The sequence below is a fragment of the Lentzea sp. HUAS12 genome, assembly GCF_024125735.1.
Taxonomy (GTDB): Bacteria; Actinomycetota; Actinomycetes; order Mycobacteriales; family Pseudonocardiaceae; genus Lentzea; species Lentzea albida.
In genome coordinates this window covers 6,701,606-6,813,873 of sequence record NZ_CP099738.1, presented here as the reverse complement: position 1 = coordinate 6,813,873, position 112,268 = coordinate 6,701,606, and the positions used below count along the sequence as shown (strand labels likewise).

Sequence of the window (112,268 nt, the reverse complement as noted above, 5' to 3'; positions counted from 1 at the left end):
GTGCAGCCGACCGAAGTGGACGAACGCCGGGTGATCTTCACCGGCTGGGCCTGCCGCCTCGCGCACGCCGACGAGCCCGCGCACGCCACGCTGCGGCTGAGCCCGTCGCCCATCGGCGGCCGCCTCGACCTCGACCTGCACCGCGAGAACATGCCCGTGGGCGCGCCGGTGGCCGCGCTGACGGTCGCCGCGTTCGCGCTGGCGGACCAGGAGTGGGGGACGGGCCTCGGCGCCCTGGAGCCCGCGATCGCGGTCGAGGACGTCGTTCCGGTGGAGGAGTCCTTCGAAGAGGCCGTCACGGCCTGAGCGGACCTACCAGGCGCCCTCGTCGCCGTACGCGGAGACGAGGGCGAACCGGTAGCCCATCAGGGCGGCGGTGATCTCACGGGGCTGGTGCGCGGGCCGCACCAGCCCTTCGCCGAGCACCTTGGGCACCTCGACGCCGAGCAGCTCGGGCGAGCCCTTCAGCAGCGCCACGGCGATCTCGGCGGCGTCCGCGAGCATCTCCTCGCCCGGCAGGTCGATCATGTCGGTCATCAGGCCGTGCACGAACGACGGCAGCTTGTCCGGCACCGCGCAGGCCAGGGCCACGAGGCATGCGACCCGTTCGGACGCCAGCGCCTCGAAGATCTTCGGCGCGCCCTGGGCGACGGCGTGCCGCGTCTGCGTGAGCCAGTCCGGAGCCGTGCGGGGCAGCTCGCGGCCGAGGGCGTTCCACCGGCGGTGCGTGCGCCGTCCGTCCTCCGTGAAGCCCTTGCCCGCCAACGCCATGGCGGCCAGCAGGAAGATGACGCGGTCCCGCACGTCGCCCGCGACCTTGTAGGACGCCCCCAGCTCCACCAGGAACGGCACGGCGCAGAACGAGGCCTCGGACACCGTGTCGTCGGTCAGAAGACGCTCAGCGAGCTGTGAGAGCGCGTTCTGGCGCACGTCCCCGCTCGGGTCCACCAGGTCGCGCAGCAGACGGGGCACCCGACCGGCGCCACCCCGGCCGTCGTAAACCTCGGCCCAGGAAATCCTGTCGAGTCCGCGCAACGGGTCAGGCCGTTGCCAGGCGCGCGGCAGCTCCATAGGCGGGAAAGGTACGGGATGTCACGGAAAGGTCCTCGGAGCCTCGCCCGTACGATCTCGCCGTGTCCTTCTCGGTGGCCGACATCTTCTCGGGTGCGGGCGGCATGAGTTACGGCTTCCACGCCCACCGCGACTTCCGGGTGGTCGGTGCCGCCGACGCGCAGATCGGAAAGCCCAGCTCCAAGCTGGGCTCCTTGCGCTGCAACGACACCTACCGCGCGAACATCGGCGTCGACCCGCTGGAGGTCGACCTCGCGAAGGTCTCGCCCGCGGCGTTGCGCGAGGTGTGGGGCCTGCGGCGCGGTGAGCTCGACGTGCTGCTGGCGTGCCCGCCGTGCTCGGGCTTCAGCCGCATCACCTCGCAGAACCACCTGCGCGACGACCCGCGCAACTCCCTCGTCGGCCGGATCGCGGTGTACGCGCAGGAGCTGCGCCCCAAGGTCGTGCTGATGGAGAACGCCCGCGAGCTCGTCAAGGGCAAGCAGCGCCACCACTTCGACAGCCTCGCCGAGGAGCTCACCCGGATCGGGTACTCCGTCTGGGGCGGCACGCACATGCTCTCGAGGTTCGGCCTGCCGCAGCTGCGCGAGCGGACCCTGATGGTCGCGGTGGACGGCGGCCTGCCGCTGCTCACGCTGGACGACCTGTGGGAGGGCAGGGTCATCCGGCCGTCTGCGATCACGGTCCGGCGCGCCATCGGCAAACTCCCGGTCGTGGCGGCCGGCGTCGCCGACGCCGAGGACCCCATTCACGTCTCGCCCACCTTTTCCCAGGACCGCAGTCTCGAAAGAATGCGCGCGATTCCTGCGAACGGCGGATCGTGGGCTGATCTGCTCCGCTCACCGGCGACCGCGGAGTTGTTGAATCCGGCACAACGCAAGATCGTCGAGCAGCAGAACTGGGGTTCGCACCCCGATGTCTACGGCCGCATGTGGTGGGACGAACCGGCCAGAACCATCAAGCGGGAATGCGGGCACGTCGGCAACGGGCGATATGCCCATCCCGTCCAGCACCGGCTCTGCACGGTGCGTGAGATGGCGCTCCTGCAAGGGTTTCCGCGCCAGTTCCGGTTCGACGTCTCGATTCTCGGGAACGCCTACCGCCATGTGGGTGACGCAGTTCCGCCGCTCATCGCCTACCAGTTGGCCGGGCTGACCAAGTGGATTCTCACCGGTCACCGCCCCGAGCCCAGGGAGATGTGCCTGCGCGGCACTTCACTGCGTCCGGGAGACATTCGGCCGGTGGAAGTGGCCGAAATGGTGGCCTAGGTCTCCCAAGACCTTTGAACCGCCGGTGCCGATCATCCGTAGCGGTACGCCGCTATTGATAACTGTTCGGCAACGAAATTATCGTCACCTGACAAATCCAATGCATCGCGGCCCTATCCATTGTGGACACCGCAGGTGTGTTTGTGCTGATCACGCATAGTGGGTGATGGGGGCCTCACCTCACTCATACGTGTGTCACCCCATCGGATAGCGTCCCGCTCGCTTCCTGTCGGTTCAGTGTCGATGACGACGTGCCGACCGTCCCGACGGATGACTGACTTCCCGCCGCGTTCGGGCTAACTTCAGTGAGCAAGAGGAGACCCATGGCTTCCCGGTTCAGGATCGGCGCCGCGCTGCTCGGAGCAGTCGCCGCCCTCACCTTCTCGACCCTGCCGGCCCACGCCGAAGTGAAGATCAAGCGGATCGACGAGGGCGAGTCCGGTCACGCCGTCTTCCTGAAGCCGGCCAAGGCAACGGACAAGCCGGTCCGGCAGGACACCTCGGTGATGGCGCTGCAGATCGACGACGACAAGAACGGGACCACCAAGGTCCACACGTACTGCGTCGAGCTGCCGACCCCGCTGAAGAAGGGCGACGTCCTCAAGGAGGTGCCGTGGGACAAGCACCCGAACCCGAACACCAAGTTCAAGGAGAACTCGGGCAAGGTGCTCTGGATCCTCAAGAACTCCTACCCGGCGCAGTCGGTCAAGGCGGTCAACGACGCCTTCAAGATCCCGAACCTGGAGAAGAAGGACATCATCGCCGCCACCCAGGCCGCGATCTGGCACTTCTCCGACGGCGCGGAGCTCGCTGACACCAAGGAGAACGACGGCGAGGCCGTCGCGCTGTACAAGCGCTTCATCGCCGACGCCAAGCCCGAGGCCGAGCCGAAGCCGACCCTCGTGATCGAGCCCGAGTCGAAGTCCGGCAAGTCCGGCGAGAAGATCGGCCCGTTCAAGGTCACGACCACGGCCTCCGAGGTCAAGCTGACCGCGAACCTCCCCGAGGGCGTCACCATCACCGACGCGCAGGGCAACCCGCTCGCGGTGCAGAAGAAGGGCGACAACCTCGCCGTTCAGGGCACGGGTGACAAGGTCTCCGAGTTCTTCGTGAACGTTCCGAAGGACGCGAAGGACGGCGAGGCCACCTTCAAGCTCTCCGCCGAGGCCACGCTGTCCGAGGGCCGCCTGTTCATCGCCAAGGACAAGGCGTCCGCCGGTGACGACGGTGTCGCCCAGACGCTCGTCGTCGCGCAGCCGCAGAAGGTCAAGGTCGAGAAGGAGGCCAAGGCCGACTGGAAGCTCGGCACCGTGCCGACCCAGCCGACCACGACCACCACCACGGCCACGACCACCACGACCCCGGAGACCACCACTCCGGCCACGTCGACCACCCCGCTCAACCCGGCTCCGGGTGGCGGTGAGGACAACCTGGCCTCGACCGGTGCGTCGATCCTGTGGCCGCTGCTCGGCGGTCTGGTCCTCGTCGGCGGCGGTGCGGCCGCGCTGTTCGTGGTCCGTCGCAAGAAGGCCGGCGCCTGACAGCCCGGTCCCACTGACGAACGCCCCCTGGTTCCGCGCCGGAGCAGGGGGCGTTTGCCTTTTCTCCCAGGGACTTACCGGCGGCTGAAGCCCGCCACGTAGATGTCGCCGTCGGCGACCGCGACATCCCGGTCGGACGACGCCCCGGAGAAGATCGCGCGGGCCGGGTCGCGGAAGTTCTCCACGACCTCGACGCGCTGCACCGGCTTGGCCGTCGGGATCACGGTCTCCGGAGACCAGAAACGGCCCAGCCGCACCAGGTACGTGTTCACGTTCGGCTTGCCGTCCTCGGTCGCGTACACGCGCCACGTCAGCAGGTCCACGGGCTCGACCTCACGGGTGCGCAGGCCGCGGGCGACCTCCTTGGTCTCCCACCCGCGACCGTTCCACGTGGACAGGTAGTTGCGCAGCGGGCCGCCGGCCTCGTCGCCCATGAACCACAACAGGAACGGCCGCCCGAGCGTCGTGCCGACCTGCTGGATGTAGTCGGGCGACTTGACGTTGTTCGGCAGGGTCAGCGGGGTCTCCGCCACCTTGAGGTGCTTCTCCTGGTCGGCGTCGTCGATCTGGGTGCCCAGGTCCTTGCCCGACGCCGAGTAGAAGTGCCGGTTCTGCGGGTCGAACCACGTGTAGTAGATGTTGCGGTGGTAGCGGTCGTGCTTGTTGCCCTCGGGACCACCGCCCGCGAGCGTGTAGACGATCCGCACGCGGCCGTTGTCCTCCTGGCGGAGCTGGCCGATGTAGATCTCGTTCATGTTGTCCGCGCGCGAGGTCGAGCCGATCGCGAACCGGTCCCCGGTGAGTTCCGTGGAGGTCTTCCACGTCCTGCCGTTGTCCTTGGACACCACGTAGAGCATCGGACGCGTGTCCGTGGGCGTGGTGCCGTCGAGGTCGCGGGTCGTCTCGCGGTAGAACACGTAGATCGTGCCGTCGCGCGTGACGAACGGCATCGGGTACGTGGCCGCGTTCTTCGAGATCAGCGTCTCCTCCCAGACGCCGTCCGCCGAGTGCGGCCGGGGCGAACGGGACATGCGCAGCTCGACGTTGTGCATGCCGCGGAAGATCAGCAGGTGCCCGTCCCGTGCCTGGACCATGGTCGGGTAGTTGTGCGCGTCCGAGGCGCCGTCCGCGATCCGGTTCGGACTGGACCAGGTGGACTCGCGGTGGTCGTACGACTGGACGTAACTGTCCTCGTACTGACCGGCCCAAGAGATGAAAGTCTTGCCGACTTTCCGGTCGTACACCCCTCCGGCGACCGGGCGCCGGTCACTGCGTGCCGCGACGCTCTGCGCCGTGGTCGTCACCGCGAACCCCGCTTTCCCCTGAACGTCGGCCGTGGCGTTGGCCGAAGGGACTGCGACGAGCGGAAACAGCAGTACTGCGGACATAACTCCACGCAGGAGCCGTGTCATCTGGCGTTCCTCCTGGTTCTGACCGCGACGGCGGCCGACCAGGCGGCGGTAGCGACATCTTCGTTGTCACCGAGCCGACTTGTCCAGGCGCAGTTAGCGTGATCGCGGCTATCAACACGCGGGGCCCGCTCGGGTACCCTGCGTCAGGGACGAAGGAGCACCAGATGAACTTCGACGAGATCAAGAACAAGGCCCTGGACCTCGCTGAGCAGAACCACGAGAAGGTCGACCAGGGCATCGACGCCGCGGCGGACTTCGTCGCAGGCAAGTTCGGTCACGAAGAGCAGGTCGACTCGGTTGCCGAGAAGATCAAGGACATCCTTCCAGGTGGATGAGTGAACTCCTTCAACGCCACTGACGCGGGGCGGGTCACCTCAGGTGGGGAGACCCGCTCTCCTTCTGCCCGCAGGCCAGAGATGATCACCTGGCAGGGCCTCCACGAGCCACGGCTCGAACAGGTCCGCCTGCTGCTGTCGAACGACCAGCGCCTGCGCGCCACCGGTCGTCTCGTCGCGGCAGGCCCCGAGGAGCAGTTCAACGCCTCCTTCGAGGTCTCCGTGGGCGAGAGCGGCCAGGTCAACCGCCTGCTCCTGCGCACGGCGACGGTGCTCGAGGAGCGCCAGTGCTCGCTGTCGCGCACCGAGGACGGCGCCTGGCTCGTCGACCACGGCCAGGGCAGCAAGCGCGAGACCTTCAACGGCGCACTCGACGTGGACGTCCAGTTCGCCGTGCTGTTCAACGCCATCCCGATCCGGCGCCTGGGCCTGCACCGCGAGGCCTCCGAGCACACGCTCCCCGTCGTGCGCGTGTCGCTGCCCGATCTGTCGGTTCGCGCCGTCACCCACACCTACAAGACCGTGTCCGTCGGCGACGACGTCTCCGTGGTGCGGTTCAAGAGCGGCGGGTTCGACCAGAACATCAAGGTCGACGCCAACGGCCTGGTGGTCGACTACCCGCTGATCTCGAAGCGGATTTAGAGCAGCTCCAAGAAGTACTTCCTTCGTGGCGAGTCGCGCTCGGGCGATGGAGGCGCGGGGTCCTGGGGTTCTAGCTTCCGACCATGCCGAAACGATTTTCGAGCGTGGTCGGCCGCTCGTTCGGTGATGGCGTCCGCGATGCCATCCAGTCCACCGGGATGACGCAGCGGCGGATCGCCGAGCTGCTCGACTGGGAAGAGGCCAAGGTCTCGGACCTGGTCAAGGGCAAGGGCGGTGTTTCGGAGGTCGAGCTGGCGATGCTGCTGGGCCTCTGCCGAGTCCCTGCGGAGGACGCCCGGTACCTGCTCGCCCTCTACCGGGAGTCGCGGGAACGCGGCTACCTCGTCTTCCCCGAAGACGAGATCCCGGACCAGGTGCGCTCGCTGGTCGACCAGGAGCGCCTCGCCAACAAGATCACCATGTGGTCGATGAACCTGGTCCCCGGCCCACTGCAGATCCCGGGCTACACCACCGCCCTCATCCAGCGCTCCGGCAGGGCCAAGTCCATCAACATCCCCGAAGTCCTGGCCGCGAAGTCGGCGCGGCAGGCGATCTTCCACCACAGCAGGCAGTTCGTCTTCTACATCCACGAGCAGGCCCTGCGCCTGCCTGTCGGCACTCCCGAACTGATGCAAGAACAGCTGCTTCACCTGCTGGCCATGAACAACCGCACCTACATCACCATGCGGGTCGTGCCCATCGCGTTCGGCGCACACGCAGGACTTGCCGGTTCGTTCCAGCAGCTCAGCTATGCGAAGTACGAGCCCGTCGTCTTCACCGAAACCGAGAACACCAGCCTCTTCGTCGAGGACAAGGCCTCCCTTGCCAAGTACGCCGAGGTGATCAAGTTGCTCGACCTCCAAGCTCTGGATGCGGAAGAATCGAGGGGGCTGATCACCAGCATCTTGGCTTGAGGAGGCTCTGCATGGCGGTGTGGCGCAAGAGCAGCTACAGCCCGGTGAACGACTGCGTCGAGGTCGGTCGTGGCGTCGGCATCCGGGACAGCAAGGCGCCGGCCATGCACCTGCCCGTGTCGGACAAGGCGTGGTCGGCGTTCCTCACCGACATCAAGTCCCGCTAGACCATCTCTCCCAGCACCTCCGGGTCGATCACGATCGGCGCCGGCCGGTACGCGGGCGGCTCGACCCCCATCAGCGCGCGCACCAGGAAGTCCCACGCCTTCGTCCGCACGTACGCCATCCGGTCGAGGAACAGGTGCTCGGCACCGGGCACGACCACCAGCTCGAACTCCTTGCCGGCGTTGATCAACGCGTCCGCCAGCCGCAGCGAGTGGTCGGGGTGCACGGTGTCGTCCAGTTCGCCGTGCACCAGCAACAACTTCCCCTCCAGCCGGTCCGCGAGCTCGACGTTCGACGCGCGCTTCCACGCCTCGTGGTTGCCGGCGCCGTCAACACCTTCCGCCCAGCCGAGGCCGATGTACCGGGCGTCGTGCGAGCCGGACAGCGCGACACCGGCGTGGAACGTCTCCGGGAAGGCGAGCACCGCCCGTCCCGCAGCGAATCCGCCGCCGGAGTGGCCCATCACGCCCACCCTGCCGAGGTCCATCCACGGTCGGGTCGACGCCAGCTCGTGCAGTGCCGCGACGTGGTCGACCAGGCCGCCCGCGTCGGCCAACTCGCCTTCGAGGAACGCTGCCGAACGGCCCGGCGTACCGCGTCCGTCCAGTGCCACCACCACGAAACCGAGTGCTGCCAACGGTTCCGCGTCGAGGCCCATGCCGCCGGGGTCGAAGCACGGTTCGACGCGGTTGACCTGGGGACCGGGGTAGACGCTGTCGACCACCGCGTAGCTGCCGGCCGGGTCGAAGCCGTGCGGCTTGTAGAGCACGCCGTAGATGTCGGTCTCGCCGTCCGCTGCCTTGACGCGGAAGCGTTCCGGCGCGGTCCAGCCCGTGGCGAGCAGGCGGCTGATGTCGGCCTGCTCCAACGGAACCAGCACCTCGCCGGTCCACGAGCGCACGGTCGTCACCGGAGGGGTGTCCACAGTGGAGGCCGAGTCGACGAAGTACGAGCCGTCCGGGGACACCGCGACGACGTGGTCCAGCGAGTCGTCCGTGACGATCGTGAAGCCGGTGCCGTCCAGGCCGACCTTGCAGACCGTGCGCCGGTACGGGTCCTCGGGCACGAGTCCGGACGCGGTGAAGTGCACGGTTCCGTCACCCACGTGCAGGATCTCGCGGACCAGGTACTCGCCCGCGGTGACCTGGCCGAGCAACGAGCCGGTGTGCAGGTCGTAGCGGTAGAGGTGGCCCCAGCCGTCGCGCTGCGAGAACCACAGCACCTCGTCCGCCACGACCCGGACGAGGGGCGGGCCGTAGATCAGCTGGTTGGGGCCGAGGCGGCCGGTGCCCGTCTCGGTCACCACGACGCGGACCTCGCCGGTCGTGGCGTCCATCCGGTTCAGGGTCAGCGTGTGCCGGTCGCGGGGGCGGGAGAGGAAGTAGACGGCGGTGCTGTCGTCCGACCACCACGCCCAGCCGGCCGTGATCGGCGAGAACTCCGGCATGAGCAGCGGGTCGCAGGCGGCGCGGACCGTCGTGCCCGCCTCGACGTCGAACACCACGAGCTCCGCCAGCGGCATGTCGACGTCGCCGGGGTACGCGTAGTGCTGTTGGTGCGTCACGGGTGCGCCACCGTCGGCCGGGCGCGACTCCAGCAGGTAGGTCCTGCGGACGTTGCGCTGGTCGGTGCGGTGGGCGAGGACCTTGGACGAGTCCGGGGACCACGCCAGGGCGGGCGGCATGTGCGGCAGGCCGAACTTGCGCATCAGCGTGCCGTAGCTCATGGCGTCCGGGCCGTAGCCGTATCCGTGGCCCTCGACGCCGTCCGCGGTGAGCGCCCACTCGCGCTCACCGGAGCGCGCCCACAGGTCGTGCCCGCGACGCGACACCGCGATCTTGCCGTCGGGTGACGGCACCTCCAGCGGGTTGCCCGGCGCCGCGACGAACGGCATCGGGTCGAAGCCCGGTGTGCGGGTTCCCGCCGCCGGGTCGACGACGACGAACTCGCGGTCGGTGCCGTTGCGGACCTGGTACCAGAAGCGGCGGCCGCCTTCTATCCACTGTGGACGGACCTTGTCGCCGACGACCAACTCGCCGGGTGCGGCGGGGCGGCGGAGCAGCTGTTCGGCGGTTCGGTAGTGGGCATCGGCGATCATGGTGTTCCCCCTGTGGTGCCGTTGTTTCTGATGAGCGAAACGCTACGTTGCGTTCACTGAGTCGGCCAACGAGTTTGTTGCGCACGATGGCCATATACGCAGTTCAAAAGCGCATTATCATTGCAACGAGCTGTAGATCTAATGCAACGTACGTTGCAATGATGTGCAGCTGAACGCTATGCTCCGCGCATGCCAGGAGGTCGACTCACCCAGCAGGAACGCCGCCAGATCGCCATCGGCCTGGCCGACGGCCTCGCGTACGCGGAGATCGCGAGGGGCCTCGACCGGCCCACCTCGACGGTCACGCGCGAGGTCATGCGCAACGGAGGCCCGGCCGGCTACAAGCCCGACATCGCCCAACTGGCCACCGAGCGCCGTTCGCAGCGGCGCAAGCAGGCCGCGCCGAAGGGCAGGCAGGTCCCGCCCCGCGCCGACGGACGCGATCCCGAGGCCGTGCGGGAGTTCGAGGACGTGTTCTCGGAGATCTTCATCGGCCAGGGCCTGCCGAAGATGACGGCGAGGGCGCTCGCGAGCCTCTACGCCACCGACTCCGGCAGCCTGACCGCGGCGGAACTGGTGGCACACCTGCAGGTCAGCCCGGCCTCGGTCTCGAAAGCCATGGCGTACCTGGAAAGCCAGGGTCTGATCGGCCGCGTCCGCGACGAACGCCGCCGCGAGCGCTACGTCGTCGACGACGGCGACATCTGGTACCAGTCGATGATCGCCAGCGCCGCGGGCACGACCAAACTCGCCGAGGCCGCGCGCCAGGGCGTCAGCGGTCTCGGCCCCGGCACGCCCGCGGCCGTCCGGCTGGAGAACATCGCGCGGTTCCTCGACTTCGTGAGCGAGGCCATAGTGCGTGCGGCCGAGCAGTCGCGGGCGATCCTGCACTCGAAGAACTAGCGACCCGGCTTGGATCAATAGCATCGGCTTTCTTGGTCTCGATCCAATTTTCAGCCCGATGACATTTAGTCGATCCCAGATGGGATACTTTCTGTGCACCGCAAGTCCGGGTAGTACATTCGACTTGGCACATTCTCCCGCGTCACCCAGGTAGGCGACATTCAGTAACAGATCACTCGCGGTGGTCGACATCGTGTGGTGTTGGTTGCGGTCGTGGAGGTGTGGTGGGAGCGGTCGAAGCGGTTGCTACGGCGAGTGGTGGAGTCTGGGACCACTATCGAGATGATCGCGGTGTGCCGATTTTCCGACTCGAGGTACAGGCAGCCGGTCGGTCACTTCAGGAGCGGGCGATGATCCAGGCTGAAGTCGCCCGATTGATGAAGGCGGCCAGGAACGGCCGGCTCAAGCCGTATTTGGAGCTGAAGCACATCCGCCGCAACCGCATGATCTACGAACTGCGACTGAGCTTCGGCGGAGACCTGGGGACACCGCCCCAGCTCTGGCGGCTCTACTTCGGGTGGCATCGCGATCGTGGGCCGCTGCGTCTGGCGCTCAAGTTCGGCTCGAAGCCGACCGACAGTAGCGGTAGAGCTGTCCAGAACACCCATATAGACGAGGCTGGAGACCGATACAGATCGTGGCTGGCGCGGCAGTGAACCAGGTAGTATAAACCGTACTTGATGAGGGAGGTGGGACGTGCGGGACGAAATCGACGATCTTCTGGGCATCGACACTGAAGATCCGATGCAACGGTTGGCGATCGAGCTCGTCGAGTCGGACGACCAACTCATGAGGAAGCTGGTGGAATGCCGCCACCGGCAAGGCCTGACACAGGGCGAAGTCGGACGACGAATGGGCGTCACGCAGCCCGCCGTGGCAGCGTTCGAGCGTCCGGACGCTGATCCCAAGCTCTCCACCATCCGTCGGTACGCTCTGGCGATCGGTGTCATGGTGAAGCACTCGGTGACCGAGATGGCTCAGGGTGCGTCGATGATCTCGACCGAATCCGCGTCGACCGGCGCGGCCGGCGATGCGAGAATCGCGGTTCGCCCCGGATCGACCTATCTGGCCGTCGTCCAGTGAATGTCACCGTTCTGCTCGCCGACCACGCGCAAAGTGGCCTGGGCGGCAAGATGAATGCGCTGGGCGTCGGTTGGGCCAGGACTGGAACGCCCCTCGGGTCTCATTCTGTGATTTTGTTCGCAGAGGTGGACGAGTCCGAGGTGGAGGTGTGTCACCGACTCACCTTGCGGCTTGTCGACGAGGCTGGAAATCCGGTTTCCGATCCCAGCGGTGGTCCTATCGAGGCAGAGGCCGATCTCGTCGTCAACGACACCTTCGGTGTAGCGGGAATCGCCGTCAACATCGGTGCCGGCTTGCCACTCGAACCCGGCGTGTACGCGTGGGAGGTTCTCACCTCTGCTTCTGCGGACCTCGTGGGGAAGCGTCGGTTCTTGGTGGTGGAAGGTGCGGTGACACCGCCCACGGCCGAGCCGTCGGCCAAGCAGGCTTGACCGACGGCACGTCAGATCACCACTAGACGCGCACCGCCACGGCGACGCCCTGCCCGACGCCCACACACGCCGCGGCGATGCCGACACCGCCACCACGAGCCCGCAGGTGGCGGCACAGGTCGACGATCACGCGCGGCATCGAGGCGCCGAGCGGGTGCCCGTAGGCGATCGCGCCGCCGTGGACGTTCACCTTCTCCTTGTCGATCTCGGGGAGGTGGTGCACGACCGACAGGACCATCGCGGCGAAGGCCTCGTTGATCTCCCACAGGTCCACCTGCTCGGCCTGGAGGTGCAGGCGCTTCAACAACTTCCGGATCGCCGGAACGGGCGCGACCGTGAACCGGTGCGGCTCCTCGCCGGTGGTCGCCGACCCGAGCACCTCGCCCAGCGGTTCGGCGCCCAGTTCCGACGCGATCGCTTCCGTGCCGAGCAGAGCGGCCACAGCGCCGTCGTTCAACGGCGACGCGTTGCCCGCCGTCACCGACCCGCCCTCCGAGAACGCGGGCTTCAGCTTCGAGAGCTTCTCGATGCTCGTGTCGGCGCGGACGTTCTCGTCACGCCGGATCGCCGTCCCGTCCGGCAGCTGCACGGGGAACGCGAAACCCTCGTGCACCCCCGCGCCCCACGCGGCCGACGCACGGCGGTGCGAGCGGAGCGCGAAGTTGTCCATCTGCTCGCGCGTGAACCCCAGTTCCGTGGCGACGTTCTCGGCGGCCAGGCCCAGCGGCACGGTGTAGTGCTTGGGCATGCGCGGGTTCACGAGCCGCCAGCCGAGCGCCGTCGACACGGTCTCCAGCCGGTCCGGGAACGCCTTGTCCGGCCGGGCCGTCACGAACGGCGCCCGCGACATCCCCTCGACGCCACCGGCGACGATGAGGTCGGCGTCCCCGGTGATCAACGCGCGGGCGGCCTGGATGATCGACTCGCCGCCGGACGCGCACAGCCGGTTCAGCGTCGCGCCCGGGACGGAGACCGGCAGGCCTGCGAGCAGCGCGGCCATGCGGGCGACGTTGCGGTTGTCCTCGCCGGCGCCGTTCGCGTCGCCCAGCAGCACGTCGTCGATGCGCGCGAGGTCGAGGGACGGGTAGCGGCGCAGCAGGTCGACGATGGGCAACGCCGCCAGGTCGTCCACGCGGATGCCGGAGAGCCCTCCCCGGTACCTGCCGAACGGTGTGCGGGCGGCGTCGATGATCAGTGCGCGTGCCATGGAACCCATCTTGCGGCACTTACGGCTTGAGCAAAAAAGGAACGTAGCCCGTTTCGGGGTGCACGTCTGAATCGGTGCTGAAGGCCTTGACCTCGATCGCGTGCGCCCCGGCGCTCATCGCGCCCGTGTTCAGCGAGATCCGCCACCGGCCCGCCGCCGCAGGGCCGTCCGCGGTCGTCGGGACGGTCGCCACGTGGTTGCCGTCGAGCCTGATCTCGAACCCGGCGAGGCCCGCGACGGCCGCGTCGAGGGCGTTGACGCGGACCTCCAGCACCACGCGACCGCGGTTGAACGCGGCGCCGTTCTCGATCGGCTGGCCGCTCGCGTCCAGAACCTCGGGGATCGGGTCGGCCAGCGTCGGCAGGGCGTCGACCAGGGGCGTGCCGGCCTGGCGTTGCGTGGTGGGCTTCGAGCCGATCAACTCCACGTCGGTGTGGGTGACCTGGATGCGTTCCTGCGTGACCAGCTGGACGTTCACGTTGTCCGTGAAGGCTTCTTTCGGCAGGTCGGCGACGGCCGGGTACTCGGCACCGGGTTTCCAGGGCGTGCCCTCGACGGCCGGTCGCAACGGCACCTCGACGCCGTTCACCTTCACGGCGGTGACGGGCGGGCTCTCGCGTGACGGGATCAGGGCGATGCGCAGCTGACCTGCGGTGACGTCGGCGAGGGGGCGCGCGTCGGTGCCCGCCGGGCCGTCGACGCGCACCTGCGGCGTCGGGCCAACAGCCGGAGTGTCGGCCTTCGCGGTCCGGTAGCCGATCAGGTCGACGCCGGCGCGGATCCGGTCGCCCGCCAGCGCCGCGACGCCGACCAGGGCCGTCGCCTCGCGCCAGGCCGGCACGAACGGTGAGGTCGCGACGACGTCTCCGTTGCGTTCGACGCGCACGCCCTGAGACGTCAGCACGATCTCCCAACGCACGGTCATCCCCGGCACTGCGGCGGGGATCGGTTTGACCGCGGTGCCGTCCGGGACGAGCTCGACGATCGAGTTGCCGGAGTTGTCGGTGGAGACCGTCGCGCGGACGGTGTTGGGCGGCACCGGCTCGCCCTGCACGCTGACCGGGCCCGGCACGAGGTCGAGCAGCAGTTTGCCGCCGGTGCCCGGGGCGTCGGTGTCGACCACGAGCCGGCTCTCGTCGTCGCCGCGGACGAACGGCGTGCGCGAGCGGAGCGTCACCGCGCGGGTGCCGCAGCTGCTGCTGATCACGAGCCGGTCGTGGTCGTCGCCGTCGCCGCTGGTCGCGCGGGCGCAGTCGGTGCGCTTGGAGAGCCTCCAACGCTGGAGGTCGGGTTCGTCGGCGGAGTCGAAGCGGTCGACGTAGGTGTAGGAGGCGTTGTCGGCGCGGGGAGTCGCCTTGGCCAGTGCCGGCTGGGAGCGCTGGCCGAACGCGTCGACGGCGCGGATCTCGATCTGCTGCTCGCGGTCGTTCTCGAGGCCGTTGAGCTGGGTCCCCGGACGCGTGACGAGCTTCGACCTTTCGCCCCACCTCACCTCGAACGCGGGCGCGTCACCGCTCCAGCTGAGCCCGATCCGGTGGCTGCCGGGGGAGGCCACGACCTTCGACGGCGTGGCCGGACGACCCTGCGGGCCCGGCACCAGCACCTGCTCGCCCGAGTACGCCTTGAGCTTCGTCGGCGGAGGGGGAGCCGTGGGCAGGTCGCTCCCGCCGGTGTCGCGCAGCACGATGACGCCCGCCACCAGCGCGAGCCCCGCGACGACGAGGACGACCCGCTTCACAGCAGTCACGCTAAAGCGTTCAGCCCAGCTGGAACACGGTTTCCGCGATAACGGGTTCGCCACCGTCCGCCGGGAGGACGCTCAGCTTGAGCCGAGCGTGTGAAGACGAGGGCAATGCCTTGCCGTCGAGCCAGAACTCGTGCCTGCCGGGGACCGCGGAACCCTGCTCGTTCGTGGGCAGCGCCACGATCCGCTTGCCGTCGAGTTCGAGCTCGATGCCCTTGTGCCCGATGGCGTTGATCTCGGCCGTGACGAGCACACGGCCCGTGCGGGGCAACGGCTGTGGCGGCTTGGCGCCGTCCTCGTGCATCACGTGCAGTCTCGGTGAGCCGGTCTTGATGCCGCCGGGCCGGTCCACGAGCCGGGGGAGCGCGCCGGGACGGCTCTCGGGCTTGCGGACGACCACGAGCCTGGCCTCCTGCGCGGCGACCTTCGCCGAGGTCAGCGGCACGTCGGTGACCGTCACCCGGCCGTTCTCCGGCTTCACGAGCTTCACGGCGACGACGTCCTGCGGCAGTGCGACGTCCTGGTCGAGCGGGATGACCTCGGTGGGCACGACGCGTTCCGCCACGCCGCCGACGCCGAACGCGTCCAGGAACCCGCCGCCGTCGATGCGGATCCGCGGGTGCACCACCGGTTCCCTGATCGCGACGGGTTCGTACGCGACCACGACGCCGTCCCGCAGCGCGACCACGGCGTCCGGCAGCACCCGCATCTCCCAGCGGTGCCGCACGCCCGCGACGAGCCCGGTCATCGGCGCGTCGCCGAGGTCGACCTGCTTGCCGGTGCGGGGGAGTTCGGGGTCGGCGATGATCCGCGTGCCCTGCGTCGTGATGTCGAGGCTGACCGCGCCCTTCGGCTGCGCGTCGGTCTCCTTCAGGTACTGCCACGGGTCGCCCAGCAACGTCAGCCGCACGTGGCTCGACTCGGCCGCGCCCGCGACGCTGATGATCGCCCGGCCGGTCGCCCCGTCACCCGAGGGAACGCCGAAGCGGATGGGCGTGTTCGACTGGAACGCCGCCATCGGGCAGTCGACGTCGACGCGCTTGCCCTGCCCGAACGGCCGCAGCCCGAGGCAGTCCGGCTCCGCCTCGACCCGCCACTTGCGCGGGTCGAGCGACTCGGGGCCGTCGAACCTGTCCGCGGGGCCGACGAGCTGGTCGTCCCACTTGCCGTTGAAGACGTCCTTGGGCTTCGCGGTGATCGCGAGCGGCTCGCTGCGCTTGCCGGTCGCGCTGACCGCGCGGATCTCGACCTGCGTCTCCTCGTCGGGGTTCAGCCCCGGCAGTTCGACCTCGGGCGTGGGCACGAGCTGCTCGTTGCCGTTCCAGCGCACCTCGTAGGCCGACGCTGAGCCGTTCCACGCGATCTGGAGCGCGTCCACGTCGAGCGCCTGCGCTCTCGCGTTGGCGGGCTTCATCGGCTCCTGCGACGCCACGACCTCGACGCCGTCCGCGATCTCCTTCTTCAGCGTGTCCGGCGCGTCCCCGGTGCGCAGCGCCACGACGGCGGCCACGACGAGCGCGAAACCACCGAGGCCACCGGCGAGCGTCCGTCGATCCACCCGGCGACCTTACGACGTTTCCGCAGAAGCAGTACTGCCGTTCAGCCCAACCACGCGCCCGCCGCGGGACCCGAGGTTGCGCAGTGCCGCAAGGGCCCCCGGCTTGGTGAGGTCGATCGTGATCGGCGTCCGGTTCGGCTGGTTGACCAGCGCGTTCCTGCCCTCGTGCCCGGCCTCGATGGTCTTCGCGAGCCCACCGGTGGAGGCCAGCGAACCGCGTGCCGCACCCAGCCGGCCGAGGGCGTCGTCAACCGCCATCAGCAGCGCGTCCCGGTTCCCCTCGCACATGGCCCTGACGAGCTCGGGCCTGCTGCCCGCCACCCGCGTGCCGTCCCCGAAGCTGCCCGCCGCGAGCGCCATCGCCAGCGGCCCGCCGTCGGCTCCGACCGCGGCCAGGACCGACGCCATGATGTGCGGCAGGTGGCTGATCCGCGCGACCGCCTCGTCGTGCTCCTCCGGCGTCGTGGGCACGACGTGGGCTTTCAGGTCGAGCGCGAGCCGGATGACGTCGTTGAGGTGGTCGTCGGCCTCCTCGGGCGTGACGACCCAGGCGGCGTTCTCGAAGAGCGTGGCGCTGCCCGCGTCCCAGCCGCTCCTGCTCGTGCCGGCCATGGGGTGTCCGCCGACGAACCTGACGTCCTTCGCGTAACGGTGCACGGCGTCGTGCACGGGCCCCTTGACGCTGGTGACGTCGGTGAGCCTGGTGCCGGCCGGGACCTTGCGCAGCAGGTCGGGCAGGGCGGGCAGCGGCACGGCGAGGACCACGAGCGCCTCGGGGTCGCGGCCGAGGGCCTCGTCCACCGTGACGACGTCGAAGCCCTCGGCGCGTGCCTTGTCCGCGTCCTCCTTGCTCGCCGTCGCACCCCACACCGTGCGCCCGGCAGCCTTGGCGGCGCGCAGCACGGAGCCGCCGATCAGTCCCAGTCCGATCACGCACACGTCTCGCACGGCACCCATCATTCCGTGCGACGCGTACCTGCAACTAGCGGAGGGCGTCCAGCGCGAACGCCGCGTACATCGCGACCCCGTGTTCCATGGCGGCCTCGTCGAACAGCACCCGGTTCGAGTGGTTCGGCGCCGCCTCCTCCAGGTCGATGCCGCGCGGGCACGCCCCGAGGAACGCCAGCGCCCCGGGAACCCGCTGCAACACGTACGAGAAGTCCTCCGCGCCCATCAGCGGGTCCTGCATGGGCTCGCTCCACGTGGCGCCCATCGCCTGCGCCGCCAGGTCCACCACGTGCTGCCCGACGACGTCGTCGTTCACCGTGACCGGGTAGCCGGGCACGATGCTGACCTCGGCGTGGCACCCGTAGGCGGCGGCGGTGTGCTTGACGGTCTGCTTGAGCTCCTTGTGGACCAGCGAGCGCGTCTCCTCGGACAACGTCCTGATCGTCCCGTCCAGGGTCGCCACCTCGGGGATGATGTTCGTCGTCGTCCCGGCGTTGATCTGCGCGACCGTCACCACCGCGGGCTGGTGCACGCTGACCCGCCTGCCGAGCATCGTCTGGATCGCCCCGACCATCGCGGCCGCCGCGGGCACCGGGTCGAGGGCGTTGTGCGGCATCGCGCCATGACCGCCGCGGCCCTTCACGTGCACGTGGAACGTGTCCGCGGACGCCATCATCGGGCCGGGCCGGCACGTCACCACGCCGGACTTCATGGTCGACGTGATGTGCAGCGCGAACGCCTTCTCCACACCGTCGTCGAGCAGGCCTTCCTCGATCATGTACCGGGCGCCGTGGTGACCCTCCTCGCCCGGCTGGAACATGAAGAGCACCCGGCCCTTGAGGGCGTCGCGCCGGTCCGCCAGCAGGCGCGCCGAGCTCGCCAGCATCGCCACGTGCGTGTCGTGGCCGCAGGCGTGCATGTTGCCGTCCACTTCGGACGCGAACGGCAGGCCCGTGTCCTCCTGCAGCGGCAGGCCGTCCATGTCGCCGCGCAGCAGCACGGTCGGGCCCGGCTGGTCGCCCTCGAGCACCGCCACCACCGACGTCGTCGACTCGCCCTTCGTGACCTTGACGGGCAACCCCTCCAGCGCGTGCAGGATCGCCGCCTGCGTCCTGGGGAGCTGGAGGCCCTGCTCGGGGTGCCGGTGGATCTGCCGCCGCAGCGCCACCGTGCGGGGCTGGAGCGCACGCGCCCCTTCGAGCAGTCCGGCGAGGCGGGGGTCCGGCGTAGTTGTGCTCATCTACCGATGGTGCCACCACCTCGGCTACCGGGAAGGTCGTCTGGGCCCTACGGTGTGCACATGACACAGCAGGAGCCGGTCAACGGCTTCGCGGTCGCGGTTGTCCGGGAGGACGGCCGCTGGCGGTGCAGCAGGATGGACAGCTCCGCGCTGTCGGAGCTGGACGCGGCGATCACACAGCTGCGCCAACTGAGGTCGGCCGGAGCCGTGTTCGGGCTCCTCGCCGTCGACGACGAGTTCTTCATCATCCTCCGCCCCGTGCCGGGCGGCGTGGCGCTGCTGCTGTCGGACGCGGCCGCCGCCCTCGACTACGACATCGCCGCCGACGTCCTCGACCTGCTGCGCGTCGAACCCCCGGACGAGGAGGACAACGAGCTCTGGCCGGAAGGCGACCTCGGCGTCCTGTCCGACCTCGGCATGCCCTCGCACGAACTCCAGATCATCGTCGACGAGGTCGACCTCTACCCCGACGAGCAGCTCCAGATGATCGCCCAGCGCATCGGCTTCATCGACGAGTTCACCCAGCTGCTCGACACGATCCAGGCGTGATCCCCGCGGAGGACATGGTCCGAGCCGCCCTGCGCGCGGCGTCGGCGTCGGGCCGGGACGTGCCGATCGGCGCCGTCGTCTACGCCCCGGACGGCTCGGTCCTGGCCGAGGCCTGCAACGCGCGCGAGGCGTTGGGCGACCCGACCGCGCACGCCGAGATCCTCGCGTTGCGCGAGGCGGCCTCCAAGTACGGCGACGGCTGGCGGCTCGACGGCTGCACCCTCGCCGTGACCCTCGAACCGTGCACCATGTGCGCCGGCGCCCTCGTGCTCGCACGTGTTTCGCGTCTCGTCTTCGGTGCCTGGGAGCCCAAAACGGGTGCCGTGAGCTCGCTCTGGGACGTCGTGCGCGACCCCAGGCTCAACCACCGGCCGGAGGTCCAGGGCGGCGTGCTGGAACAGGAGTGCGCTGACCTGCTCGAACGCTTCTTCCGGACCCAGCGTTAAACCCGTTTCGAGGGCTGTGTATTGTTCTTATCGGTGGCGTGTCCGAGCGGCCGAAGGAGCACGCCTCGAAAGCGTGTGAGGTGCAAGCCTCCGTGGGTTCAAATCCCACCGCCACCGCTGCTCAGAGCCCCGGTTGCCGATCATGGCAACCGGGGCTCTGACGTTTTGGTAGGAATTCGCGCCATGCAGACACAGCTGTGGGTCGCGATCCTCTCTCTGACCGGCGTGTTGCTCGGCGGCGGCCTGTCCTCCCTGGTGCAGAACAGCGTCGCGCGCCGCGTCGAACGCAACGACGTCCGCCGCCAGACCGCCGAGCGCGCCGACGCCCGCCGGGTCGAGCGCCTCGAGCTGTTGCGCGAGTTCATCAAGGTCGCCCAGCAGGCGGAACGCGCCGCCGAGGACCGCGACGACACGCCTGCCTGGAAGAACTCGGCGCTGGACGTCGTCGACGAGCTCTGGGTCTGCGAGCGGATGATCCACGTCCTGTTCGCCCCGTCCCTGCACGAGCTGGCCCGCGCCTACGTCAAGGCTCTCGACCACGTCGTGTGGCAGGCGCCCGCCGAGGGCACGCTGTGGGACCACCTCCGCGGGCCCAAGGTGGCGTTCCTCGACGCGGCGCGGACCGAGCTCGGCCGGTGACGTCCTAGAACCGCACTCGGTCCAGGACCAGTTCCAGCAGCTCGCGGTCCCCGAACACCTCCAGCCCCTCCAACGACCGCCGGCGGTACACGGCCAGCACCAGATCGACGACGGGCCCGCGCAACGCCACCGAAGCCTTCGCGTGCCCCTCCGAGACCACCGGCGCCGACCCGGTGAGATCGATCACGAACTCCGCCTCGACGTCCGTCGCGTGCAGGTGCACGGTGCCCGAACCCACGAGCGGCGCGGTCTGGTCCGGCCACCGCTGGTATGCGTACGGCAGGGCCAGGCCGGTCCACTCGCGGAGCGTGTCCTGGGCGATCTCGGGGTCCAGCGCGAACGGCACGCCCACGGCGTTGCACACGTCCCACCTGTGGATCACGGTCTCGTGCGTCATCCGCCGTGACCACACGCGCGGGCCGGGGAAGCCGCCGAGCGGCGCGATCATCTCGTCCGGGTCGACCTCGCGCAGCACCTCCGCGAGCGAGGCCGCGCCCTCCGTGAGCCACGGGACGAGCTCCGAGGCCGTTTCACCCACATACGACGCGAGGAGTTGTGCGCCGTTGCGGGAGAAGTCGATCTCCGGAAGTCTGTCGCGCAGCATCGAGTCGGCCCAGCGGTGGGCGTGGCCGACGTGGCGCAGCAGTTGGTTCAGGGTCCAGTCCGGTGTGGAAGGGACCTGAACGCCCAGGTCGGCGTCGGTCAGAGACGACGTGAGCAGTTCGGTCTGGTTGATGATCTCGGCGCAGCGGCGCTCGTAGCTCGGTATCCCCACACCTGTGAATGTAGGGACGCCGGCCTGTGCCTGGGAGGGGCCCACCGGCCGGCGTTCCGAGAGTGAGCCTACACCATGATCGAACACTTGTTCGAGTGATTTTTGATGGGCCAACCGGTTAACCGTTAGTAACAACGGCTACCAAAGCTCACTCGATCGAGGAAGGATGCGTCGGTCCGCCGCATCCCCTGGAGGAAGTTTTGAGACCCACCCTGCCCGTCGTCGGGACAGCGGTGGCGGCACTCGTGCTCGCCGCCGTTCCCGCAGTCGCCGCACCGAGCGCCGACGCGCTGATCTCCGAGGTCTACGGAGGCGGCGGCAACTCCGGCGCCACGCTCAAGCAGGACTTCGTCGAGCTCGCCAACAAGGGCACGACCCCGGTGAGCCTCGACGGCTACAGCGTCCAGTACATCTCGGCGAGCCCCGGCGCGACCACGCAGTGGGGTGTCACCCCGCTGACCGGCTCGATCGCGCCCGGCAAGACGTTCCTCGTCGCCGAGGCCAAGGGCACCGGCGGCACCGTCGACCTGCCGGCGCCGGACGCCACCGGCACCATCGCCATGAGCGCCACCGGCGGCACGATCGCGCTGGTCAACGGCACCGCGGCGCTGACCTGCAAGACGGCCGCCGACTGCGCCGCCGACACGCGGATCAAGGACCTCGTCGGCTTCGGCACGGCCGTGGTCCGCGAGGCCGCCGCGACGGGCGCGCTGAGCAACACCACGTCGGCGTCGCGCAAGACGGGTCTCCCCGACACCGACGACAACTCGGCGGACTTCACCGTCGGCGCGCCGAGCCCGGTCAACTCCAAGGGCGAGACGACCCCGGGCGGCGGCGACCCGGACCCCGACCCCGAGGACCCGACCCCCGGCGACAAGCGCATCCGCGACATCCAGGGCGTCACGCGCATCTCGCCGCTCAACGGCCAGAAGGTCACCAACGTCCCCGGTGTCGTCACCGGCACGCGCTCCACGGGTGACCGCGGCTTCTGGATCCAGGACACGGCCCCGGACAACGACCCGCGCACCAGCGAGGGCGTCTTCGTCTACACGGGTGGCAGCGCCCCGACCGTCGCCGTCGGCGACAGCGTCGTGGTCAGCGGCACGATCGCCGAGTACCGGCCGGGCGGTGAGACGGGGTCCAACCAGACCCTCACCGAGATCACCACGCCCACCACGATCACGGTCTCCAAGGGCAACCCCGTCCCGGCGCCGGTCGTCGTGAAGAACGTCCCGGCGGGGTACCTCCCCGCGCCGGGCGGCAGCATCGAGCAGCTCCCGCTCGAGCCGGAGAAGTACGGCCTCGACTACTTCGAGTCGCTCGAGGGCACGCTCGTGCAGGTCGACGACGCCCGCGTCGTGGGCCCGAGCAACACGTTCGGCGAGGTCTGGGTGACGGTCAACCCCGACCAGAACCGCAACCTGCGCGGCGGCACCACCTACACGGGCTACGACCAGGCGAACAGCGGCCGCCTGAAGATCAAGACCGTCGGCACGCTGCCCGCCGCGAACGTCGGTGACGTGTTCGCCGGCGCGACCGTCGGTGCCCTCGAGTACACCAACTTCGGCGGCTACACGCTGGCGGCGCTGACGCTCGGCACGCACACCTCGTCCAACCTGCAGCGCGAGATCACCGCGCAGCAGAAGGAGTCCGAGCTCTCGGTCGCGACCTACAACGTCGAGAACCTCGACCCGTCCGACCCGCAGGAGAAGTTCGACCGGCTCGCGGACGGCGTCACGACCAACCTGCGCAGCCCCGATGTCGTTGTGCTGGAAGAGATCCAGGACAACAACGGCGCGACCAACGACGGTGTCGTGGCCGCGGACCAGACGCTGCAGAAGTTCTCGGACGCGATCGTCGCCAAGGGCGGCCCGCGCTACCAGTGGCGGCAGATCGACCCGGAGAACCTCAAGGACGGCGGCGAGCCCGGCGGCAACATCCGCGTCGGTTTCTTCTTCAACCCGCAGCGGGTGTCCTTCGTGGACCGTCCGGGCGGCGACTTCAAGACGCCCGTCCAGGTCGTGAAGAAGAACGGCCGTGCGGCGCTTTCCGTGTCACCGGGCCGGATCGACCCGCTGAACGACGCGTGGGCCAGCAGCCGCAAGCCGCTCGCCGGCGAGTTCAAGTTCCGCGGCCGCACGGTCTTCGTCGTCGCGAACCACTTCAACTCCAAGGGCGGCGACGAGGCGATCCACGGCCGCAACCAGCCGCCGAACCGCTCGTCCGAGGTGCAGCGCGCCAAGCAGGCCGCGGCGCTGAAGGCGTTCACGGAGCAGATCCGCGCGATCGACAAGGGCGCCAACGTGGTGCTGGCGGGCGACCTGAACGACTACCAGTTCTCGCCCGCGCTCAAGGCGCTGACCGGTGACGGCAACCTCAAGGCGCTGATCGAGACGCTGCCCGCGAACGAGCGGTACAGCTACGTCTTCGAGGGCAACTCGCAGACGCTCGACCACCTCGTGATGAGCAAGAACATCACGCGCTTCAGCTACGACGTGGTCCGCATCAACGCGGAGTTCGCCGACCAGGCGAGCGACCACGACCCGCAGATCGTCCGCGCCCGCCCGTCCACGGGTGACGCGAACGTCGACAGGATCGTGTTCGCCCTCGAGGACCTGATCGACTGCCTGAAGAAGTGACCCGAGGCGCTGCCGTCGCCGTGTCAGCCAGATGACGCGGCGGCGGCAGCTGCCGTTGCGGCCGTCACACCGGCCTGGATCGCCTCGACGGCCCTGCGCACGGCGTCACCGGCCCAGTTGCCCGCGGCGATCTCCTTGGCACGCTTGTTCAGCTCCTTCTTGTCGCCATGGAACACCTTGTGCACGGCCTTCACCGCGTACAGCAAGGTGATCAGCGACCCCGTGCGCGCGTCGGCGCCCCGGTACCCGGCCGCGACCTCGCCGACGGTCTTGTGCACCTCGTCGTTCCCGGCCTCGTCGGTGATCACGTAGGTCTTCCCGGGGAAGATCCCGAGCACCTTGCGCGGTTCGACCCGCACCGCGCCACGGCCCTCCAGCTGCGCGACCACGTTGTCGCGCACCTTCTTCCGCAGGCGCTCCACCGCCTTCTGCGGCTTCATCGGCTTGTCGATCCTCGTCACGGACTCCTGCAGCAGCGGGTCCTTCAGCGGCGTCGGATCCACGACCTGGAGCTTCTTGCCGTTGGGCTCGAACGCGATGCGGCCCGAGTTCACCAGCTCGATGAGCACGGCACCGGCGAGCGCGTTCTCCGCCGACGTGGAGTCGACGTGCAGCTTTCCGTTCTGCTGGTTGATGAACAGCAGCATCAGCTCTTCGTGCAGCATCATGCAACGTTAACGCGCGAAGGGCGCCGAACGTTGAACGTTCGGCGCCCTCTGCAGCGAGCGGAGGATACGGGATTTGAACCCGTGAGGGGGTGAACCCAACACGATTTCCAGTCGTGCGCACTAGGCCGCTATGCGAATCCTCCGTGGAGAACCTTACCGGACGGGGGTTCCGGGGCCCAAAACGGGGGTCGCCGAAAAAAGTTTGGAGGCCGTGTCGATCTGGCGGGGACCCGCTCGTCGTGATCCCGTAACGCCGAACCGAGGAGGGCACTCGTGAAGTACATGCTGATGATCTACGCGGCCGCCGACCAGCAGCCGACCTGCACCGTCGCCGACTGGATCGCCTACGAGAAGGAGATGAAGGAGGCGGGCGTGCTGGTCTCCGGGCACTCGCTCGCGGACCTCGTCACCGCCACCACCGTCCAGGTCGGACAGGACGGGAAGCGCACCGTCACGGACGGCCCGTTCGCCGAGACCCGCGAGGTGCTGGGCGGCTACGACGTCATCGACGTGCCCGACCTCGACGCGGCGCTGGAGTGGGCGGCGAAGTGCCCCGGCTCGCGCGACGGCGGGGCCGTCGTCGTCCGGCCGATCGCCGAGTTCGACTTCTGAGCCGATGAACGTCGAGCAGGTGTTCCGGGAGGAACGCGGCAGGCTGCTCGCCACCCTGGTCAAGCGCTTCGGCGACCTCGACCTGGCCGAGGAGGTCACCTCCGACGCGATCGAGGCGGCGCTGCGGCACTGGCCGGTGGACGGGGTGCCGGACCGGCCCGGCGCGTGGTTGCTCACGACCGCGCGCCGCAAGGCCGTCGACCGCCTGCGGCGCGACCAGGCGTACGCGGCGCGGCTCGCGTTGCTGCAGGTCGAGGTGGACCGGGCGGATCCGCCACCGGGCGACGGCCTGCCGGACGAGCGGCTGGAGCTGTTCTTCACGTGCGCGCACCCCGCGCTCGCGGAGGAGGACAGGGGAGCGCTGGTCCTGCGCTGCCTGGCAGGCTTCACGACGCCGGAGGTCGCGCGGGCCTACCTCGTGCCCGTCACGACCATGCAGCAACGGATCGTGCGTGCGAAGAAGAAGATCAGCCAGGCGCGCATCCCGTTCCGCGTGCCGGACCCGCACGAGCTCCCGGAACGCCTGCCCGGCGTGCTGCAGGCCGTCTACTCGATCTTCACCGAGGGGTACGCGGCCCAGCGAGCCGATCTCGCGGAGGAGGCCATCCGGCTGGCCAGGATCCTGCACGGGCTGCTGCCCGAACGCGAGGTCGCGGGTCTGCTGGCGTTGATGCTGCTGGTGCACGCCCGTCGCGAGACCCGCACCGAACTCCTGGAGGACCAGGACCGCGCGCTCTGGGACCGCGACCTGATCACCGAGGGCACCGCGCTCGCGGAACGGGCCCTGACCGGCGGTTACGGGCCCTACGGGGTGCAGGCGGCGATCAACGCGCTGCACGACGAGGCGCCGGACTTCGCGAGCACCGACTGGCCGCAGATCGTCGCGCTCTACGACGTGCTGGGCAAGCTCAGCCCGTCGCCGGTGGTGGCGCTGAACAGGGCGGCCGCGGTCGCCATGCGCGACGGGGCCGCGGCCGGTCTCGCCTTGCTGGACGAGCTGGCGGGTGAGCCCAAGCTGCGCGACTACCACCCGTTCCGGGCGGCCCGCGCGGACCTGCTGCACCGCCTGGGCCGCGACGACGAGGCCGTCCAGGCCTACCGCGAGGCGATCGCGCTCGCGGGCACCGAGACCGAACAGGACCTCCTGCGCCGCAGGCTGGCCGTCATCGAGGGGGACTCGTGATCATGAAGTGGCTGGAGGCCGAACGCCTGGGCGTCGCCGACCTCCTCGAGGATCTGACCGACGCCGAGTGGGAGCGGGAGACCCTCTGCGCCGGCTGGACGATGCAGACGATGGCCGCCCACCTGACCACGTCGACGCGCACCGGCTGGCGGGACGTGCTCACCGGCGTGGTGCGGGCGCGGTTCGACTGGGAGCGGATGGAGGACCAGAAGGCCCGTGCGCTCGCCGCGCGGTTCACCCGATCCGAGTTGATCGCGCAGATCCGGGAGACGGCGGGCTCGGCTAAACGCGCGCCCATGGCCGCGCCGATCGACCCGTTGGTCGACTTCCTCGTGCACGGCCAGGACATCGCACGGCCGTTGGGACGAGTCCGCGCAATGCCCCTCGAACCGGCCCAGGCCGCGCTGGAGCACGTGCTGAAGAGCCCGTTCTGGGGTGCGCGCAAGCGTTTCCGCGAGACCGGGATTCCGGACCTGCCAGCGCCTGACCTGCTGATGCTCGCCACGGGGAGGAAGTTGTCCACAGGTGGGGACAACCCCGTGGACAACTCGAACACACGTTCGACGTAGGGGTCTGGCGCCGTTGTTCACAGCTGTGGACAACGATGTGGGCAACTCGAACGTGTGTTCGATCAGATCGATTCGCTACACTTGCGTCGGACCTCGTGCGGCACACATCTCGCGAACCTCCCCAGGGCCGGAAGGCAGCAAGGATAAGCGGGCTCTGGTGGGTGCACGGGGTCCCCTTTTCATGTCGGGGTCCACCGGTACTGTTCCGGGCGTGGCGCTCGCTCTGTATCGCAAGTACCGTCCGGCCACGTTCTCCGAGGTCGTAGGCCAGGAGCACGTGACCGACCCGCTGCGTGTCGCGTTGTCGGCGGGCCGGGTGAACCACGCTTACCTGTTCAGCGGACCGCGCGGCTGCGGCAAGACGTCGTCGGCGCGCATCCTCGCCCGCTCGCTCAACTGCGTGCAGGGCCCGACGCCCGACCCGTGCGGCGAGTGCAACAGCTGCATCGGCCTGGCCCCCAACGGCACCGGCAGCGTCGACGTGGTCGAGCTCGACGCGGCCTCGCACGGTGGTGTCGAAGACGCGCGAGAGCTCCGCGACAAGGCCTTCTACGCGCCGGCGGAGTCCAAGTACCGCGTCTTCATCATCGACGAGGCGCACATGGTCACGACGCAGGGCTTCAACGCCCTGCTGAAGATCGTGGAGGAGCCGCCGGACCACCTGATCTTCATCTTCGCCACGACCGAGCCGGACAAGGTCCTCCCGACCATCCGCTCGCGCACGCACCACTACCCGTTCCGCCTGATCCCGCCCGGCGTCATGCGGAGCCTGCTCGAACGCAACTGCGCCGCCGAAGGCGTGGCCGTCGAGCCGTCCGTCTTCCCGCTGGTGATCCGCGCGGGCGGCGGCTCGGCCCGCGACACCCAGTCCGTCATGGACCAGCTCCTGTCCGGCGCGGGCCCGGAGGGCGTGAAGTACGAGCGCGCCATCACGCTCCTCGGCGTCACCGACTCGGCCCTGATCAACGACGTGGTCGACGGCCTCTCCGCAGGCGACGGCGCAGCGGTCTACGGCACCATCGACCGCCTGGTCGACGCGGGCCACGACCCCCGCCGCTTCGCCTCCGACCTCCTCGACAGGCTCCGCGACCTGGTCCTGCTCTGCGCGGTCCCCGACGCCGCCGACCGCAACCTGGTCAACGTCCCGGAGGACGAGCTGGCCACGATGGCGGCCCAGGCGGAACGAATCGGCCCGGCGGCCCTCACCCGCTACGCCGAGATCGTCCACCAGGGCCTGGTCGACATGCGCGGCGCCACGGCCCCCCGCCTCCTGCTGGAACTGCTCGTCTCCCGCATGCTCCTCCCGTCGGTGAGCCAGTCGGAAGCAGCACTCCTGCAACGCCTGGAACAACTCGAACGCCGCCCCCCGGCAGCGATCGGAGCACCAGGCGAGGCAGCAGCACCCCCGGCGAACGGCCCGGTCTTCACCCGCAGGTCCCAGCAACCGGCGGAGCCGACCCCGGAACCACCCCGGGCACCGCAGCCCGCACAGGCTCAGGCCGCCTCGACGCAGCCCCCTGCCGCGGCCCCCGCTCAGCCACAGCCAACGGCCGCGGCCCCGGCACAAGCAGCGCCTCCGGCACAAGCCGCGCCCCCGACTCCGGCACCCGCGCAGCCCGCAGCCCCGGCAGCCACCCAGCAACCACCGGCCGCACCCACCGGCGCGGGTACCGGCGCCATGGACGCGACAGCGGTCCGCAGAATCTGGTCCGAACTGCTGGCGGCGGTCCGGGCGACGAGCCGCAGCACCGAGGCGATGCTGACCAACGCCGTGGTCAGCGAGGTGGACGGCAACGTCGTCACGATCACCCACACCTCGGCCCCCCTGGCCCGCCGCCTGGCCGAGACCCGCAACACCGAGGCCATCGCCACGGCGCTGTCCGCGGTGCTGGGCGGCACCTGGCAGGTCCGCTGCACCCACGGCACCCCAGGCGCCACCCCACAGGCAACGGCCCCGGCAAAGGTGAGCCGCCCGGCCCCGGTCCGTCCGAGCCAGGCCCAGAACCAGCAGTCCCGCCCCCACCAAGCACCACCACCACAGCAACAAGCCCCCCGCCCACCGATGGACGACGTCCCACCGCCACCGGAACCCCCGGAGCCCGACGACCCGCTCCCGCCAGAGCCGGACGACGAAGAGGCGATGCTGGCGGAGGCCGCCCGCCCGGTGGACCAGGACGCGGTGAACGAGGCCCAGGCCAAGGACCCGGAGTCGGTCATGCTGCAACTCCTGGCCGACGAACTGGGCGCCCGCCCGCTGAAGAAGTAGCCAGGCCGAGGGGCTGCCTCCCGCAGCCGAAAGCGGGGGCACGGGATGCGAGGGCCGCAGATCTGCGGCCCGAGGTGATGGCGGCAGCCACCAGACCCGCGAAGCGGCGAACTCCCGACCGCCGCGATGCCGAGGGCGAGCCGTCTTCAGCAAGAGGTCCCGGCGGTGGGACCCATCACGAGTCGCGCCACCCCTCGGGTGTGGCCCGCTCCTGGTGCGGCTTGGGATGGGACCCACCACCACGAAAACGCACCACCCCCCACCCCCGTACGCTGGACTACAACCCAAGCGACACCCACCCGAGAGGACCAGCGGTGCAACCCGGTCAGTTCGACATGCAGGCCCTGCTCCAGCAGGCCCAGAACATGCAGCAGCAGATGGCAGAAGCCCAGCAGCAGCTGGCCGACACCGAGATCACCGGCAACGCGGGCAACGGCCTCGTCACGGCCACGGTCACCGGTGGCGGCGAGCTCGTGAACCTCGCCATCGACCCCAAGATCGTGGACCCGGAGGACGTCGACACCCTCCAGGACCTGGTGATCGCCGCCATCAAGGACGCGAACACCAAGGCGCAGCAGCTGGTGGAGCAGAAGCTCGGCCCGCTGGCGCAGGGTGGCCTCGGCGGACTGCTCGGCTAGGCACGAGAGCCGGCTGACCGACCATGTACGAGGGCCCGGTACAGGACCTGATCGACGAGCTGGGCAGGTTGCCCGGCGTCGGTCCGAAGAGCGCCCAGCGCATCGCCTTCCACCTGCTCGCCACGGAATCCGCTGACATCGAGCGGCTCCAGCAGGCGTTGCAGAAGGTGAAGGAAGGCGTTGTGTTCTGCGACGTCTGCGGCAACGTGTCCGCCGAGACCACGTGCCGCATCTGCCGCGACCCGAAGCGCGACCTCACGCTGGTCTGCGTGGTCGAGGAGCCGAAGGACGTCCAGGCGATCGAGCGCACCAGGGAGTTCCGGGGGCGCTACCACGTGCTGGGTGGTGCCCTGGACCCGCTCAGCGGGGTGGGGCCGGACCAGCTGCGGATCCGGCAGCTGCTCAACCGGATCGGGACGGCGACCGACGGGGTCGACATCTCCGAGGTCATCATCGCCACGGACCCGAACACCGAGGGCGAGGCGACGGCGACGTACCTCGTGCGGATGCTGCGGGACTTCCCGGGGTTGACCGTCACGCGGCTCGCCAGCGGGCTGCCGATGGGCGGCGACCTGGAGTTCGCGGACGAGCTCACGCTGGGGCGTGCGCTATCTGGTCGCCGGAGCATGTGAACGAACGTCCACCGCGGCTGGGCGGCACGCGCCTGGTCGCGGTGGACGGGCCTTCGGGTGCGGGGAAGTCGACGTTCGCCACCGAACTCGCGCAGCAACTCGACGCCCAGCTCATCAGCACCGACCACTTCGCCACGTGGGACGACCCGACGACGCGGTGGTGGCCGCGTCTCGTCCAAGCACTGCGAGCAGTCGCGCGGAACGAGGAGGGTCGCTACCGGAAAACCGACTGGTCCCAAGGCTTTCCGTGCGTCGGAGAGGGCGACGAGGTCGTCATCACTCCACAAAGGACCATCATCCTGGAGGGGTTCTCCTCGGCCAGGAAAGCGAACACCCGTCTCAGCCTCGCGATCTTCGTCGACCACGGGGACGAGCGAGCACGCCTGGAACGGGCCGTGAAGCGCGACGGCGAGCACCAGCGCGAGCACTTCCTCCGTTGGCAGCAGTACGAAAGAGGCTGGTTCGCGGTCGACGAGACCAGGGCCCGGGCTGACTACGTTGTCACGTCGAGCAGTTGAGCGCGCACGACCGAGGCCTCTGGCGTCCCGATAGCGCTCAACACGTCCAGCGCGGAAGACCAGTGCGACCGAGCCGAAGAGAAGTCGCCCAGCGAAAAAGCAGCGTCGCCGGCCAGCTGCAACGCACGCCCGACCACCCAGCGGTGACCCGAGTCGGTGCCGACGGAGGCCGCGCGCAGAGCGCAGTCCAAGGCGCTGGAGGCGTCTGACATGTCGAGGTGCGTTCGCCCGAGGACGAGCAACACCTCCATCTCGGCCTGGCGGAACTGCGACCGGCCCGCCTCCTCCAGCGCGGACGTGGCCATCTCCAACGCCTCGGAGAACCGGCCCGCCGCGCGGTAGGAGGAGGCGAGACCGCGCCGGGCCGAGCACAGCCCCCACGAGTAGCCGGTCTCCACCGCGATCGCCAGGGCCGACGAGAACTGCTCCAGCGCCTCCGGGTAGCGGCCGGCGCCCTCCAGCGCGCGGCCGAGGAGGTTCTTGGCGTCGCACACGCTCTTGACGTTCTCCAGGTCCTGCGCGATCTGCATGGCGGCGGAGGCCTCCAGGGCCGCCTCCTCGAAACGGCCGCGCATGATCAGCGTGATCGCCATGCCCTCGTGCATCGTGTGGCCGAAGTTGCGGGCCGCCGCGCGTTCGTAGAGCTCGCTCGCGCTCATGAAGTACGACGCGCCGAGGTCGAGGTCGCCGCGCAACGCGTAGACCTCGCCCAACGCGCGCATGGAGTTCGCCTGGGTGATCCACGAGTCGATGCGCGTGCCCACCTCCAGCGCCTCCTCGAACGTCGTCGCGGCCCGGTCGAGGTGCCCGAGCTGCAGGTAGACGCCGCCGAGGTTGAACAAGGCGTTGGCCTGCACCTGGAACGCGCCGATCCGGCGCGTGATCACCAGGGCGCGCTCCAGGTGGTCGGCGGCGTGCTCCAGCTCGCCCAGGTCGATGTAGACGCTGCCCGCGTTGGACAGCACGGCGGCCTCGGCCTCGGGCAGGACGATGTGCTCCTGCAGCGCGATGGCCTGCTGGTAGTAGCCGAGCGCGTTGCGGTGCTGCCCGGTCACCCAGTACAGCGTGCCGAGCGACGACAGCATCGCGAGCTGGCCGAGTTCGTCCCGCGGCGCGCGGGCCCCCAGCAGCCCGGCCTTGGCCGTCTCACGCCATTCCGCCGCCAGTCCCTGCGTGTAGAAGTAGCCGCGCAACGCGTCGGCCAGCTGCCACGGCGAGTTCTCCGGTTCGCGCTCGACGGCGTGCGCGACCAGGGCGACCAGGTTCGCGCGTTCCACGTCGAGCCACGTCAGGGCCTCGGTCGAGGTGCTGAACGTCCGCGGCACCACGCCGTCGAGCGGCGCCGGGCGGGGGAAGCGGAACAGCGTCGACTTCATCGCCGAGGTGGCGTTGTCGACCGAGCGCACCGCCCAGTCCACCAGCCGCCGCAACGCGAGCCGCGAGTCCGCGCGGCCCTCCTCGAACGCCAGGCGCTCGGCCGCGTAGTCGCGCAGCAGGTCGTGGAACTGGTAGCGGGACGGCGCGTGGTTCGCGATCAGGTTCGCGGTGGCGAGGCGGTCGAGCCGCCGGCGGGCGTCCTGAGTGGTCAGTCCCGACAGCGCCGCGGCCATCTCCGGCGTGAAGTCCGTGCCGGGGGCCAGGGACAGCACCCGGAACATCTGCGCGAGCTCGGGCTTCAACGCCGTGTAGGACAGGTCGAACGCCGCGTGCACCGCGACCCGTTCGTCGCCCTCCACGGCCAGCGCGGCGAGCCGGTTGCCCGCCCGGAGCTCCTCCACGTAGTCCGCAATGGACAGTTCTGGACGCGACACGAGGTTCGCGGCTGCGATACGCAAAGCCAATGGCAGGTGGGCGCACAGGGCCGCCAGCTCGAGCGCGGCGTCCAGTTGGGACTCCACCTCGTCCGCACCCACGATGCCGGCGAGCAGCGACCGCGTCTCGGGCCAGTCGAGCACGTCGAGCCGCACGTTCGACGCCGCGTGCGAGACGGCCAGGCCGCGCAACGTGTCGCGCGAGGTCACCAGCACCGCGCACCCCGGCGACCCCGGCAGCAGCGGCCGGATCTGCTCGGCCGAGGAAGCGTTGTCCAGCAACAACAGCACGCGCTGACCGGTCAGCGTCGACCGGAACATCGCCTCCTGCTCGTCCTGGTCGAGCGGCACCTCGTCGGGCTCGGTCCCCAGCGCGCGCAGGAACCGGGGCAGCACGTCCACCGCGCTCAACGGCGGGCCGGGGGCGTATCCGCGCAGGTTGACGTACAGCTGGCCGTCCGGGAAGTCCGCGCGCATCCGGTGCGCCGCGTGCACGGCCAGCGCCGTCTTGCCCACGCCCGGCGGCCCGGCCAGCGTCACGACCGGCACGCCCTGCGCGGTCCGCAGCAACGCCACGATCAGCGAGACGGCCTCGTCGCGGCCGACGAAGTCCGGGATGTCCGCCGGGAGCTGCGACGGCACGACCCGCTCGGGCTTCACGGCGACCACGTGCCCACCGGACGACATCGGCGTCACCGCGTTGATCGACCCCGTCAGCACCTGGCTGTGCACGCGGCGCAGCTCGTCGCCGGGATCGATGCCCAGCTCGTCGCCCAGGAGCCGCGACACGCGCTGGTAGGCGGCGAGCGCCTCGCTCTGCCGGCCGGAGCGGTACAGCGCCACCATGAGCTGCGCCCAGAACCGCTCGCGCAACGGGTGGTCGCTGGTCAGGCGGGAGAGCTCGGCGACCAGCTCGCTGTGGCGGCCCAGCTCCAGGTCGACCTCGACGCGGCGTTCCAGCACGTGCAGGCGGCGTTCGTCGAGGCGGGGGACCTCGTCGCGGTGCAACACCTCCGACGGCACGTCGACCAGGGCCGGGCCCCGCCAAAGCCCCAATGCGGCGGCGAACGCGGCCGAGGCGGCCTGCAGGTTGCCCGCCGCCCGCGCCTGCTCGCCCTGTTCGATCAGAGGTTCGAAGCGCATCAGGTCGATGGTCTTCTCGTCTATGTCGATCAGGTAACCGTCTGGAACGGTTTTGATCGGCACGGACGGACCGAGCAGTTGTCTAAGTCTCATCACGTACGTTTGCAGAGTTGCGCGCGCACGGGCCGGCGGATCCTCGCCCCAGACGTTCGCGGCGAGCTCGTCCACGGACACCGAGGTGCCCGCCCGCAACAACAGCGACACCAGCAGCGCCCGCTGCCGACCGGCTCTGACCAGCAGAGGTTCGGCATCGAGGAGAACTTGGAGGGGGCCGAGCACGCGGAACTCGACCGATCTGCTCATGCGACCTCCTCCGCGTGTCGTTGTTGTTTCTACAGCCTAAGAGAGCATCCGACGCATCTGCCGTGCTCACGTTGGGTCAGCGGCCGTGCGCCGGACGTATCAGAATGCCTGGTCTAGTGGCCGGATCGTGACCTGAGTAACCCCGGACGGGGTATCTACAACGGTTATGGTCGGCGACCACACCGTGAGATGTGCGGATTGTCCAAGGGGTGTTTGATGGTCCACTCAGTAACGGCTCGCCGCCGTTGGGTTGCCGCGATCGGCTTCCTCAGCGTCAGCGCGCTCGCCCTGTCAGGTTGCGCGCAATCCCAGCGCGACTCCGGCGGTGGCGGCAAGGAAGGCGGCACGCTGACCTTCGGCGCCGCCGGCGCGCCGAAGCTCTTCGACCCGTTCTACGCGACTGACGGCGAGACCTTCCGGGTCGCCCGCCAGATGTACGAGGGCCTGGTCGGCTTCAAGCCGGGTACCGCCGAGGTCGAGCCCGCGCTCGCCACGAAGTACGAGCCCTCCGCGGACGGCAAGACCTGGACCTTCACCCTCAAGGAGGGCGTGAAGTTCCACGACAACACGGACTTCAACGCCGAAGCCGTCTGCTTCAACTTCGAGCGCTGGTACAACCAGAAGGGCGCCGGCCAGTCCGACGCCGTCTCCCAGTACTGGCTGGACAACTTCGGCGGGTTCAAGGACACGCCGGACAAGCCCTCGCTGTACAAGTCCTGCACGGCCAAGGACGCCAAGACCGCGGTCATCGAGCTGAACGAGGTCACCTCGCAGTTCCCGTCGGTCCTCGGCTTCACGTCGTTCTCGATCTCGAGCCCGACGGCGCTCAAGCAGTACGACGCCGACAACGTCCAGGCGGCCGGTGACGCGTTCACCTACCCGGCCTACGCGAACGAGCACCCGACCGGCACGGGCCCGTTCAAGTTCGGCAAGTACGACAAGGCCAACAACACCGTGGAGCTCGTGAAGAACGACGCCTACCACGGCACGAAGGCCAAGCTGGACAAGATCGTCTTCAAGATCATCCCGGACGAGACCGCCCGCAAGCAGGCGCTCAAGGCCGGCGACATCGACGGCTACGACCTGCCGAACGCGGCGGACTGGGCCGGTCTGAAGACCGACGGCTTCAACGTCGCGATCCGTCCGGCGTTCAACGTGTTCTACCTGGGCATCAACCAGAAGAACAACCCGAAGCTCGCCGACCTCAAGGTCCGCCAGGCGATCCAGTACGCGATCAACCGCGAGCAGCTCGTCAAGTCGCAGCTGCCCGAGGGCGCCAAGGTCGCGACGCAGTTCATGCCGGACACCGTCAACGGCTACAACAAGGACCTCAAGGCCGTCGGTTACGACGTCGCCAAGGCGAAGTCCCTGCTGGCCGAGGCCGGTGCCACCGACCTGACGCTGAAGTTCTACTGGCCGTCCGAGGTCACCCGCCCGTACATGCCGTCCCCGAAGGACCTGTTCGGCGCGATCTCCGGTGACCTGCAGGCCGCGGGCATCAAGCTCGAGGTCGTCACGAAGCCGTGGAACGGTGGCTACCTCACCGACGTCGACAACGGCATCTCGGACCTGTTCCTCCTGGGCTGGACCGGCGACAACGGCACGGCGCACAACTGGGTCGGCACGTTCTTCGGCCGCACCGACAACCGCTTCAACACCGGTGTGTCCCCGTGGGGCGCCACCCTCGCGGCGGACCTGGCCAAGGCGAACTCCGAGCCGAACGAGGCCAACCGCACGAAGCTGTACGAAGAGATCAACAAGAAGATCATGGACGAGTACCTGCCCGCGATCCCGATCTCGCACTCCCCGCCCGCTCTGGTGTTGAAGTCGGACATCAAGGGTGTCGTCCCGAGCCCGTTGACCGACGAGAAGTTCGGCCCGGCCTCGAAGGGCTGAGCTGACTAGCTCCCACCACAAGAGAACAACGGGGTAGCTCAAGTGCTCCGCTACACCATTCGACGGCTGGTTCAGCTGGTCGGCGTGGTGCTGGTGCTCTCGATGTTGCTCTTCGCGTGGTTGCGACTTCTCCCAGGAGGGCCGGTTTCGGCCCTCCTGGGAGAACGCGCTACGCCGGAGTCGCGCGAAGCCCTCACCAAGCAGCTCGGCCTCGACCAGCCGATCTTCGTCCAGTACCTCAAGTTCCTCGGTCGCGCGGCGACCGGTGACTTCGGCGTCTCCACCGGTGTTCAGCCCGGTGACTCGGCGCTCGAGATCTTCCTCCAGCGGTTCCCCGCGACGATCGAGCTCAGCTTCTTCGCGATCCTGATCGCGATCGCGGTCGGCGTCCCGCTCGGCTACCTCGCCGCGAAGCGCCGCGGCGGCTGGTTCGACAACCTCAGCGTCATCGGTTCGCTGATCGGCGTCGCCGTGCCGGTGTTCTTCCTGGCCTACCTGCTCAAGGACGTGGCGTCGTCGGCGCTCGGCCTTCCGTCGCAGGGCCGTCAGGACGCCATCGACGCCACGCGCGTCACCGGCTTCTTCACGCTCGACGGCCTGATCACCGGTGAGATCGACGCGACGCTGAACGCGCTGGAACACCTGATCCTGCCGGCGATCGCGCTCGCGACGATCCCGTTCGCGGTGATCTTCCGGATCACCCGTGCGGCCGTTCTCGACGTGCTCGACGAGGACTTCGTGCGCACCGCCGAGTCCAAGGGCCTCACCGCCCCGGTGATCCGCCGCCGGCACGTGCTGCGCAACGCGATGCTCCCGGTCGTCACGACGATCGGCCTGCAGACCGGTGCGCTGCTCTCCGGCGCCGTGCTCACCGAGAAGGTGTTCTCGTTCGCCGGTGTCGGCCAGGCGCTCGCCATCGGGTTCGAACGGCGTGACTACCCGGTGCTGCTGTTGTTGATCATCATGGCCACGATCGTCTACGTCGTGGTGAACCTGCTGGTCGACCTCTCGTACGCGCTCATCGACCCGCGCATCAGGACGAGGTGAGCGCAGTGGCACTCGGAGTCTCCAAGAAGGAAAAGATCGACGGCCTCGCCGAGTCCGCGGGCGTCTCGCTCGCGGCCAGCGCGTGGAAGCGGCTCCGTCGCAGCCCGGTGTTCCTCATCGGTGCGACGATCATCGGCATCTTCGTGGTGCTGTCGCTGCTGTCCCCGTGGCTCGCGCCGCAGGACCCGTCCGTCCCGATGCTGATCGACCAGGTCGTCAAGGCGCGCAACGAGATCCCGCCGCCCCAGCCCGGTCACCTGCTCGGTGGCGACCTGCAGGGCCGCGACTTCTTCTCGCGCCTGCTCGTCGGCTCGCAGCAGACGCTCATCGTCGGTGTCGGCGCCACGATCATCGGCCTCACCGGCGGACTGATCCTCGGCACGCTCGCGGGCGCGCTCGGCGGCTGGGTCGACTCGGTCGTCATGCGCATCGTCGACGTCATGCTCTCGCTGCCGTCGCTGCTGCTGGCGTTCTCGATCGCGGCGATGTTCGCGCGGCCCAGCCAGTTCACGGTGATCCTCGCGGTCTCGATCGTGCAGATCCCCGTGTTCGCGCGGCTGCTCAGAGGTTCGATGCTGGCGCAACGGCACAGCGACCACGTGCTCGCGGCCACGGCGCTCGGCGTGAAGAAGGGCGCGATCGTGTTCCGGCACATGCTGCCGAACTCGCTCAGCCCGGTGATCGTGCAGTCGACGCTCGTGCTGGCCACCGCGATCATCGAGGCGGCCGCGCTGTCGTTCCTCGGCCTCGGCAACCCGGACGACCGGCTGCCGGAGTGGGGTCAGATGCTCGGTGACGTGCAGAACGTCTTCGACACGCACCCGCACCTCGCCGCGTGGCCCGCGGTCTGCATCATCGTCGTCGCGCTCGGCTTCACCCTCATGGGCGAGACGCTGCGCGAAGCCCTCGACCCGAAGAACAGGCGGTGAGTCGTCGTGGCACTGCTCGAAGTACGTGACCTCTCCGTCGTGTTCCAGCGCAAGGGCGAAGCTCCGTTCCACGCGGTCGACGGCGTCAGCTTCGACGTCGAACCCGGCCAGACGGTCGGGCTCGTCGGCGAGTCCGGCTGCGGCAAGTCCGTGACGTCGCTCGCGATCATGGGCCTGCTGCCCAAGCGCGGCGCCAAGGTCACCGGCAGCGTGACCTACGACGGCACGGACCTGCTGAAGCTCTCCGACAAGCAGATGCGCGACAAGCGCGGCAGCGAGCTCGGCATGGTCTTCCAGGACCCGCTGTCCTCGCTCAACCCCGTCGTCCCGATCGGCCTGCAGGTCACCGAGGTGCTCGAACGGCACCGCGGCATGGCCCGCAAGGAGGCCATGATCGAGGCGAAGGACCTGCTCGACAAGGTCGGCATCCCGGACCCGAACCGGCGGCTCAAGGAGTACCCGCACCAGCTCTCCGGCGGCATGCGGCAGCGCGCGCTCATCGCGATCGCGCTGGCGTGCCGGCCGAAGCTGCTGATCGCGGACGAGCCGACGACGGCGCTGGACGTGACCATCCAGGCCCAGATCCTGTCGCTGATGAAGGAACTGGTGCAGGACCTCGGCACCGCGCTCGTGATGATCACCCACGACCTGGGTGTCGTCGCCGGCCTGTGCGACGAGGTCAACGTGCTGTACGGCGGCAAGGTGGTCGAGAAGGCCATGCGGCACAAGCTCTTCGCCGAGCCGCGCCACCCGTACACGCACGGCCTGCTCGCGTCCATCCCGCGGCTCGACGCCCCGCGCGGCGAGAAGCTGACGCCCATCAGGGGGTCCGTCGCGGACAACATCCCGTGGACGAGCGCCTGCGCGTTCGCCCCGCGTTGCCCGAACGCGCTGGACGTGTGTCGCGCGGAGACGCCGGCCGAGGAAGACCAGCTGGGCCGACTGCTCCGCTGCCACAACCCGGTGGTGCCGGGAACTCCCGCCGCCGAGGAGGTGCCGGTATGAGCGAGACCCTGGTTTCCGTCCAGGACATGAAGGTGCACTTCCCGATCAAGCGGGGCGTGTTCTTCGACCGGACCGTCGGCTACGTCTACGCGGTCGACGGCGTCGACCTCGAGATCAAGCGCGGCGAGACCTACGGCCTCGTGGGCGAGTCGGGCTGCGGCAAGTCCACCCTCGGGCGGGCGATGCTGCGGCTCAACGAGCCGACCGACGGCAAGATGGTCTTCGACGGGCAGGACTTCTCGACCCTGCAGGGCGAGGAGCTGCGCAAGATGCGGCGCCGGATCCAGATGGTGTTCCAGGACCCGCTGTCCTCGCTCGACCCGCGCCAGTCCGTGGAGTCGATCCTGGTCGAGGGCCTGCGGGCGCACGGTCTGGACGAGGGCAAGGAGTCGACGGCCAAGCGGCTGCGCGAACTGCTCGCGGCCGTCGGTCTGCCCGCCTCCGCGCTGCGCAAGTACCCGCACGAGTTCTCGGGCGGTCAGCGGCAGCGCATCGGCATCGCCCGTGCCCTGGCGCTCAACCCGGACCTGATCGTCGCCGACGAGCCGGTGTCCGCGCTCGACGTGTCGGTGCAGGCCCAGGTCGTGAACCTGCTGGAGGAGCTCCAGGAGAAGTTCGGCCTGACCTACCTGGTGATCGCGCACGACCTCGCCGTCGTGAAGCACATCTCCGACCGGGTCGGCGTGATGTACCTCGGCGGCCTGGTCGAGGAGGCCACCTCCGAGGACCTCTACGAGGAGCCGCTGCACCCGTACACGCGGGCGCTGCTGTCGGCGATCCCGGTGCCCGACCCCCAGGTCGAGGACCGGCGCGAACGGATCCTGCTCGCGGGTGACCTCCCGTCGCCCGCGAACCCGCCGAGCGGCTGCCGGTTCCACACCCGGTGCCCGTGGCGGCAGGAGACGAAGTGCGACACCGAACGCCCGGCGCTGCGCGAGCTCAAGCCGGGTCACAAGGTGGCGTGCCACTGGGCCGAGCAGATCCGCTCCGGCGAGATCCAGCCGCACGAGGTGAAGCCGGTCCTGGTGGAGGAGGGCGACGGTTTGTCGCCCGACGTCCCGCTGGTGGGCCCGGCGTCCGTCACCGAGGCGCTGAACCCGTAACACCCGCTTTCCCGGCCGGGGCCACCTTTCGAGGTGGCCCCGTTCGTTTCTCCAGGGTCGTGCGCTGTCCTCGGTGGATGGACAGTCGTGGCTCGATCCTGTTGAGAGCGGCGGAGATCGCCTCGGTCGACGGCCTGGAGGGCGTCACCATCGGGCGGCTCGCGGTCGAGCTCGGCATGAGCAAGAGCGGGGTGTTCTCGCACTTCGGCGCCAAGGAGGAACTGCAGATCTCGACCGTCCACGCGGCCGCGGAGATCTTCGCGCGCGAGGTCGTGATCGCCGGCGGTTCGGTGCTCGACCTGGCCGGGCGCTGGCTCGACTACTCGAAGCGCCGCGTGTTCCCCGGCGGCTGCTTCTTCGTCGTGACCCGCTCGGAGTTCGCGGCCCGCCCCGGCCGCGTGCGGGACGCGTTGATGCTCTTCAACCTGCGCTGGATCTCACTGCTGGAACAGCTGTGCGGCGACGCCCAGATGGCGTTCGAGGTGGACGCCCTGCTGGCGGCCGCGGACCGGTTCGCGGTGCTCTACGACGACGCCTCGGCGTACGAGAGAGTGCGGTTGGCGTTGCGCGCACGGATCGCCATGCCGACCGGCACCGAGATGAGCGTGGCCACGCCGAAGGACAGCAGCATCGCGAGCCACGCCTCGTCGACCAGCTGGCCGCCGATGTAGCCGACGGTGGCGGGGTAGAGGCTCCACAGCGCCGACCCGATCGCCGCGACCGGCACGAACCGCCGCAGCGGCCACTTCAGCGCCCCCGTCAGCAACGCCCCGACGATGCCGCCGGCGGGCAGGAACCGCGCCGCGATGAGGATCGTCTCGCCCTTGGACGCGAGCTGGTCGGCCGTCCACACGACCATCGCCCGCGCCTTGGCGTTCCTGTTGACCTTGTCGAGCGCCCGCATCCCCATCCGGCGGCCCGCGGTGAAGTTGATCAGGTCGCTGAGCAGGCAGCCGGCCGCGGCGACGACCACGACCAGGTACAGCGGCACCTCACCGGACGCGGCCAGGACACCGGCGCCGATGAGCACGGCCTCCGTCGGTGCCAGCGGCACGACGGCGACCAGGAACAGCACTACGAGGCTGGCTGCGGTGCTCATGACCGGTGAACGTACGTGAGCCAGGTGAACAATCCCGACCTGGGTGTTTCTTCAGCGCGTCCACAGGTGAAGAGCCGATCTGCGCTGGTCGCGTGCCGTTCGTCCGCGCCGTTCCCGCTGGTGGCCCGGATGGCGGCCGGCTGTCCGAAAGGGCAGAACCGGCCGGGAACCGTCCGGTCGTCGCCCGATCCGGTCGACCAGGTCGGTACCCGTGACCGGGCATGCACCGGCACACCGTCCCCGGCACCTCGGGCAACCGCGTCGTTGACCGGTCTCTCCGGCCGCCGTTAACGTCCGAACTCAATTGGGAAGCTTGTTAACCAATCCTTCGAGCCGCCGCCTTTGCCCAGGAGGAACGAAGTGATCAAAAAGCACACCAGAACCGGTGTCGCGATAGCCCTGCTCGCACTCGTGGTCCCCCAGATCGCGGCGTCCGGCACGGCCAACGCCGCCGACTCCCTGCTGTCGGCCGGCAAACCCACCACCGTGTCGTCCGTCGAAGCCGAGACGTTCGGCGGCGCCAACGCCGTCGACGGCGACCCCGCCACCCGCTGGGCGAGCCTCGAGGGCGTCGACCCGCAGTGGATCGCCGTCGACCTCGGCGGGAACGCGACCATCTCCAAGGTCAAGATCAACTGGGAGGCCGCCTACGCCTCCGAGTACAAGATCCAGACGTCGGCCGACGGCTCGTCGTGGAGCACGAAGAAGACCCTCACCGGGCAGAACGGCGGCACCGACGAGACGTCGCTGACGGCGACCGGCCGGTTCGTGCGGATCTACGGCACCAAGCGCGGCACGACCTACGGCTACTCGCTCTTCGACCTGGAGGTGTGGGGCAGCGTCGCGAACGGCGACACCACCGCGCCGAGCGCGCCGGGCGGTCTCACGAGCACGGGGACCACGTCGAACTCGGTCAGTCTGCAATGGACGGCCGCGACCGACAACGTCGGCGTGACCGGGTACGAGGTGCTGCGCAACGGCAGCGTGGTCGGCACCCCGGCCGGGACGACGTTCACCGACACCGGGCTCGCGTCGGGCACGCAGTTCACCTACACCGTCAAGGCGCGTGACGCGGCCGGCAACCTCGGTCCGGCGAGCAACGCGGTGCAGGCCACCACCAAGCCCGCCGCTCCCGGCGAGAACATCACCGTCGTCGTGGCCGGCGACATCGCGTCGCTGACCAACAGCGAGCACTACGAGACGGCGAAGCTGATCGACCAGATCAAGCCGAACCACATCCTCACGGTCGGCGACAACCAGTACGACAGCGGCACGCTCGCCGAGTTCAAGGCGCACTACGACAAGTCGTGGGGCAAGTACAAGAGCATCACCCACCCCGCGACGGGCAACCACGAGTGGGAGGACAACCTCAACGGCTACAAGTCGTACTTCGGCGCCCAGGCCTACCCGCAGGGCAAGCCGTACTACAGCTGGGACGCGGGCGACTTCCACTTCGTGTCGTTCGACTCGCAGAAGCTCTACGACACCGGCAGCGACTCCACGCAGCTGAACTGGCTCAAGGCCGACCTGGCCGCGAACACCAAGGCGTGCGTCGTCGGCTACTGGCACCACCCGCGGTTCAACTCGGGCCAGTACGGCGACAAGTCCGTGATGTCCCCGCTGTGGAACGCCTTCGCGGACGCGAAGTCCGATTTGATCTTCAACGGTCACGACCACCACTACGAGCGGTTGAAGCCGCTGAGCAAGAGCGGTTCGGTGGACGAGGCGAACGGCCTGCGCGCCGCGATCGTCGGCATCGGCGGTGACTACCTCTACCAGGACGTCAAGCCGCGCACCGGGGTCGAGAACTGGTTCGCGGACAGCCACGGCGTCCTGAAGCTCACCCTGTCCGGCCGCTCCTACTCGTGGGAGGTCATCGACACGGCGGGCAAGGTGCGCGACAAGGCCGGTCCTTACAACTGCCGTTAGCCCGGAGGTCGTCGTGTACATCGCAACCGCACGACAGGCACCGGCGGCGGGCGGCACCGGCAGGATCGCGGGGAACGTCCTCGCGCTGGGCGCGGTGTCCCTGCTCACGGACGTCTCGTCGGAGATGGTCACCGCCATCCTGCCGCTGTACCTGGTGCTGGGGCTGGGGTTCTCCCCGCTGCAGTTCGGTGTGCTCGACGGCATCTACACCGGTGTGACGGCACTGGTCCGCGTCGTCGGCGGTCATGCGGCCGACCGCTGGCAGCGGCGCAAGTTCGTCGCAGGACTCGGGTACGGGATCTCGGCGCTGGGCAAGCTCGGCCTGCTCGCCGCCGGGACCTCGGCCACCGCGATGGGGCTCGTGCTGGCCGGGGACCGCACCGGCAAGGGCCTGCGCACCGCGCCGAGGGACGCGCTGATCACGTTGAGCAGCGAGTCTTCGGCGCTCGGGCGCGCCTTCGGTGTCCACCGCGCCATGGACACCGTCGGCGCGTTCCTCGGCCCGTTGGTGGCGTTCTGCCTCCTCTGGACGCTGCCTGCCCGCTACGACGTGGTGTTCGTGGTGAGCTTTTGCTTTGCTGCACTGGGATTCCTGGTGCTGGTGCTGTTCGTGCGCGATCACCGGGACGTGCTGCCACGCGTCGCGGTGTCGCTGCGGGCGGCGTTCGGGTTGCTGCGGTCCAGGCCGTTCCGGCGGGTCTGCCTGGTCGCGTGCGGGCTCGGGTTCCTGACGCTCGGCGACGGGTTCGTCTACCTGTTGCTGCAGAAGAAGCTCGACGTCGAGCTGGCCTACGTCGCGCTGCTGCCCCTCGGCACGGCCGGCGTGTACCTGCTCACCGCCGTGCCGCTCGGGTCGCTGGCCGATCGCGTGGGGCGATGGCGGATCTTCCTCGTCGGCCATGTCGCGTTGCTCGGTGCCTATCTGTTGCTGGCCGGCGCTTCCGGGATCTCGTTGCTCGTCGGGGTTCTGGTGTTGCACGGGGTGTTCTACGCGTGCACCGACGGCGTGCTGATGGCCGTGGCCGGACCTCTCGTCCCCGATGAGCTGCGCACGTCCGGTCTGGCCCTGCTGCAGACCGGGCAGGTCCTCGCCCGTGCCGCCTCTTCCGTGCTGTTCGGTGCTCTTTGGACGTGGTTCGCTTGGTGAGGGTCCTGATCGTCGTTCTCGCCGTGATCGCGCTGGGCGCGGGTGCCACCGCCTACGCCCTGCGCGCTCCGGACTCCGTTTCTGTTGCCGTGGAAGCGGGTCCGGTCGAACTGGTCTCCGGACGGCTGGTGTTCGTGGACGAGGCGAGCGGGCGGGTGGCGTCCGTGCCGTTGAGTTCGCCTGGCGGGCCGCGGCGGGTGAGTTCGTTGTCCTGCAAGCGCTTCTACACGGCGGCGGGGAAGGGGCTGTGCCTCGCGGACGCCTCCGGGCCGTTGCCGGGGTCGGCCGCGGTGTTCGTGGACCGGACGCTGGCCGAACGGCGGCGCGTGGAGGTGTCCGGGGTGCCGAACCGCGCCAAGCTGTCGGCGGACGGGCGGATGGCGTCGTGGACGACGTTCGTCACCGGTGACTCGTACGCGCAGGCGGGGACGTTCTCGACCCGCACGGCGATCCTCGACACCGGGACCGAGGTGTACGCCAGCAACATCGAGGGCACGCGCGTCGAGGGCATGAAGCTCGCCAACGACAGGAACTTCTGGGGCGTGACGTTCACTGCCGACGACCGCACCTACTACGCGACGCTGAGCACCGCCGGGAAGACGTACCTGATCCAGGGCGACGCGGCGGAGGAGTCCGCGAAGGCGTTGCGGGAGAACGCCGAATGTCCTTCCCTGTCACCGGACGGCAGGCGGGTGGCGTTCAAGAAGCGCGTGCCGGGCGACGGCGCGCGGCCGTGGCGGCAGCACGTGCTCGACCTGACCACGATGGTGGAGACACCGCTGGCCGAGACCCGCGGGATCGACGACCAGGTCGTGTGGCTCGACAACGACACCATCGCCTACGGCCTGCCCGGTGAGGGCATCTGGGCCGTGCAGGCGAACGGGGAGGGCGCGCCGCGGCAACTGGTGCCGCACGCGTCCTCCCCGTCGGTCGTCGTCGGCTAGCGGTTGGCCCGGTTGATGGCGCTCACGATCGCGCGGAAGCTCGCGGCGACCGTGGAGGAGTCGATGCCGACGCCCCACAGCACGCGGTCGCCCACGGCGCACTCGACGTAGGCGGCGGCGCGGGCGTCGTCACCGGCGGAGAGCGCGTGCTCGGCGTAGTCCAGCACCCGCACGTCGTAGCCCACCGAGGCGAGCGCGTCGACGAACGCCGCGATCGGGCCGTTGCCCGACCCCGTGATCTCCTGCTGGTCGCCGTCGATCAGCAGGGTCGCGGTGATCTCCTCGTGGCCGCTGCCGTCGGAGCTCGCCCTGTGCTTGAGCAGGTACATCGGCACCCGGCCGTGCAGGTACTCGTCGGCGAAGGCGTCCCACATCTCCTTGGGGCCGATCTCGCCGCCCTGCGTGTCGGTGACCTCCTGGATCACCCGCGAGAACTCGATCTGCAGGCGCCGCGGCAGGTCGAGGTGGTGCTCCTGCTTCATCAGGTACGCGACGCCGCCCTTGCCGGACTGCGAGTTGACCCGGATGACGGCCTCGTAGTTGCGGCCGACGTCCTTCGGGTCGATCGGCAGGTACGGGACCTCCCACTCGAAGTCGTCGACGTGCTGCCCGGCGTCCTTCGCGTCGGCCTCCAGGGCCTCGAAGCCCTTCTTGATCGCGTCCTGGTGGGACCCGGAGAACGCGGTGAAGACCAGGTCGCCGCCGTACGGGTGCCGCTCGGGCACCGGCAGCTGGTTGCAGTACTCGACCGTGCGGCGGACCTCGTCGATGTCGCTGAAGTCGATCTGCGGGTCGATGCCCTGGCTGAACATGTTCATGGCCAGCGTGACCAGGCAGACGTTGCCGGTCCGCTCACCGTTGCCGAACAGGCAGCCCTCGATGCGGTCCGCACCCGCCAGGTAACCCAGCTCCGCGGCGGCGACACCCGTGCCGCGGTCGTTGTGCGGGTGCAGGCTCAGGATGATCGCCTCGCGGTTGGCGAGGTTGCGCGACATCCACTCGATGCTGTCGGCGTAGACGTTCGGCGTGGCCATCTCGACCGTGGCCGGCAGGTTGATGATCAACGGCTTCTCGGGAGTCGGCCGGATGACGTCCTGGACCGCGTTGCAGACCTCGACGGCGTAGCTGAGCTCGGTGCCCGTGTAGGACTCGGGGGAGTACTCGTACCGGAACTCGGTCTCCGGGTAGTCCTGCTCCTGCTGCTTGGCGAACTTGGCGGCCTCGACCGCGATCTTCTTGATGCCGTCGCGGTCGGAGCGGAACACGACCCGGCGCTGCAGGATCGACGTCGAGTTGTAGAAGTGGACGATCGCCTTGCTCGCGCCCCTGAGGGACTCGAAGGTGCGCGCGATCAGTTCCTCACGGCACTGCGTCAGCACCTGGATCGTGACGTCGTCCGGGATGGCGCCGTCCTCGATGATCTCGCGGACGAAGTCGAAGTCGGTCTGGGACGCGGCCGGGAAACCGACCTCGATCTCCTTGAAGCCCATGCGGACCAGCAGGTCGAACATCTTGCGCTTGCGCGCCGGCGACATCGGGTCGATCAGGGCCTGGTTGCCGTCCCGCAGGTCGACCGCGCACCACAGCGGGGCCTTCTCGATCCTCTTCGTCGGCCAGGCGCGGTCGGGTACGTCGACGACCTCGACCAGCTCGTGGAAGGGGCGGTAGCGGTGGAACGGCATGCTGCTGCCCAGCTGGCGGTTCCAGGGCTGCTGCGAGTCCGGGGCGGGGCGGCTCGGCTTGCGGATCCGGCTCGTGCCCGAGGAGTAGGCGTCCGCGGATTCAGTGGTGGTGAAGGCCTCGTTCGAGGTCATGGGATTTGTGCTCCTGCGGGTCGTTTTAGGGGAACGACCGGCGGCAACGCTGAAGCCCGCGACGGGGGGCCGGTCTGATCAGACCCCGTCACGGCAGCGAAGCAGGAGGGAACGCCACACGTCGGACAGAGTAGCCACAGGGTGGGGTGGGATGGAAATGTTCGACCGGATCGTGGGACGGCGGTGGTCGTTTTCGCTGGTGGTCCTGTTGCGTGCGGGTGGTTGTTCGCGGGCGGCTTGGTCGCCTTGCGTGCTCGCGCGGCTCGCCTTCGGCCTTGCGGCCATCACCCGGCTTGCCCCTTGCCCTGCGCCGTTCGGCCCATTGTCAGGCGCGCTCGTATAACGACTCGGGATGCTGGTCACGTTGCAAGTTTTGTCGCACCCATACCCGGGAATCGTTCATGTATGTCCAGATTACGTACCTCCAGCGGCCGCGGCACGGCTTCACGCGTGATCAGCGGCATCGGCGCCCTCTTCGCCTTCATCGAGGTCCTCTACATCCTGATGATCGTGCTTGGCGCCAACACCGCCAACGCGTTCTTCAAGTTCATCCAGTCCCTCGCCGAGCCCCTCGCGTTGTTCTTCCCCGGTCTGTTCAACACCGGGAACTACAACCTCGACGTGTTCCTCAACTACGGTCTCGCCGCCGTGTTCTGGCTGGTCGTGACCGGTCTCCTCGCGCGTGCCGTGTCACGCTACTGAGGAGTAGTAGATTCCTGACCTATGCGAACGCGCGTGGTCGGAATCGCCGCAGGAGTTGTCAGCTGGGTCGGCCTCGCGCTGGCGGTGCTGCTCGTCGTCCACGTCGTGCTCACCGTCGGCGGGGCCAATCCCGGCAACCCCATCACCAGCACGGTCAAGGAGTTGGCCGAGCCGGTGGCTCTGGCGTTCAAGGACCTTTTCAGTCCCGAGGACGCGAAGTTGCGGGTGATCGTGAACTTCGGGCTGGCCGCGTTGTTCTGGCTGGCCGTTCGAGCGATTGTCCTTAAGCTCGTGAGGCGTCTGAACTAGGTTCTCGTTCATGGCGCGTGACGACTTCTGCGACAACTGCGGCACCCGGTACGCCGACACGTCCGCGTACCCGCGCCGGTGCGGCGCCTGCGGCGTGATGGTGTGGGCGAACCCCTCGCCGGTCGTGGTGGTGCTCGTGCCGGTGAAGGACGGGGCTCGCACCGGGCTGCTCACCGTTCGCCGGGCCATTCCGCCTGTGGGTGAGCTGGCGTTCGTCAGCGGGTTCATCGAGCGCGGTGAGTCTTGGCAGCAGAGTGCGGCGCGGGAGCTCGAAGAAGAAGCGAACGTGTTGATCGCGCCCGAGGACCTGCGGCCCCTGCACTTCGTGTCGACGCCGGACGGTGGGACGGTGTTGATGTTCGCTGCCGCGTCCCCGGTTGATCTCGAGGACCTGCCGCCCTTCGTGCCCAACGACGAGGCTTCGGAGCGGACGGTCATCTTCGAGCGCGTGCCGCTGGCGTTCCCGTTGCACGACGAGGTCGCGGAGAAGTACTTCTCAACCGAGCAGTGACCGGCCCCAGGTGCCGGTGAAGACCGTTTCGGTGAGCGGGAGGCGCTTGCGTTCGCGCTGTTCGCGGGCCTGGAGGTCTTCGGGGAGGTCTGCGATGTCTCCGTGGCGTCCCAGGGCCATGGCCACCAGCGGGCGGACGTCGTCGGGCATCGCGAAGGCGGTTCGGGCGGCCTCCTTGTCGAAGCCGCCCATCATGTGCGAGATCAGGCCCAGGTCGGTGGCCTGCAGGGCCATGTTCTCCATCGCGAGGCCCAGGCCGAACTCGACGTTCGGGATGTCGCCGCGGTCGTCCGACGTGATCACGCAGCCGATCAGCAGGACCGAGGCGCGGTGGGCCCACGTCTTGTTGCCTCGGGTGAGGACCTCGAAGATCGCGTCGAACGCCGGGGTGCCGCGGACGCCCACCAGGAAGCGGGACGGCTGGCTGTTGCCGTGCGACGGGGCCCAGCGGCCCGCCTCCAGCACGGTGCGGAGGTCGGAGTCGGAGATCGTCGCGTCGGCGGAGAAAGCGCGCGGGCTCCAGCGCTTCGAGATCAGCTCGTTCATCAGATCGCATACTGCCAAACGGCGAGGGAGTACGCGCCGAACCACGCGCTGAACAGCGTCGCCATGCCGAGGACGGTGAGGACCGTCGACGGACGGCGGCGGGCCAGCACCAGGGCCAGCGGGAGCAGCAGCGTGAACGCCGGGAGCAGCAGCCGGGCCTTCGAGTTCATCAGGCCGTTCGAGCCGAGGTCCATGACCAGGACGCCGATGCCGTAGACGATCAACGGCCACTCCAGGCGGCGCTGGAAGGCGTAGAAGACCAGCACGACGGCCAGTGCGAGGAGCCAGACGGTGCCCGTTTCGAGGATCGAGCGCGGGTTGCCGAGGTGTTCGCCGGCGAACGCCCAGGTGGCCGCGCCGCCGTCGAACTTCGAGCCCCAGCCGCGTTGCTGCACGCCGAACCAGCCCTCGAGGTCGCCGGTCCGCACCGCGACCCAGCCCAGGTAGCCGAGCAGGCCGAGCGGGGCGAGGACGCCGCCGACCCAGGCCCGCCAGTCCTTGCGGTCGGCGAGCACGGCCACCAGTGCGGCCAGGCCCACGGCGACGATCAGCGCCGCCGCGGTCGGGCGGACCAGGCCCGCGGCCGCGCAGCAGACGCCGGCGAGGATCCAGCGCTTCTTCACCACGCCGACCAGCGCCCAGACGGCGAACGCGCAGAACGTCGCCTCCGAGTAGGTCATCGACAGCACGACGGCCATCGGGGACGCGGCGAAGAGCGTCACGAAGATCAGGCCCGCGCGGTCCGAGCCGTCGCGGACCGTGCGACCGAGGACGAACAGCCCGTAGGTGCAGAAGAGGCCGCTGATCAGGCTGACCGCGAACGCCGCGCCCACCACGTCCACGCCCGGCAGCGCGTCGACCCACCGGATCAGCGCGGGGTAGCCGGGGAAGAACGCGAGCGGCGTCTCGGCGGTGCGGCGGCCGAACGCGTCGTACAGCGACGGCGGCACGCCGTCGTAGCCACCCGCCGCGATGCCGAGGAACCAGTCGCCGTCCCACGACTTCAGGTTGCCGACCGAGGTGTCGGCCTTGCCGGTGAGCCCGTTCTGGTACTCGACGACGAGCTGCAGCACGAACAGACCGACCTGGCGGACGATCAGGTAGATGAGCGCGGGAGCGGTCCAGAGAGCGGCCGGATGTCTGAGCGCTTCGGCCAACCGCGAGCGCGCACTGCTCTCAGGCACGGCTGCTGGGGCCTCCACGACATCGGCGCTCGACGACACCCGGACAGAGTAGTCACGCGCATCACGGCTCCAATGTCTCACCAGGTGGTCCGGGTAGGCTGCCTTCGACGTGGGGTTTTAGTCGCGCGAAGGAGGTCAGGTCGGTGGCGCTCGTCGTCCAGAAGTACGGCGGTTCATCGGTGGGAAGCGCCGAGCGGATCAAACGCGTGGCCGAGCGCATCGTCGCGACCAAGAAGGCGGGCAACGACGTCGTCGTCGTGGTCTCGGCCATGGGTGACACGACCGATGAGCTGCTCGATCTCGCCCGCCAGGTCTCGCCGGTGCCGCCCGCCCGCGAACTCGACATGCTCCTCACCTCCGGTGAGCGGATCTCGATGTCGCTGCTCGCGATGGCGATCAACTCGCTCGGTGCCGAGGCGCGCTCCTACACGGGCTCGCAGGCCGGCGTGATCACGACTTCGGTGCACGGCAAAGCGCGGATCATCGACGTGACGCCGAGCCGGATCCAGGACGCGACGTCCGAGGGGGCCATCGCGATCGTCGCGGGCTTCCAGGGCGTCTCCCAGGACTCGAAGGAGATCACCACGCTCGGCCGCGGCGGCAGCGACACCACCGCGGTGGCGCTCGCGGCCGCGACCAAGGCCGACGTGTGCGAGATCTACACCGACGTGGACGGCGTCTACACCGCCGACCCGCGCATCGTGCCGAACGCGAAGAAACTCGACACGATCACGTACGAGGAAATGCTCGAGATGGCCGCCTGCGGCGCCAAGGTGCTGATGCTCCGCTGCGTGGAGTACGCCCGGCGCTACAACGTCCCCGTGCACGTCCGCTCTTCGTTCAGCAACAAGACCGGAACCATCGTGTCCGGTTCAGTGGAGGACCTTCCCGTGGAACAGGCGATGATCACCGGCGTCGCGCACGACCGGTCCGAGGCCAAAATCACCGTGACGGCAGTTCCCGACCACCCCGGCATCGCGGCCAAGATCTTCCGCGTCGTCGCGCAGGCGGAGCTCGACATCGACATGGTCGTGCAGAACGTGTCCCAGGCGGCGTCCGGCCGCACGGACATCACGTTCACGCTGTCCAAGGACGACGGCCCCCGCGCGGTGGCCGCCCTGGAGAAGGCCCGCGGTGAGATCGGGTTCGACCAGGTCCTCTACGACGAGCACGTCGGCAAGGTGTCGCTGATCGGCGCGGGCATGCGCTCGCACCCCGGTGTCACGGCGACGTTCTGCGAGGCGCTGGCCACGGCCGGCGTCAACATCGACATCATCTCCACCTCGGAGATCCGCATCTCGGTCATCTGCCGCGACACCCAGCTCGACGACGCCGTCCGTGCCCTGCACGACGCGTTCGACCTGGGTTCCGACGAAGAGGCCGTCGTTTACGCAGGGACTGGACGATGAGCGCGCCTGTGCTCGCGCTGGTGGGCGCGACCGGTGCCGTGGGCACCGTGATGATCGACATCATGAACACCCGCTCCTCCGTGCCGTGGGGCGAGATCCGGCTGATCGCGTCCGCGCGCTCTGCGGGCAAGAAGATCAACGTGCGGGGCCAGGACCTGACGGTCGTCGCGCTCTCGCCCGAGGCGTTCGACGGCGTCGACATCGCGATGTTCGACGTGCCGGACGAGATCTCGGCGCAGTGGGCTCCGATCGCCGCCGAGCGCGGCGCGATCGCGATCGACAACTCCGGCGCGTTCCGGATGGACTCGGACGTGCCGCTGGTCGTGCCCGAGGTCAACGCGGACCAGATCGACAACCGGCCGCGCGGCATCATCGCGAACCCGAACTGCACGACGCTGTCGATGATGGCGGCGCTCGGTGCCCTGCACCGCGAGTTCGAGCTCAAGGAACTGGTCGTCGCCTCCTACCAGGCCGCGTCCGGCGCCGGCCAGTCCGGCATCGACCGCCTGTACGCCGAGATCGCCGCCCTCGCGGGCAAGGAGGCGGGTGTCGTCGCGGGTGACGTGGCCGAGGCGCTCGCCGCCGCCGGTCTGTCCGCCGAGGACTCCCCGTTCCCGGCCCCGCTGGCGCTGAACGTGGTGCCGTGGGCGGGTTCGGTGAAGGACGACGGCTGGTCGTCGGAGGAGCTCAAGGTCCGCAACGAGGCCCGCAAGATCCTCGGCATCCCGGACCTGAAGGTCTCCGCGACGTGCGTGCGCGTCCCGGTCGTCACGACGCACTCGCTGTCGGTCCACGCGACGTTCGCGCGCGAGGTCACCGTCGAGGCGGCGCACAAGATCTTCGAGGCACAGCCGACCATCGTCCTCATCGACGACCCGGCCGCGAAGAAGTTCCCGACGCCCGCCGACGTGGTGGGCGGCGACCCGACGTACGTGGGCCGCGTCCGCCAGGCGCTCGACTTCCCGAACACGCTGGACTTCTTCGTGTGCGGTGACAACCTGCGCAAGGGTGCGGCGCTCAACACCTACGAGGTCGCGGAAGAGCTCGCGAAGCGCCTCTGAGTTCGAGTCTCGTGTCGCCGCCAGGCCCGGTAAGGTCTGGCGGCGATGGGGGACGTTGAGTGGATCAGGCCGCCCCGCCTCGACCAGGTCGTGGCCGCCTACCAGGGTTTCGCTTTCGGCGCGGGTGTCCGAACAGGACTCGTCGGCCAGTTGGCCGCGTGTTCGGCGGAGGATCCGGCACAGGCGTTGGCGCAGTGGTCATCGGAACCGGGCGTCCAGCCCGACCTGGTGTCCCGGCAGAGCGCCCGTGACCTGGCCGAGAACACCTACCGGCGCCAGATCACCTCGCAGGGGCCCGGCGCGTTGATCTGGGCACTGCCCGCCGCCGTGCAACGCCTCGACGAGGCCCGGATCCGTGAGCTCGTGGCTCTCACGCACGGCAAGGACTCCCCGGCGGCGGAGGCCGTGATCACGCTGGCCTCGCACCTGTTCACGTCCTCGGAGCTCGACCCGCCCGACGCCGACCCGTTCACCGCCGCCGGCGCGCTGGCGCAGGCCGTCCGGGGTGAGGGCCGCGGGATCGCGCGGGCCATCGCGGGCGCGCTGGAGGGCGGGCCCGAGCACGACGTCCGGCACGTCGCCGAAGAGCTGTACCGGAGGACGTGGTGACCGCGCTGACGCCGATGGAACAGCTCCTGCACGAGCACGAGGACGACGTGGCCGGCTTCGGGCACCACGCTGCGCACGGTGAGCTGCTCATCCCCGGCGAGGTGCTGCTGGGCGAGCGCGAGGTGCTCGAGGTCTACACGGACGAGTCGCGGCTGCCCGCGGGCGTCGAGCAGTGGATCCGGCTCCCGCTGCACACGATCCTGAGCAGGCTGGTGGCGAGCAAGCCGAAGCTGCACGTCAATCCCGGTCAGCCGGTCGAGGCCGAGTTCGACTTCGGGGAACTGGCCGACGCGGCCGCGCAGCACATGCGGATCTGCGGCTGCGGCGAGCGGCCGTCCGCCACGCGCGAGGCCGCCCGATGGGTCGACGGTGAGGGCCGCCGGTTCTTCCTGGTGCCGCACGACGACTCGCGGCTGCGCGGGTGCCTGCTCGGTGGCGCGATCGGGGACGCGCTGGGCGCGAACACCGAGAACCTGCCGATGGAGGTCGTGTACGAGCGCCACGGCCCGGACGGCATCACCGACCTGCCCGAGAAGCCGGACATCACCGACGACACGCAGATGACGTTGTTCACGTTCGAGGCGATCATCCGCGCGCACGTGCGGGAACGGCTCACCGGCGAACGCGACATCACCACCGTCACCCAGAACGCGTACCAGCGTTGGCTGCACACGCAGAAAACGCCGTGGGACAAGGCACGCGGCATCCACTCCACTGTGGACGAACCGGACGGCTGGCTGATCACGCACCAGGACCTCTTCCGGATGCGCGCGCCCGGACTGACGTGCACGAGCGCGTTGCATGAGTACGCGCGCACCGGCGAGCAGGCGACGATCACCAAGCCCGTCAACAACTCCAAGGGCTGCGGCGGCGCCATGAGGGTCGCGCCCGTCGCCCTCGCCGATGAGGACCCGGCCGTCGTGTTCGCGCTGGCGGAGGACAACGCGGCCCTGACGCACGGCCACCCGAGCGGCTACCTGTCCGCCGGCGCGTTCGCCGTGCTGGTCCACCAGCTGTTGCGCGGCAAGGGCCTGCTCGAAGCGCTGGACGTCGCCGTCACCGAGCTGGTCCGCTGCGAAGGCCACGAGGAGGTCGTCGCGGGCATCGAGCACGCCGTCGAACTCGCCGCGCTCGGCAACCCGAGCGTGAAGCGCGTGGAGGAACTGGGCCGCGGCGGCGTCGGCGACACGGCGCTCGCCATCGCGCTGTACTCGACGCTCGTCACCGACGACCCGAACGAGGCGTTGCTGCTCTCGGTCAACCACGGCGGCGACAACGACTCGACGGCCTCGATGTGCGGCAACCTCGCGGGCGCGCTGCACGGCGTCGGGAAGATCCGCCCGGACTGGGTCGAGCGCGTCCAGTTCCGCGAGGTCGTCGACCGGATGGTGGCCGACTGGGAGCTCGAGACCAGCGCCGCCGCCCCCGTGGCACAGGAGTGGTTCGTCCGGTATCCGCCGTCGTAGGGTGACGTTCATGGTCGTTCTCGCGGTAGACCTCGGCACCACGGCGACCAAGGTCGTCGCAGTCGACGATCAGGCCCGTGTCGTGGCCTCGACCGAACGCGCCTACCCGATGCGCACCAGCGGTCTCGAGGCCACGCACGACCCGAAGCAGGTGCTCGCCGCCGCGTTCGACGCGTTGCGGGAGCTGGCCTCCGAGGACGTGCTGGCGATCTCGCTGACCGGTGCCATGCACTCGATCATGGGCCTGGACGCGGCACTGGAACCCGTCACGGACGCCCTGAGCTGGGCCGACAACCGCGCGGTCGAGCAGACCGAACGCCTGCGCGGCACGGCGGAAGGGCGTGAGCTGCACCAGCAGACCGGCACGCCGATCCACTCGTTCACGCCGCTGATGAAGCTCGCCTGGTTCCACGAGAACGGCGTCCGCGCCGCGAAGTGGTGCGAGATCAAGGACTTCGTGCACCTGCACCTCACCGGCGAGCTGCTGAACGAGCACTCGTCCGGCTCCGGCACGGGCTTGATGAACATCCACACCCTGCGGTGGCACGAGCCGTCGCTGGAGTTCGCCGGCGTCACCGCGGACCAGCTCCCGCCGCTCGTCGAACCCACCCACTCGACACCCCTCAAGGCCGTGATCCCCGGTCTGCGGCCCGGCATCCCGGTCGTCATCGGTGGCGGCGACGGCCCGCTCGGCAACCTCGGTGTCGGCGCGGCCACGCCGGGCGCGGGCGCGGTCTCGCTGGGCACGTCGGGCGCGCTGCGGGTGGCGCAGCTGGGCCCCGGCGTCGACGACGGGGGCCGCACGTTCAGCTACGCGATCGGTGAGGGCCTGTGGGTTCGTGGCGGCGCGATCAGCAACGGCGGTGTGGTCGCGCAGTGGGCCGCGGAGACGTTCGGTGTCCCGGTCGGTGAGCTGCTGACCCAGGCCGCGGGTGCCGACTCCGACGGGCTCGTCGCGTTGCCGTACCTGCTGGGCGAGCGTGCGCCGTGGTGGGACCCGACCGCGCACGCCGCGTTGCTCGGCCTCAGGCGCGAACACACCCCTCCGCAGATCACCAAGGCACTGGTCGAGGGTGTGTGTCAGCAACTGGCGCTCGTGCTGGAGGCCGTGCCGAACGTCGAGTCGCTGAGGATCACCGGCGGTGCGTTCCGCGCCCCGATCTGGGCCCAGACGCTGGCGAACACGCTCGGCATGCCGTTGCACCTCACCGAGGACACCGGCGGGTCGGCCGTGGGCGCGGCGCTGCTGGCGTGGCGGGCCCTGGACGAGATCGAGTCGCTGACCGTCGACCTCGTGCGGCCGATCCAGACGATCACACCCGACGAGAAGCTCGTCGAGAGATACGCGCAGGCACGGCCGTTCGTGGTCAAGGCGTACCGGGCGCTGGAAGACCTGTACGGCGAATCACATCTTTAGCAAAGAAAACCTTTTGCCATCCACGTGAGGATGGCGGTGTGGACCTCGCCCCCTTCAAACACGTCCTGATGCTGCCCAAAGTCCGGCCGTTCGCCCTGTTGATGTTCTTCGCGAGGATGCCCCCGGCGGCGACCGGCGTGATCCTGACGCTGCACGTCGCGGTCACGCTCGACCGGGGGTACGGCGCGGCGGGGCTGGTCGGGGCGGCGGGCACGATCGGCATGGGGATCGGCGCGCCGCTGATGGGCAGGCTGATCGACGCACGTGGGCTGCGGTCGATGCTCGCCGTGAGCGTCACGGCCTCGGCGGCGTTCTGGCTCACCGCGCCGCTGATGGGCTACTGGACGTTGCTGGTCCTGGCGTTCCTCGTCGGGCTGCTCGGCGTGCCGATGATGTCGATCGGGCGGCAGGTCATCACCGCGCTCGTGCCGGAGAGCCGCCGCCGGGTCGCGCTGTCGGTCGACTCGATCTCCGTCGAGCTGTCGTTCATGGGCGGGCCCGCGCTCGGCGTGTTCGTCGCGACGAAGTTCTCGACGAACGCCGCGCTGCTGTTCATCGGCTTCTCGATCCTGGTCGCCGGAGTGCTCCTGCACTGGGCGAACCCGCCGATGGTGCACGAGGACGAGGTCGTCGACGGGCCGCAGCCGCGGGTGGTCGAGTGGCTGCGCGGACGGATCGTCGGCGTGCTCGTCGTGTGCGTCGGTGCGACCGTGTGCCTCGGTGGCATGGAGGTCTCCGCCATCGCGTCGTTGGAGCACATCGGCAAGCAGAGCTGGCTCGGCGCGGTGTTCTTCGCGATGTGCGCGGCGTCGATCGTGGGCGGCCTGGTCTACGGCGGCGTGAAGCGCGTGCCCAGCGTGTTGGTGCTGCTGGTCCTCATGGCCGCGCTGGAGGTTCCGGTGGGTCTGGGCGACGGCAACGTGCTGCTGCTGTGCCTGCTCCTCGTGCCGATGAACCTCATGTGCGCACCGTTGATCGCGGCGTCCGGCGAGACGATCAGCCGCCTGGCACCGCCCACCGCGCGAGGGCTCGCACTCGGGCTGCAGGGGTCGGCGTTCACCCTCGGCAGCGCGATCGGCCAGCCGCTGGCGGGCGCCGCGGTCGACCGCGCGGGAGCACCGGCCGGGTTCGCGGTCGTCGGCGTGGTCGGACTGCTGGTCGCGGGCGTCGCGTGGCTGCTCGCGAGGTCTCGTAAACCCGTTGCCGACCAGGTGACGATGGCCTCGTGAACCTCGCACCGTTCAAGTCGGTCCTGGCGCTGCCCGGGGTCCGTCCCCTGATGCTGCTGATGCTGTTCGCCCGGATCCCTCCGACGGCGGCGGGCGTCACCGTGACGCTGCACGTCGTCACCACGCTCGACAAGGGCTACGCGGCGGCCGGCACGGTCGGGTTCGCGACGATGGTCGGCCTCGGGCTCGGGTCGCCGTTGATGGGCAAGCTCGTCGACAGCAAGGGCCTGCGGTTCGTGCTCGCGCTCAGCCTGCTCGAAGGCGCGTTCTGGGTGACGGCGCCGTTGATGGACTACTACGTGCTGCTCGTGCTGGCGTTCGCGAACGGGCTCGTGGCGGTGCCGGTGATGTCGATCGGGCGGCAGGCGCTGACGGCGATCGTGCCGGAACCGCAGCGCAGGCCCGCGTTCTCGCTCGACTCGATCTCGGTCGAGCTGTCGTTCATGGTCGGGCCCGCGGCGGGCGTGCTGATCGCGACGAAGTTCTCGACCGGAACGGCACTGGTCGTGATCGGCGTGGCGATCCTGACCGCGAGTGCCGTGCTGTTCGCCGTGAACCCCGTGCTGCTGCACGAGGACGACGTGGTCGAGGGGCCGCCGCCTCCGGTGCGGCAGTGGCTGCGCGGGCCGATGATCGCCGCGTTGATCGTCCCGTTCGGCGCCACGATGGTGTTGTCGGGCATGGAGATCTCGGCGATCGCCTCGCTGGAGCGCTCAGGCCAGCAGGGGTGGCTCGGGGTGATCTTCTTCGTGATGTGCGCGGCGTCGGCGCTGGGCGGGCTCTTCTACGGGAGTGTGAAACGGGTGCCGAGCGGCGTGGTCCTGCTCGCCTGCATGGCGTTGCTGGAACTGCCGGTCGGTCTCGGCGACGGCAACGTGTGGCTGCTCGCGCTCGCGTTGATCCCGATGAACCTCGCGTGCGCGCCGACGATCACGGCCTCGTCCGAACTGATCGCGAGGAGCGCCCCGCCCACGGCCCGCGGGCTCGCTCTCGGACTGCAGGGCTCCGCCTTCACGTTCGGCGTCGCCGCCGGTCAGCCGCTCGCGGGAGTCGCTGTGGACCACAGCGGACCCCCGCTCGGCTTCGTCGTCGCGGGCCTCGCCGGACTGGTCGTGGCCGGCGTCGGCTGGGTGCTGTCGCGGCAGCGTCAGGCGGTCTCGGCCACGTCCTGATCGGAGTTGGCCAGCGCGAAGCCGGTCCGGAGCGCGCCGACGGCCTCGGACACGGCCTCGCGGAAGATCCCGCCGACGCCGAGCACGTTCGCGAAGCCGTGGAAGAGGCCCTCGTGCCGGCGCAGCACCACCGGCACGCCCTCGGCGGCCAGGCGTTCCGCGAAGGCTTCGCCCTCGTCGCGCAACGGGTCGTAGCCCGCCGTCGCGATGTAGGTCGGGGGCAGGTTCGACAGGTCCTCGGCCAGCATGATCGACAGACGCGGGTCGTGGCGGTGCTTGCCGCCCTCGGAGTACTGGTCGAGGAACCAGTCCATCTTCTCGTCGGTGAGGAAGAACCCGTTGCCGAAGATCTCGCGCGACCGGCGGCGCACCGACGCGTCCACGCCGGGGTAGAGGAGCAGCAGGAACGCCAGGTCGACTTCGGCGCCGTGGGCCGTCACGGCGGCCAGGTTGCCACCCGCGCTGTCGCCGCCGAGCGCGATCCGCTTCGGATCGATGCCCAGGTCCTCGGCCTTCGCGACGGCGTAGCGCAGCACCTCGGCGGCGTCGTCGGCCGCGGCGGGGAACGGTGCCTCCGGGGCGAGCCGGTAGTCGGCCGCGAGCACCCGGACACCGGTCTCCTTGGCGAGGAACCGGCACAGCTGGTCGTGGCTGTCGAGGCTCCCGGTCACCCAGCCGCCACCGTGGTAGAAGATCAACAGCGGCGAGCCGGTCGCGAGGCCCAGCGGCGTGTAGAGGCGGCCCGCGAACTCCCCGATCGAGAGCTCCCTGGTACCCACCCCGGTGATCTTCGGACCCGCCACGAGCTTCGAACTCAACTCCAGGTCGAGCCGGCTCTCGGAAGGTGTCCTGGTGCGCCACCCCGTCCCGGACAGCTGCTGGAGCTTCAGCAGCAGCTGAGCCTCCGGGTGCAGGTCCTGGCCGTCCAGGCGGACGGGTGTGCCGGCGATGAGGCGGCGCACGGGGCCGGGAAGACCGAACGCGAAGCGCAGAGCACCGGCCAGCACGGCCGCCTGGAAGTTCGACATGTGGTGCAGGTTACTCGCGAGTAGCGCTGGATCTCCAGTTATCTGGAGGTGGAAGGATCGGTGGCATGACGGTGACGGTGGTGGGCATCGGCGGCTCGATCAGGCCCGACTCGCAGTCCGAACGGGCGCTGCGGGTGGCCCTCGAGGGTGCCCGCGAGCTCGGTGCGAAGACGATCCAGTACAGCGGGCCCGACCTGGTGCTCCCGTTCTACGACCCGTCCGTGCCCGAGCGCACGGACGTCGCCCGGCGGATGGTCGAGGACCTGCGCTCGTGCGACGGCGTGATCGTCGTGTCGCCCGGCTACCACGGCACCGTGTCCGGCCTGGTCAAGAACGCCCTCGACTACATCGAGGACCTCCGCGACGACGAACGCCCGTACCTCGACGGCCGCGCGGTCGGCACCATCACCGCCGCGTACGGCTGGCAGGCGGCGGTGAACACGCTCACGGCCGTGCGCTCGATCGTGCACGCGTTGCGCGGCTGGCCCACCCCGCTCGGCGCCGCGATCAACTCCGCCCAGGTCAAGTTCGACGGCGACGGCTCCTGCTCGGACTCCGACGTGGACCGCAACCTGCGGACCGTCGGCCGTCAGGTGGCCGAGTTCGCCCTGCGCCGCCCCGTCTCCGACGTGAACTGAGTCACCATCGGGCATTTAAGTCGTGCACGATGCGTTCACCCTCAGTGAAAGGCAATCGAGCCCACTGACTCAAGGGAGAGCGGAATGGAAGCGCTGTACACGGCTGAGGCGACTGCTTACGGCGAAGGCCGCAACGGCGAGGTGCGTTCCTCCGACGGCGTGATCGACGAGATCCTGTCGGTCCCGAGGGAGATGGGCGGCCCCGGTGGCGAGGCGACCAACCCGGAGCAGCTCTTCGCGGCCGGGTACTCGGCGTGCTTCAACTCCGCCATCGCCGCCGTCGCACGCGCCGGGAAGATTCAAGTTGCGTCTTCCGAGGTAACCGCCAAGGTGGGGATCGGATCCAACGGCGCGGGCGGCTTCCAGCTGGCCGTCGAACTCGCGGTGAAGATCCCCGGACTCGACCAGGCGGTCGCGGAGAAGCTCGTCGAGCAGGCCCACCAGGTCTGCCCGTACTCCAACGCGACGCGCGGCAACATCGAGGTGGCGCTCACCGTCACCGTCTGAGGAGGCGCGTTTCACATGGCCAAGAACCCGATCACCAGCCCGCTGGCCGACGCCGACCGCGATGCCGTCGGCGCCATCCTGCAGGCGACGCTCGTCGACCTGGTCGACCTGTCCCTGATCGGGAAGCAGGCGCACTGGAACGTGATCGGCAAGAACTTCCGCAGCGTCCACCTTCAGCTCGACGAACTGGTCGTCCTGGCGCGCAACGCCGCCGACCAGGTGGCCGAGCGAGCGGCCGCTCTCGGCGTCACGCCGAACGGCACGGCGAAGACCATCGCCGAGTCGTCCGGCGTGCCCGAGATCGAGACCGGCTGGCTGAAGGAGGACCAGGTCGTCTCGTCGATCACGAACTCCCTGGCGTCGCTGATCTCCCGCATGCGCGGTCGCATCGACGAGACGGACAAGCCCGACCTCGTCACCCAGGACCTGCTGATCGGCATCACGCAGGAACTGGAGCAGGCGCACTGGATGTGGCAGGCCCAGTCGGCCTAGCCCATCAACCGGCGGATGGCCCGCTCCTCGACGGAGCGGGCCTCGTCCACTTTCAGGGCCAGTTCGTCGTAGTCCCCACCCCGCGCGATCTCCGACCAGAGCCGCCCGGACTCCCGGAACTCCTCCACGCCCGGCAACCCCACCTCGGCCAGGAACGCGGCGTACAGCGGCCGCGATGCTCCAGGCGCGGTGTACTCGACCTCCAGGCAGTCGTGCAGCCGCTTGCGCACGAGCCCGGGGTCGTCGGCCCAGCGCCGCGTCCAGCCCTTCTTCCCCCCGTCGCGCAGGTCCCTCGCGAGTTTGCGCATGCCGGAGAAGCCGAAGTTCACGTCGAAGTTGTTGCCCAGCACCGGCCCGGTGAGGTGCTCGCAGGTCATGCGCACGGCTTTCGCGACGTCCGGCTCCGCCGTCTGCTCGCCGATGCTGATCAGCTCGTGCTTGGCCGGGGCCCAGCCGACCAGGAACTCGTCCAGCGGCAGGACATGGGTGCCGGCGGCTGTGCCTCCGCCTCCGAGCACGGTGACGGTGTCGCCGTCGACCCCCGCCACCCCGACCGGGTGCTTCTCCCTGCCCATCAGGCAGATCACCGGCCCGTCCGCCGCGCGCAGCCGCTGCTCGGCCCTCCGTGCGGACGTCGTGGACGTCACCTCGTGTGCGATGCCGGCGTACTGGAGCGCGGTCGGGATGAACGGCGCCGGGTGGTGCCGCGCCACGATCGTCATCATCGGCGCGTGTCCCTTGTACTCGAACACGAAGTACATGAACCCGATGCCGCCCGCGAGTCCGGCGAGCACCGGCTCGGACCACTCGCCGTCGAGCACCTCGCGCAACAACCACGAGTCGTGCATCTGCCCGCTGGGCCGCGCGTCCTTGAGGACGTGCCTGCGGGCGGTGGTGTAGGACTCGCCGGTGCGCTCCATCCGGGCGCGAACCAGGCGCTTGAACGACCGCTGCTCGGTCATGGCTTGCCTTCCGCGGACGCGCCGGAGCCGTTCCCCGCGCCTTGCTCTGCTCGTCCGGGCTGCGTTCGTGCACACGACCGACCGGCGCCGGGAGGACAGGGGTCCCCTTTGCCTCCGCGACGCCGGTCAGCGCGGGTGACCGATCAGGAGGTGAGGCGCTCGGCAGCGCCGTCACCAGGCTACTTCGCCAGGTGCCTCCGCGCGAAGTCCACCTCGGCCGCCGTCTGCCGGATCGTCTCCGCCACCACCAGCGAGCCGTGGCCCGCGTCGTAGCGGTACATCTCGTAGGCGTGGCCGCGGGCCGCGAGGGCGTCGAGGTAGTTGTCGATCTGCCGGATCGGGCAGCGCGGGTCGTTCTCGCCCGCGAGGATCAGCACCGGCGCGGTGACCTGGTCCACGTACGTGAGCGGCGAGCACTCGCGGTACAGCTCGGGCAGCTCCTCCGGGGAGCCGCCGAACAGCGCGCGGTCGAAGGCGCGCAGCGGTTCCATCTCGTCCTCGTAGGCGGCGAGGTAGTCGGCCACCGGGACGCCCGCGACGCCGACCGCCCAGCGCGACGGCTGGGTGCCGATGCCGAGCAGCGTCAGGTAGCCGCCCCACGAGGCGCCGTTCAGCACGGAGCGCGCCGGGTCGGTGAGGCCGGACTCGATCGCCCAGTCCTGCACGGCGGCGATGTCCTCGAGTTCGGTGAGGCCCGGCCTGCCCTCGATGGCGTCACGCCACTTCGAGCCGTAGCCGCTGGAGCCGCGGTAGTTCACGTGCACCGTCGCGAAGCCGGCGTCGAGCCAGACCGCGCGGTAGGCGGAGAAGCGGTCCTCGTCGGACGAGTGCGGGCCGCCGTGGATCAGGAAGACCGTGGGGAACGGACCCTCGCCCTCGGGCTTCGAGACCAGGGCGTGCACGTCGCCGACGAACACGTCCTCCAGCTTGAACGACGTCGCGGGCTTCGCTCCGGCGGGCTCGACCAGCACGCTCTCGGTGCCGTCCGTCGCGAGCGCGCGGATGACCGTCGACCTCTCGGCGGACGACCACGAGTACTCGACCGTGCCGTCCGGGCGCACGCCCGCGGAGCCGACGACGCCGGGCGCGGTGTCCAGGGTGGACAGTTCGCCGGTCGTGAGGTCGTAGCGGTGCACGGTGTTGCGGGCGTGGTGGGTGTGCACGATCAGCAACGCGGACGCGTCCGGGTACCAGTCGGCGGAGACCTCACCCGGCAGGTCGAGCACGATCTCGCGCTCGGTGTCGGCGGCGACGTCCCAGATCAGCAGTTCCTCGCGGCCGCGGCGCTCGTGCAGCACCAGCAGCCGCTGGTCGCCGCGCACCGGGCTGAACGAGATGGCGTCGAGGCCCTTGCCCTTGCCGTCCCACTTCTCGGCGACCTTCTCGCCGGTCTCCGCGTTCAACGCGCGCAACGCCATGTGCCGGTTGTCGCCGTGTTCGGAGTGGGCGATCACGACGAGCGACTCGTCCTTGGACAGCGCGGTGACACCGGCGTCGTTGACGTGCTGGTAGAGCACCTCGGCCTTGCCGTCGCGCGCCAGCCACACCGTGGTGCCGTCGTCGGTCGACGCGGCCACCGCCGTGACGGTGCGGCCGATCTCCAGACCGGCCGGGTAGCCGGGCGTCACGTCGGCGACGGCGGGCTCCGCCTTGCTGCCGTCGGCCTTGAACGGCTCGCGCACCCAGACGCCGAACTCGTCGCCGTCGTGGTCGTCGAACCACCAGATCTCGGTGCCGTTCGGGTTCAGCGTGGCGTGCGACGTGCCGTTCGGCCGGTCGGTGACCTTGCGGTGCTCGTCCGTCGCGCGGTCCCAGGAGTAGATCTCCCACACGCCGCTCGCGTTGGAGACGTACAGGGTGCGGTCCGGAGCGTCGTCGGCCCAGCCGGGCAGGCTCATGCGGGGAGCGGTGAACCGCTCGCGCCACCGGGTCTCGGCGGCGGGGTCGTCGAAGAGCTGGTCCGGGATGGCGGGAGAAGGGTGCGTGGTCACGGTTCAACACTAGAGTCCGCGGCGGCCGCCCGGGGGTTCCGGACGGCACAACCACCTCGCGGTGGATTCTCGCGAGGCACCGAAGATCTTTGTTGCGAGATCACGTCGAACGCGTGATTCGATTTATTGATCGAACCAGAAAACCTGGATGTTCGGTGGATTCAGGAGTTATTCTTGAAGCATGCTGGAAACGATGGAGCGTCTCGCCGGGGCCGGCACGTTGGAGGAAGTCCAACGCGTCGTCCGCACCAGGGCCAGACGCTTGCTGAGGGCACACGGCGCGACGTTGGTGCTGCTCGACGGCGATCTCTGCTACTACGCGGACGAGGACTCGATGAGCCCGTTGTGGAAGGGGCAGCGGTTCCCCGCCTCGAACTGCATCAGCGGATGGGCGATGATGAATTGTCAGACCGTCGCGATCAGGGACATCCGCTTCGATTTCAGAATTCCACAGGAGGCGTACCGGCCGACATTTGTGCGGAGCCTCGTTCTCTCCCCGATCCTGCGTCCGCACCCGATCGGCGCCATCGGGTGCTACTGGGCCGTTCCGCACACCGCGACCCCGGCCGAGACCGAGACGCTGGAGTCGCTCGCCCGCGCCGCCGGCGACGCCCTGGAACGCTTCCCGGAGGGCCTGCCCGCGCGGGGCTTCCTCAGCTGACGTGGCGGAAGTGCCGCAGCGTCAACGGCCGCTGCAGGTACTCGTCCTCGTCGGGAAAGGTCACCGGGTCGGTGCGCCACCCAGGACCCGCGTAGTTCTCGAGCGCCTGCTCGTCACGCCACCGGCTCACGTACCGGACGCACAGCGGGTCGTCGAGGTCGACGAGCACCTCGTGCCCCACAAGCCCTTCGTAGGTCTCGGGGAACGTCCTCACGAGATCCAAGACCCGAGCGACGAACTCCTGCTCCCGGCCCGGCTTCACCAAAGCCTCGGACACCCGCGTCAGCACGCGCCGAGCCTACTGCCGGTCGAGCTCCTCCTCGAAGATCCGGTCGACCTGCCGCGAAGCCCGTGACAACGCCCTGACCGAGAAGTAGACGACCGCGAAACCGGCGGCGACGGCCACCGTCACCCACGTCGACGTGAGCATGTAAACGATCCCCAGGGACTGCAGCACCACAATTGTCTTGGCCGCGATGACGATCCACGACCTGTGAGACGGATTGACGGCGGAGGCGGAGTCCATCACAACATCTCCCGAATCATTCAACGAGGGCTGAACCGCTACCTTCGTCGTTTGGATCAGGCCAGCCGTTACGCTACGTGAGTTGAACCGTCAACATTCACCCATAGAGGTTAACGCTACGTGGTCGTCTCGTATGGTTTGGCGCAGAACGATGGCCCTCTGTCACTCAAACACGGTGACGTCTACGGCCGCCCGTGTCGAGACGCGTCACACGATCGGGTGGCTTTTCGCGATCGCCGATGTCCTCTTCGGTGACCAGAAGTGACCTTCGCCTCTGTGGGGTGGAGGGCCCTCTCGTCGACTGGTCGACACAAAAGCTGAGATGAATTCACGCCTGAAAGGAGATGATGCGGCGCATGAGCTGGTCCCGGGCAGATGCGTGGCTCCGTCGCAACGCGCCCACGCTGCGCGCCAAGTTCCTGCCTCCTGCCACCGCCACCGAGCTGGCCGCGGCGGAGGAGAAGATCGGCGCGCCACTGCCCGCCGACCTGGCGGCGTGGTGGACCGAGTGCGGAGGGTTGGCGAGCGTGGACTACACCCCGCTCATCCCAGAGTTCTACAGCCCGCTCGGCGTTGCCCAGGCGCTGGAGGTCCGCGAGATGATGATGGAGATCCGGCGCGACTTCGCGGTCGCCCCGGAGATCGTGGACGTCGACGCGCACGAGGCGCGGAAGCTGGCCGAACCCGCCGCGTCGCCCATCGGTGACCTGTGGCTGCCGCTGTTCGTCCCGGTCGCGGTCGACGCGTCCGGCACCTATCTCTTCGCCGACCTCCGCCAAGGGCTGTTGCGCGGGTGTGTGATGCAGTTCGACGAGGTCGAGGGTGCGGACGAGGAACCCCGGTGGGAGAGCGTCGACGCGATGCTCCATGTGGTGGTGGAGTGGCTGGAGGGCGATTTCCGCACCGAATGGCCGCTGTGAGCCGAATTGCCTCTCGAACAACGGCAAAAACAAATCAGCCCCTGTCCGCATTTCTGCGAACAGGGGCTGACCCGTGTTATTCAATCGGGGTGACAGGATTTGAACCTGCGACCTCTTCGTCCCGAACGAAGCGCGCTACCAAGCTGCGCCACACCCCGGCTGGGAACATGTAGAACTCTACATCATGTCCGCGCCAGCTCCGAATCGGACCCCCTCATTCCGCCCCTGACCAGGCGTAACGGGCCTCGGGACGAGGGTCAGCAGGGAAGCCTCCGGAGGGCAGCAGAAGCGCACCGGGGCGTACGGCGAAGTGCCCATGCCGGCCGACACGTTCATCCACATGTGCGAGCCCCAGCGGGAAACGCCTCGGGCGCGGCCGCGGTCCAGTTCGCAGTTCGTCACGACGGCGCCGTAGAACGGAATGCGGAGCTGGCCGCCGTGGGTGTGGCCCGCCATCACGAAGTCGTAGCCGTCGGCGGCGAACGGGTCGAGGACGCGCGGTTCCGGGGAGTGCGTCACGCCCAGGCGCAGGGCCGCGGACGGGTCCGGGGCGCCCGCGATGTCGGCGTAGCGGTCGCGCTTGAGGTGCGGGTCGTCGAGGCCCGCGCAGAAGATCTCCTGGTCGCCGACCTTGATGGTCTTGCGGACGTGCGTGAGGTCTTCCCAGCCGCGCTCGATCATGCCGGCGCGGAGGTCGCGCCACGGGAGCGTCACGCCGTGGATGCGCCTGGTCTTCGCGGACGGCAGGAGGTAGCGAGCCGGGTTCTTGAGCCTCGGCGCGTAGTAGTCGTTGCTGCCGAAGACGAACACGCCCGGCTTGTCGAGCAACGGGCCGAGCGCGCGCAACGTGCCGGGGACGGCGTCCTTGTGCGCGAGGTTGTCGCCCGTGTTGACCACGAAGTCCGGGTTCAGGTCGGCCAGGGCGGCGACCCAGCGCTGCTTCGACACCTGGTTCGGCGTCATGTGCAGGTCCGAGATGTGCAGCACCCTGATCGGCTTGGCGTCGGGGGACAGGACCGGCACCGTCGCGGTGCGCAGGGTCCAGTGCCTCCTCTCGATTCCCGCCGCGTACGCGATGGTCGCGGCGCCGACTGCGGTCGTGGCGAGGAGGGCTCGGCCCAGCTTGTTCACGCGTCAAGGGTACGGAAGGGCGTTAACTCGATCGGCGCGGCATCCGGCGGGCGGTACCGTTCTGCCCCATGGCGGAGTTGAAGACGCGGCTGAAGAACGACCTGACCGTGGCGATGAAGGCCCGGGAGACCGTGACGGCCGGTGCGCTGCGGATGGCGCTCACGGCCGTCACGAACGAGGAGGTCTCCGGCAAGGAGGCCCGTGAGCTGACCGACGCGGAGGTCCTGAAGGTCCTCGCGCGCGAGGCGAAGAAGCGCAAGGAGGCCGCGGAGGCCTTCGACGGCGCCGGCCGGGCCGAGAAGGCCGACCTGGAGCGCCAAGAGCTCGCGGTGCTGGAGACGTACCTGCCGAAGCAGCTCGACGACGCCGAGCTGGCGTCCATCGTGGACAAGGCCTACGACGCCGTCGCCGCGCAGCTCGGTGAGGCGCCGGGCCAGAAGCAGATGGGCCAGGTGATGAAGGCCGTCAACGCCGAGGTCGCCGGACGCGCCGACGGTGGCCGGGTGGCCGCCGCGGTGAAGTCCAAGCTGACGAGCTGAGGAGTGTGCCGCAGCGGAGCGATCCGCTGCGGCATCGGTCTAGAAGGCCTTGTCGACGGCGTCGGCGAACTCGCCCATCGACCCGAACTCCAGGTCGTAGCTGAAGTCGCCGGACGGCTCGGGCGTCGCGCCCCAGCCCGGCCTGTCGTGCCGCCGGTTGATCCACACCGACCGCAGTCCCTCGCGCTTCGCGGGAACGTGGTCGTGGAACAGGCTCTGCGCGACGTGCAGCAGTTCCGAACGCTCCACCCCCAACGCGTCGAGCGTGGTGTCCAGGGCGCGGAAGTGGTTCTCGGCGGGCTTGTACGCGCCGACGTCCTCCGCGGTGATGATCGCCGCGAAGTCCCCGCGCAGGCGGAGGTTGCTGCCCGCGAACCCGGCGCGGTGCACGTTGGACACGATGATCAGCTGGTAGCGGGAGGCCAGGCGCGCCAACGCCTCTGCGGAGTCGGGGAACGCCGGCCAGTCCGGCACGGACGACCCCAGCTGTGCGGCCCACTCGCCGCTCACCTCGCGCCCCAGTGCGGCACCGGTCCGGCGGAAGGCGGAGGCCAGCACCTCCGGGTACAGCGCGAACTCGCCCGCCGCCACCTCGGCCTCCGCGGAGGCGTACGCGAGCAGCAGCTCCTCGTCGGACAGCGAAAGCCCCTGTTCGAGGGCCCACGGTGAGATCACCGCGGTGATTCCGGCCTCCCAGTCGATGAGCGTGCCGTAGCAGTCGAAGCTGAGCGCCTTGAACGCAGTCAGGTCCATGCCGACAAACTGTAGTACAGTTCAACTGTAGGGCAACCCGTTAAACTGGCCGCATGTCAGCCCTCGACGGCCTCGAAGTGCGCCGCACCACCACGGCCCAGCAGCTGGCCGACGGCCTCTCCGAACGGATCATGGCCGGCGCCTTCGGCCCTGGTGACAGGCTCAGGGAGAGCGCGATCGCGGCGGAGCTCGGCGTCGCCCGCAACACCATCCGCGAGGCCGTCCGCATCCTCGAGCTGACCGGGCTGGTCCGCTACGAGGTCAACCGCGGCGCCGTCGTCATCGCGCCGACGCGAGAGAAGATCGAGGCGCTCTACACCGCCCGCGAGCGCCTGGAGTCCGCCGCGCTCGCCCGCACCCCGCGCCCGGAGCAGCTGGCGGCGATCACGAAGGCCTTCGACGACCTCGTCGAGGCCGCGCGGACGGGCGGCGCGGTCGTCGACCGCGACCTCGCCTTCCACCAGGCGATCGTCGCGCTGCTCGACAGCACGCGGCTGGACGAGTTCTTCGCCGCGCTCACCAAGGAACTGCGCTTCTACCTCACGGTCCTGAGCCGGACCGAGACGCCGGACGAGGTCGTGGCCGAGCACAGGGCCATCCTCGACGCCATCCGCCTCGGCGACCGCGACTCCGCGGTCGCCGAGATCCGTGCGCACGTCGACGTCAGCGTCGCGCGCCTCAAGGCGATGCTCGACCGCTAACGGGGTTCCGGTTCCGTCGGCAGCGTGATCGGTGGCGGCTCGTTCGGGTTGCCGGGCTTGGGCGGCTCCGGAGAGGGCGGCGGTTCGGTGGCGACCGGCGGCGGCACGTAGCCCGTGCTCACCGACAGGTTGATCACCGTGCCGCGCAACGCGTTGCCGCGCGGCGACTGGCTGACGACCGTGCCCTTCGACCTGTCGGAGTTCACCGACTGCTGGCTCACCTTGTAGCCGGCCTGCTCCAGGATCCGCGTGGCGTCGTTGATCTGCTTGCCCACGACGTCCGGCACCTGGATCTCGCGGCCGCCCTTGAGGTAGCGCTGCTCCACCTGCGGCAGCTGCGCCACGGGCAGGCTGCCGTGCACCTTCGTCATCGTCTCGAACCACGTCTTGGCCGGGATCGTGCCGCCGAAGATGTTGCCGTTGCCGCACAACCGCGGCGCGCCCGCGGCGCCCAGGCAGATCGGGCGCGGTGAGGTGCCGTCGTTGAACGTCTGCACAGCGCCCGCGAAGTCCGGGGTCGCGCCGATGAACGCCGCCGACTTGTACTCCTCGGTGGTGCCCGTCTTCGCGATCATCGGGCGGGTCCACTTGGCGGCGCGGGCGGCGGCCGCGGCGGTGCCGTTGCCGACGTCGTCCTTGCTCATGCCGACGGCGAGGCCGTTCGCGAGGCCCTCGGCGACGACCTGCTCGCACGGCGCCTCGTTCACCGGGACCGCCTTGCCGTTGCGGTCGAGCACCTTCGCGATCGGCGTGGGCGGGCACCACTTGCCGCCGCTCACGATGGTCGCCGCCACGTTGGCGAGCTCCAGTGTGGACACCGGCGCGGGGGAGAGCGTGAACGACGCGTTGCCGCCGTTCTGCTTGTAGAACTCCGTCTGCGAGATGCGGTTCTGCTTGTCCTTGGCCTTCGGGTCCGGCCGCGTGCCCTGCAGGTTCGTCGCCATCGTCTCGCGCATGCCCAGGCGCGACGCCATGTCGACGACCGCGTCCATGCCGGTCTGCTCCTCGAGGATCACGAAGCCGGTGTTCGGCGACGTCGCGAGGGCCTGCTGCAGCGACATGGACGACGGGTAGCTCGAGTCGAAGTTCGAGAGGCAGTACCAGCGCGTGCCGGGCTCACCGGTGCTCGGGCAGCGCTGGGCGCCACCCTTGAACACGCGCGAGACGTGCGAGGTCGGCGTCGGGATGACGTTCTCGATGCCGAGGCCCTTCTCCAGCGCCGCCGCCGCGGTGAACACCTTGTAAATAGAACCCGCGCCGAACTTGTTCTCCACGCCGCTCGGCAGGTCGTACGTCGTCTGGCGCAGGTCGGCCTTCAGGCCGTAGTCGCGGTTCGCGACCAGCGCCAGCACCTCGTGGCGTTCCTTGCCGGGCTTGACGATCGCCATCGTGTTCGCGATGCCGTCGGTGTTCTTGCCGACGCCCGCCTCGGCCGCCGCCTTCGCCTGCGAGGTGGCCGCCCTGTCCAAAGTGGTCTGGATGGTGTAGCCGCCGGTCCGCAGCTGCTCCTCGCTGAATCCCGCGCGCTGCAGGTAGTTCACGACGTACGAGCAGAAGAAACCGTTTTCCGGACCGGCACCCACGCACCCGTTCGGCGGAGTGCGGACCGGGGTCGCGAGACCGAGGCCTTCCTTCTTCGCCGCCTCACCCGCGTCACGCGACAGCTTGTCGTTCTCGACCATCCGGTCGATGACTTTGTTGCGCCGGTCCAAAGCTTTGTCCGGATACGCTTCGGGGTCGAGCGCTGACGGACTGTTCACCATTCCCGCGAGCATCGCCGCCTGCGGGACCGTCAACTTGTCCGGAGTCGTGTTGAAGTAAGCCTGCGCGGCCGCCGCGATGCCGTAAATGGTCGAACCGAATGGAACGACGTTGAGGTACCGGGCGAGGATCTCCTCCTTGCCGAGCTTGCGCTCCAGCTGCAACGAGATCCGGGCCTCGCGCATCTTGCGCGCGATCGTCTGCTCCTGGGCCTTGGCCTGCTCGAGCTTGTTGTTCCGCGCCACGACGTGGACCAGGTAGTTCTTGACGTACTGCTGGGTCAGCGTGGACGCGCCCTGCGAGACCGAGCCGCTGACCTGGTTCGTCAGGCCCGCGCGGATCGTGCCCTTCCAGTCGACGCCCTGGTGCTCGTAGAACCGCCGGTCCTCGACCGAGATCAGCGCGGCCTTCATGGTCGGCGAGATCTTCTCGGGCGGCGTGAGCACTCTGTACTGGTCGAACAGGTAGGCGATCGGCGCGCCCTCCTTGTCGGTGACCGTGGTGATCAACGGGGGGTCCGTCGTCACGAGGTCGGCGGAGATGCTGTCCACGGTGTCGCTGGCCCGGTTCGAGACGAGGCCTGTCGCACCCACGACTGGGAACAGCATGCCGGCGAGGAGAACCCCAGCCAGCAGGCACAGGCCGAGCATCTTGAGCACGCCATTCCTGACTCGCACGCGGGCCAGCGTACGCCGTACACGAACGGGTGAAGGTGATCAGTAAGTGCCGTTACTCAGCATGAGTAGACATACGCAAGACAGGTAACAGTCGGGTGACCCAGGCTTGGAGTGGGAACCGAACGGCACTACAGTCCGTCAACGTCCAAGGAATGCAGCCGTAGCTCGAACGCTACGGCATCCGTGGCAGGGGTGTGGCGGATTTCCACATTTGGACAGCACTGAGGAGTGGGGGATATGAACCAGGGGGATTGGCGTATCAACGCTTCGTGCCGAGACGAAGAGCCGGACCAGCTCTTCGTCCGAGGTGCGGAGCAGCGCAAGGCGAAGCTCGTGTGCCTGGGTTGCCCGGTGCGCATGGAATGCCTGGCCGAAGCGCTCGACAACAAGATCGAATTCGGTGTCTGGGGCGGTATGACCGAGCGCGAACGCCGTGCTCTGCTGCGCCGTCGCCCGGACGTGGACTCGTGGTTCGAACTGCTCGACAACGCACGTCAAGAGCACGTCGAGGACACGAGGGTCAGCTAGACGCGGTCCGCGTCTACTCGCCGGCGAGACGGCGACCTATCTCCCGTAGGCCGTCGAGGTCGTGCACGTCAGCAGGCAATGCGGGCACGCCGACCAGCGCGACGCCGGGGTGAGCACGCGTGAACCGGGCCAGGAGCCGCTTCTCACGATCGGCCACCGCGACCCGGTCCGCGTGCAGCCGGAGCACTGCCGCGGCGAGCGGCGCCTCACCGGAGCGGTCCAGGTCGTCCGCTGCCGCGAGCGCCTTCGCCGCGGGCAGGTCCGCCGCCAGCACGGGGTGGGTCCTGTTCGCGACGAGCCCGCACAACGGCATGTTCTCGGCGCTGAGCCGTTCCACGAAATAGCTCGCTTCGCGCAACGCGTCGGGCTCGGCCGCCGCCACCACCACGAAACCGGTTCCGGGCGAGCGGAGGAGTTCGTACGTCCGCTGCGCGCGCTCGCGGAATCCTCCGAACATGCTGTCGAAAGCCTGAACAAAAGTCGAAGCGTCCTGCAACAGCTGGCCGCCGACGATCGTCGACACGGCGCGCGTGAAAAGGCTGAAACCGGTTCCAACGATCTTCATCAGCCCGCGGCCGCTCGCGCGCGCCGGCGCCGACAGCATCCTGATGAACCGGCCGTCGAGCACGGTGGAGAGCCGCTGCGGCGCGTCCAGGAAGTCGAGCGCCGACCGCGACGGCGGGGTGTCGACGATGATCAGGTCCCACTCGTCCTGCGCCACCAGCTGGCCCAGCTTCTCCATCGCCATGTACTCCTGCGTGCCGGAGAACGACGAGGAAATGGTCTGGTAGAAGGGGTTCGACAGGATCTGGTCGGCCCGGTCGCGGCCCGCGTGGGTCAGCACCATGTCGTCGAACGTGCGACGCATGTCGAGCATCATCGCGAACAGCTCGCCCTTGGGCTCGAAGCCGTCCACGACGACCTCGCGCGGGTGGTTGTCGAGCTCCCGCAGGCCGAGCGACTGCGCGAGCCGCCGCGCCGGGTCGATCGTCAGCACGACCACGCGCCTGCCGCGTTCGGCCGCGCGCACCGCCAGCGCCGCCGCCGTCGTCGTCTTGCCCACGCCGCCCGACCCGCAGCACACCAGCACGCGGGTGTTCAGGTCGTCGAGCAACGGGTCGAAGTCCAGCTTGTTCATCGGACCCCCGCCGCCACCAGCACCTCGGCCAGCTCGTACAACGCGGCCACGTCCACCCCGTCCGTCAGGTCCGGCAGCTCGAGCGTCGGCAGGTCGGACTCGCCGAGCAGTTCCTTCGCCTCCTGCTGCGACTGCACCCGGACCGCGTGCTCCACCGTCTCGTCGACCAGGCCTTCGAGCGTGAACTCGTCGAGGTCCAGGCCCGCGGTCTTCAGCCCCGCGAGCACGCGCGCCTCGTCGACCCTGCCCTCGGCGGCGACCGGCACCGACCGCGCGGGCAGCCGCGTGGGCTGGACCCGGTTGACCAGCACCGCGCCCGGACGCAGGTCGGCGCCGTCCAGCTCGGCCACCGCGTCCAGGGTCTCGCGCACCGGCATCTCCTCCAGCAACGCGACCAGGTGCACCGCCGTGTCACCCGAGTGCAGCAGCCGCACGACGCCCTCGCTCTGCCCCTTGATCGGACCGACCTTCGCCAGGTCGGCCATGGCCTTGGTGACGTCGAGGAACTTGACGACCCGCCCGGTGGGCGGCGCGTCCAGCACGACCGCGTCGTAGAGGTGGCGGCCGTCCGGACCGGTCCGGTTCACGCACTCCTTGACCTTGCCGGTCAGCAGGACGTCGCGCAGGCCGGGCGCGAGCGTGGTCGCGAACTCGATCGCGCCCATCTTGCGCAGCGTGCGGCCTGCGAAGCCGAGGTTGTAGAACATCGCCAGGTACTCCAGCAGCGCGGCCTCGGCGTCGACGGCCAGCGCGTGCACCTCACCGCCGCCCGGCGCGGACGCGATCCGCTCCTCGGAGTAGGGCAGCGGGGCCCGGTCGAAGAGCTGGGCGATGCCCTGCCTGCCTTCGACCTCGACCAGCAGCACGCGGCGGCCACCGGTGGCCAGGGCCAGCGCCAGCGCGGCCGCGACCGTCGTCTTGCCCGTGCCGCCCTTGCCGGAGACCACGTGCAGACGGGCCCTGGTCAGCTCCTCGGTCCACGACGTCACACGTCCAGACTAGGTGTGAAATCGGTCGAAGGTGGATCGGTCGGTCAATCCACCATGGTGAGGAAGAGAACGGCCATGGCCGTCGCGGCCACCAGTGCCCAGGCCACGACCGACGGCAGCCACAGCGCGATGCTCGCCGTGACGACCACCACCACGACCAGCCCGATCACCCCGGCCTGCACGACCTGGACCCGCTGGCTGTGCTTGCGGTCGCGCACCTGCGCCATCGCGACGAGCACCATCACCAGCCCGCCGAGCGCGAACAGGCTGGTGGCGACGATCCGCCAGGTCTCCACGTGATCAAGGTAGCCCGAAGGCCGCGAACCCCGCAGGCATCGTTCGGGTGGCAAGTTAGGCTCCCCGCATGACGAAGTGGGAGTACGCGACCGTGCCGTTGTTGATCCACGCAACGAAGCAGATCCTCGACCAGTGGGGCGAGGACGGCTGGGAGCTGGTCACCGTGCTGACCAACCCGACCGGTGAGCAGCACGTCGCGTACCTGAAGCGGGTGAAGGCGTGAGCACCTGGACGAACCGCCTGAAGGAGCTCGGCATCGAGCTCCCCGGTGTCGCCGCCCCGCTCGCCGCCTACGTGCCCGCCACGCAGAGCGGTCCGTGGGTCTTCACGTCCGGCCAGCTGCCGTTCGTCGACGGCAAGCTCCCCGCCACCGGCAAGGTCGGCGCCGAGGTCTCCCCGGAGGAGGCCAAGCAGTACGCCGCGACCTGCATCCTCAACGCTCTCGCGGCCGTGGACGCGCTCGTGGGGATTGACTCGATCAAGCGAGTCGTGAAAGTTGTCGGGTTCGTGGCCTCCGCCGAGGGCTTCACGGGGCAGCCCGGCGTCATCAACGGCGCCTCGGAGCTGCTCGGTGAGATCTTCGGTGACGAGGGCAGGCACGCCCGGTCCGCCGTGGGCGTGGCCGAGCTGCCGATCGGCGCTCCGGTGGAGATCGAACTGATCGTCGAGGTGTGACATGTCGGACACGTGCCACGAACTGCTGCTGAGGCTGGCCGGGCGCATCCCGGACGACCTGCTGTGGCGGTACCGGGACTGGGCCGCGTCGGACGCGTACGCGGTCCTCGCGCGGTCGCTGCCGCGCACGCTCCTGCACGGACGCATCCCTCTGACGGATCACGAGCTGCGCCTTTTGCAGGACGCGCTGGTGCCCTACGGGGCGGATCCCGGCGCGCTCAGTTCGGTCAAAGGACTGGACGAACTGCCACCCACCGGCTACACCTTTTCCCCAGAATCACCCGATCGGGTGCCGATGGGGGATTCAGCGACCGTCGTTCTCGGTGCCACGCTGCGTGGCCGGAACGGGGTCGGCGAGGTCCGCTCCTGCTGGCGCATCGGTCCCACGGGGATCAACCGCGTCCTGCTGGTGGCGGCCACGACCGGCCACGCCCGGCTGACCGGTGAGCTGCAGCGTGTTCTGCGGGCGTTGGGCGAGCACGACCCGTGCGTCGAGGTCGTGTCGTCCGGCATGGACCTGCCGCCCTACCACCGGGCGGCGCTGGCGGCATCGGAGCTGGTGTGCGCCGGCGCCGAGTCCGAGGAGCACCTGGTGCTCAGCTAAGGAGAGTTGACGTGACGAACGACGGTGTCGGCCTGCCGGTCCGTCTCCACGATCTCCTGCTGTCGATGGCCGGGCGCGTCGACGACGCCGCCCTGTCGCAGGCCCGCGAGTTCCTCGCGGTCGGAGAACTGGACCGCTCGATCGAACTGCTCGTGGGCACGCTCCTCGCGGGCGGCATCCCCGTGCTGCCCGACGAGCGCGCGGCCATCACGTGGATCCTCCACGAGGTCCGCTCGGACGCGTCGCTGACCGACCGCCTGCCGGTGGTCGAGATGCTGCCGTTCTTGCGGCACCGCTTCACCTCCGAGACCGATCCGGCCTCGGACATCGCGGCCGACCTGAGCCGTGCCGTGTCGGTGCTGCCGGACATCCGCTCGGTGCGGTGCGTCTGGCGTTCGTCGCCGACGGGCTCCACGCCGGGTCCGCTGCCCCAGCGCGTCGTGCTGGTGGACATCGGTCCGCAGGGCTTCGGTCCCGCGACCGCCTACCGGGTCGACTCGGTGCTGCGCAAGGCGGGCGTCCGCGCCGCCGTCGAGGTCCTGACGACCGGTGTGCAGCTCAGCGACTACCACGCCGCCGCGGTGACGTCGTCGCGCACGGTGCCGATCTCCGGGGCCCCGGTGCCGCTGGCCGAGCACCACGCCTCGCAGCAGCAGCAGCAAGCCTGGTTCGACCAGCCGGCCGAGGAGCTTCCCGCTCCGGCGCCGGTGGCCGAGCCGACACCGGCGCCGGAGCAACAGGAAGAGACCGGCTCACGACGCACGCGTTCCACACCGGCGCTGGAGGGGTCGCAGCCCTTCCCGCCCAAGCCCGTGAAGCGCATCCCAATGGCCTCGGTGGAACCCGAGGTCGAGGCGCTGCCCGAACCCGTCCCGATCAACCGGGCCGAGGTGACCACCGAGCTGAAGGCCGACGAGCTGGCCGCGCTGCAGGCCGCTCTGGCCGAGCCCGCCGAGCCGTCCTCGGTGGACGCGAACCTCAGTGAGCGCGAACGGGCCCTGCTGCAGCAGCTGCACGAGGAGCTGGCGCAGCGGGAGCAGACGGGTCCGCCGGCGACCGACAGCGGCCGCTGGCAGATCGACAGGTCGTCGTCGCGCCAGTCCGCCTTCGGCGCGACGAACAACGGCCACCAGCCTCAGTAACCGGTCCGCAGGTAGTCGAGCTGGGCCCGCACCGACCACTCGGCGGCGGGCCACAGCACCCTGTCCACGTCCGCGTAGACGATCTCGACGACCTGACGCGGGGTCGGTGAGCCGCCCAGCGCCTCGACGGCTCCGCGGACCTGTTCCAGCCGCTGCGTGCGGTGGGCCAGGTACCTCCGCGCGGCCTCACCGGCGTCCTGCAGCTCAGGGCCGTGGCCGGGCAGCACCGCCGTGTTCTCGGGCAGTTCGGCGAGCACCTTCAGCGACTGGAAGTAGTCGCCCAGCTTCCCGTCCGGGTGCGCCACGATCGTCGTGCCGCGGCCCAGGACCGTGTCGCCGGTCAGCACGGCCTCGCCGTCGATCACGAAGCACAGCGAGTCGCTGGTGTGGCCGGGCGTGCCCAGGACGCGGAGCTCCAGGCCGGCGCTCGTGACCACCTCTCCGTCCGTGAGGCCTTCCGAGCCGTAGGTGAACGTCGGGTCGAGCGCGCGCACCGGCGCCTTGACCAACTCGCTGAACGCACGGGCGCCGTCGGAGTGGTCGGGGTGGCCGTGCGTCAGCAGGATCTCGGCGACCGGGCCGACCGCGGCGATCCGCTCGAGGTGGGCGTGGTCGAGCGGACCGGGGTCGACGACCACGTACGACGTCGCGTCCGGGGCCTTGAGCAGCCACGTGTTGGTGCCGTCGAGCGTCATCGGCGACGGGTTGTCCGCCAGCAGCACGGCGGCGTGCGGGGTGATCTGGCGCAGTTCGCCGTAGAGCGGGTGCGCGGCGCGGGCACCGATCAGCGGGGAGCCGCTCACGCGATCACCACCCGGATCACGTCGCCGTCGCGGATCAGCTTGGGGATGATCTTCTCGACGCTGCGTTCCTCGGCCATGACCTTCTCGACGCTGCCCAGGGCACCGACCTCGTCGAGGGTGCGCCAGGTGGGCGGCATGAGCATCCGGCGGCCCTCCTGGGCGTCCTGGACGGCGTTCGCGGGCGTCTGCCACGACGCGTCGGACGCCTCCGTCGTCTCACCGTCCGCCTTCTGGCCGTCGGGCAGCGCGGCGACGAAGAAGCGGGTGTCGTAGCGGCGGGGCTCCTCGAGCGGGGTGACCCAGTTCGCCCACGGTCGCAGCAGGTCCGCGCGCAGGACCAGACCCTCGGCGGCGAGGAACTGGGCGAGCGAGAGCTCGCGGTCGACCAGTTGCTGCCGGGCCTGCGCGTACGTCGAGGTGTCCGCGACGACCGAGGTGGCGTCGGGACCCGCGAGCAGCACGCCGGACTCCTCGAACATCTCGCGCACGGCAGCGCACACGAACGCGCGCGCCATGCCCTCGTCGACGTTGAAGACCTCGGCCCACCACCGCGGCTCCGGCCCCGCCCACGCGACGGACGTGTCGGCGTCCCGCCGATCAACGCCCCCACCGGGGAAGACGGTCATGCCGCCCGCGAACGCCATGCCCTTCACGCGGCGCAGCAGGAAGGCTTCGAGGCCCTCCGCGCCGTCGCGGAGCAGGACCACGGTGACGGCGTCCCGCGGCTCGACGGGTTGGGAGACCGGTGATGCGGGTACCAGGTTTCCCGGCAAGGTCATGTCGTCGGGCATCCTCCGAGCGTACGACCGCGCTAACCCGAGGATGGTGTGATGGCGACGAAGGTCTCCGGTTGTCTGGTGCAGACCCTGCTGTTCCTGCTGGGAGCCGTGCTGGGCACAGGTCTCACGGCGGTGGCGGGCGTCGTGATGTTCGTGCCGGACCGCACGACCGTGATCAGCGTCGATCCGACGGCGGAGTCACCGGGCGTGTACGTGAAAGAGGTGTCACGGCTCGTCGGCGGCACCTACTACGAGATCTGGCTCGGCCCGACAGCGGACCGCGGCCACGTCGTGACGGTGCCCAACGGCTGGGACCACGACCCGCAGCGCGAGACGTCTTCTGACGGCGTGCGCCTGAAGTTCGACAACGGGGGAGAGATCTTCGTCCCCAAGGCCAGTTACTCCTGAGGCAGGATGGGCGAGTGGACGAACAGCTGCGCGTAGGACTTGTCGGCGCCGGACCGTGGGCTCGGATGATCCACGCCCCCGGTGTCGCGAACCACCCCGGAACCACGCTGACCGGCGTGTGGGCCCGTCGCCCGGAAGCGGCCGCGGAACTCGCCGGCTCGTTCGGCGCGGAGCCGTTCGAGGACTACGCCGCCATGCTGTCCACTGTGGACGCTGTCGCGTTCTGCGTGCCGCCGGGCGTGCAGGGACCGATGGCCATCGAGGCCGCCCGCGCCGGCAAGCACCTGGTGCTGGAGAAGCCGATCGCCGAGACCGCCGAGGTCGCGGCCGAGCTGGCCGAGGCCGTCTCGGCCGCCGGCGTGGCGTCCCTGGTCGTGCTGACCCGCCGCTACGCCCCGGAGACCAAGGAGATGCTGGCCCAGCTCCACCGCACCGGCGGCTGGACCGGAGCCGACAGCCGCTGGATCTCCGGCGCCCTGCTCGACGGCCCGTTCTCGAACTCCCCGTGGCGCCACGACAAGGGCGCGCTCGACGACGTGGGCCCGCACGCCTTCGACCTGCTGGACGCGGCTCTCGGCGAGATCACCGACGTGCTCGCGGCGAACGTGACCGAGACGGGCCTGTGGCAGCTGATCCTGCAGCACGAGGGCGGCCCCACCAGCACCGTCTCGCTCTGCCTGTCGCTGCCGGTGCAGCCGCCGTTCGCGGACTTCACCGTCTTCGGCGAGCACGGCCACCGCACCCTGAGCAACAGGGACACGCCCGCGCCGGAGTGCTTCACGAACCTGCTCGACGACTTCGTGGCGATGGTGCACAGCGGCACCACCACGCACGAGTGCGATGTGTGGCGGGGGCTGCACCTGCAGCGGATCATCGACCTGGCGCGCCGGAAGGCGGGAAGCACGGCCTGAGCCGCGCACACAGCCGGGCCGGGTCGTCCTTCGGCGCCCCGGCCCAGCCGGACTCGGTCCACGGCAGTTCGTCCGGTGCCCCCGATGCCGGACGAACACGTGCTGGTGGAAGTGGGCCACGGACCGCCCGGCCACGAACGAGAACACGAACTCGGGGTCCAGCTCCGCCCGCAGCCCGGCGGCCGCCGGCCTCACCGCCCTGGCACTCACTCACCGCGGCACCCCCTCCTGACCCACCGAAAATTGTCAGGGGTGCCCGCTAGCGTCCTCGACATGGACCTCACCGCCACCACAGCCGCTCTCGCCGGCGCCGCCGCCGAGGTGGCGCGCCTGCTGCCGGCCCGCGTGCTCGACCCGGTGCTCGCCGGGCTGCGCTTGAAGGCCGGCACGGACGTGGAGGTGGCGGGCAGCGACCAGGAGCACGGTGTGCGCCTGTCGGTGAACGCCACGGTCCACACCGAGGGCGAGGTGCTCGTGCCGGCGAAACCGCTGGCGGCGACCCTCCAGGCGCTGGACGACCCGCAGGTGAGGCTGAAGGTCGAGGGGCAGCGGCTGGCCATCCGCACACCGACGTCGAGGTTCGCGCTCCCGTTGCTCGACCTCGCGCACCACCCCGGCGTCCCGGCGCTGCCCGCGTTGCAGGGGCACGTCGCCGCCGAGAGGCTGAAGGCGATCGCGGCGGTGGCGGGCGCGGCGAGCAAGGACGACGCCCTGCCGATCTTCACCGGCATCCGGATCCAGTCGGCCGCCGACAGGCTGCACGTCATGGCGACCGATCGCTACCGCATGGCGTACGCCACGTTTGCGTGGGAACAACAAGGTCAACTAGACCTGTTGGTACCTGCGAAGGCCCTCGTGGAAGCGGCCCGGCAGGCCGAAGGCCCCGTCGCCCTCCACGCGAACCAGGACCGCATCGGCCTGGCGTGGGGCACCAACTCGATCTCGACCGCGCTCCTGGCCGCTCCGTTCCCGGACGACCGGGCGCGCCGACTCCTGGAGGCAGTCATCGACAGCACGGTGCTCGTGGACGCGGACGCGTTGGCCCGCGCCGTCCGCAGAGCCACGCCCTACGGCGGCCCCCACCAGGCCGTGACCATCCAGGTCGAGGACTCGGAGATCCGGGTCAAGGGCAGCGACCCGCAGCAGGGCGAGTCGGAGGAGTTCGTGAAGGCCACGGTCGACGGCGACCGCCTGACCAAGACGTTCCAGGCCCGCTACCTCGCGGACGCGCTGAAGGCGTTCGCGGGCCGCCGGATCGAGCTGAAGATCCAGGGCGGCCTGCGCTCCACGGTGCTGACGTCGACCCCGGGCGAGGACGGCGTCGAGCTCACCTACCTCGTGGTGCCGATGCGTTCGGTGGCCTGACAGACGAAAAAGGCCGGCCCTGTTCGGGCCGGCCGTCCGTCAGCGGGAGGCGAGTTCCATCTCGGAACGCGCGGGCACCTCGGCGGGCACGCCGCGCTGCACGGTCCCGCGCAGCAGCCACACCGCCAGCGCGATCAGCAGCCCGGCCACACCGGCCGCGACGAACGCGGGCCGCGTGCCGAAGTGCTCGATCAGCTGCCCGGAGATGCCCTGGCCGATGGCGAGGCCGACGGTCACCGAGGTGATCACCCAGCCGAACGCCTCGGCGGCCATGCCGTTCGGCGTGACCTGCTCGATCGCCGCGGAGTGCGCGGTCGACTGCGGCGTGATCAGCGTGCCGACCAGGAACAGCGCGATCGCGAGCCCGACCAGCGTGGCCGGGACGGCCAGCAGGAACGAGAGCAGACCGAAGCCGCCGAGCAGCACCGGCAGCCGCAGGTGCATGGGCCGCGGCCACGGGCGCATCCCGTAGAGCACGCCGAAGATCACCGAGCTGATCGACCACAGCGACAGCATCAGACCACCCATCGAGGCCTGGCCCGCCGCCTTCGCGAACGCGGGCACGGCCACCTCGACGAAGCCGATCGTCACACCGAAACCGAGCGCGGCGAGCGCCACCGTGCGCATGCCGGGATACGCGAACGCGCCGAGCAACGGCCGCGGCGCCTGCTCGACAGGACCCCAAGCACGCACGACGGGGTTGAACGCGAACCACAGCGCACCCACGACCATCAGCACAGCACCGACGACCACACCGGTGCCCGCCCACGGCGCGGCCAGCAGCAGACCGGCGAGACCCGGCCCGAGGATGAAGAAGACCTCCATGCTGATCGCCTCGTAGGCGTACCCGGCCATCCGAGTGGGCCCGGCGGGAACCATCCGCTCCCACAGCGCACGCGACGCCGAACCCACCATCGGCTCCGTGGCACCGACGCCGAGGGCCAGCGGGACCAGCGCGAACACGGGCGCACCCGCCTCCACACCGAGCACGGACACGGCGACGAAGAGGGCGAACAGCCCGGTCACGAAAAGCAGTGGGCGAGTAGGACCGAAGCGGTCCATCAACCGCCCCTGGACGACCGACCCGAGAGCCACACCCACCAGCGCCGCCGCCGAGACCATGCCGGCGGCCGCGAACGATCCCGTCGCGCGCTCCACGTAGAGCAGCAGCGAGAGCCCGACCATCGCGATGGGCAGGCGGGCGAGCAGAGACGCGACCACGGGGCCACGCATGCCGGGAGTCGTCAGGGCAGCACGGTAGTCGGACAGGCGAGCGGAGTGGGACATGTGTACCAGTATGCCAAAGTTGGTACGCAAGTACCAGATCAGGTGCGCGGAGTCACCAGGGTTGCGATTGGGTCACAGGAATGGGATGACCGGGTGAAACATGCAACGAATCGGCCACACACGAGGTCCTTGAGGGTGAAAGGGCTTGAGTGGTCGGGGTGCCGACGTGCGAAAGTTGACTCATCGATCGAGACCAACCTCTGGCTTGAGGGTCGGGGCCTACGCGCCAGAGGGATGGAAAGCACGGTTCGTCGGGGGATGGGCCGTGCAACACAAAGGACCGGTGCGCCACGTCGGGGGTGGCGCCCGGTCCTTTTTGTTTGGTCGCGGCTGCGCCGCTCCGGCTCGTTCGCCGAGTAGCTGGTCGTCCGCCCGCCGCTTCGCCGTGATTGGGCTTCGCCGAATCACGACGAAGAGGCGAACGGACGACCAGCGCGAACTCGCGGCATTGGGCGAGCTGGCCCTTCGGGACCGCCGCCGTGGGGCGGAACCCCCGCCGAGTTTGCTGTCCTGCGGGACCTCGCGGCACCTACGAAGCCTGCGGTCTGGCGGTACTCGTCAGCTCCGCTGCCTCGCGGCGCTCGCGAAGCCTGCTGCCTCGCGGCGCTCGCGGACCCCGCTGCCTCGCGGTACCCGCCAGCTCCGCCGCCTCGCGGCGCCCGCGAACCCGCAGCCTCCCCAAAATCCCCCGATGCCCCACTGCCGTCAGTCCCACCGAGTCGCCGAGCCGCGCTGCCTCGGCAGTCGCACCCCGCGGCCCCGCCGGAACCAAAAGCAGCGGAGCCCCGTCGGCTGACGGGGCTCCGCTGCAGGTGAAGCTTCGTGCTCCGGCCCCTAGCGGGCGCGGCGCGCCAGGCGCTCCGGGTCCAGGATCAGGACGCTCTTGCCTTCGAGGCGCAGCCAGCCGCGGTGCGCGAAGTCGGCCAGGGCCTTGTTCACGGTCTCGCGAGACGCGCCGACGAACTGGGCGATCTCCTCCTGCGTCAGGTCGTGCGTGACGCGGAGCAGGCCGGCCTCCTGCGAGCCGAAGCGCTGTGCGAGCTGCAGCAGCGCCTTGGCGACTCGGCCCGGCACGTCCGTGAAGATCAGGTCGGCCAGCATCGAGTTCGTCCGGCGCAGCCTGCGGGCCAGGGCCCTCAGCAGCTGCTCGGCGATCTCCGGCCGGTTGGTGATCCACTGGCGGAGCGCGGGGCGGTCCATGGACACCGCGCGCACCTCGGTCACCGTCGTCGCGGTCGACGTGCGGGGGCCGGGATCGAAAATGGACAGTTCGCCGAACATGTCCGAGGGTCCGAAGATCCCCAACAGGTTCTCGCGGCCGTCCGGCGACTTGCGGCCGATCTTCACCTTGCCGGACTGGATGATGTACAGGCGGTCGCCCGGCTCACCCTCCGCGAAGATCACGTGGCCACGCGGGAACTCCACCGTCTCCAGGGTCGTCGCCAGCGCCTCTGCGGCCGCCGGGTCCACCCCCTGGAAGATGCCCGCTCGCGCCAGGGTCTCGTCCACCTCGTCCCTCCTAATCGACGCGACGGCACGCCTACCACCATCTTTGGTGGAGTCAGCGCCGTGCCGCCGATCACTGCGTTGCAGTCTAAGGGCTCTCTTGTGGATCGCCGCTCGGCTCGCCGTCTTGGTAGGAACAACGCGACTGGCTCGATCCAGAGCCCAACGAACCAGTCTACGCCATTCGGGTGTCACCTAGCGCGGGGCCATGGGCTAACGGACGCGCTTGCGCGCACCCCCGCGGCCACGACGACGGAGGCGGAACATGTCGAGTGCGCGACCGATGCCGTGTCCGTAGAGCGCCTTGACCTCTTCGGGCCTGGCGGACTCCAGGAACTCCTCGACCTCGTTCTCCTGCACGGCAACGTGCCGGAGCTTCGCTTCGACGCGCTCCATGAAGAGCGCGAAGAACATGATCACGATCGGAACGACGATCACAAGCCAGGCAGTCATGATGCTCCGAAGTGTGGCGCATGAGGGATTCGAGTGCGGATCTAGGGGTCGGTTCCGGCGTGTTGACTACTCTGGATCAGTGCCCGCAACGAAGAAGCCGGAAACCAAGCTGGGCCTGACGCGCAGGGCCCGCCGGATGGTGCGCGTGCTGGCCGAGGGCTACCCCGACGCGCACTGCGAGCTGGACTTCACGACGCCGCTCGAGCTGCTCGTGGCGGTCGTGCTGTCCGCGCAGTGCACCGACAAGAAGGTCAACGAGGTCACTCCCGCCCTGTTCGCGAAGTACCCGACGGCCGCCGACTACGCCGGCGCCGACCGGACCGAGCTCGAGGAGATGATCCGCCCGACCGGCTTCTACCGGAACAAGGCGACATCCCTGCTGGGACTCGGCGCTGCTCTGGTGGAGCAGTACGACGGCGTCGTCCCCGGCACTCTCGAAGAGCTGGTCAAGCTCCCCGGTGTAGGACGCAAGACGGCCAACGTGGTTCTCGGCAACGCGTTCGATGTGCCCGGCATCACAGTCGACACCCACTTCGGTCGTCTCGTCCGCCGCTGGGGCTGGACCGAGCTGGAGGACGCGGTCAAGGTCGAGCACGCCATCGGCGAGCTGATCGAGAAGCGCGACTGGACGATGGCGTCGCACTGGATCATCTTCCACGGACGCCGCGTCTGCCACGCCAAAACGCCTGCCTGCGGCGCCTGCCTGCTGATGAAGGACTGCCCGTCGTACGGCCTCGGGCCCGAGGACCCGGACAAGGCGGCCAAGCTCGTCAAGGGCGAGGAGAAGCCCCACCTGATCGAGCTCGCCGAGCGGGTGCGGGCCGGTGAGAAGCTAGGAGCGTGAACAACCGCACGCGCTGGCTCGTCGTGGTGCTCGTCCTCGGGCTCGCGGGGGTCGTGGCGCTGTGGCCCCGTGACGACTCGCCGGCGCCGCTGCCCACGCCTTCCCGCCAGACCCAGGACGTGGCCGCGTTGCGCGCGCAGGCCCAGCTCCGGCCGTGCGGACTCCCGGGCGAGGGCGGCGTCGACGTGACGTGCCTCGGTGACGGCACCCGGACGGCCCTCGCGCTCAAGGGCCCGCTCCTGATCAACTTCTGGGCGACCTGGTGCCAGCCGTGCCAGGAGGAGCTGCCCGTGCTGGACGCCTACGCGAAGCAACCAGGTGCCGTGCCCGTCGTCCCAGTTCTTGTGGACAGCAGGGAGGCGGACGGCCTGGAGCTGCTCGCCCGGCTCGGCGTGCGGCTGCCGTCCGTGCACGACGGCGCCGACGAGCTGCGCAAGAAGGTGAAGGCGCCGAAGTCGCTCCCCGCCACGTATTACGTATCAGCGGACGGTCAGGTCCGGCAGATCACCGATCCGCCGTACTTCACCGCTCCGGACCAGGTGGAGAAGGCGGTTCGATGACGGAGGCGGCAGAGCCACCCGACTGGATGCAGCGCCTGGCGAAGGCCACCGAGGAGATCGACGGGCGAACGTTCATGCGGGACCCGCGCACTCCGACGAGGGCCTACCGCAAGGCGGCCGTGCTCATGCTGTTCGGCGAGTCCGAGGAGCACGGGCCGGACATCCTGCTGCTGCGCCGGTCGGACACGCTGGGCTCGCATCCGGGCCAGGTCGCGTTCCCCGGCGGCGCACAGGACGAAACGGACGAAGGGCCGGTCGCCACGGCATTACGCGAGGCTTACGAGGAGACCGGTGTACTTGAGTCAGGAGTGAGACCACTTGCGACGCTGCCGGAGCTGTACGTGCCGGTGTCGGGGTTCGTGGTCACGCCCGTGCTCGCCTACTGGGAACAGCCGAGCCCCGTCGCACCGGTCGACCCGGCGGAGACCGCCGCCGTCGCGCGGGTGCCCGTGGCGCACCTCGCGGACCCCGCCAACCGGTTCCGCGTGCGCCACCCCGCGGGTTACGTCGGAGCGGCCTTCTCCGCGCCGGGCATGCTGGTGTGGGGCTTCACCGCGGGGTTGATCAACGGCCTGATCGCACTCGGCGGCTGGGAGCAGCCGTGGGATGCGACCGATGTGCGTGACCTTGAACTAGCGTTGCGCGCTACACAGTGAGGCGGAGGTTTCGGGTTGAACTGGGTTGACCTGCTCGTGCTGGGCCTCGCCGCGATCGCCGCGGTGTCCGGGGCCAGGCAGGGCATGGTCGTCGCGCTCCCCGCGTTCGTCGGTGTGCTCGTCGGCCTGATCCTGGGCACGCAGATCGCGCCGTTGCTGGTGTCCCAGTTCGAGAACGTCGTCACCAAGGTCGTGTTCGCGGTCGGCATCGTCGTGCTGCTCGTGGCACTGGGCGAGACCATCGGCGTCTACATCGGCAGGACGATCAAGGCGCGCGTCAACGCGTCGCCGTTGCGCGGCGCGGACAACGCCCTGGGCGCCATCGTGCAGGGCCTGGTCGTCTTCGTCGTGGCGTGGATGATCGCGCTGCCGCTCACCTCGGTCGTCGGTCTGCCCGACCTCACGTCGTCGCTCAAGCAGTCGGTGATCCTCGGCAAGGTCGACCAGACCATGCCGCAGGCCGCCCGCGTGCTGTCCGGTGACCTGCAGAAGCTCTTCGACGTCTCGGGCTTCCCGCAGGCGATGGACCCGTTCAACCGCACGCCGCTCAAGGACGTCGAGCCGCCGAACAGCCAGCTCGCCGACTCCCCGGTCGCGAAACGGCTCCAGGCGAGCGTGCTCAAGGTCCGCGGCCGTGCGCCGTCGTGCTCCCGTGCGCTCGAAGGCACCGGGTTCGTCATCGCGCCCGAGCGGGTCATGACGAACGCGCACGTCGTCGCAGGCACGAACGAGGTGACGGTCGAGGTCGGCCGCGGCCAGTTCGACGCGACGGTCGTCTCCTACGACCCGCGCACCGACATCGCCGTGCTCGCGGTGCCGGACCTGGAGGCCACGCCGCTGCAGTTCCGCAGCGACGAGGTGCAGCCGGGCGAGGACGGCATCGTGCTCGGCTACCCGCTCGACGGCCCGTACAAGTCGTCGCCGGCCCGTGTCCGCGAGCGGATCCCGCTGCTGCGCGGCCCGGACATCTACGACGCCCAGACGGTCACGCGCGACGTCTACACCGTTCGCGCCGAGGTCCGCTCCGGCAACTCGGGCGGCCCGCTGGTCGACCCGAACGGCCGGGTGATGGGCGTGGTCTTCGGTGCCGCGGTCGACGACCCGGAGACGGGTTTCGTGCTCACGGCCCAGCAGGTGCAGTCGATGGTGCAGAAGGCGCCGTCGCTGACCCGCCGGGCCTCCACCCAGGGCTGCGCGTCGTAGCGGCGATGCCGTTGAGCACGTAGTCCAGGCCCGTGTCGAACCACGCGGCGGCGTTCGTGTGCTCGGCCTCGAACATGACCTTGGCGAGCCTCGGGAAGCGCCCCGTGGCGAGCACCTTGCGCATGTACGGCCCGGACGCGGCCTGCCACTGCTCCTCGGTCATGCCGCTGGCCTGCTCCTCGCGGGCCTCGGCGATCTCGTTGCGGACGGCGCCGTGCACGTACGCCATCACCGTCCCGACCGCGCCGAGCACGTGGTCGATGGTCGGGAACTCCGGCCTGCCGTCGAGCGTGGCCAGCGTCGCCTCGATGTGCGTCAGCGAGTTCGGGCCCCGGTGCGGCCTGCCGCCGAGCAGGTCGACCAGCCACGGGTGCCGCTTGGCCGCCGCGCGGACGCCGTGGGCGATCCGCGTCAGGGCCGCCCGCCAGTCGGTGCCGGGCTCGGGCAGCGTGATCTCGCCGTAGACCTCGTCGACCATCAGGTCGAGCAGCTCGTCCTTGGTCTCGACGTAGCCGTAGAGGCGCATCGGACCGGCGCCCAGGGCGGCGGCGACCTTGCGGATCGACACCTCGTCGAGCCCGCCCTCGTCGGCGAGCCTGATCGCGGCTCCCACGATCAGGTCCCTGCTCAACGGGATCGGTGACGGCTTGCTGGGCGGCTCTGGGCGGTCCCACACGGGTTCGTTCGACATCGGACTGGACAATACAGCGTCTTATCGCGATACAGTGTATTGAATGATACGGCGTATCGGGAGGATGCGATGAGGACTTCGGTGTTGGTGGTCGGTGGGGGACTGGCGGGCACGTCGGCCGCGCTGTTCCTGGCGTGGCGCGGGGTGGACGTGGTGCTGGTGGAGAAGCATCCGGGCAGCTCACCGCACCCGCGGGCGGTCGGGTTCAACGCTCGGGTGGGCGAGTTGCTGCGGGCGGTGGGCCTGGAGGACGAGCTGCCGAAGAGCCGCATGGCCAAGGGCTTCGGCGTGCGCCGCGTGCGGGCGGAGAGCCTGGTCGGCAAGAAGTACGACGAGACGTTCTGGACACCGCCGGCGCAGCTGTCCGACGTCGAGTACTCCCCGGTCAGAGGCGTCGGCGTCGCGCAGGACCGGATGGAGCCGATCCTGCGCGACAAGGCCCGTGAGCTGGGCGCGGACATCCGCATGAGCACCCGGATGCTGGAGTTCTCCCAGGACTCCGACGGCGTCACGGCGGTCGTGCGGGGCGACGGCGAGCCGTACGAGATCCGCGCCGACTACCTGGTCGCGGCCGACGGCCACCGCAGCCCGGTGCGCGAACAGCTCGGCATCACCCGCACCGGCCGCGGCTACATGCACACGTCCCGCAGCGTGCTGTTCCGCGCGCCGCTGCAGGAGTACCTGAAGGACGGCATCGGCCAGTTCGTGATCGACGACGTCGGCTTCCTGACCACCTACGGCGACGGCCGCTGGGTCCTGATGCTCGACGAGCAGGAGTACACCGAGCCCGAGCTGCGGCAGAAGATCTTCCAGGCCATCGGCCGCGACGACGTGGACGTCGAGATCATCACGACGGGCCGCTGGACGATCAGCGCGAGTGTCGCCGACCGGTTCTCCGACGGGCGGATCTTCCTCGCAGGCGACTCCGCGCACACGCTGCCGCCGAGCCGCGGCGGGTTCGGCGCGAACGTCGGCATCGAGGACGCGCACAACCTCGCCTGGAAGCTGGCGGCGGTCCTCAACGGCGAGTCACGACCGTCCCTTCTGGACACCTACGACGAGGAACGGCGCCCGGTCGCCACCCTGTGCCACCAGCAGATCTTCGCGCGCAACGACGGCCACAACCGCGACGGCGAGCCCGACGACGCGGAGCTGTTCGACAACAACGCCATGCACTTCGGCGTCCTCTACCGCTCGGCCGCGGTGATCGGTGCGGGTCCCGAGCTCCCGCCCGCGCAGCTCCCCGAGCGGTGGAACGGCCAGCCGGGCACGCGTGCCCCGCACGTGTGGATCGAGCCGGGGAAGTCCACCTTGGACCTGTTCCAACGCGGCTGGGTGCTCGTCGCCGACCACCCGCAGTGGGAGGAGGCCACGTCGGGCCTCGCCGTGCGGTACGAACGGGTCGAGCGGCTGGAGGCCTTCGGGCTGTCCGCGAAGGGCGCGTCGCTGGTCAGGCCGGACGGCTACGTGGCATGGCGGTCGGCCGACCTGCCGGACGACCCGGCCGGTGCCCTGCGGGCCGCGTTCAGCTCTGCTTCTGCAGGAACTCCGTGATCAGCCTGCTCGTGGTGTGGGACGCCTCCTGGTTGGGGAAGTGCCCCACCTCGGGCAGGTAGCGGAACTCCGAGGAGGGCCCGAGCCACGGCAGCGAATCGCGCGCCGCCGACTCCGGCACGACCGGGTCCAGCGCGCCGTGGATCTGCAGGACCGGCACCTGCACCTGCTTGTCGACGGCCTCCGCGAACCGGCGGCCGTCGCTGCGCAGCTGCGAGCGCACCGCCCAGCGGTAGTACTCCAGCGCGCTGTGGGCGACCCCCGGCACCGTCATGGCCTGCCGGCAGCGGCGGATGACCTCGTCGAACTCGGGCGCCGAGCGCCACTTCGGCCCCGACCACGCCGACAGCAGCTTGGCGACCTGCAGGCCGTTCTCGCCGGTCAGCCAGCGTTCGGGGTGGAGGGGCAGCTGGAAGCGCAGCACGTGGGAGTTCCGCCGCGGATGGCGGCGGAACCCCCGGCGCGTCACCAGCGGGTGCGGTGCGGACAGCACGGAGACCGACGACACCACGCGGGGGTGCAGCGCTGCGACCGTCCACGCGATGGAGCCGCCCCACGCGTGACCCACCAGGTGCGCGCGTTGGGCGCCGAGCGCCTTGACCAGTCCCGCGATGTCACCCGCGAGGGTGAAACCGTCGTAGCCGCGCGGGGGTTTGTCCGAGTCGCCGTAGCCGCGCAGGTCGACCGCCACCGCGCGGTAGCCTGCCTCGGCCAGCGCGGTGAGCTGGTGCCGCCACGACCACCAGAACTCGGGGAACCCGTGCAGCAGCAGCACGAGCGGGCCGTCGCCGAGTTCGGCGACGTGCAGGCGGATGCCGTTGGCCGAGACGTCGCGGTGCGTCCAGGGACCCGCGACCCGCACCACCGACGGGTCGGGTTTGCGGCTCAGTTGTCGTCGCCCCTGCGAGTGAGGGCCGCGACCGTGTCCTTCGCGGCCGCGATCGACTTCTCGGGCGCCCTGATCTTCTTGACCTTGCGGTAGCCGAGGAAGGCGAACACGACGGCCGTCAGCAGCATCACGGCGAAGACGAGGCCGAAGCCCGCCCAGTAGCCCCAGCCGAACCACTCGGCGAAGCCGAAGCCGAGCGCCATGAACAGGAAGAACAGGCTGAAGCACAGGATCGTCAGGGCGACGATGAAGAAGACGCTGCCCTTGACGCCCTTCTTGATCTCCTTGGTGATCTCGCCCTTGGCGAGCTCGACCTCTGCTCTGACGAGGGTCGACACGTGCGCGGTCGCGTCGCGGACGAGGCCGCCGATCGAGGCCTCGGCGGTGGGGTCGTCTGCGGTCAGCGGAATCGACGCGATGTGCTCCCTGGTGGTCACCCGGACATCGTGCCATGCGCCCGGCTGCGGCGAATGAGCAACACCGCGGCGAGCAGCGACGCGATCATCGAGGCGAACAACACAGCGGCCTTCGCGGTCTCCGGGGTTTCGAGCGAGAGGTCCGCGATCAGCAGGCTGACGGTGAACCCGACGCCCCCGAGCGTCGCCACCGCCACGATGTCGCGCGGCCCCGCCCCGGACGGCCAGACCGCCGCCTTGAACCACACCGCGAGGGCCGAGGCCCCCACGATCCCGATCACCTTGCCGACCACGAGCCCGACCATCACACCGATCGCGATCTTGTCGTCGAACAGCTTCCCGATCGCCTCGGCACCCACCGGCACACCCGCCGCGAACAGCGCGAACAGCGGCACGGCGACACCGGCGGACCACGGCTGCAGCCGGTGCTCCAGGCGGACGGCCGGCGCCTCGGCCTCGTACGGGTCGCGCTTCACCCGCGTCAGCAGAGCCAGCGCGACGCCCGCGATCGTGGCGTGGATGCCCGACTCGTGCATGAACCACCAGGTGGCCAGCGCGATCGGCACGTAGAGCCACGGCGACGTGATCCGCTTGCGCTGCAGGAACCAGTACAGCGCCAGCAGCAGCACGACGGCACCCGCCGCGAGCAGGTTGAACTTCGCCGTGAACAGGACGGCGATCACGATGATCGCGCCCAGGTCGTCGACCACGGCCAGCGACAGCAGGAACACCCGCAGGCTCGACGGCAGCCCGGACGCCGTCAGCGCCAGCACGCCCAGCGCGAACGCGATGTCCGTCGCGACGGGGATCGCCCAGGCCTTCTCGATCCCCGGCTGCCCCCAGCCGATGCCCAGCGCGATCACCGCGGGCACGATCATCCCGCCGATCGCCGCGACGATCGGCAGCACCGCGGCCTTGAAGTTCGAGAGCTCACCGACGACGAGCTCGCGCTTGAGCTCCAGCCCGGCGACGAAGAAGAAGATCGCGAGCAGCCCGTCCTTGGCCCAGTCGCCGATGCTCAACGGCCCGAGGTGCAGGTCTCGCAGGCCGAAGTACGCGGGGGAGAACGGCGAGTTGGCCCACAGCAACGCGACGGCCGTGGCGCCGAGCAGCACCATGCCACCGACGGTCTCGGTGCGGAGGTAACGGGCGAAGTCAGCGATCTTGCTGGACACGGATCTCCCAGGGTCGGCGGGCACGACAAATCCTCGTGCCGACCAGACTTCCCGGCTCACCCTGATGGAATCCTAACGCGAACGGGCGTCCCCCGAAGAGGACGCCCGTCACGTTTGCGCAGATCAGTGTCAGTCCTCCGACTTGCCCGACTGCAGACCCGCCGAGATCAGGTCCATGACCGACGAGTCGGCCAGCGTCGTCACGTCGCCGACCGTGCGGTTCTCGGCCACGTCGCGCAGCAGGCGGCGCATGATCTTGCCCGAGCGCGTCTTCGGCAGCTCCGGCACGACCATGATCTGCCGCGGCTTCGCGATCGGGCCGATCTCCTTGGCCACGTGGTCGCGCAGCGCCTTGATCGCGTCCGCACCACCGGCGTCCGCACCCGCGCCACCGCGCAGGATCACGAACGCCACGATGCCCTGACCGGTCGTCTCGTCGGACGCGCCGACGACGGCGGCCTCGGCCACGGTCGGGTGCGACACGAGCGCCGACTCGACCTCGGTGGTCGAGATGCGGTGACCGGACACGTTCATCACGTCGTCGACGCGGCCGAGCAGCCAGATGTCGCCGTCGTTGTCGTACTTCGCGCCGTCACCGGCGAAGTAGAAGCCCTGCTCGCCGAAGCGCGACCAGTACGTGTCGCGGTAGCGCTCCTCGTCGCCCCAGATGCCGCGCAGCATCGACGGCCACGGCTCGTCCAGCACCAGGTAGCCACCGCCGCCGTGCGGGACCTCGACGCCCTCGTCGTTGACGACCTTCGCGCCGATGCCGGGCAGCGGGCGCTGCGCCGAACCGGGCTTGGTGGACACCACGCCGGGCAGCGGCGAGATCATGATCGCGCCGGTCTCGGTCTGCCACCACGTGTCGACGATCGGGGCCTTGCCGCCGCCGATGTTCTCGCGGTACCAGATCCACGCCTCGGGGTTGATCGGCTCGCCGACCGACCCCAGCACGCGCAGCGTCGAGAGGTCGTACTTGGCCGGGATGTCCGCGCCCCACTTCATGAAGGTGCGGATCAGCGTCGGCGCCGTGTAGTAGATCGAGACGCCGTACTTCTGCACGATGTCCCAGTGCCGGCCCTCGTTCGGGGTGTTCGGCGTGCCTTCGTAGACGACCTGCGTCACGCGGTTCGACAGCGGGCCGTAGACGATGTAGCTGTGGCCGGTGACCCAGCCGATGTCCGCGGTGCACCAGTACACGTCGGTGTCCGGCTTGAGGTCGAACACGTTGAAGTGCGTGTACGACGCCTGCGTGAGGTAGCCGCCGGACGTGTGCAGGATGCCCTTCGGCTTCCCCGTGGTGCCCGAGGTGTAGAGGATGAAGAGCGGGTGCTCCGAGTCGAACGCCTCGGGGGTGTGCTGGTCGGACTGCGAGTCCACCAGCTCGTGCCACCACACGTCCTTGTCGGTCCACGCGACCTCGGTGTCGGTGCGCTTGACGACGATGACCTTCTCCACCGACGGCGCGCCGGCGACGGCCTCGTCCACGGCGGGCTTGAGCGGAGCCGGGTTGCCGCGGCGGTACTGGCCGTCGGTCGTGATCACGACGCGGGCCTCGGAGTCCTGGATGCGGGTGCGCAGCGCCTCGGCGGAGAAGCCGCCGAACACGACGTTGTGCAGCGCGCCGACGCGGGCGCAGGCGAGCATCGAGAAGATCGCCTCGGGGATCATCGGCATGTAGATCGCGACGCGGTCCTCGGCGCCGATCCCCAGCGACGTCAGCGCGTTCGCGGCCTTGGAGACCTCGCGCTGCAGTTCGGCGTAGGTGATGGCGCGGCTGTCGCCGGGCTCGCCCTCCCAGTGGATGGCGACCTGCTCGCCGTGGCCCGACTCGACGTGGCGGTCCACGCAGTTGTAGGCGACGTTGAGCTTGCCGCCGACGAACCACTGGGCGAAGGGCGCGTTCGACCAGTCGAGGACCTGGTCCCACTTGGTCTCCCAGTGCAGCCGTTCCGCCTGCTTCGCCCAGAACGCCTCGCGGTCGGCCTTCGCCTCCTCGTACAGCGCGGGCTGTGCGTTCGCCTGTGCCGCGAACTCGTCGGAAGGCGGGAACGTCCTGCTCTCCGTGAGCAGGTTGTCCAGGGCGTTGCCCTGGCCTGGCGACTGCGTCATGGTGCGAGACCTCCTGGAAAGTCCAGACCGGTTGGGGATGCGGGTACTGACCGTAGTGCGAGCCAGTTCACTTCCAACAGGTTCCTCCCCAAAAAGGTTCAGACCAATCTGGGGAAGTCGGTTACACGGCTGTCATTGTGTAACCCGTTTTGTCTGGTCCAGGCACGTGTGGCGCGTTGAACGGGCGCAGTTGCGCGCTCAACGGTCCGGCCAGTGAGCTGGGTCACGGGTTTCACCTGGTCAGGTACTCTGCGCGACCGTGACCGATCCTCTCGCTCCGCTGCTTTCCTTGCCTGGCGTGGCCGACGCCGCGAACGCCGCCAAGGACGCCGTCTTCCAGGTGCACCGCCATCGGGTGAACCTGCGAGGCTGGGCCACCACGGCGGCGGAGGCGTCCGTCCGCGCGGCCCGTGCGTCGGCGGCCCTGGAGGGCGGTCCGACCGAGATCCCGGAGTCCGGCGAGGTCTCCGACCCGGTGCTCGCCGGGTCGTTGCGCATCGCCGAGGCGCTGGGTGGACTGGTCGCCACGTGGCAGCGCGCGCCGTTGCAGGCCCTCGCGCGGTTGCACGTCCTCGCCGCCGCGGACCTGACGTCGGACGTCGGGCGGCCTCGCGTCTCCGAGGACGTGTCCCAGCGGCTCGACCTCCTGGGCTCGCTGGTCACCGGCGGGACGTCCGTGCCGGCGCCGATCGTCGTCGCGGTGGTGCACGGCGAGCTCCTGGGCCTCGCGCCGTTCGACGTCGCCAACGGGGTGGTCGCCCGTGCCGCCGCGCGGATGACGTCGATCTCGACCGGGCTCGACCCCAAGGGCCTCGGTGTGCCCGAGGTGGCGTGCCTGCGCCGGTCCGCCGAGTACGAGGCCGCGTCCGTGGCGTTCGCGTCCGGGACGCTGGAGGGCCTCGCCCAGTGGATCCTGTTCGTGTGCTCGTCGCTGGAGGCGGGCGCCCGCGAGGCTCGCAGCATCGCGGACGCCGCGCTCGCTAGTTGACGATCTCCGCGAGGACCTCCGCGGCCTTGACCGCGTCCTCGTCGGTGACGTAGAGCGGGGCGAAGCCGAACCGGAGGATGTCCGGCGGCCGGTGGTCGCCGATGACGCCGCGCGCGATCAGTTCGTCCATCACGGCCCTGGCGTTCTCGGAGCGCACCGAGATCTGGTTGCCGCGGTTCTCCGGGGTGATCACCTCGAGGCTCGTGAGCTTCTCGACGTGCTCGCGGAACAGCGCGGTGAGCTTGAGGCCGCGCTCGCGCAGTTCGGCGAGGTCCACGTCGTCCCACACGTCCAGTGCCGCGTCGAGCGCCAGCATCGAGAGGATGTCCGGCGTGCCGACCCGTGCGCGCACGATGCCGGGATCCGGTTCGTAGGACGGCTTCATGCCGAACGGCTCGCGGTGCCCGTTCCAGCCCGAGAGCGGGTTCTCGAACGTGGGCTGCTTGTGGTGCGGCACGTAGATGAACGCCGGCGAGCCCGGTCCGCCGTTGAGGAACTTGTAGGTGCAGCCGATCGCGAAGTCGACTTGGAGCGCGTCCAATTCGATGGGCAGCACGCCCGCGCTGTGGCAGAGGTCCCAGACCACCTGCGCGCCGGCGGCGTGGGCCTGCTCGGTGAGCGCCTTCATGTCGTGCAGCTCGCCGGTCCGGTAGTCGACCTGGTTGAGCAGCACCACGGCGGTGTCCTCGGTCAGATCCGAAGAGGACGGTTGAGCGGCACGGATCTTCATGCCCGTCAACGAGGCCACGGACTGCGCGATGTACCCGTCGGTCGGGAACGTCGACTCGTCGCACACGATCTCGGTGCGGTCGCTGCCCTTCACCGCGCCCATCAACGCCTTGAAGACGTTGACCGACGTCGAGTCGCCGACGACGACCTGGCCCTCTGCGGCTCCGAGCAGCCGGCCGACGCGGTCGCCGATCCGTTGCGGCGCCTCCCACCAGCCCTCGGACCACGACCGGATCAGGCGCGTTCCCCATTGGTTCTCGACGACGTCCTGCATGCGTTCGGCGACGTGTTTCGGTGGTGCGCCGAGGGAGTTGCCGTCGAGGTAGATGACACCTTCGGGGATGTCGAACAGCTCCCGCTTCACACGTAGCTCCTTGCGGTCCACAGCTCGGGGAACACCGCACGCTGGGTGCGCTTCTCCAGCCATGCAACACCAGCGGAGCCACCGGTGCCGACCTTCGAGCCCATCGAGCGGCGGGTCGCGAGCAGGTGGTCGTAGCGCCAGCGCGCGAACTCCTCGGCGATGTCGGTCAGCGCCTCACCCAGCTCCAGCAGGTCGCGGTCGTCGCCGCGGTAGATGTCCGCCCACACCTGCTCGACCTCGGCGGAAGGCTCGTAGGCCTGCGTCAGGTCGCGGTCGAGCACCGACTGCGGGATGCCGAAACCCCTGCGCCGCAACGCGGCCAGCACGTCGTCGTAAAGAGACGGCTCGCCGAGCGACTTCTCCAGCTGATCGTGCATGGCGGGCACCGCGCGGTGCGGCACGAGCATCGACCGCGACTTCTCGCCGAGCAGGAACTCCATCTCGCGGTACATGCCGCTCTGGAACCCGGAGCCCTCGCCGAGCGCGTCGCGGAACGAGTTGAACTCGGTCGGCGTCATCCGCGCGATCGGCCGCCACGCGGCGGACAGCGCCTGGAGGTGCAGGTCGGACCTGCGCAGGGTGCGGACGGCGGCGCGCAGGTCGTCGGCGCGCAGCTCGGTCTGGGCCTGGCGCCACTCGAAGCACAGCAGGCCGAAGTACAGCTCCATCACCTGCGTGATGACCAGGAACGACATCTCGCGCGGATCTTTGGACCACTGCTGCTGGAGGGTGTGCAGCACCGACGCGTGCACGTAGTCCTCGTACGGCGTGGTGCCGCCGAAATCCAGCTTCGGGGAGACGGGGCAGCTCATGGGCTCAATCGTCGCCGGAACCGCTCGTCACCTGAATGGGCGATGAAAGGTGTTCGCGCCAAAGTTCTTCCAAACGCAAAACAGATCGCCGAGTAGCTTTGCGTTCATGTTGGACGAGGTGGACAAGGCCCTGTTGGAGGCGCTCCAAGAGGATGCGCGCCTGTCGTACAACGAACTCGCGCGCCGGGTCCACGTCTCGCCGCCGACGGTCGCGCAACGGGTCCGCCGGCTGGAGAACATGGGCGCGATCACCGGCTATCGCGCCGTGGTCGACCCCACCGTCGTCGGACGTCCCGTCGTCGCGTTGGTGCGCATGAAGTGCTACGGCCCCCGGTGCATCACGGTGCATCCCGAGCTGCTCGACGACCTACCCGAGGTGGTCGAGGTCGTGCGGCTGACCGGGGACATCTGCTCGGTCGTGAAGGTCGTCACCACGTCGATCGTGGAGTTGGAACGCCTGCTGGTCCGGCTGGCGGCCCATGGGGAGACTTCCAGCGCAATGGTGCTGTCGACGCCGATCCCGTGGCGCCCGGTGTTGCCCGGATAACATGCATCTGAGATTCCAATTAAGCTAACGTCGGCCCCGTGAGGCTGACCAAGAGCACCGACATCGCGCTGCGGATCGTGATGCGGCTGGCCGTCGCCGGTCCGGCGAACCCGACCACGCGAGAAGTCGCGGAGGTCATGGGCGTGCAGTACACCCACGCGGCCAAGGTCGTCGCCCAGTTGCAGCACCTCGGTGTCGTGGAGGCGCGGCGCGGCCGGGGTGGTGGGCTCGCGCTCACCGCCGATGGCCGGGCCATCTCCGTCGGCCGCCTGATGCGGCAGCTGGAAGGCGTGGGCGACGTCGTCGACTGCGAGGGCGAGATCGTCTGCCCGTTGAGCTCCGCCTGCCGGTTGCGGCGTGCGCTGCGCCAGGCCCAGGAAGCCTTCTACGCCTCGCTCGATCCGCTGCGCGTCGAGGACCTCGTCGCTGATCCCACCGGTCCCGTGCTGCTCACCCTGCAGCTGAAGTGAGGAAGACGATGTTGTCCTCGAAGTCGGCCGAGTTGGTCGAAGCCACCCTGCCCGCCGTCGGCGCCGCGATCGGCGAGATCAGCGCGTTGTTCTACGAGCGCATGTTCGCCGAGCACCCGGTGCTGCTGCGCGACATGTTCAACCGCGGCAACCAGGCCAACGGCACGCAGGCCCAGGCGCTGGCGGGGTCCATCGCCGCGTTCGCCTCGGGTCTGCTCGCCGGTCAGACCCCCGACGCGATGCTGCGGCGCATCGCCCACAAGCACGTCTCGGTCGGCGTCACGCCCGGCCAGTACGCGGTCGTGCACAAGCACCTGCTCGGTGCCGTCGCCGAGGTCCTCGACGTCTCGGACGAGGTCGCGGCGGCCTGGAGCGAGGTCTACTGGCTGATGGCCGACACGCTGATCGGCCTCGAGCGCTTCCTGCCGCAGGGGCAGCAGGAGCACCGGGTCATCGCGCGGTTCCAGGAGACCGACGACGTGGTGACGTTCGTGGTCAGGCCGCTCGACGGCCAGGTGCGCGCGGGCGAGCCTGGTCAGTACGTGTCTGTGCAGGTGCCGCTCGCCGACGGCGCGCGGCAGATCCGCCAGTACAGCCTGTCCGGGCGGTCCGACGACGCGCTGCGGTTCTCGGTGAAGCGCGACGGCGAGGTGTCGAACCACCTGCACGACCACGTGCCGGTCGGCGCCACCGTGCTGGTCAGCCAGCCCGCCGGGGACCTGACGCTGCTGCCCGGCGACGGCCCGGTGCTGCTCGCGTCGGCGGGGATCGGCTGCACGCCGATGATCTCGATGCTCGCCGAGCTGGCGTTCACCGGCTCGCCCCGGCGGGTGATCGCGGTGCACGGTGACCGCGACCAGCTCACCCACCCGTTCCGCGCCGAGCTCGCCCAACTCGTCGCCAAGCTGGAGCACGCGCGGGCGCACGTCTTCTACGAGAAGCCGATCGGGGAGTGGCCGGCCGAGCTCACCGGGTACGTCGACCTCGCCGGGGTCGAGGTGCCGGCGGACACCACCGCCTACCTGTGCGGGCCCGTGCCGTTCCTGCGCGCGATGCGGGCCCAGCTGCTCGCGACGGGTGTCAGCGACATCCACTACGAGGTCTTCGGGCCCGACCTAACCCGCTAGCCGGTCCAGGGCGTTGCGGACGTGGCCCTTCGTGTCCTCCAACGCGGCGGCCGCACGTTCGGTCGGCACACCCGACAACAGGTGCACCAGCGCCACCTTGAGGTCGCCGGACGCGTCCGCCAGCGCCTGTTCGCAGGCGTCCTCGGACTGCCCGGTGGCCTCGTGCAGAATCCGGATGGTCCGGCCGCGCAGCTTCGCGTTCGTCGCGCGCATGCTGACCATCAGGTTCGAGTAGGTGCGGCCGAGCTTGACCATCACCGCGGTGGAGAACGACGTCAGGACCAGCTTCTGGGCCGATCCCGCCTTCATCCGGGTGGAGCCGGCGATGGCCTCCGGACCGGTGTTCAGCGCGACGAGGACGTCCGGCGCGAACGGCACCGAGGCGTTGTTCGAGACCAGCACGGTGTGGGCGCCAAGCGCTTGCGCCTCTTGCAGGGCGCCGATCACGAACGGCGTGCGCCCGGACGCCGTCACGCCCACGACCAGGTCCTTCGCCGTGGCGTGGCGGCGGATCTGGGCGGCTCCGGAGTGGTCCTCGACCTCCTCGACGGCACGGACGAGGGCTTCCGGACCGCCCGCGTGGTGGGCGACGAACCAGTCGGACGGGGCGTTGAACGTGGGCACGAGCTCGGCGGCGTCCAGCGTCGCCAGACGCCCCGACGTGCCCGCGCCGACGTAGTGCACGCGGCCGCCGGACATGATCGCCTCGACGCCGAGGTCGACCGCGCGGGCAAGGTCCGGCAGCGCCTGCGCCACCGCCGCCGGCACCGTGCGGTCCTCGTCGTTGATCATGCGGAGGACGTCGATCGTGGGCACCCGGTCGATGTCCGCGGTGCGCGGGTTCCGCTGCTCGGTCGGAGATTCCACGCGCACCACCACACCGTCCCGGGGGGAGGTCATTTAGACGTCTCCCGCGGCCGGCGCCGGCCGTCTGGTCTCGCGCCGAGCCGGTGCCCCGACACCGCCTCGTAGGTCGCCTCCAGCGCCGTCTTGGCCGAGTCCACGTGGTGCTGGGCGACGCCGATGAACAGGCAGTCGATCACCGTGAGCTGGGCGATGCGGCTCGCCATCGCGCCCGAGCGGAACGTGGTCTCGCGCGCGGCCGTGGTCAGCACGTGGTCGGAGACCTCGGTGATCGGCGAGCGCGGGAAGTTCGTCAGCGCGACCGTGGTGGCGCCGGTCTCGCGGGCGACGCGCAGGGCCTCGACGGTCTCCGCGGTCGAGCCGGTGTGCGAGATGCCGACGGCGACGTCCGCCTCCGTCAGCACGGCGGCGGACGTCAGCGCGATGTGCGTGTCGTTCCACGCGAAGCAGGTGAGCCCTATGCGGTGCAGCTTCTGCTGCAGGTCGAACGCCACGAAGGCGGACGCGCCGAAGCCGTAGACGTCGACGCGGCGGGCGCCCGCGACCGCCTGGACGACCTTGTCGAGCGACTCGACGTCGAGCTGCTCGGCGGTCTCCTCGACGGCGCGGGCGTCGGCGAACGCGACCTTGCCGACGACCTGGCGCAAGTCGTCGCCCGGTCCGATGTCGCCGCCCATGTCGTGGTTGGCCCTGGCCTGGCTGCGGGCCGTGTCCGCGGCGAGCGCGATGCGCAGCTCCGGGTACCCGCCGACGCCGATGGCCTTGCAGAACCGCGTCACCGTCGTCTCGCTGGTGCCCGCCTGCTCGGCGACCTCGGTGATGCTGCGGTGCGCGACCGTCGCCGGGTTCTCCAGCACCACCTTCGCGACGCGCTGCTCGGCGCGCGCGAGGCCCGGCAGCAACGACCGGATCTTCACCAGCGGACTGGACTCGGCACTGCTCTCAGTGGACACGTGGGAAACTTACTAACCGCCACTCCAACGGTCAACGGAGTGTGTCCGAAAGTCACCCTGTCGGCCCGGTTCAGCGGACGTCGGGCTTCTTCCGCGTCGACACGGCGATCCTGTTCCACGAGTTGATGGTGAAGATCAGCGCGATGAGCTGCGCCAGTTCCTCCTCGCCGAAGTGCTTCGCCGCCTGCTCGTAGACCTCGTCGCTGACGTACTCGTGGCTGCTCAGGACGGTGATGGCCTCGGTCAGCCGCAGCGCCGCCCGCTCCTTCTCGGTGTAGAGGTCGCCGGCTTCCTCCCACGCGTTGAGGAGGTAGATGCGGGCCTCGGACTCGCCTCCCTTCCGCGCGTCGACGGTGTGCATGTTGAGGCAGTAGGCGCAGTGGTTGAGCTGGGACGCGCGGATGCGGACGAGCTCGGCGAGCTGCTCGTCGAGTCCCTCGCGGGCGGCGGCGTCGAGGGCGATCATGGCGCGGTAGACCTTCGGGGCCTTCTTGGCGAGGTCGATGCGGTTCGTCATGTCATTGAAACTAGGGCGTCGATTGGCCCTGGGCGTGGTGCAATCTCCACGTGGAATCGTGGGCCAATCTCGACTTCCACCTGGACCTGTCCGGTCCGGGTGGCCTGCGGCACCGGTTGACGGCGTCGCTGCGCGAAGCGGTGCGGTCGGCTCGGCTGCCTCCGGGGACCCGCCTGCCGGCGTCGCGGTCGCTCGCTCTCGACCTCGGCATCGCGCGCAACACCGTCGCCGAGGCGTACGCGGAGCTCGTCGCGGAAGGGTGGCTGACCGCGCGCCAGGGTTCGGGAACCGTTGTCGCGCAACGGGTCGCGCCGCCCTCGCCGGTGACGCGCACCGTGCCGGAACCCGGCGTGCGGTTCGACCTGACGGTGTCGACGCCGGACGTCACGGAGTTCCCGCGCGCGGAGTGGATCCGGTCGACGCGGCGGGCGCTGATGGCGGCACCGTCGGAGGCGTTCGGGCCGGGCGACCCGCAGGGGCGGATCGAGCTGCGGACGGCGCTGGCCGAGTACCTGGCGCGGGCGCGGGGAGTCCGTGCCGATCCCGAACGGATCGTGGTGTGCTCCGGGTTCGGCGGTGCCGTGCAGATGTTCGACCGCCTGCTGGAGGCGCCGGTCGTCGTCGAGGAGTACGGGCTGGGGTTCCACCGGTCCTTGTGGACGTCGACCGTTCCGTTGGCGGTGGACGATCACGGCGCGAACACCGAGCAGTTGCCCGACGAACGGCGTGCGTGCGTGTTGACGCCGGCGCACCAGTTCCCCTTGGGCGGCCCGTTGCACCCACGGCGGCGCGCTGCGGCCGTGGAGTGGGCACGGCGTGTGGACGGCCTTGTGCTGGAAGACGACTACGACGGCGAGTTCCGCTACGACCGGCAGCCCGTCGGTGCGGTGCAGGGGCTCGACCCGGAGCACGTCGTCTACCTGGGGACGTCGAGCAAGGCGTTGTCACCGGCATTGCGGATCGCGTGGATGGTGCTGCCCGACCGGTTCGTCGACCCGGTCCTGGCGTTGAAGACCGACCGCGAGCAGTACATCAGCATGCTCGACCAGCTGACGTTGGCCGACTTCTTGGCGTCGGGTGCGTACGACAGCCATGTGCGGCGGATGCGGCTGAAGTACCAACGGCGGCGCGATCGTCTGGTGGAAGCTGTTTCGCCGTACGTGTCGGTGTCCGGCATCGCGGCCGGGATGCACGCGGTGCTGGAGACGCCGCACGAGTCAGCGATCGTGCAGACAGCGCGAGAACGTGGGATCGAGATCAGTCCTCTCTCGTGGTTTCGGCACGAGCTGAGTGACGACGACCGGTCCGGTGTGGTGGTGAGCTTCGGAGCGCCCGCGTTTCCACGGGCGCTCGCCGGCTTCACCGAGGTGCTAGCGGCGTGCCACTGACCAGCCCTCGGCCGTGACGTCGCCACGGGCGTGGACGTACACGCCGCGGCCGTTGTACTGGCCCGCCTTGGTGTAGACGAACCTCGACTTCACGGATTCCGTTGGCATCCAACGGCGTCCGGTCGTCGTGACGGTCCTGGCGTCCCGCCAGTCGGTGCCGTTCCAGTGCTGGATCGTCAGCTTGTCGCCCTTGTCGACGTCGACGAACACCTCGACCGGGCGTTCCGCGGTGAGCGTGCCGCCGGATGTCGTTGCGCGCCACTGTTTTCCGTGCGCTGTGACGGCCAGTGCGTTCGCCAGGCCGTCGGCGACCGCGCGGCGGGCCGGGTTGACGCTGCCCCAGTCGCGGCTCGGGTGCACGCGGTTGGTCAGCAGGATCGCGATGGAGCGCGAAGCCTTGTCGATCACGAACGACGTGCCGGTGTACCCCGTGTGACCGGCGGTTCCCGGGCCGCTCAACGCACCCATGTACCAGCGCTGGTCGAGCTCGAAGCCGAGGCCGTGGGCGTTGTCGGGGAACTGCTGGTTGAAGTTCGTGAGCATCAGCTCGACGGAGTGCTCGCTGAGGATCCTGCGGCCGTTGTACGTGCCGCCGTTGAGGATCGTCTGGCCGAGGATCGCGAGGTCTTTGGCCGTGCCGAACACACCGGCGTGGCCGGCTACTCCTCCGAGGGACCACGCGTTCTCGTCGTGCACCTCACCGCGGACGATGCCGCGCGGTGGTGCCGACTGGAACTCCGTGGCGGCCGTGCGGTCCTTGGCCTTCGGGTTGTAGCCGGTGTCCTTCAGGCCCAGAGGCCTGGTGATGCCGTCCCGCACGGCCTCGTCGAGGCGTTTCCCGCTGACCTTGAAGACCAGCTCGCCGAGCGTGATCAGGTTCAGGTCCGAGTAGACGTACGTGGTGCCGGGCGTCGACTTCGGCGTCACGTCCATCACGGCTTTGATGCGTGACGGGATGTCCGGATACCTCTGCCAGAGCGGGATGAACGGTTCGAGGCCGCTCGTGTGTGTGAGGAGCTGCTTGACGGTGATGTTCTCCTTGCCGTTCACGCCGAACTCGGGCAGGTAGGTGGCGACCTTCTCGTCGATGGCCACCCGGCCCTGCTCGACCTGCTGGATCACCGCGATCGACGTGAAGAGCTTGGAGATGGAGGCGAAGTCGAAGATCGTGTCCTTCTGCATCGGGACGCGTTCTTCTTCCGTCAGCTGGGTTTGCTGGTCCTTGTAAAGGACCGCGTAGCCCGTGCGGTCGTGCGTGACGATCTTGCCGTTGTGCACGTACAGCGTGACGGCGCCGGCGAACAGCGGTTTGCCGTTGGCCTGCGGTTTCTGGAAGTCGCGCAGCTGACCCAGGGCCGCGTTGATCGGCTCCGGGTCGAGGCCGGCCCACTGCGGACTGGCCTCGCGCAGGGTCGTCCAGCGGTTCGCGAAACCGTCCTGGGGCTGGTCGAAGTGGCCGGGGACCGCCGTCGTCACGAGTGCGACGGCCAGGGCAGGGATGAGCATGGCGTCCTCACCGGTAGCGCAGGTAGGGCTGGCGGGTGCGGCGGAACTGCTGCAGCTCCTGCTGCCACGCGCCGGTGATCTCGTCCAGGGGAGCCCCGGCGTCGATCATCCCGCGCAGCCTGTCGGAGCCGCTGAGCTTGTCGATCCAGTTGTCGGGACGCCACGCGAAGACGCTCGGGTACAACGACTTCGCGGTGATCAGCATGGCGACGGCGGCCCTGATCGCGTCGAACTCGTGCGGGTCGGTGACGTGCAGGGTGACACCGCCGCAGGTCTTGCCCTGGAACTTGTTGAACGTCGGCGAGAAGTAGGTCTCGCGGAACCGGATCCCCCTGAGGCCCAGGGCGTTCAGCGCCTCGGCCCAGCGCCAGTCGATGCCGGGTGCGCCGACCGTCTCGAACGGGCGGGTGGTGCCGCGGCCCTCGGACAGCGCGGTGCCCTCGAACAGGCACGTGCCGGGGTAGACCAGCGCGGTGTCCCGGGTGGGCATGTTCGGGCTCGGCGGGACCCACGGCAGGCCCGTGTCGAGCTGGTCGCGCCGCCAGTTCCGGACGTCGACCACGCTGAGGTTCGTCTCGAGGCCGAACTCGCCCTTGAAGAGGCGGGCGAGTTCGCCGACGGTCATGCCGTGTTGCTGCACGATCGGCTTCAGGCCGACGAACGTGGCGTAGGCCGGGTCGAGCTGCGGGCCGTTCGCCTTGCCGCCGATGGGGTTCGGGCGGTCCAGGACGATGAAGTCGAGGTCCTGTGCGGCTTCCATCGCCTGGTACAGCGACCAGATGTACGTGTAGAAGCGCGCGCCCACGTCCGCGATGTCGAACACGACCGTGTCGATGCCCGCCTTGGTGAACATCGCCTGGATCTTGGCAGGAGTGGCCTGGTACGTGTCGTACACCGGGATACCGGTGCGCGGGTCGGCGTAGTCGCCTTCGGAGCCACCTGCCTGGGCGGTGCCCCTGAAGCCGTGTTCCGGGCCGAACACGGCGGTCGGCTTGGCGTCGTGGGCGACCATCGAGTCGACGACGTGCGTCTGGTCTTTCAAGATGCCCGTCGGGTTCGTGAGCACGCCGACCTTGCGGCCCTTGAGCCTGCGCCAGCCGTCGCTTGCGAGCTGTTCGGCGGCGGTGGCGAGCTTCGGGGCCGCGGTGGCGGTGGAAGCGCTGACGAGGGGGACGGAGAGGGCACCGGCTGCGAGGAAGCTCCGCCGCCTCACCAGGTCACCCCGTGCCCGAACGGGTAGGGGGTCGGGCCGGGGACGTCGACCGGGAGCTTGCCCTGCGGCTTGACCTCGCCGAGCAGGACCCTGGCCAGCGCCTCCATCGACACCGTGGTGGTCGAGTAGGTGGCGAGCCACGTCTTGGCGTTGCTGTGGGCGACGTCGTACGGGTTGCCGGTGGCGGCCGCGATGACGGGCTTTCCGGTGGCGACCAGCTGGTTCACGAGATCGACCTGGGCGGGCCTGGTGCTCGCGTTGTTGGTCAGCACGACGATCTTGTCCGCGTTCGCCGCCGCTGCCACCGCCTGCTGGATCTGCGCCGCCGTAGGACTGGTCGACGTGACGACCTTGGTGCCCTTGAGCCTGGTGGCGAGGGCCGTGGTGGTGTCGGCGCTGGTGCCGACGACCAGGGGAGCGGTGGCGTTCAGCGGGATCGCCTGGCCGTCGTTGCGGACGGCCGTGATGGTGCGGTCGGCGATGGCCTGGGCCTTCTCCGTGTTGGAGCCGACGATCTGGTCGACCTCGTTCACGTCGGTCTCGGCGGTGAGCATGACGCCGCGCAGCAGCTTCATCTTGAGGATGCGCAGCACGCTCTCGTCGATGCGCTTCTCGGTGATCTCACCGCTGCGGACGGCCTTGACGACGCTGTCGATCGCGAGGCCGAGGTTCGGCGGCATCAGCAGCTGGTCGACGCCCGCCTTGATGGCGAGCACCGGGATCTCGGCGTCGGAGTGGAGCTTGCGGACGCCCGCCATCTCCAGCGAGTCGGTGACGACGACGCCGTCGTACTTCAGCTCGTCGCGCAGCAGACCGGTGATGATCTTCGGGCTGAGCGTGGCCGGGTTGCCGGACGGGTCGATCTGCGGCACCTGGATGTGCGCGGTCATGATCGAGTCGATCTTGGCGGCGATGGCGGCCTTGAACGGCGGAGCGTCGATCTGACGCCACTGCTCCAGGCTGCGGTTCGAGACCGGCAGGGCGGTGTGGCTGTCCTCGGACGTGTCGCCGTGGCCGGGGAAGTGCTTGGCCGTGGAGGTCACCGAGGTCATGTCGAACCAGCGGCGCCCCTCGTAGCCCTGGACCTGGGCGGCGACCATGTCGGCGGTGAGCTTGGGGTCGCTCGAGAAGCTGCGCACGCCGATGATGGGGTTCACCGGGTTGGAGTTGACGTCCGCGTCCGGCGCGAAGTTCTGGTTGATGCCCATCGCGCGGAGCTCCTGCCCGGTGATGCGGGCGGCCTCCTCGGCGTCCTTGACGCTCCTGCCCGCGCCGAGCGCCATGTTGCCCGGCAGCTGGGTGGCCGGCGGGCCGATGCGCGTGACGAGTCCCATCTCCTGGTCGGTGGAGATGAGCAGCGGGATCTTGCTGGCTTTCTGCAGGCCGTTGGAGAGCTGCGCGATCTGCTTTGGCGTGTCGATGTTGTCGCGGCTCGAGTTGTTGAAGTAGATGACGCCGCCGGGCTGGTACTTGCGCACCATGTCCGCGGCCGTCGCCACTCCGAAGTCCGTCTGGTTCTTGGGGTGCGGGACGTCGGCGGCCTGCCCGTTGACGTACGTGACGAAGAGCTGGCCGACCTTCTGTTCCAGCGACATCCCGCGCAGGGTGGTCACCGAGGCGTCCGCTCTCGCCACCGGCGTGAGGGCGACCATGGCAGTGACCAGCGTCAACGCGGCGATTTTCCGCACTTGGAAGAGCCTCCCGGTGATGTTCCCACAGATAACTGGCGCAGTTCGCAAGTTACCCACGACCGTGGGGTGGGTCAACGGGTGGCCATTGTGCCGTTCGGTGGCACTTTTTGACCGGACAAGCAGACGGGGCACCCCCGAAGGGGTGCCCCGTCTTCAGCGCGGGCTTGCGAGTTACCAAGCGTGCAACTCGTGTCGTACAACCCTGGCCTCGGCGTCCGGCGTCCCGGTACGCAGGCCCTAGACGACAAGCCTCCCGCGGCGTGCTGCGCGTGGGTACTCGAAGTCCGCGCACGGAGCTCTACCGGGGTGGAGTCTGGCTTCTCTTCGCCAGGTCCCTGGCCGATCCGAGGTCCGCACCACCATTTAAGTGCGTGGGCCCGGTCACAGCAAGGGCTCGGACGGGTGCACCGTTCAAGCCACGTTCAGTAAGGAAAGTACTGGCGTTTCTGGATTTGTGAGCGCGTGTTCGTGTTCGGGTACCGCTGGGCGGGCGGTGCCGTGCACTCACGCGGGCACCACGTGCGCGGCGCGTGGCCGCTACTCGCCGGTACCGCTCACTTCCCGGTGTTCGTGGCCGCGAGGGCTTGACTTCAGCCGTTGCCGCGCTTGCGGCGCAGGCCGTACCAGGCCGCGCCGGCCGCCGCGACGGCGCCGAGGCTGATGGCCGTGACCGCCACCGCCTTGCCCGACGGGGTCGGGATGCGGCCGCGCAGGCTCACCGGGTCGACGAACTGCTGCACCGGCCAGTCCTTCTCGAGCGCGATGCGGCGCAGGCCCCGGTCCGGGTTCACGACCGTCGGGTGGCCGACGACCTCGAGCATCGGGAGGTCCGTGACGCTGTCCGAATAGGCATAGCTCTTCGCGAGGTCGTAGCCGTGCTCGGCCGCCAGCTGCTTGATCATGACGGCCTTGTTGTCGGCGGCGCAGTAGAACTCGACCTCGCCGGTGTAGCGGCCGTCCTGGATCACCATCTTCGTGCCGACGCTGTAGTCCGCCCCGATCATCTCGGCGATGGGGGCGACCAGTTCTGCGCCGGACGCGCTCACGATGACGACGTCGTGGCCCTCGGCCTTGTGGTCGGCGATCAACTGCGTCGCTTCTTTGTAGACGAGCGGATCCACGATGTCGTGCAGCGTCTCGCTCACGATGCTGCGGATCTGCTCCACGTCCCAGCCGGCGGCGAGAGCCGTGATGTGCGCCCGCATCCGGTCCATCTGGTCCGCGTCCGCGCCGGCGAGCATGAACACGAACTGCGCATACGCGCTCTTCAGGACCGCGCGGCGGTTGATCAGACCCTCCTGGAAGAAGGGGCGGCTGAACGCCAGCGTGCTCGACTTCGCGATCACGGTCTTGTCGAGGTCGAAGAAGGCGGCGATCCGGCTCATGTGACCCAGCTTAGGTGTACTCGTCAGTAGGCCGTTCGGGCGGCATTTCGTTCGTGTACGAAACCGTTGTGCTGCACGGTTACCGAAACTTGCCCCGCGGCTGTTGCGGAAGTTGCGCGCGGCACTGGCGCATGGGGATACAGTAGGAGAGTCCGGTTCGACGGACGGGTTCAGTCCGACCCCCCGGGACTGAACCATTGACGACCCCCGTCCCTCCCCCCTGGCGGGGGTCGTCCCATATCCGGACCCCGTTTCCGCGCGGGTGCGACTGGACCTCTGCCGTCCTCGCGCCGCGTTCCGGTGGCCAACCCCTCAGCGTCGCACACGACACCGACAGTCCTGGCGCGCCAAGGCTTCCAAGATCGCGACCTGTCCACAGCCGCTGATCTGTCCACATGTGGATCAACGCCCGTTGTGTCGTTCATCACGACTGACCACCGTTGATCCCATGACCCACCCCATCGCCCTGCTCACGGACCCGGACCTCCTCGACGAGGTCCTCCGCGTCGCCGCCGCGGCCGACTGCCCGCTCTCCTGCGCCCCGGACGTCACGTCGCTGCGCGCCCAGTGGCACTCCGCACCCCTGGTCCTGCTGGACCCGGCCGCGGTCTCCGCGTGCCTCGACGCGGGCTTCCCCCGCCGCACCGGTGTCCTGGTGGTCCACGGAGGCGACCCGCCCTGGGCCCCGGCCGTCGCCCTGGGAGCGGACGGCGTCCTCGAACTCCCGGTGGAGGGCCGCTCCCTGGTGACGGCCCTGACGGACCTGGGCGAGGGCCCGCCCTCCGACCGCGGCCGCGTGGTCTCGTTCATCGGCGGCAGGGGAGGAGCAGGAGCCTCGACCCTGGCCATAGCCTGTGGCCGCGAGGCCGTCGTCCAGGGCGGCGAGGCGATGCTCGTCGACTGCGACCCCCTCGGCGGCGGCATAGACCTGGCCCTGGGCACCGAGTCCGACCAGGGCGCCCGCTGGCCGGGCGTCCACGCCACCGGCGGCAGGGTCCCGATGTCGGCGCTGAGGGCCGCCCTCCCCACCACGGGCAACCTGAGCGTCCTCGCCTGCGACAGAGCGGCCCCGGACCCGGAACCGGCGGCGGTGGCGGCGGTCCTCGACGCAGGCCGCAGGGCGGGCTGCACGGTCCTCTGCGACCTGCCGCGCTTCCCCACCGCCTCCGCCTCGGCGGCCCTCGACCGCACGGACCTGACGATCCTCGTGGTCCCGGCCGAGGTCCGCGCCACGGCAGCCGCCGGCAGAGTCGCCACCCGCCTCCTCACCCACGGCCGCACCCTCCGCCTGGTGGTCCGCGGCCCGTCCCCCGGCAACCTCCAGCCGTCCGAGATGGCGGAGGTGATCGGCGTCCCCCTCCTCACCTCGATGAGGGCCGAGCCGAGCTTGGCCGAGGTACTGGAACGAGGCCGCTTCCCCCGCAACCCCAAGGGCCCGCTCGCCACAGCGGCCCGAGCGGTCCTGAAGGAGCTACGCCCGTGACGCGCCCGGCCACCACCGACCAGGAGATCGAGTGCCTCACCTCCTACCTGGATGACGCGGAGGCGGCACCACCCGACTTCGCCGGCTGCGGCTGCGTGCCGTTCTTCGTTGCGGCAGAGGCGGTTCCGCGTCGAGCGGTGCCCGCACAGCGCCCCACCGGCCCTCCGGCCGCTCTCACGCCGACTTGATCCCGCCCCACCCGACTTCGACCTGCCTCATCGCCTTCCGGCGATCTCTCGCCTTCCCGGCTGCTTACCGCCCTCTCGCTCGCCTCCTCGCACCCCGCCCTGCCTCGCCTCGCACCTCTCGCTCCCTTCCTGCCCGGTCCCAGCCTCGGCGCGTCCCTGCACTCCGGCGCCTCCCGCCGGCACACCTGCCTTCCCTTGCCGTCCATCCGCTCCTCCCTCCACCCCACAACCCCTTGCGCGGAAGGAACTCCCGCCGTGACCCGCCTGGGCCTCCTCCTCCGAATCGCCTGCCGGATGGCGCGCAACCTCGCCGTCCACGGCCGCCTCTACCCACCGCGCTTCATCTTCAAGAAGGAGCCGAAGTGAACCGCTTCCTCATCTGGTGCCAGGAGACCTGGCTCCGCCTCACCGGCCGCGAGATCACCTACGGCCGCCACGCCCGCCGCCCCGAGGCCGCGACGTGACGGCCGCCCTGATCGACCGCGTCCGCCACCGCCTGGCCGGCGCCGACATGGAGATGACGGCGGCCGTCGTGGCCCACGCGGTCCGCACGGAGGCGGGCGGCGTGCTGGCCGACTCGGACGTCCTCGAAGCCCTCCAGGTGCTCCGCCAGGAGTTCAGCGGCACCGGTCCGCTCGACCCGCTGCTCGCCGACCCCGGCACCACCGACGTCCTGGTCACCGCCCCCGACCAGGTCTGGGTCGACGGCACCACGGGGCTGCGCAAGACCGCCGTCACCTTCCCCGACGAGGACGCGGTCCGGCGTCTCGCCCAGCGGCTGGCGGTCTTGGCGGGCAGGCGGCTCGACGACGCCTCGCCGTGCGTCGACGGGTGGCTGCCGGGCAGCGGCGTGCGGCTGCACGCGGTGCTGCCCCCTGTCGCCGACCGCACCTGCCTGTCGCTGCGCGTCCTCAGACCGGCGACCCACGACCTGGACGCTCTCGAACACCTCGGCACGTTCGACGCCGAGATCGCGGAGACCCTGCGCACCATCGTCCGCGCGCGGATGGCGTTCCTGGTGGTCGGCGGCACCGGGTCGGGTAAGACGTCGCTGCTGTCGGCGCTGCTGGGGTGCGTGCCGCCGCACGAACGCATCGTGTGCGTGGAGGACGCGGGCGAGCTCAACCCGGACCACCCGCAGTTCGTGCGGCTCACGGTGAGACCGGCGAACGTCGAGGGCGCCGGCGAGGTCACCACCCGTCAGCTGGTGCGGGAGGCCCTGCGGATGCGGCCCGACCGGATCATCGTCGGGGAGGTGCGCGGGGCCGAGGTGCGGGAGTTGCTCACCTCGT

At 69.6% G+C, this 112,268-nt stretch carries 112 protein-coding genes, 3 tRNA genes, 1 other RNA gene and 2 pseudogenes (2 of these 118 running past the window's edge); 71 read left to right on the top strand and 47 right to left on the bottom strand.

All coding sequences use genetic code 11. The features are described from left to right. Positions 1–306 carry the final stretch of a hypothetical protein gene (locus ND450_RS31365; RefSeq protein ID WP_253322024.1) on the top strand. 933 nt of this gene lie to the left of the window's left edge, so the window shows 306 of its 1,239 coding nt (coding positions 934–1,239); its start codon lies off the left edge, out of view; it ends in the stop codon at positions 304–306. A 6-nt stretch (positions 307–312) separates the two neighbouring features. Here the strand turns inward: ND450_RS31365 and ND450_RS31360 are convergent, their stop codons facing one another. Further along, entirely contained in the window at positions 313–1,071 is a 759-nt protein-coding gene (locus tag ND450_RS31360; protein WP_253322023.1) for a hypothetical protein, read from the bottom strand. 62 nt (positions 1,072–1,133) lie between these two features. Here ND450_RS31360 and ND450_RS31355 point away from each other — a divergent pair, with 62 nt between their 5' ends. Both ND450_RS31355 and ND450_RS31350 read left to right on the top strand, forming a co-directional pair. Next, positions 1,134–2,339 (top strand): DNA cytosine methyltransferase, encoded by a 1,206-nt coding sequence (locus ND450_RS31355; RefSeq protein ID WP_245785815.1) that lies wholly within the window; start codon positions 1,134–1,136, stop codon positions 2,337–2,339. A 323-nt stretch (positions 2,340–2,662) separates the two neighbouring features. Further along, positions 2,663–3,880 carry a thioester domain-containing protein gene (locus tag ND450_RS31350; protein ID WP_253322022.1) on the top strand — a complete coding sequence of 406 codons (1,218 nt, stop codon included), beginning with the start codon at positions 2,663–2,665 and terminating at the stop codon, positions 3,878–3,880. Between the two features lie 74 nt (positions 3,881–3,954). Here ND450_RS31350 and ND450_RS31345 read toward each other — a convergent pair whose 3' ends face one another. Then, complete coding sequence (locus ND450_RS31345; RefSeq protein ID WP_253322021.1) at positions 3,955–5,268, bottom strand: BNR-4 repeat-containing protein; 1,314 nt, start codon at positions 5,266–5,268, stop codon at positions 3,955–3,957. A gap of 188 nt (positions 5,269–5,456) precedes the next feature. Here ND450_RS31345 and ND450_RS31340 point away from each other — a divergent pair, with 188 nt between their 5' ends. The 4 genes from ND450_RS31340 (at position 5,457) to ND450_RS31325 (ending at position 7,350) form a co-directional block, all read left to right on the top strand. Continuing rightward, complete coding sequence (locus ND450_RS31340; protein WP_089907918.1) at positions 5,457–5,627, top strand: antitoxin; 171 nt, start codon at positions 5,457–5,459, stop codon at positions 5,625–5,627. Between the two features lie 81 nt (positions 5,628–5,708). Continuing rightward, positions 5,709–6,269, top strand: a complete 561-nt coding sequence (locus ND450_RS31335) for a putative glycolipid-binding domain-containing protein (protein WP_245785817.1) — start codon at positions 5,709–5,711, stop codon at positions 6,267–6,269. Between the two features lie 83 nt (positions 6,270–6,352). Continuing rightward, positions 6,353–7,183: a DUF5753 domain-containing protein gene (locus ND450_RS31330; protein WP_253322020.1), complete on the top strand. Its 831-nt coding sequence runs from the start codon at positions 6,353–6,355 to the stop codon at positions 7,181–7,183. Positions 7,184–7,194: 11 nt separating this feature from the next. Further along, a complete protein-coding gene (locus ND450_RS31325) occupies positions 7,195–7,350 on the top strand; it encodes a DUF397 domain-containing protein (RefSeq protein WP_253322019.1) in 156 nt (51 codons plus the stop codon). Here the strand turns inward: ND450_RS31325 and ND450_RS31320 are convergent. Next, positions 7,347–9,446 carry a prolyl oligopeptidase family serine peptidase gene (locus tag ND450_RS31320; RefSeq protein ID WP_253322018.1) on the bottom strand — a complete coding sequence of 700 codons (2,100 nt, stop codon included), beginning with the start codon at positions 9,444–9,446 and terminating at the stop codon, positions 7,347–7,349. The two genes, ND450_RS31325 and ND450_RS31320, sit on opposite strands and share 4 nt — an antisense overlap. A gap of 189 nt (positions 9,447–9,635) precedes the next feature. Between ND450_RS31320 and ND450_RS31315 the strand changes: the two genes are divergently transcribed. From ND450_RS31315 to ND450_RS31300, 4 genes are all read left to right on the top strand, one after another. After that, on the top strand, positions 9,636–10,349 hold the full coding sequence (locus ND450_RS31315; protein ID WP_253322017.1) for a helix-turn-helix domain-containing protein: 714 nt from the start codon (positions 9,636–9,638) through the stop codon (positions 10,347–10,349). A gap of 350 nt (positions 10,350–10,699) precedes the next feature. Beyond that, positions 10,700–11,005: a hypothetical protein gene (locus ND450_RS31310; RefSeq protein ID WP_253322016.1), complete on the top strand. Its 306-nt coding sequence runs from the start codon at positions 10,700–10,702 to the stop codon at positions 11,003–11,005. A gap of 40 nt (positions 11,006–11,045) precedes the next feature. Then, positions 11,046–11,432 carry a helix-turn-helix transcriptional regulator gene (locus tag ND450_RS31305; RefSeq protein ID WP_253322015.1) on the top strand — a complete coding sequence of 129 codons (387 nt, stop codon included), beginning with the start codon at positions 11,046–11,048 and terminating at the stop codon, positions 11,430–11,432. After that, positions 11,429–11,863: a hypothetical protein gene (locus ND450_RS31300; protein ID WP_253322014.1), complete on the top strand. Its 435-nt coding sequence runs from the start codon at positions 11,429–11,431 to the stop codon at positions 11,861–11,863. Before ND450_RS31305 ends, ND450_RS31300 begins: the two co-directional genes overlap by 4 nt. 22 nt (positions 11,864–11,885) lie before the next feature. On the opposite strand, the gene ND450_RS31295 is transcribed toward ND450_RS31300, so the two are convergent. Genes ND450_RS31295 through ND450_RS31275 form a run of 5 tightly spaced genes read right to left on the bottom strand, consistent with a single transcriptional unit; the run spans position 11,886 to position 18,560 of the window. After that, a complete protein-coding gene (locus ND450_RS31295; protein ID WP_253322013.1) occupies positions 11,886–13,070 on the bottom strand; it encodes an acetyl-CoA C-acyltransferase in 1,185 nt (394 codons plus the stop codon). 19 nt (positions 13,071–13,089) lie between these two features. Continuing rightward, positions 13,090–14,808, bottom strand: coding sequence for a hypothetical protein (locus tag ND450_RS31290; RefSeq protein WP_253322012.1), 1,719 nt, complete (start codon positions 14,806–14,808; stop codon positions 13,090–13,092). 19 nt (positions 14,809–14,827) lie between these two features. Then, positions 14,828–16,372, bottom strand: a complete 1,545-nt coding sequence (locus ND450_RS31285; RefSeq protein WP_253322011.1) for a fibronectin type III domain-containing protein — start codon at positions 16,370–16,372, stop codon at positions 14,828–14,830. Positions 16,373–16,381: 9 nt separating this feature from the next. Continuing rightward, on the bottom strand, positions 16,382–17,329 hold the full coding sequence (locus ND450_RS31280; RefSeq protein ID WP_253322010.1) for a prephenate dehydrogenase: 948 nt from the start codon (positions 17,327–17,329) through the stop codon (positions 16,382–16,384). 25 nt (positions 17,330–17,354) lie between these two features. Further along, on the bottom strand, positions 17,355–18,560 hold the full coding sequence (locus ND450_RS31275; RefSeq protein WP_253322009.1) for a M20 family metallopeptidase: 1,206 nt from the start codon (positions 18,558–18,560) through the stop codon (positions 17,355–17,357). Positions 18,561–18,620: 60 nt separating this feature from the next. Between ND450_RS31275 and ND450_RS31270 the strand changes: the two genes are divergently transcribed. The 4 genes from ND450_RS31270 (at position 18,621) to ND450_RS31255 (ending at position 20,194) form a co-directional block, all read left to right on the top strand. Next, entirely contained in the window at positions 18,621–19,109 is a 489-nt protein-coding gene (locus tag ND450_RS31270; protein ID WP_253322008.1) for a tRNA adenosine deaminase-associated protein, read from the top strand. A 14-nt stretch (positions 19,110–19,123) separates the two neighbouring features. Continuing rightward, on the top strand, positions 19,124–19,555 hold the full coding sequence (locus ND450_RS31265) for a nucleoside deaminase (protein WP_253328048.1): 432 nt from the start codon (positions 19,124–19,126) through the stop codon (positions 19,553–19,555). A gap of 32 nt (positions 19,556–19,587) precedes the next feature. Continuing rightward, a tRNA-Ser gene (locus tag ND450_RS31260) sits at positions 19,588–19,672 on the top strand. A gap of 66 nt (positions 19,673–19,738) precedes the next feature. Further along, positions 19,739–20,194 (top strand): hypothetical protein, encoded by a 456-nt coding sequence (locus tag ND450_RS31255; protein ID WP_253322007.1) that lies wholly within the window; start codon positions 19,739–19,741, stop codon positions 20,192–20,194. Positions 20,195–20,198: 4 nt separating this feature from the next. Here the strand turns inward: ND450_RS31255 and ND450_RS31250 are convergent, their stop codons facing one another. Continuing rightward, on the bottom strand, positions 20,199–20,969 hold the full coding sequence (locus tag ND450_RS31250; RefSeq protein ID WP_253322006.1) for a maleylpyruvate isomerase family mycothiol-dependent enzyme: 771 nt from the start codon (positions 20,967–20,969) through the stop codon (positions 20,199–20,201). A gap of 200 nt (positions 20,970–21,169) precedes the next feature. Here ND450_RS31250 and ND450_RS31245 point away from each other — a divergent pair, with 200 nt between their 5' ends. After that, positions 21,170–23,608 carry an endonuclease/exonuclease/phosphatase family protein gene (locus tag ND450_RS31245; protein ID WP_253322005.1) on the top strand — a complete coding sequence of 813 codons (2,439 nt, stop codon included), beginning with the start codon at positions 21,170–21,172 and terminating at the stop codon, positions 23,606–23,608. A gap of 23 nt (positions 23,609–23,631) precedes the next feature. Here ND450_RS31245 and ND450_RS31240 read toward each other — a convergent pair whose 3' ends face one another. Together ND450_RS31240 and ND450_RS31235 are read right to left on the bottom strand one after the other, a co-directional pair. Beyond that, a complete protein-coding gene (locus ND450_RS31240) occupies positions 23,632–24,273 on the bottom strand; it encodes a GPP34 family phosphoprotein (protein WP_253322004.1) in 642 nt (213 codons plus the stop codon). Positions 24,274–24,334: 61 nt separating this feature from the next. Further along, positions 24,335–24,419 (bottom strand) — tRNA-Ser (locus tag ND450_RS31235). Positions 24,420–24,549: 130 nt separating this feature from the next. Here ND450_RS31235 and ND450_RS31230 point away from each other — a divergent pair. From ND450_RS31230 to ND450_RS31195, 8 genes are all read left to right on the top strand, one after another. Then, positions 24,550–24,888, top strand: a complete 339-nt coding sequence (locus tag ND450_RS31230) for a YciI family protein (RefSeq protein WP_253322003.1) — start codon at positions 24,550–24,552, stop codon at positions 24,886–24,888. Between the two features lie 4 nt (positions 24,889–24,892). Then, positions 24,893–26,071 (top strand): RNA polymerase sigma factor, encoded by a 1,179-nt coding sequence (locus ND450_RS31225; RefSeq protein ID WP_253322002.1) that lies wholly within the window; start codon positions 24,893–24,895, stop codon positions 26,069–26,071. A gap of 2 nt (positions 26,072–26,073) precedes the next feature. Continuing rightward, entirely contained in the window at positions 26,074–26,640 is a 567-nt protein-coding gene (locus ND450_RS31220) for a maleylpyruvate isomerase family mycothiol-dependent enzyme (RefSeq protein ID WP_253322001.1), read from the top strand. A gap of 85 nt (positions 26,641–26,725) precedes the next feature. Next, positions 26,726–26,820, top strand: an RNA gene (gene ffs / locus ND450_RS31215) — signal recognition particle sRNA small type. Between the two features lie 31 nt (positions 26,821–26,851). Beyond that, positions 26,852–28,906: a DNA polymerase III subunit gamma and tau gene (locus ND450_RS31210; protein WP_253322000.1), complete on the top strand. Its 2,055-nt coding sequence runs from the start codon at positions 26,852–26,854 to the stop codon at positions 28,904–28,906. Between the two features lie 335 nt (positions 28,907–29,241). Next, positions 29,242–29,544 (top strand): YbaB/EbfC family nucleoid-associated protein, encoded by a 303-nt coding sequence (locus tag ND450_RS31205; protein WP_253328047.1) that lies wholly within the window; start codon positions 29,242–29,244, stop codon positions 29,542–29,544. Between the two features lie 23 nt (positions 29,545–29,567). Further along, positions 29,568–30,176: a recombination mediator RecR gene (gene recR, locus ND450_RS31200; protein ID WP_089907976.1), complete on the top strand. Its 609-nt coding sequence runs from the start codon at positions 29,568–29,570 to the stop codon at positions 30,174–30,176. Then, complete coding sequence (locus ND450_RS31195; protein ID WP_253321999.1) at positions 30,173–30,694, top strand: uridine kinase; 522 nt, start codon at positions 30,173–30,175, stop codon at positions 30,692–30,694. Before recR ends, ND450_RS31195 begins: the two co-directional genes overlap by 4 nt. Here ND450_RS31195 and ND450_RS31190 read toward each other — a convergent pair. Beyond that, positions 30,670–33,951: a BTAD domain-containing putative transcriptional regulator gene (locus tag ND450_RS31190; RefSeq protein ID WP_253321998.1), complete on the bottom strand. Its 3,282-nt coding sequence runs from the start codon at positions 33,949–33,951 to the stop codon at positions 30,670–30,672. The two genes, ND450_RS31195 and ND450_RS31190, sit on opposite strands and share 25 nt — an antisense overlap. A gap of 216 nt (positions 33,952–34,167) precedes the next feature. On the opposite strand from ND450_RS31190, the gene ND450_RS31185 reads away from it, so the two are divergent. From ND450_RS31185 to ND450_RS31160, 6 genes are all read left to right on the top strand, one after another. Beyond that, positions 34,168–35,847, top strand: coding sequence for an ABC transporter substrate-binding protein (locus ND450_RS31185; RefSeq protein ID WP_253321997.1), 1,680 nt, complete (start codon positions 34,168–34,170; stop codon positions 35,845–35,847). A 42-nt stretch (positions 35,848–35,889) separates the two neighbouring features. Beyond that, positions 35,890–36,894 carry an ABC transporter permease gene (locus ND450_RS31180; protein ID WP_253321996.1) on the top strand — a complete coding sequence of 335 codons (1,005 nt, stop codon included), beginning with the start codon at positions 35,890–35,892 and terminating at the stop codon, positions 36,892–36,894. 5 nt (positions 36,895–36,899) lie between these two features. Beyond that, positions 36,900–37,823, top strand: coding sequence for an ABC transporter permease (locus ND450_RS31175; protein ID WP_253321995.1), 924 nt, complete (start codon positions 36,900–36,902; stop codon positions 37,821–37,823). Positions 37,824–37,829: 6 nt separating this feature from the next. Continuing rightward, positions 37,830–38,828, top strand: coding sequence for an ABC transporter ATP-binding protein (locus tag ND450_RS31170; RefSeq protein ID WP_253321994.1), 999 nt, complete (start codon positions 37,830–37,832; stop codon positions 38,826–38,828). Beyond that, positions 38,825–39,931 (top strand): ABC transporter ATP-binding protein, encoded by a 1,107-nt coding sequence (locus tag ND450_RS31165; protein WP_253321993.1) that lies wholly within the window; start codon positions 38,825–38,827, stop codon positions 39,929–39,931. Before ND450_RS31170 ends, ND450_RS31165 begins: the two co-directional genes overlap by 4 nt. A gap of 77 nt (positions 39,932–40,008) precedes the next feature. Continuing rightward, positions 40,009–40,602: a TetR/AcrR family transcriptional regulator gene (locus tag ND450_RS31160; protein WP_253321992.1), complete on the top strand. Its 594-nt coding sequence runs from the start codon at positions 40,009–40,011 to the stop codon at positions 40,600–40,602. Positions 40,603–40,658: 56 nt separating this feature from the next. Here the strand turns inward: ND450_RS31160 and ND450_RS31155 are convergent. After that, a pseudogene (locus tag ND450_RS31155) lies at positions 40,659–41,030 on the bottom strand (DedA family protein); the annotation flags it as partial. Positions 41,031–41,390: 360 nt separating this feature from the next. Here ND450_RS31155 and ND450_RS31150 point away from each other — a divergent pair. The 3 genes and pseudogenes from ND450_RS31150 (at position 41,391) to ND450_RS31140 (ending at position 45,050) form a co-directional block, all read left to right on the top strand. After that, the gene (locus ND450_RS31150; protein ID WP_371927449.1) at positions 41,391–42,959 is read left to right on the top strand and encodes a discoidin domain-containing protein; all 1,569 of its coding nucleotides are present in this window, start codon (positions 41,391–41,393) and stop codon (positions 42,957–42,959) included. Positions 42,960–42,972: 13 nt separating this feature from the next. Next, positions 42,973–44,091: pseudogene (locus ND450_RS31145) on the top strand (MFS transporter); the annotation flags it as partial. A gap of 11 nt (positions 44,092–44,102) precedes the next feature. Continuing rightward, positions 44,103–45,050, top strand: a complete 948-nt coding sequence (locus ND450_RS31140) for a hypothetical protein (RefSeq protein WP_253321990.1) — start codon at positions 44,103–44,105, stop codon at positions 45,048–45,050. On the opposite strand, the gene leuA is transcribed toward ND450_RS31140, so the two are convergent. Beyond that, positions 45,047–46,864, bottom strand: a complete 1,818-nt coding sequence (gene leuA, locus ND450_RS31135) for a 2-isopropylmalate synthase (RefSeq protein ID WP_253321989.1) — start codon at positions 46,862–46,864, stop codon at positions 45,047–45,049. The two genes, ND450_RS31140 and leuA, sit on opposite strands and share 4 nt — an antisense overlap. 405 nt (positions 46,865–47,269) lie before the next feature. Between leuA and ND450_RS31130 the strand changes: the two genes are divergently transcribed. From ND450_RS31130 to ND450_RS31120, 3 genes are read left to right on the top strand one after another with little or no spacing between them, the layout of a single operon-like run. Beyond that, positions 47,270–47,566 carry a hypothetical protein gene (locus tag ND450_RS31130; protein ID WP_089908008.1) on the top strand — a complete coding sequence of 99 codons (297 nt, stop codon included), beginning with the start codon at positions 47,270–47,272 and terminating at the stop codon, positions 47,564–47,566. 33 nt (positions 47,567–47,599) lie between these two features. Then, positions 47,600–47,875: a hypothetical protein gene (locus ND450_RS31125; protein ID WP_089908011.1), complete on the top strand. Its 276-nt coding sequence runs from the start codon at positions 47,600–47,602 to the stop codon at positions 47,873–47,875. A gap of 10 nt (positions 47,876–47,885) precedes the next feature. After that, on the top strand, positions 47,886–48,386 hold the full coding sequence (locus ND450_RS31120; protein WP_253321988.1) for an NUDIX domain-containing protein: 501 nt from the start codon (positions 47,886–47,888) through the stop codon (positions 48,384–48,386). On the opposite strand, the gene ND450_RS31115 is transcribed toward ND450_RS31120, so the two are convergent. Further along, entirely contained in the window at positions 48,372–48,932 is a 561-nt protein-coding gene (locus ND450_RS31115; RefSeq protein ID WP_253321987.1) for a nitroreductase family protein, read from the bottom strand. The two genes, ND450_RS31120 and ND450_RS31115, sit on opposite strands and share 15 nt — an antisense overlap. After that, positions 48,932–50,116, bottom strand: a complete 1,185-nt coding sequence (locus ND450_RS31110) for a glycosyltransferase family 39 protein (RefSeq protein ID WP_253321986.1) — start codon at positions 50,114–50,116, stop codon at positions 48,932–48,934. Before ND450_RS31110 ends, ND450_RS31115 begins: the two co-directional genes overlap by 1 nt. 143 nt (positions 50,117–50,259) lie before the next feature. Between ND450_RS31110 and ND450_RS31105 the strand changes: the two genes are divergently transcribed. From ND450_RS31105 to ND450_RS31075, 7 genes are read left to right on the top strand one after another with little or no spacing between them, the layout of a single operon-like run. Then, positions 50,260–51,525 (top strand): aspartate kinase, encoded by a 1,266-nt coding sequence (locus ND450_RS31105; protein WP_089908023.1) that lies wholly within the window; start codon positions 50,260–50,262, stop codon positions 51,523–51,525. Beyond that, complete coding sequence (locus ND450_RS31100) at positions 51,522–52,586, top strand: aspartate-semialdehyde dehydrogenase (RefSeq protein ID WP_253321985.1); 1,065 nt, start codon at positions 51,522–51,524, stop codon at positions 52,584–52,586. Before ND450_RS31105 ends, ND450_RS31100 begins: the two co-directional genes overlap by 4 nt. Before the next feature lie 45 nt (positions 52,587–52,631). Continuing rightward, positions 52,632–53,195 (top strand): hypothetical protein, encoded by a 564-nt coding sequence (locus ND450_RS31095; protein WP_253321984.1) that lies wholly within the window; start codon positions 52,632–52,634, stop codon positions 53,193–53,195. Continuing rightward, positions 53,192–54,661 (top strand): ADP-ribosylglycohydrolase family protein, encoded by a 1,470-nt coding sequence (locus ND450_RS31090; RefSeq protein WP_253321983.1) that lies wholly within the window; start codon positions 53,192–53,194, stop codon positions 54,659–54,661. Before ND450_RS31095 ends, ND450_RS31090 begins: the two co-directional genes overlap by 4 nt. A 10-nt stretch (positions 54,662–54,671) precedes the next feature. Next, positions 54,672–56,078: a gluconokinase gene (locus ND450_RS31085; protein ID WP_253321982.1), complete on the top strand. Its 1,407-nt coding sequence runs from the start codon at positions 54,672–54,674 to the stop codon at positions 56,076–56,078. Between the two features lie 38 nt (positions 56,079–56,116). Next, a complete protein-coding gene (locus tag ND450_RS31080) occupies positions 56,117–57,307 on the top strand; it encodes an MFS transporter (protein ID WP_253321981.1) in 1,191 nt (396 codons plus the stop codon). Then, a complete protein-coding gene (locus tag ND450_RS31075; protein ID WP_253321980.1) occupies positions 57,304–58,479 on the top strand; it encodes an MFS transporter in 1,176 nt (391 codons plus the stop codon). Before ND450_RS31080 ends, ND450_RS31075 begins: the two co-directional genes overlap by 4 nt. On the opposite strand, the gene ND450_RS31070 is transcribed toward ND450_RS31075, so the two are convergent. Then, entirely contained in the window at positions 58,455–59,507 is a 1,053-nt protein-coding gene (locus ND450_RS31070; RefSeq protein WP_089908040.1) for an alpha/beta hydrolase, read from the bottom strand. The genes ND450_RS31075 and ND450_RS31070 overlap by 25 nt on opposite strands. A 65-nt stretch (positions 59,508–59,572) precedes the next feature. Here ND450_RS31070 and ND450_RS31065 point away from each other — a divergent pair, with 65 nt between their 5' ends. The 3 genes from ND450_RS31065 (at position 59,573) to ND450_RS31055 (ending at position 61,144) form a co-directional block, all read left to right on the top strand. Further along, positions 59,573–60,145, top strand: coding sequence for an NADPH-dependent FMN reductase (locus tag ND450_RS31065; protein WP_089908043.1), 573 nt, complete (start codon positions 59,573–59,575; stop codon positions 60,143–60,145). Positions 60,146–60,229: 84 nt separating this feature from the next. Next, positions 60,230–60,652, top strand: a complete 423-nt coding sequence (locus tag ND450_RS31060) for an organic hydroperoxide resistance protein (RefSeq protein WP_253321979.1) — start codon at positions 60,230–60,232, stop codon at positions 60,650–60,652. A gap of 15 nt (positions 60,653–60,667) precedes the next feature. After that, positions 60,668–61,144: a Dps family protein gene (locus ND450_RS31055; RefSeq protein WP_089908049.1), complete on the top strand. Its 477-nt coding sequence runs from the start codon at positions 60,668–60,670 to the stop codon at positions 61,142–61,144. On the opposite strand, the gene ND450_RS31050 is transcribed toward ND450_RS31055, so the two are convergent. Continuing rightward, positions 61,141–62,106, bottom strand: a complete 966-nt coding sequence (locus tag ND450_RS31050) for a DUF4872 domain-containing protein (RefSeq protein WP_253321978.1) — start codon at positions 62,104–62,106, stop codon at positions 61,141–61,143. The two genes, ND450_RS31055 and ND450_RS31050, sit on opposite strands and share 4 nt — an antisense overlap. A 179-nt stretch (positions 62,107–62,285) precedes the next feature. Then, the gene (locus ND450_RS31045; protein WP_253321977.1) at positions 62,286–64,097 is read right to left on the bottom strand and encodes a prolyl oligopeptidase family serine peptidase; all 1,812 of its coding nucleotides are present in this window, start codon (positions 64,095–64,097) and stop codon (positions 62,286–62,288) included. Positions 64,098–64,278: 181 nt separating this feature from the next. On the opposite strand from ND450_RS31045, the gene ND450_RS31040 reads away from it, so the two are divergent. Further along, entirely contained in the window at positions 64,279–64,758 is a 480-nt protein-coding gene (locus tag ND450_RS31040) for a GAF domain-containing protein (protein ID WP_253321976.1), read from the top strand. Here ND450_RS31040 and ND450_RS31035 read toward each other — a convergent pair. Together ND450_RS31035 and ND450_RS31030 are read right to left on the bottom strand one after the other, a co-directional pair. Continuing rightward, complete coding sequence (locus tag ND450_RS31035; RefSeq protein ID WP_253321975.1) at positions 64,751–65,047, bottom strand: antibiotic biosynthesis monooxygenase family protein; 297 nt, start codon at positions 65,045–65,047, stop codon at positions 64,751–64,753. The genes ND450_RS31040 and ND450_RS31035 overlap by 8 nt on opposite strands. Before the next feature lie 9 nt (positions 65,048–65,056). Then, a complete protein-coding gene (locus tag ND450_RS31030) occupies positions 65,057–65,284 on the bottom strand; it encodes a hypothetical protein (RefSeq protein ID WP_253321974.1) in 228 nt (75 codons plus the stop codon). 356 nt (positions 65,285–65,640) lie between these two features. Here ND450_RS31030 and ND450_RS31025 point away from each other — a divergent pair, with 356 nt between their 5' ends. Beyond that, positions 65,641–66,204, top strand: a complete 564-nt coding sequence (locus ND450_RS31025) for an SMI1/KNR4 family protein (RefSeq protein ID WP_253321973.1) — start codon at positions 65,641–65,643, stop codon at positions 66,202–66,204. Positions 66,205–66,288: 84 nt separating this feature from the next. Here the strand turns inward: ND450_RS31025 and ND450_RS31020 are convergent. Continuing rightward, positions 66,289–66,362: transfer RNA gene (locus ND450_RS31020), tRNA-Pro, on the bottom strand. A gap of 19 nt (positions 66,363–66,381) precedes the next feature. After that, entirely contained in the window at positions 66,382–67,335 is a 954-nt protein-coding gene (locus ND450_RS31015; RefSeq protein WP_253321972.1) for a metallophosphoesterase, read from the bottom strand. 68 nt (positions 67,336–67,403) lie between these two features. Here ND450_RS31015 and ND450_RS31010 point away from each other — a divergent pair, with 68 nt between their 5' ends. Further along, a complete protein-coding gene (locus ND450_RS31010) occupies positions 67,404–67,874 on the top strand; it encodes a GatB/YqeY domain-containing protein (protein WP_089908069.1) in 471 nt (156 codons plus the stop codon). A gap of 39 nt (positions 67,875–67,913) precedes the next feature. On the opposite strand, the gene ND450_RS31005 is transcribed toward ND450_RS31010, so the two are convergent. Beyond that, positions 67,914–68,627, bottom strand: a complete 714-nt coding sequence (locus ND450_RS31005; RefSeq protein WP_253321971.1) for an HAD-IA family hydrolase — start codon at positions 68,625–68,627, stop codon at positions 67,914–67,916. 53 nt (positions 68,628–68,680) lie between these two features. On the opposite strand from ND450_RS31005, the gene ND450_RS31000 reads away from it, so the two are divergent. Further along, on the top strand, positions 68,681–69,328 hold the full coding sequence (locus ND450_RS31000) for a GntR family transcriptional regulator (RefSeq protein WP_253321970.1): 648 nt from the start codon (positions 68,681–68,683) through the stop codon (positions 69,326–69,328). Here the strand turns inward: ND450_RS31000 and ND450_RS30995 are convergent. Next, positions 69,325–71,766 (bottom strand): penicillin-binding protein, encoded by a 2,442-nt coding sequence (locus ND450_RS30995; RefSeq protein ID WP_253321969.1) that lies wholly within the window; start codon positions 71,764–71,766, stop codon positions 69,325–69,327. The genes ND450_RS31000 and ND450_RS30995 overlap by 4 nt on opposite strands. Before the next feature lie 237 nt (positions 71,767–72,003). On the opposite strand from ND450_RS30995, the gene ND450_RS30990 reads away from it, so the two are divergent. Continuing rightward, positions 72,004–72,294, top strand: coding sequence for a WhiB family transcriptional regulator (locus ND450_RS30990; RefSeq protein ID WP_089908081.1), 291 nt, complete (start codon positions 72,004–72,006; stop codon positions 72,292–72,294). 13 nt (positions 72,295–72,307) lie between these two features. Here ND450_RS30990 and ND450_RS30985 read toward each other — a convergent pair whose 3' ends face one another. Genes ND450_RS30985 through ND450_RS30975 form a run of 3 tightly spaced genes read right to left on the bottom strand, consistent with a single transcriptional unit; the run spans position 72,308 to position 74,717 of the window. Then, positions 72,308–73,432, bottom strand: a complete 1,125-nt coding sequence (locus tag ND450_RS30985) for an ArsA-related P-loop ATPase (RefSeq protein WP_253321968.1) — start codon at positions 73,430–73,432, stop codon at positions 72,308–72,310. After that, complete coding sequence (locus ND450_RS30980) at positions 73,429–74,421, bottom strand: ArsA-related P-loop ATPase (protein ID WP_089908088.1); 993 nt, start codon at positions 74,419–74,421, stop codon at positions 73,429–73,431. Before ND450_RS30980 ends, ND450_RS30985 begins: the two co-directional genes overlap by 4 nt. A gap of 44 nt (positions 74,422–74,465) precedes the next feature. Further along, complete coding sequence (locus ND450_RS30975) at positions 74,466–74,717, bottom strand: hypothetical protein (RefSeq protein WP_253321967.1); 252 nt, start codon at positions 74,715–74,717, stop codon at positions 74,466–74,468. Between the two features lie 68 nt (positions 74,718–74,785). On the opposite strand from ND450_RS30975, the gene ND450_RS30970 reads away from it, so the two are divergent. Genes ND450_RS30970 through ND450_RS30955 form a run of 4 tightly spaced genes read left to right on the top strand, consistent with a single transcriptional unit; the run spans position 74,786 to position 77,139 of the window. Beyond that, on the top strand, positions 74,786–74,941 hold the full coding sequence (locus ND450_RS30970) for a DUF4177 domain-containing protein (RefSeq protein ID WP_086668176.1): 156 nt from the start codon (positions 74,786–74,788) through the stop codon (positions 74,939–74,941). Further along, entirely contained in the window at positions 74,938–75,393 is a 456-nt protein-coding gene (locus tag ND450_RS30965) for a RidA family protein (protein WP_089908095.1), read from the top strand. Before ND450_RS30970 ends, ND450_RS30965 begins: the two co-directional genes overlap by 4 nt. A gap of 1 nt (position 75,394) precedes the next feature. Continuing rightward, positions 75,395–75,997 carry a hypothetical protein gene (locus ND450_RS30960; RefSeq protein ID WP_089908098.1) on the top strand — a complete coding sequence of 201 codons (603 nt, stop codon included), beginning with the start codon at positions 75,395–75,397 and terminating at the stop codon, positions 75,995–75,997. Between the two features lie 11 nt (positions 75,998–76,008). Beyond that, a complete protein-coding gene (locus ND450_RS30955; protein WP_253321966.1) occupies positions 76,009–77,139 on the top strand; it encodes a hypothetical protein in 1,131 nt (376 codons plus the stop codon). On the opposite strand, the gene ND450_RS30950 is transcribed toward ND450_RS30955, so the two are convergent. Together ND450_RS30950 and ND450_RS30945 are read right to left on the bottom strand one after the other, a co-directional pair. After that, the gene (locus ND450_RS30950; RefSeq protein WP_253321965.1) at positions 77,133–77,942 is read right to left on the bottom strand and encodes an MBL fold metallo-hydrolase; all 810 of its coding nucleotides are present in this window, start codon (positions 77,940–77,942) and stop codon (positions 77,133–77,135) included. The genes ND450_RS30955 and ND450_RS30950 overlap by 7 nt on opposite strands. After that, on the bottom strand, positions 77,939–78,733 hold the full coding sequence (locus tag ND450_RS30945) for an NUDIX hydrolase (RefSeq protein WP_371927445.1): 795 nt from the start codon (positions 78,731–78,733) through the stop codon (positions 77,939–77,941). Before ND450_RS30945 ends, ND450_RS30950 begins: the two co-directional genes overlap by 4 nt. Before the next feature lie 39 nt (positions 78,734–78,772). Between ND450_RS30945 and ND450_RS30940 the strand changes: the two genes are divergently transcribed. The 3 genes from ND450_RS30940 (at position 78,773) to dnaN (ending at position 81,405) form a co-directional block, all read left to right on the top strand. Beyond that, positions 78,773–79,129 (top strand): hypothetical protein, encoded by a 357-nt coding sequence (locus ND450_RS30940; protein ID WP_253321964.1) that lies wholly within the window; start codon positions 78,773–78,775, stop codon positions 79,127–79,129. Positions 79,130–79,143: 14 nt separating this feature from the next. Then, positions 79,144–80,040, top strand: a complete 897-nt coding sequence (locus ND450_RS30935) for a Gfo/Idh/MocA family protein (protein ID WP_256557321.1) — start codon at positions 79,144–79,146, stop codon at positions 80,038–80,040. 273 nt (positions 80,041–80,313) lie between these two features. After that, the gene (dnaN, locus tag ND450_RS30930; RefSeq protein WP_253321963.1) at positions 80,314–81,405 is read left to right on the top strand and encodes a DNA polymerase III subunit beta; all 1,092 of its coding nucleotides are present in this window, start codon (positions 80,314–80,316) and stop codon (positions 81,403–81,405) included. A 39-nt stretch (positions 81,406–81,444) separates the two neighbouring features. Here dnaN and ND450_RS30925 read toward each other — a convergent pair whose 3' ends face one another. From ND450_RS30925 to ND450_RS30915, 3 genes are all read right to left on the bottom strand, one after another. After that, on the bottom strand, positions 81,445–82,692 hold the full coding sequence (locus ND450_RS30925) for an MFS transporter (RefSeq protein ID WP_253321962.1): 1,248 nt from the start codon (positions 82,690–82,692) through the stop codon (positions 81,445–81,447). An 834-nt stretch (positions 82,693–83,526) separates the two neighbouring features. Further along, positions 83,527–84,201, bottom strand: coding sequence for a Crp/Fnr family transcriptional regulator (locus ND450_RS30920; protein ID WP_030477589.1), 675 nt, complete (start codon positions 84,199–84,201; stop codon positions 83,527–83,529). A gap of 210 nt (positions 84,202–84,411) precedes the next feature. Continuing rightward, positions 84,412–84,651 carry a hypothetical protein gene (locus ND450_RS30915; RefSeq protein ID WP_030477588.1) on the bottom strand — a complete coding sequence of 80 codons (240 nt, stop codon included), beginning with the start codon at positions 84,649–84,651 and terminating at the stop codon, positions 84,412–84,414. Between the two features lie 136 nt (positions 84,652–84,787). Between ND450_RS30915 and nth the strand changes: the two genes are divergently transcribed. The 4 genes from nth to ND450_RS30895 are packed head-to-tail and all read left to right on the top strand — an operon-like array spanning position 84,788 to position 87,914. Next, positions 84,788–85,495 carry an endonuclease III gene (gene nth / locus ND450_RS30910; RefSeq protein WP_245785904.1) on the top strand — a complete coding sequence of 236 codons (708 nt, stop codon included), beginning with the start codon at positions 84,788–84,790 and terminating at the stop codon, positions 85,493–85,495. Further along, entirely contained in the window at positions 85,492–86,055 is a 564-nt protein-coding gene (locus ND450_RS30905; protein ID WP_253321961.1) for a TlpA disulfide reductase family protein, read from the top strand. Before nth ends, ND450_RS30905 begins: the two co-directional genes overlap by 4 nt. Further along, complete coding sequence (locus tag ND450_RS30900; protein WP_089908124.1) at positions 86,052–86,711, top strand: CoA pyrophosphatase; 660 nt, start codon at positions 86,052–86,054, stop codon at positions 86,709–86,711. Before ND450_RS30905 ends, ND450_RS30900 begins: the two co-directional genes overlap by 4 nt. 15 nt (positions 86,712–86,726) lie before the next feature. Next, positions 86,727–87,914, top strand: a complete 1,188-nt coding sequence (locus tag ND450_RS30895) for a MarP family serine protease (protein ID WP_089908127.1) — start codon at positions 86,727–86,729, stop codon at positions 87,912–87,914. On the opposite strand, the gene ND450_RS30890 is transcribed toward ND450_RS30895, so the two are convergent. Further along, a complete protein-coding gene (locus tag ND450_RS30890) occupies positions 87,832–88,605 on the bottom strand; it encodes a TetR/AcrR family transcriptional regulator (RefSeq protein ID WP_253321960.1) in 774 nt (257 codons plus the stop codon). The two genes, ND450_RS30895 and ND450_RS30890, sit on opposite strands and share 83 nt — an antisense overlap. A 69-nt stretch (positions 88,606–88,674) precedes the next feature. On the opposite strand from ND450_RS30890, the gene ND450_RS30885 reads away from it, so the two are divergent. Beyond that, positions 88,675–90,159, top strand: a complete 1,485-nt coding sequence (locus ND450_RS30885; RefSeq protein WP_253321959.1) for an FAD-dependent oxidoreductase — start codon at positions 88,675–88,677, stop codon at positions 90,157–90,159. Here ND450_RS30885 and ND450_RS30880 read toward each other — a convergent pair. The 4 genes from ND450_RS30880 to acs all read right to left on the bottom strand — a co-directional run bounded on the left by ND450_RS30880 (position 90,131) and on the right by acs (position 94,751). Further along, positions 90,131–91,048 (bottom strand): alpha/beta fold hydrolase, encoded by a 918-nt coding sequence (locus ND450_RS30880; RefSeq protein WP_253328043.1) that lies wholly within the window; start codon positions 91,046–91,048, stop codon positions 90,131–90,133. The genes ND450_RS30885 and ND450_RS30880 overlap by 29 nt on opposite strands. Next, on the bottom strand, positions 91,045–91,485 hold the full coding sequence (locus ND450_RS30875; protein WP_245785825.1) for a phage holin family protein: 441 nt from the start codon (positions 91,483–91,485) through the stop codon (positions 91,045–91,047). Before ND450_RS30875 ends, ND450_RS30880 begins: the two co-directional genes overlap by 4 nt. Continuing rightward, positions 91,482–92,639 (bottom strand): Na+/H+ antiporter NhaA, encoded by a 1,158-nt coding sequence (nhaA, locus tag ND450_RS30870; protein WP_256557320.1) that lies wholly within the window; start codon positions 92,637–92,639, stop codon positions 91,482–91,484. Before nhaA ends, ND450_RS30875 begins: the two co-directional genes overlap by 4 nt. A 129-nt stretch (positions 92,640–92,768) precedes the next feature. Continuing rightward, positions 92,769–94,751 (bottom strand): acetate--CoA ligase, encoded by a 1,983-nt coding sequence (acs, locus tag ND450_RS30865; RefSeq protein ID WP_253321958.1) that lies wholly within the window; start codon positions 94,749–94,751, stop codon positions 92,769–92,771. A gap of 259 nt (positions 94,752–95,010) precedes the next feature. On the opposite strand from acs, the gene ND450_RS30860 reads away from it, so the two are divergent. Continuing rightward, complete coding sequence (locus tag ND450_RS30860) at positions 95,011–95,739, top strand: oxidoreductase (RefSeq protein ID WP_089908142.1); 729 nt, start codon at positions 95,011–95,013, stop codon at positions 95,737–95,739. Here ND450_RS30860 and kynU read toward each other — a convergent pair. After that, the gene (kynU, locus tag ND450_RS30855; RefSeq protein ID WP_253321957.1) at positions 95,732–96,832 is read right to left on the bottom strand and encodes a kynureninase; all 1,101 of its coding nucleotides are present in this window, start codon (positions 96,830–96,832) and stop codon (positions 95,732–95,734) included. The two genes, ND450_RS30860 and kynU, sit on opposite strands and share 8 nt — an antisense overlap. After that, positions 96,829–97,644 (bottom strand): tryptophan 2,3-dioxygenase, encoded by an 816-nt coding sequence (locus ND450_RS30850; protein WP_253321956.1) that lies wholly within the window; start codon positions 97,642–97,644, stop codon positions 96,829–96,831. Before ND450_RS30850 ends, kynU begins: the two co-directional genes overlap by 4 nt. A gap of 106 nt (positions 97,645–97,750) precedes the next feature. Here ND450_RS30850 and ND450_RS30845 point away from each other — a divergent pair, with 106 nt between their 5' ends. The 3 genes from ND450_RS30845 to ND450_RS30835 are packed head-to-tail and all read left to right on the top strand — an operon-like array spanning position 97,751 to position 99,788. Beyond that, positions 97,751–98,191 carry an Lrp/AsnC family transcriptional regulator gene (locus tag ND450_RS30845; protein WP_211257779.1) on the top strand — a complete coding sequence of 147 codons (441 nt, stop codon included), beginning with the start codon at positions 97,751–97,753 and terminating at the stop codon, positions 98,189–98,191. A gap of 38 nt (positions 98,192–98,229) precedes the next feature. Continuing rightward, positions 98,230–98,661 (top strand): Rrf2 family transcriptional regulator, encoded by a 432-nt coding sequence (locus ND450_RS30840; RefSeq protein ID WP_253321955.1) that lies wholly within the window; start codon positions 98,230–98,232, stop codon positions 98,659–98,661. After that, a complete protein-coding gene (locus tag ND450_RS30835; protein WP_253321954.1) occupies positions 98,658–99,788 on the top strand; it encodes a globin domain-containing protein in 1,131 nt (376 codons plus the stop codon). Before ND450_RS30840 ends, ND450_RS30835 begins: the two co-directional genes overlap by 4 nt. Here ND450_RS30835 and murQ read toward each other — a convergent pair. The 3 genes from murQ to ND450_RS30820 form a co-directional block, all read right to left on the bottom strand. Next, complete coding sequence (gene murQ / locus ND450_RS30830) at positions 99,777–100,688, bottom strand: N-acetylmuramic acid 6-phosphate etherase (protein ID WP_253321953.1); 912 nt, start codon at positions 100,686–100,688, stop codon at positions 99,777–99,779. The two genes, ND450_RS30835 and murQ, sit on opposite strands and share 12 nt — an antisense overlap. After that, positions 100,685–101,605 carry a MurR/RpiR family transcriptional regulator gene (locus ND450_RS30825; protein ID WP_177229522.1) on the bottom strand — a complete coding sequence of 307 codons (921 nt, stop codon included), beginning with the start codon at positions 101,603–101,605 and terminating at the stop codon, positions 100,685–100,687. The genes murQ and ND450_RS30825 overlap by 4 nt, the downstream gene beginning before the upstream one ends. Before the next feature lie 70 nt (positions 101,606–101,675). Then, positions 101,676–102,122 (bottom strand): carboxymuconolactone decarboxylase family protein, encoded by a 447-nt coding sequence (locus ND450_RS30820; protein ID WP_253321952.1) that lies wholly within the window; start codon positions 102,120–102,122, stop codon positions 101,676–101,678. Positions 102,123–102,172: 50 nt separating this feature from the next. Here ND450_RS30820 and ND450_RS30815 point away from each other — a divergent pair, with 50 nt between their 5' ends. Beyond that, on the top strand, positions 102,173–103,510 hold the full coding sequence (locus ND450_RS30815) for a PLP-dependent aminotransferase family protein (protein WP_253321951.1): 1,338 nt from the start codon (positions 102,173–102,175) through the stop codon (positions 103,508–103,510). Here ND450_RS30815 and ND450_RS30810 read toward each other — a convergent pair. From ND450_RS30810 to ND450_RS30795, 4 genes are all read right to left on the bottom strand, one after another. Next, positions 103,493–105,016 (bottom strand): serine hydrolase, encoded by a 1,524-nt coding sequence (locus ND450_RS30810; protein ID WP_253321950.1) that lies wholly within the window; start codon positions 105,014–105,016, stop codon positions 103,493–103,495. The two genes, ND450_RS30815 and ND450_RS30810, sit on opposite strands and share 18 nt — an antisense overlap. 7 nt (positions 105,017–105,023) lie before the next feature. Continuing rightward, on the bottom strand, positions 105,024–106,229 hold the full coding sequence (locus ND450_RS30805) for an exo-beta-N-acetylmuramidase NamZ domain-containing protein (RefSeq protein ID WP_253321949.1): 1,206 nt from the start codon (positions 106,227–106,229) through the stop codon (positions 105,024–105,026). Further along, positions 106,226–107,881: a glycoside hydrolase family 3 protein gene (locus ND450_RS30800; protein ID WP_253328041.1), complete on the bottom strand. Its 1,656-nt coding sequence runs from the start codon at positions 107,879–107,881 to the stop codon at positions 106,226–106,228. The genes ND450_RS30805 and ND450_RS30800 overlap by 4 nt, the downstream gene beginning before the upstream one ends. Before the next feature lie 629 nt (positions 107,882–108,510). Continuing rightward, positions 108,511–109,305: an HAD-IB family hydrolase gene (locus ND450_RS30795; protein WP_089908182.1), complete on the bottom strand. Its 795-nt coding sequence runs from the start codon at positions 109,303–109,305 to the stop codon at positions 108,511–108,513. A gap of 448 nt (positions 109,306–109,753) precedes the next feature. On the opposite strand from ND450_RS30795, the gene ssd reads away from it, so the two are divergent. The 3 genes from ssd to ND450_RS30780 all read left to right on the top strand — a co-directional run. Next, positions 109,754–110,788 (top strand): septum site-determining protein Ssd, encoded by a 1,035-nt coding sequence (gene ssd / locus ND450_RS30790; RefSeq protein WP_253321948.1) that lies wholly within the window; start codon positions 109,754–109,756, stop codon positions 110,786–110,788. Next, complete coding sequence (locus ND450_RS30785; protein ID WP_253321947.1) at positions 110,785–110,976, top strand: hypothetical protein; 192 nt, start codon at positions 110,785–110,787, stop codon at positions 110,974–110,976. Before ssd ends, ND450_RS30785 begins: the two co-directional genes overlap by 4 nt. A 460-nt stretch (positions 110,977–111,436) precedes the next feature. Next, positions 111,437–112,268: the 5' portion of a TadA family conjugal transfer-associated ATPase gene (locus ND450_RS30780; RefSeq protein ID WP_253321946.1), read on the top strand. It continues 278 nt past the right edge of the window; 832 of the gene's 1,110 nt are visible here — the first part of the coding sequence; it begins with the start codon at positions 111,437–111,439; its stop codon lies beyond the right edge, outside the window.

Coding starts and splice junctions, on each gene's coding strand:
- ND450_RS31360 (WP_253322023.1), bottom strand. CDS start 1,071: ATGGAGCTGCCGCGCGCCTGGCAACGGCCTGACCCGTTGCGCGGACTC.
- ND450_RS31350 (WP_253322022.1), top strand. CDS start 2,663: ATGGCTTCCCGGTTCAGGATCGGCGCCGCGCTGCTCGGAGCAGTCGCC.
- ND450_RS31345 (WP_253322021.1), bottom strand. CDS start 5,268: ATGTCCGCAGTACTGCTGTTTCCGCTCGTCGCAGTCCCTTCGGCCAAC.
- ND450_RS31340 (WP_089907918.1), top strand. CDS start 5,457: ATGAACTTCGACGAGATCAAGAACAAGGCCCTGGACCTCGCTGAGCAG.
- ND450_RS31335 (WP_245785817.1), top strand. CDS start 5,709: ATGATCACCTGGCAGGGCCTCCACGAGCCACGGCTCGAACAGGTCCGC.
- ND450_RS31330 (WP_253322020.1), top strand. CDS start 6,353: ATGCCGAAACGATTTTCGAGCGTGGTCGGCCGCTCGTTCGGTGATGGC.
- ND450_RS31325 (WP_253322019.1), top strand. CDS start 7,195: ATGGCGGTGTGGCGCAAGAGCAGCTACAGCCCGGTGAACGACTGCGTC.
- ND450_RS31320 (WP_253322018.1), bottom strand. CDS start 9,446: ATGATCGCCGATGCCCACTACCGAACCGCCGAACAGCTGCTCCGCCGC.
- ND450_RS31315 (WP_253322017.1), top strand. CDS start 9,636: ATGCCAGGAGGTCGACTCACCCAGCAGGAACGCCGCCAGATCGCCATC.
- ND450_RS31310 (WP_253322016.1), top strand. CDS start 10,700: ATGATCCAGGCTGAAGTCGCCCGATTGATGAAGGCGGCCAGGAACGGC.
- ND450_RS31295 (WP_253322013.1), bottom strand. CDS start 13,070: ATGGCACGCGCACTGATCATCGACGCCGCCCGCACACCGTTCGGCAGG.
- ND450_RS31280 (WP_253322010.1), bottom strand. CDS start 17,329: ATGGGTGCCGTGCGAGACGTGTGCGTGATCGGACTGGGACTGATCGGC.
- ND450_RS31275 (WP_253322009.1), bottom strand. CDS start 18,560: ATGAGCACAACTACGCCGGACCCCCGCCTCGCCGGACTGCTCGAAGGG.
- ND450_RS31270 (WP_253322008.1), top strand. CDS start 18,621: ATGACACAGCAGGAGCCGGTCAACGGCTTCGCGGTCGCGGTTGTCCGG.
- ND450_RS31265 (WP_253328048.1), top strand. CDS start 19,124: ATGGTCCGAGCCGCCCTGCGCGCGGCGTCGGCGTCGGGCCGGGACGTG.
- ND450_RS31255 (WP_253322007.1), top strand. CDS start 19,739: ATGCAGACACAGCTGTGGGTCGCGATCCTCTCTCTGACCGGCGTGTTG.
- ND450_RS31240 (WP_253322004.1), bottom strand. CDS start 24,273: ATGCTGCACGAAGAGCTGATGCTGCTGTTCATCAACCAGCAGAACGGA.
- ND450_RS31225 (WP_253322002.1), top strand. CDS start 24,893: ATGAACGTCGAGCAGGTGTTCCGGGAGGAACGCGGCAGGCTGCTCGCC.
- ND450_RS31220 (WP_253322001.1), top strand. CDS start 26,074: ATGAAGTGGCTGGAGGCCGAACGCCTGGGCGTCGCCGACCTCCTCGAG.
- ND450_RS31205 (WP_253328047.1), top strand. CDS start 29,242: ATGCAGGCCCTGCTCCAGCAGGCCCAGAACATGCAGCAGCAGATGGCA.
- recR (WP_089907976.1), top strand. CDS start 29,568: ATGTACGAGGGCCCGGTACAGGACCTGATCGACGAGCTGGGCAGGTTG.
- ND450_RS31190 (WP_253321998.1), bottom strand. CDS start 33,951: ATGAGCAGATCGGTCGAGTTCCGCGTGCTCGGCCCCCTCCAAGTTCTC.
- ND450_RS31185 (WP_253321997.1), top strand. CDS start 34,168: ATGGTCCACTCAGTAACGGCTCGCCGCCGTTGGGTTGCCGCGATCGGC.
- ND450_RS31165 (WP_253321993.1), top strand. CDS start 38,825: ATGAGCGAGACCCTGGTTTCCGTCCAGGACATGAAGGTGCACTTCCCG.
- ND450_RS31160 (WP_253321992.1), top strand. CDS start 40,009: ATGGACAGTCGTGGCTCGATCCTGTTGAGAGCGGCGGAGATCGCCTCG.
- leuA (WP_253321989.1), bottom strand. CDS start 46,864: ATGACCTCGAACGAGGCCTTCACCACCACTGAATCCGCGGACGCCTAC.
- ND450_RS31130 (WP_089908008.1), top strand. CDS start 47,270: ATGTCCAGATTACGTACCTCCAGCGGCCGCGGCACGGCTTCACGCGTG.
- ND450_RS31120 (WP_253321988.1), top strand. CDS start 47,886: ATGGCGCGTGACGACTTCTGCGACAACTGCGGCACCCGGTACGCCGAC.
- ND450_RS31115 (WP_253321987.1), bottom strand. CDS start 48,932: ATGAACGAGCTGATCTCGAAGCGCTGGAGCCCGCGCGCTTTCTCCGCC.
- ND450_RS31100 (WP_253321985.1), top strand. CDS start 51,522: ATGAGCGCGCCTGTGCTCGCGCTGGTGGGCGCGACCGGTGCCGTGGGC.
- ND450_RS31095 (WP_253321984.1), top strand. CDS start 52,632: ATGGGGGACGTTGAGTGGATCAGGCCGCCCCGCCTCGACCAGGTCGTG.
- ND450_RS31085 (WP_253321982.1), top strand. CDS start 54,672: ATGGTCGTTCTCGCGGTAGACCTCGGCACCACGGCGACCAAGGTCGTC.
- ND450_RS31070 (WP_089908040.1), bottom strand. CDS start 59,507: ATGTCGAACTTCCAGGCGGCCGTGCTGGCCGGTGCTCTGCGCTTCGCG.
- ND450_RS31065 (WP_089908043.1), top strand. CDS start 59,573: ATGACGGTGACGGTGGTGGGCATCGGCGGCTCGATCAGGCCCGACTCG.
- ND450_RS31060 (WP_253321979.1), top strand. CDS start 60,230: ATGGAAGCGCTGTACACGGCTGAGGCGACTGCTTACGGCGAAGGCCGC.
- ND450_RS31055 (WP_089908049.1), top strand. CDS start 60,668: ATGGCCAAGAACCCGATCACCAGCCCGCTGGCCGACGCCGACCGCGAT.
- ND450_RS31050 (WP_253321978.1), bottom strand. CDS start 62,106: ATGACCGAGCAGCGGTCGTTCAAGCGCCTGGTTCGCGCCCGGATGGAG.
- ND450_RS31040 (WP_253321976.1), top strand. CDS start 64,279: ATGCTGGAAACGATGGAGCGTCTCGCCGGGGCCGGCACGTTGGAGGAA.
- ND450_RS31030 (WP_253321974.1), bottom strand. CDS start 65,284: ATGGACTCCGCCTCCGCCGTCAATCCGTCTCACAGGTCGTGGATCGTC.
- ND450_RS31025 (WP_253321973.1), top strand. CDS start 65,641: ATGAGCTGGTCCCGGGCAGATGCGTGGCTCCGTCGCAACGCGCCCACG.
- ND450_RS31010 (WP_089908069.1), top strand. CDS start 67,404: ATGGCGGAGTTGAAGACGCGGCTGAAGAACGACCTGACCGTGGCGATG.
- ND450_RS31005 (WP_253321971.1), bottom strand. CDS start 68,627: ATGGACCTGACTGCGTTCAAGGCGCTCAGCTTCGACTGCTACGGCACG.
- ND450_RS31000 (WP_253321970.1), top strand. CDS start 68,681: ATGTCAGCCCTCGACGGCCTCGAAGTGCGCCGCACCACCACGGCCCAG.
- ND450_RS30990 (WP_089908081.1), top strand. CDS start 72,004: ATGAACCAGGGGGATTGGCGTATCAACGCTTCGTGCCGAGACGAAGAG.
- ND450_RS30985 (WP_253321968.1), bottom strand. CDS start 73,432: ATGAACAAGCTGGACTTCGACCCGTTGCTCGACGACCTGAACACCCGC.
- ND450_RS30970 (WP_086668176.1), top strand. CDS start 74,786: ATGACGAAGTGGGAGTACGCGACCGTGCCGTTGTTGATCCACGCAACG.
- ND450_RS30960 (WP_089908098.1), top strand. CDS start 75,395: ATGTCGGACACGTGCCACGAACTGCTGCTGAGGCTGGCCGGGCGCATC.
- ND450_RS30945 (WP_371927445.1), bottom strand. CDS start 78,733: ATGCCCGACGACATGACCTTGCCGGGAAACCTGGTACCCGCATCACCG.
- ND450_RS30940 (WP_253321964.1), top strand. CDS start 78,773: ATGGCGACGAAGGTCTCCGGTTGTCTGGTGCAGACCCTGCTGTTCCTG.
- dnaN (WP_253321963.1), top strand. CDS start 80,314: ATGGACCTCACCGCCACCACAGCCGCTCTCGCCGGCGCCGCCGCCGAG.
- ND450_RS30925 (WP_253321962.1), bottom strand. CDS start 82,692: ATGTCCCACTCCGCTCGCCTGTCCGACTACCGTGCTGCCCTGACGACT.
- ND450_RS30915 (WP_030477588.1), bottom strand. CDS start 84,651: ATGACTGCCTGGCTTGTGATCGTCGTTCCGATCGTGATCATGTTCTTC.
- nth (WP_245785904.1), top strand. CDS start 84,788: ATGGTGCGCGTGCTGGCCGAGGGCTACCCCGACGCGCACTGCGAGCTG.
- ND450_RS30900 (WP_089908124.1), top strand. CDS start 86,052: ATGACGGAGGCGGCAGAGCCACCCGACTGGATGCAGCGCCTGGCGAAG.
- ND450_RS30890 (WP_253321960.1), bottom strand. CDS start 88,605: ATGTCGAACGAACCCGTGTGGGACCGCCCAGAGCCGCCCAGCAAGCCG.
- ND450_RS30885 (WP_253321959.1), top strand. CDS start 88,675: ATGAGGACTTCGGTGTTGGTGGTCGGTGGGGGACTGGCGGGCACGTCG.
- acs (WP_253321958.1), bottom strand. CDS start 94,751: ATGACGCAGTCGCCAGGCCAGGGCAACGCCCTGGACAACCTGCTCACG.
- ND450_RS30850 (WP_253321956.1), bottom strand. CDS start 97,644: ATGAGCTGCCCCGTCTCCCCGAAGCTGGATTTCGGCGGCACCACGCCG.
- ND450_RS30845 (WP_211257779.1), top strand. CDS start 97,751: ATGTTGGACGAGGTGGACAAGGCCCTGTTGGAGGCGCTCCAAGAGGAT.
- murQ (WP_253321953.1), bottom strand. CDS start 100,688: ATGACCTCCCCCCGGGACGGTGTGGTGGTGCGCGTGGAATCTCCGACC.
- ND450_RS30820 (WP_253321952.1), bottom strand. CDS start 102,122: ATGACGAACCGCATCGACCTCGCCAAGAAGGCCCCGAAGGTCTACCGC.
- ND450_RS30810 (WP_253321950.1), bottom strand. CDS start 105,016: ATGCTCATCCCTGCCCTGGCCGTCGCACTCGTGACGACGGCGGTCCCC.
- ND450_RS30800 (WP_253328041.1), bottom strand. CDS start 107,881: ATGGTCGCCCTCACGCCGGTGGCGAGAGCGGACGCCTCGGTGACCACC.
- ND450_RS30795 (WP_089908182.1), bottom strand. CDS start 109,305: ATGAGCCGGATCGCCGCCTTCTTCGACCTCGACAAGACCGTGATCGCG.
- ssd (WP_253321948.1), top strand. CDS start 109,754: ATGACCCACCCCATCGCCCTGCTCACGGACCCGGACCTCCTCGACGAG.